We start from the raw sequence: 114,138 nt of genomic DNA on the forward strand, positions 1-114,138 counted from the left end.
GGTGGCGCCCCTTTTATGGGCTGCGTGGGCATTTCTGGGGCATTCTGGCGGACTCGCCGGCCCCCCAAGCATAGCCCGCGGCTGGTCGAGCGGCCGGCTATTGTCTATAAAAATGAACAAGACTACTCTCCAGTGGCCCCTCATTCCGAACGCGAGCTCCCGATGTCCCGCCTGCCCCTGATCGGCGTCAGCGCCTGCACCCGAACGCTCGGCCACCATGACTATCACATGGCCGGCGACAAGTACCTGCGTGCCGCGGCGATCGCCGGGCTACCGCTGATCGTGCCGGCCCTGGGCGAGCTGGTCGACCAGGCCAGCCTGTTGGAAAGCTTCGACGGCTTCCTGTTCACCGGTTCGCCTTCCAATGTCGAGCCGCATCATTATTCCGGTCCCGCCAGCGAGGCCGGCACCCACCACGACCCGGCGCGCGACGGCTTGACCCTGCCACTGATCCGCGCCGCGGTCGAGGCGGGGATCCCGGTGCTGGGCATCTGCCGCGGCTTCCAGGAGATGAACGTGGCTTTCGGCGGCAGCCTGCACCAGAAGGTCCATGAAGCCGGGCCCTACCGCGACCACCGCGAGCGGCCGGAAGACCCGCTGCATGTGCAGTACGGTTTCAGCCATGCCCTGCACGTGCAGCCCGATGGTCTGCTCCAGCGCCTCGGCCTGCCGGCGCAGATCCAGGTCAACTCGGTGCACGGCCAGGGGGTCGAACGGCTCGGCGCGGGGCTGCGCATCGAGGCGCTGGCCCCGGACGGGCTGATCGAGGCGTTCTCCGTGGAGGGCGCGCGCAGTTTCGCCCTGGGTGTGCAATGGCACCCGGAATGGAAGGTCCATGAAAACCCAGACTACCTGGCGCTGTTCCAGGGCTTCGCCGAGGCCTGCCGGGCGCGCGCCGGGCGACGCTGAACGGGCGTCGCCAACCCACCAGAGGTCACCATGAGTATCAAGCTCGACCAGCTCACCGGCTGGCTGAAAGAACGCAAGATCACCGAAGTCGAATGCCTGATCAGCGACCTGACCGGCATCGCCCGCGGCAAGATCTCGCCGACCAACAAGTTCCTGGGCGAGAAGGGCATGCGCCTGCCCGAGAGCGTGCTGCTGCAGACCGTGACCGGCGACTACGTCGAGGACGAGATCTACTACGAGCTGCTCGACCCGGCCGATATCGACATGTTCTGCCGGCCCGACCCCGACGCGGTGTTCCTCGTGCCCTGGGCCATCGAGCCGACGGCCCAGGTGATCCACGACACCTACGACAAGATGGGCAACCCCATCGAGCTGTCGCCGCGCAACATCTTGAAGCGCGTGTTGAAGATGTACGCCGACAAGGGCTGGCAGCCGATCGTCGCGCCGGAGATGGAGTTCTACCTGACCAAGCGCTGCGAGGACCCGGACCTGCCGTTCCAGCCGCCGATCGGCCGATCCGGGCGGCAGGAGACCGGCCGCCAGTCGTTCTCCATCGACGCGGCCAACGAGTTCGACCCGCTGTTCGAAGACATGTACGACTGGTGCGAGGCCCAAGGCCTGGATCTGGACACCCTGATCCACGAGGAAGGCACCGCGCAGATGGAGATCAACTTCCGCCATGGCGAGGCGCTGCACCTGGCCGACCAGATCCTGGTGTTCAAGCGCACCATGCGCGAGGCCGCGCTCAAGCACAACGTCGCCGCCACCTTCATGGCCAAGCCGATGACCGGCGAGCCGGGCAGCGCGATGCACCTGCACCAGAGCGTGGTGGACATGGAGACCGGGCGCAATATCTTCTCCAACCCGGACGGCTCGATGAGCCAGCTGTTCCTGCACCACGTCGGCGGGCTACAGAAGTACATCCCCGAGCTGCTGCCGATGTTCGCCCCCAACGTCAATTCGTTCCGCCGCTTCCTGCCCGACACCTCGGCGCCGGTGAACGTCGAGTGGGGCGAGGAGAACCGTACCGTCGGCCTGCGCGTGCCGGATTCCGACCCACAGAACCGCCGCGTGGAGAATCGCCTCGCCGGCGCCGACGCCAACCCCTACCTGGCCATCGCCGCGAGCCTGCTGTGCGGCTTCATCGGCATGACCGAGGAGCTCAACCCCAGCCAGCAGGTGCGCGGCCGTGGCTACGAGCGGCGCAACCTGCGCCTGCCGCTGACCCTGGAGGCCGCGCTGGAGCGCATGGAGAGCTGCCGCGAGCTGCGCAAGTACCTGAGTCCGAAGTTCATCACCGGCTACGTCGCGGTCAAGCGCGCCGAGCAGGAGAACTACAACCGGGTGATCAGTTCCTGGGAGCGCGAGTTTCTGATGCTGTCGGTCTGACCGGCAGCCGCGGTCGCCGGGTGACGGTTGTCATGCGCGTCCACCCAGCATGCCTGACCCCGGGGCCGATGGTGTCCGGCCGGTCCCGGCCCAGCACACAGCCGAAGGGTGGATGACGCGTCCTCCACCCACCGTCAACGCAACAACGACCTGGAGATGATCGATGAGCGATTCGCAAACCCTGCACTGGCAAGCCCTGAGCCGCGACCATCACCTGCCGCCGTTCACCGACTACAAGGCGTTGAACGCCAAGGGTACGCGCATCATCACCCGTGCCTCCGGGGTGTACCTGTGGGACAGCGACGGCCAGCGCATCCTCGATGCCATGGCCGGGCTGTGGTGCGTCAACGTCGGCTATGGCCGCGAGGAGCTGGTCGAGGCCGCGGCCCGGCAGATGCGCGAGCTGCCCTACTACAACCTGTTCTTCCAGACTGCGCACCCGCCGGCGCTGGCGCTGGCGCAGGCCATCGCCGAGCTGGCGCCGGCCGGCATGCAGCACGTGTTCTTCACCGGCTCGGGTTCCGAAGCCAACGACACCGTGCTGCGCATGGTGCGCCACTATTGGGCGATCAAGGGCCAACCGGAGAAGAAGGTGGTCATCGGCCGCTGGAACGGCTACCACGGCTCCACCGTGGCCGGCGCCAGCCTTGGCGGGATGAAGGCCATGCACGGCCAGGGCGACTTCCCGATCCCCGGCATCGAGCATATCGATCAGCCCTACTGGTACGGCGAAGGCGGCGACATGGAGCCGGAGGAATTCGGCATCCGCATCGCCGACCAGCTCGAGCAGAAGATCCGCGAGATCGGCGAGGACAAGGTCGCCGCGTTCATCGCCGAGCCGATCCAGGGCGCCGGCGGGGTGATCATCCCGCCGGACAGCTACTGGCCGCGGATCAAGGAGATCCTCGCGCGCCACGACATCCTGTTCATCGCCGACGAGGTGATCTGCGGCTTCGGCCGTACCGGCGAGTGGTTCGGCAGCGACTACTATGGCCTCGAGCCGGACCTGATGCCGATCGCCAAGGGCCTGACTTCCGGCTACATCCCCATGGGCGGCGTCATCGTGCGCGACGAAGTGGTGCGCACCCTCAACGAGGGCGGCGAGTTCTACCACGGCTTCACCTACTCGGGGCACCCGGTGGCCGCGGCGGTGGCGCTGGAGAACCTGCGCATCCTGCGCGAGGAGAGGATCGTCGAGCGGGTCAAGGCGCAGACGGCACCCTATTTGCAACGTCGCTGGCAAGAGCTGGCCGAGCATCCACTGGTGGGCCAGGCCCGCGGCGTCGGCCTGCTCGGCGCGCTGGAGCTGGTGAAGAACAAGAAAACCCGCGAGCGCTTCGCCGAGCCGGGCGTGGGCATGCGCTGCCGCGAGCACTGCTTCCGCAACGGGCTGGTGATGCGTGCCGTCGGCGACACCATGATCATCTCGCCGCCGCTGGTGATCGGCGAGCAGGAGATCGACGAGCTGATCGACAAGGTAAGGCTGTGCCTGGATGCGACGGCCAGGGACGTGCTGGGCTGAGCGGCGTGCCCGCCGCAGTGCTGGCAGTCGGCCGTTCGGGCTGTTGAAAAAACGCCCCCGACCTTGCCAGACTGCGCCGGTGCTGACGGCCAGACTTCCCGCGGGGTGCGTCGATGCCGGCACGCCCTGGACCGCCAGGCCGCCGTTGTCGGTGTGGCCTGTTCCAACTGCCCCGATACGAATCATGACAATACAGGAGCTGCACGGATGAAACCCTTCGCCAAGACCCTTCTCGCCCTGTCGCTGGCCGGCGCATTCGCCGGGGCTGTACAGGCCGAGGACAAGGTGCTGCACGTCTACAACTGGTCGGACTACATCGCCGAGGACACGCTGGAGAACTTCACCAAGGAAACCGGCATCAAGGTGGTCTACGACGTCTTCGACAGCAACGAGGTGCTGGAGGCCAAGCTGCTGGCCGGCGGCTCGGGCTACGACGTGGTGGTGCCGTCCAACCCCTTCCTGGCCAAGCAGATCAAGGCCGGCGTGTTCCAGAAGCTGGACAAGTCCAAGCTGCCGAACTGGGAAAACCTCAACAAGGACCTGCTCAAGGCGCTGGAGCCGAGCGATCCGGGCAACCAGTACTCGGCACCCTACATGTGGGGCACCATCGGCATCGGCTACAACGTCGACAAGGTCAAGGCCGTGCTCGGCGACAACGCGCCGGTGGATTCCTGGGACCTGGTGTTCAAGCCCGAGAACATCGAGAAGCTGAAGGCCTGCGGCGTGTCCTTCCTCGATTCGCCGACCGAGATCCTGCCGGCCGCGCTGCACTACCTGGGCTTCGCCTCGGACAGCGGCAAGAGCGACGAGCTGAAGAAGGCCGAGGAGCTGTTCATGCAGATCCGCCCGAACGTGGCCTACTTCCATTCCTCCAAGTACATCTCCGACCTGGCCAACGGCAACATCTGCGTGGCGATCGGCTACTCGGGCGACATCTACCAGGCCAAGGCCCGCGCCGAGGAAGCCAGCAACGGCGTGAACGTCAGCTACCAGATCCCCAAGGAAGGCGCCGGCAGCTTCTTCGACATGCTGGCCATCCCGGCTGACGCGAAGAACGTCGACAACGCCCACGTCTTCCTCAACTACCTGATGAAGCCGGAGGTGATGGCGGCGATCACCGACTACGTGCAGTTCCCCAATGGCAACGCGGCGGCCACCCCGCTGGTGGACGAAGCCATCCGCACCGACCCGGGCATCTACCCGAGCCAGGAGGTGCTGCAGAAGCTCTATACCTTCCCCGACCTGGACGCCAAGACCCAGCGCACCATGACCCGCAGCTGGACCAAGATCAAGTCCGGCCGCTGAGAGTGGCGCCGGCCAGCCCGCAGGGTTGGCCGGCGTGACATCCGGTACCCGGGACGCCTCATGCGCCCCGGCTGCCACGAAAGAACGTACCTGATCCCGCGCTGCGGCCCGTCCACCCGGCCGCAGCCCGAATTTGTTGTCGCAACTGTTGATTTCCAGAGGTTTTTACAATAAACAGCCGGCCTTTCCCCGCGGGGCAACGCACGGCCTGTAACGAAGAGGACTTCCCTCATGCGCTCGACCCTCAAGTCGCTGATCATCGCCGTCGCGTTGGCCGCAGCCGCCAGCGCCCAGGCCGCCACCGTACACATCTACAACTGGTCGGATTACATCGGCGAAGACACCCTCGAGGCGTTCGAGAAGGAGACCGGCATCCAGCCCGTCTATGACGTCTTCGACTCCAACGAAACCCTCGAAGGCAAGCTGCTCGCCGGGCGCAGCGGCTATGACGTGGTGGTGCCTTCGAACCACTTCCTCGGCAAGCAGATCCGCGCCGGCGCCTTCCAGAAGCTGGACAAGTCCAGGCTGGGCAACTGGGGCAAGCTCGACCCCGCGCTGCTCAAGCAGCTCGAGCGCAACGACCCGGGCAACGCCTACGGCGTGCCCTACCTGTGGGGCACCAACGGCATCGGCTACAACGTCGAGAAGGTCAAGGCGGTGCTGGGCGTCGAGCGTATCGACTCCTGGGCGGCGATCTTCGAGCCGGAGAATGCCGAGAAGCTGGCCAACTGCGGCATCGCCTTCCTCGATTCGGCCGACGAGATGATCCCGGCCATGCTCAACTACCTGGGCCTGGACCCCAACAGCCAGGACCCCGACGACTACCGCAAGGCCGAGGAAAAGCTGCTGGCGGTACGCCCGTACGTGCGCTACTTCCACTCCTCGAAGTACATTTCCGACCTCGCCAATGGCAATATCTGCGTCGCCGCCGGCTACTCCGGCGATGTGTTCCAGGCCGCCGCGCGCGCCGAGGAAGCCGGCAAGGGCATCGACATCGCCTATTCGATCCCCAGGGAAGGCGGCAACCTCTGGTTCGACATGCTCGCCATCCCCGCCGACTCCGGCAACGTCGAGCAGGCCCACGCCTTCATCAACTACCTGTTGCGCCCCGAGGTGATCGCCGCGGTGAGCGACTACGTCGGCTATGCCAACCCCAACCTCGAGGCGGGGGCGTTGATGGATCAGGAGGTACGCCAGGACCCGGCGGTCTATCCGCCGCAGCAGGTGCTCGACCGGCTCTACGTGTCGGCCGAGTTGCCGCCGAAGGTCCAGCGGCTGATGACCCGCAGCTGGACGCGGATCAAGTCCGGCCAGTAGGCCGGCCCAGGCACGGCCTGCGCCCGCGAACGACGCGCGCCAGCCGGGCACCAAATCAAGCATCGCCCGGCCCGGCCGGGAACAACCTTCACTTTCGGGAGTTCGCGCATGGCCGTTGCCTCCAGCGCCTACAAGAAAGCCGTCACCGGCGGCAGCAAGAACAAGCAGGTGCTGCTGAAGATCGACCGCGTCACCAAGAAGTTCGACGAGACGGTGGCGGTCGACGATGTCTCGCTGAGCATCCACCAGGGCGAGATCTTCGCCCTGCTCGGCGGCTCCGGCTCGGGCAAGTCGACGCTGCTGCGCATGCTCGCCGGCTTCGAGCGGCCGAGCGAGGGGCGCATCTTCCTCGACGGCCAGGACATCACCGACCTGCCGCCCTACGAGCGGCCGATCAACATGATGTTCCAGTCCTACGCGCTGTTCCCGCACATGACGGTGGAGCAGAACATCGCCTTCGGCCTCAGGCAGGACAAGCTGCCCAAGGAGGAGATCGCCGCGCGGGTGGCTGAGATGCTCGCGCTGGTGCAGATGACCCAGTACGCCAAGCGCAAGCCGCACCAGCTCTCCGGCGGCCAGCGCCAGCGCGTGGCGCTGGCACGCTCGCTGGCGAAACGGCCGAAGCTGTTGCTGCTCGACGAGCCGATGGGCGCGCTGGACAAGAAGCTGCGCTCGCAGATGCAGCTCGAACTGGTGCAGATCATCGAGCGCGTCGGCGTGACCTGCGTGATGGTCACCCACGACCAGGAAGAGGCCATGACCATGGCCGAGCGCATCGCCATCATGAGCCAGGGCTGGATCGCCCAGGTCGGCAGTCCGATGGACATCTACGAGACCCCGGCCAGCCGGCTGGTCTGCGAGTTCATCGGCAACGTCAACCTGTTCGACGGCGAGCTGGTCGAGGATCTCGAGGACCACGCGGTGATCGCCTGCCCGCAGCTGGAGCGGCCCATCTACGTCGGCCATGGCATCAGCACCCGCGCCCAGGACAAGCGCGTGACCTACGCCCTGCGTCCGGAGAAGCTGCTGATGAGCCTGGAAAAGCCGGTGCTCGAGCTGCCCGACTACAACTGGGTCGAAGGCGTGGTGCACGACATCGCCTACCTCGGCGGCCACTCGGTGTACTACATCAAGCTGGAGTCGGGGATGCTGCTGCAGGCCTTCGTCGCCAACGCCGAGCGCCACGTCAAATGGCCGAGCTGGGAAGAGCGCGTCTACCTGCACTGGCTGAGCGACAGCGGCGTGGTGCTGCAGGCATGAAGCGCCGGCCTTCCCTGAACAACGGCCGCCGGCTGGTCATCGGCGTACCCTTCCTCTGGCTGTTCCTGTTCTTCCTGCTGCCGTTCGCCATCGTGCTGAAGATCAGCTTCGCCGAGGCCGACGTGGCGATCCCGCCGTACACCGAGATCTTCCGCTACGCCGACCAGCAGCTGCAGGTGCTGATCAACCTGGGCAACTACATCTTCCTCAGCGAGGACGAACTGTACCTGGCCGCCTACCTGGGCTCGCTCAGGATCGCCTTCTTCAGCACCCTGCTGTGCCTGTTGATCGGCTACCCGATGGCCTATGCCATCGCCCGCGCGCGCAAGGACCTGCAGACGGTGTTCCTGCTGCTGATCATGATGCCGACCTGGACCGCGATCCTGATCCGCGTCTATGCCTGGATGGGCATCCTCAGCAGCAACGGCCTGCTCAACAGCCTGTTGCAGGGCCTCGGGCTGATCGATGCGCCGCTGCAGATCCTCAACACCGACATCGCGGTGTACATCGGCGTGGTCTATTCGTATCTGCCGTTCATGATCCTGCCGCTCTACGCCAACCTGGTGAAGCACGATCCCAGCCTGCTGGAGGCGGCATCCGACCTCGGCGCGCGCAACCTCACCAGCTTCTGGAAGATCACCGTGCCGCTGTCGAAGAACGGCATCATCGCCGGCTGCATGCTGGTGTTCATCCCGGTGGTCGGCGAGTTCGTCATCCCTGAGCTGCTCGGCGGCCCGGAGACGCTGATGATCGGCAAGGTGCTCTGGCAGGAATTCTTCAACAACCGCGACTGGCCGGTGGCCTCGGCGCTGGCGGTGGTGATGCTGGCGATCCTCTTGGTGCCGATCATCCTGTTCAACAGGAACCAGGCGAAAGAGCTGGAGGGCAAGCTATGAAACGCTGGAGCTTCTCCAACCTGATCCTGGCCCTGGGCCTGCTGTTCATCTACCTGCCGATGGTCATCCTGGTCATCTACTCGTTCAACGACTCGCGCCTGGTGACCGTCTGGGGCGGCTGGTCGGTGAAGTGGTACCTGGGCCTGCTGGACAACAGCCAGCTGATGGGCGCGGTGCTGCGCTCGCTGGAGGTCGCCGCCTACACCGCCATCGCCGCCGTCGCGCTGGGCACCATGGCCGCCTTCGTGCTCACGCGCATCCCGGTGTTCCGCGGCCGCACGCTGTTCGGCGGGCTGGTCACCGCGCCGCTGGTGATGCCCGAGGTGATCACCGGCCTGTCGCTGCTGCTGCTGTTCGTGGCCATGGCCCAGCTGGTCGGCTGGCCGGCGCAGCGCGGCCTGGTGACCATCTGGATCGCCCATACCACCTTCTGCTCGGCCTACGTCGCGGTGGTGGTGATGGCGCGCCTGCGCGAGCTGGACCTGTCCATCGAGGAGGCCGCCATGGACCTCGGCGCGCGGCCGTGGAAGGTGTTCTTCCTGATCACCATGCCGATGATCGCGCCGTCGCTGGCCGCCGGCGGCATGCTCTCCTTCGCCCTGTCGCTGGACGACCTGGTGCTGGCCAGCTTCGTCTCCGGGCCGGGCTCGACGACACTGCCGATGGAGATCTTCTCCGCCGTGCGCCTCGGCGTGAAGCCGGAGATCAACGCGGTGGCCAGCCTGATCCTGCTCAGCGTGTCGCTGGCGACCTTCTTCGCCTGGTACTTCAGCCGCCGCGCCGAGAAGCGCCGGCTGCGCGCCCTGCAGCAGGCCATGGACGAGGGCAATGCCGCGCCCAGCTGGCGCCAGGTGATCGACAGCCGCAAGGCGCTGGTGCCGCCCTCGGCCCACAGCTGATGGACGAACAGGGGCGCCGCACGGCGCCCCTGTTCGTTTCCCTCAGCGCTGCCAGTCGCAGAAACAGGCCACCGCCAGCGAATGGGTGGCGCGTACCGGGCGCCCGGCGAGGATCGCCTCGAGGATGGGCTCGACGAAGCTGTTGTCCGAGCTGCACACCGCGCCCTCGCTGTAGGGGCCGATGTAAGCCAGTTCACCCTGCTGGTCCCAGATGCCGACCGCAGGGCTGGCCGGCAGCTGCTCGGCGCCGGCCAGGCCCTCGAGCGGCTTGAGCGCGGCCAGCGGCCCAGGCAGGCGGCCGTGGCTGCCCGGCTTGCGCACCTCGTAGAACGCCACCGGCTGGCCGGCGAAGCGCTCCAGCAGTTGCTGCAGGTGCTGCTGGTTGCCGACATTGCACGGGCAACCCGGGTCCCAGAAGTGCACGAAGCGCACCGGCCCGGGGCCGGCCAGGGCCGCCGGCAGGCGCAGCGCGTCGCCGGAGAACAGCTCGGCGCGCTCGCCCTCGAAGGTGCGCAGGTAGCGCGCCTCGAACCACCAGTAGGCGGCCAGCATGGCGCCGGCCCAGGCGAGCGCGATCAGCGCGGCGAGAAGGTACTTGTGACGCTTGGCCATGGCGATGGTGCTCGGCGGAAGGTGCGCCAGCTTGCCATGCCAGGCGCCGACAGCGGAATATCCGGGCACGCGGCCGTTGTCCATGCCTCCATCCATCCGCAAGTTCCTGCCCATGCCGATCCAACCCGAGCAGTTGCGCGAGCAGCTGCATGACCTCAGCGAAGCCGGCGAGCTGTCCGCCGAGGCGCGCCATTACCAGCACTACTACGGCCTCGACCTGACGCGGCCCGGTGAGATCCACAGTCGCCTCGGGCGTTTTCGCGTGCACGGCTACGACATCGTCGCCCAGGCCTGGTGGCCGCGCGAGCCGCACGCCACGCTGCTGCTACTGCACGGCTACTACGATCACATGGGGCTCTACGGCCATGCGGTGCGCTGGGGCCTGGAGATGGGCTTCGCGGTGCTGGCCTGCGACCTGCCGGGGCATGGCCTGTCCAGCGGGCCGCCGGCGGCGATCAACGAGTTCGACGAGTACCAGGCAGTGCTGTTCGGCCTCTTCGAGCAGGCGCGCCGGCTGGACCTGCCGCGGCCCTGGCACCTGCTCGGGCAGAGCACCGGCGGCGCCATTGTCCTCGACCACCTGCTGCACCAGCCGGCGCCGGACGAACTCGGCGAGACCATCCTGCTCGCGCCGCTGGTGCGCCCGCGCGCCTGGCTGCGCTCGCGACTGAGCTACGAACTGCTGCGGCCGTTCGTCCGCGAGATCCGCCGCACCTTCACCGAGAACTCCGGCGACGCGCAGTTCCTCGACTTCGTGCAGAGCCAGGACCCGCTGCAGGCGACCACCCTGCCGACCAGCTGGGTCGGTGCGCTGGCCCGCTGGATCCCGCGCATCGAGGGCGCCGAGCGCAGCGAGCGCAGCCCGATCATCGTCCAGGGCGAGGCGGACATGACGGTGGACTGGCAGCACAACCTGCCGATCCTGCAGGCCAAGTTCGCCGAACCGCAGATCCTCCTCTTGCCCGAGGCCAGGCACCACCTGGTCAACGAGTCGGAGGCGCTGCGCCGCCGCTACTTCCACTTCCTGCGCGAACGGTTGCGGTAGCCGTCGCTTACTTGATCTCAGCAGATGCATGCATGAGCGAATTCGCCTAAATTGCTCGCTTATTTTTTCTCTCATCGGCACGAGGATGCTTAGCCCATGGCGAAGACGGACGGGACCATCGCGGCAGACAGTAAAACCACCGCCGGCATCGCCCTGCAGCCGGCCTCCGAGGACATCTGGACGCAGAAATACCGCCTGACCAGCAAGGACGGCACGCCGATCGACGACAGCGTCGACGCCACCTGGCAGCGCGTCGCCCGCGCCCTGGCCGACGTCGAGCCGGCCGAGCAGCGCGAACACTGGTACGAGCGCTTCCTCTGGGCATTGCGCCACGGCGCCATTCCCGCCGGGCGGATCATCTCCAATGCCGGCGCGCAGGACTACAAGCCGGCGACCTCGACCATCAACTGCACCGTGTCGGGGACCATCACCGACTCGATGGACGACATCCTCGGCAAGGTCCACGAGGCCGGGCTGACGCTCAAGGCCGGCTGCGGCATCGGCTACGAGTTCAGCACCCTGCGCCCGCGCGGCTCGTTCGTCTCCGGTGCCGGTGCGCACACCAGCGGCCCGCTGTCGTTCATGGATATCTTCGACAAGATGTGCTTCACCGTGAGCTCGGCCGGTGGCCGCCGCGGCGCGCAGATGGGTACCTTCGACGTCTGCCACCCGGACGTGCGCGAGTTCATCCGCGCCAAGCGCGAGGACGGCCGCCTGCGCCAGTTCAACCTGAGCCTGCTGATCACCGACGAGTTCATGCAGGCCGTGGAAGCCGACGGCGAGTGGCCGCTGATCTTCCCGGTGCACGCCAAGGAGGCCGGCGAGCTGGACCTGGCCGACGACAGCCAGGTGATTTGGCGCGAATGGCCGGTGCACGACGGCTACCTGGTGCGCGACGACGGCCTGGTCGCCTGCAAGGTCTACGGCCGGCCCAAGGCGCGGCACCTGTGGGACATGATCATGGTCTCCACCTACGACTACGCCGAGCCGGGCTTCATCCTCATCGACCGCGTCAACCAGCTGAACAACAACTGGTGGTGCGAGGCGATCCGCGCGACCAACCCCTGTGGCGAGCAGCCGCTGCCGCCCTACGGCTCCTGCCTGCTGGGCTCGGTCAACCTGACCAAGTTCGTCATCGACCCGTTCGGCAACGAGGCGCGCTTCGACTGGGACAAGTACCGCGAGGTGGTGCGCATCTTCACCCGCATGCTGGACAACGTGGTGGAGATCAACGGCCTGCCGCTCGAGCAGCAGCGCCACGAGATCCTCACCAAGCGCCGCCACGGCATGGGCTTCCTCGGCCTCGGCTCGACCCTGACCCTGCTCAAGCTGCGCTACGGCAGCCCCGAGGCCTGCGTGTTCACCGAGGAGGTGTCGCGCGAGATGGCCCTGGTCGGCTGGGAGCAGGCCCTCGAGCTGTCGAAGGAAAAGGGCCCGGCGCCGCTGCTGACCGAGACCTTCGAGGTCACCGCCGAGATGCTGCGCAAGCGCCCGGAGATGGCCAAGGATGGGTACAAGGTCGGCGACCAGGTGCCCGGCCGCGTGTTGCACGCCAAATATTCGCGCTACATGCAGAAGGTCGCCGAGTTCGCCCCCGACCTGATCGAGGCGCTGGCCGAGCAGGGCGCGCGCTTCACCCATCACAGCTCCATCGCGCCGACCGGCACCATCAGCCTGAGCCTGGCCAACAACGCCTCCAACGGCATCGAGCCGAGCTTCGCCCACCAGTACGCGCGCAACGTGATCCGCCCGGGGCGCAAGGCCAAGGAAAAGGTCGAGGTGTTCAGCTACGAACTGCTGGCCTACCGCACGCTGATCAACCCCAACGCCACCCCCGGGGCCAGCGAGCCCGGGCAGAAGCTGCCGGAGTACTTCGTCACCGCTGACGACATCACCCCGACCCAGCACGTCGACATCCAGGCTGCGGCGCAGAAGTGGGTGGACTCGTCGATCTCCAAGACCGCCAACGTGCCGACCGACTACCCGTTCGAGGCGTTCAAGGACATCTACCGCTATGCCTGGCGCCAGGGCCTGAAGGGCTGTACCACCTTCCGCTTCAACCCGGCCGCCTTCCAGGGCGTGCTGGTCAAGGAAGCCGACCTGGAGAAGACCAAGTACCGCTTCGTGCTCGAGGACGGCAGCGTGGTCGAGCTCCGGGGCAACGAGGAAGTGGAGTACGACGGCGAGGTGAATACCGCCGCCAACCTGTTCGACGCCCTCAAGGAAGGCTACTACGGCAAGTACTGACGCCGTGCCGGCCTGACCGTTACCGTTTATGCGCCGGGCGCCTGCCGCCCGGCTGGAGAGAGATAGCAATGACCGTCAAGATCACCCAGCGCATCAAGGGCTTCAAGGTCGTCGACGAGACCCTCGAGCGCCCGGCCGCCGCCGCCACCGACGGCAAGACCACCAAGGTCACCGTGGTGGAGATGGACGAGAGCCTGCAGCGCCCGGAAACCCTCATCGGCATGACCTACAAGATCAAGTCGCCGCTGTTCGAGCACGCCCTGTACGTGACCATCAACGACATCGTGCTCAACGCCGGCACGCCGCACGAGCAGCGCCGGCCGTTCGAGATCTTCATCAATTCGAAGAACATGGACCACTTCCAGTGGATCGTCGCGCTCACCCGGATCATGTCCGCGGTGTTCCGCAAGGGCGGCGACTGCACCTTCCTGGTCGAAGAGCTCAAGGCGGTGTTCGACCCGCGCGGCGGCTACCTGAAGAAGGGCGGCATCTACATGCCGTCGATCGTCGCCGAGATCGGCGCGGTGCTGGAGCGCCACCTGATCGCCATCGGCATGCTCGAGGGCCAGGCGCTGGACGAAACCCAGCTCAAGTACCTGGCCGAGAAGCGCGCCGCCTACGAGGCCAGCCAGGGCGCGGTGGCGGTGGAGCCGGGCGACGGCTTTCCCGCCGGCGCGCAGCTGTGCGGCAAGTGCAACACCCAGGCGGTGGTGCAGATGGACGGCTGCGCGACCTGCCTGAACTGCGGCTATTCCAAGTGCGGCTAAGCGCCTGGTAGCCGGCAGAACGAAAAGGCCCGGGGCTTGCGCTCCGGGCCTTTTTCTTTGCCTGTCGCTGAGGCGGCGGGCGGTGGAAACAACGTGGCGAGCGTCCGGCGCCCGCCGCAGCTTCAGCTCACCACGCGGTAGCAGGGCTCGTAGGGCATGCCGCCGGGCAGCTTCATGCGGTGCTGCTCGACGAAGGCCTGCAGCAGTTGGTCCAGTGGCTGCATGATCTGCGCATCGCCGTGGATCTCGTAGCGGCCGTACTGTTCGATGCGGCGGATGCCCTTGTCCTTGACGTTGCCGGCGACGATGCCGGAGAACGCCCGGCGCAGGTTGGCCGCCAGCTCGTGCGGCGGCACATCGCGGCGCAGCTGCAGGTTGGCCATGGCCTCGTGGGTCGGATCGAAGGGGCGCTGGAAGCCTTCCTCAATCTTCAGCAGCCAGTTGAAGTGGAAGGCATCGTTGCGCTCGCGGCGGAAGCGGCGCACCGCGGCGAGGCCGTCGACCATTTGCCGGGCGACCTCGGCGGGGTTGTCGATGACGATCTGGTAGCGCTTCTGCGCCGGCTCGCCGAGGGTGGCGCCGACGAAGGCGTGCAGTTGCTGCAGGTAGGCCGCGGCGCTGCGCGGGCCGGTGAGCACCACCGGGAAGGGCAGCTCGGCATTGGCCGGGTGCAGCAGGATGCCGAGCAGGTAGAGGAATTCCTCCGCGGTGCCGACGCCGCCGGGAAAGATGATGATGCCGTGGCCGACGCGGACGAAGGCCTCCAGGCGCTTCTCGATGTCCGGCAGGATGACCAGTTCGTTGACGATCGGGTTCGGCGCCTCGGCGGCGATGATGCCCGGTTCGGTCAGGCCCAGGTAGCGGCTGCCGACCAGCCGCTGCTTGGCATGGCCGATGGTGGCGCCCTTCATCGGCCCCTTCATCACGCCCGGGCCGCAGCCGGTGCAGACGTCCAGCTTGCGCAGCCCCAGCTCGTGGCCGACACGCTTGGCGTACTTGTATTCCTCGGTGCTGATCGAGTGGCCGCCCCAGCACACCACCATGTTCGGCTCGACGCCCGGGCGCAGGGTGCGCGCGTTGCGCAGCAGGTGGAAGACGTAGTCGGTGATGCCCTGGGAGCTCTCCAGGTCGATGCGCATGCTGCCCAGCTCGCTCTCGGTGTAGACGATGTCGCGCAGCGCGCTGAACAGCATCTCGCGGGTGCTGGCGATCATCTCGCCGTCGACGAAGGCGTCGGCCGGTGCGTTGAACAGCTCCAGGCGCACGCCGCGATCCTGCTGCAGGATCTGCACCTCGAAGTCGGCGTAGGCCTCGAGGATGGTCTTGGCGTTGTCGATCCGGGTGCCGGTGTTGAGGATCGCCAGCGCGCACTGGCGGAACAGCTCGTGGGCGCGGCCGGAGCCGATCTCGGAGAGCTGCTGGACTTCGCGTTGGGAGAGGGTTTCCAGGCTGCCGCGGGGGTTGACCGAGGCGTTGATGACATGGCGTTGGGTCATTGATGATTCCTGAATTCGATGGTGACACCATCGAGGAGCTGGTGCACCGAAACGGCGGCTGCCTGCCGCCATCTTAACGCGGTGGCACAGCGGTGGTGGACGCTCCGTTCGGAGGCGGCGCGGCGGCACTGCGTGAGCCGTGGCAGATTCGACCCCCGGAGCGATCGGCGGTTCGCCCGCAGCGCAAGTGCGTGGCCGGTCAGGTCCAGCCGTAGCGCACCAGGTGGAAGAAGATCGGCGCGGCAAAGCAGACCGAATCGAGGCGGTCGAGCATGCCGCCGTGGCCCTCGATCATGTGCCCCCAGTCCTTGACGCCGCGGTCGCGCTTGATCGCCGACATCACCAGGCCGCCGAAGAAGCCCAGCAGGTTCAGCAGTAGCGCCATCAGGGCCGCCTGCCACCAGGCGAACGGGGTGATCCAGAACAGCGCCGCGCCGATCAGCGTCGCCAGGAAGATCCCGCCGACAAAGCCTTCGACGGTCTTGGATGGCGACAGGCGCGGGGCGATCTTGCGCTTGCCGGCCAGCTTGCCGCAGACGTACTGCAACACGTCGGAGAGCTGCACGACGATGATCAGCCAGGCGATCAGCAGCAGGTTGCGACCTTCGTAGCCGGCAATCTCCAGGGTGAGCAGGGCAGGGACGTGGGAGACGCAGAAGACTGCGATCATCAGCCCCCATTGCACCTTCGAGGCACGTTCGAGAAAGCGCGTGGTGTCGCCACCCAGCGACGCCAGGATCGGCAGCAACAGGAACACGTAGACCGGGATGAAGATGGCGAACAGGCCGTACCAGCCGACCGCCACCAGCAGATACTGCAGCGGCAGCACCAGATAGAACGCCGCGACCAGCGCCGGATAGTCGCTGCTGCGTGTCGGCGTCAGCGTCATGAATTCGCGCAAGGCGAAGAACGACACCAGGTAGAAGAGGATCACCACGGCCGTGTGGCCAAGCCAGAAAGCGATGCCGATCAGCGCGACCATCACCCACCAGGCCTTGATGCGCGCATTGAGGTTGTCGATCACCGGGCTCTCGCCGCCGCTGCGGCGCTTGAGGACAAAGCCGATCAGCGAGGCCATGGCGAGCAGGGTGCCGATACCGGCGAACAGCAGCAGGGTATTGCGATCCATGTCAGTCCTCCTTCGGGGCCAGTTCCAGCAGAGCCAGGCGAGCGCGCTGCAGAAACGCGTCCTTGTCCTCGTCCTGTTCGATGCTCATGGGCGCGCCGAAGCTGACGCTGCACAGCAGCGGCAGCGGCAGGCTGCGGCCCTTGGGCATCACTCGATTGAGGTTGGCGATCCATACCGGCACCAGCTCCACCTCCGGGCACGCCAGGCCCAGGCGATACAGTCCGCTCTTGAACGGCAGCAGGCCTTCTTCCCGGTTGCGCGTGCCCTCGGGGAAGAGGATCAGCGAATCGCCAGCGGCCAGGGCGTCGAGCATCGGTTGCAGCGGATCCGACTCCGGGCCGCTGCGCTCGCGATCCACCAGCACACCGTTGAACAGGCGATGGATGACGAAGCGGCGCAGCGCGCTGCTCTGCCAGTAATCGGCGCCGGCGACGGGCCGGGTCCTGCGCCGCAGATCAGGTGGCAGCGATGCCCAGAGCAGCACGAAATCGCCGTGGCTGCTGTGGTTGGCGAAGTAGATGCGTTGCCGGTTGAGCGGCGCGCAGCCGATCCAGAGGCTGCGCGTGCCGGTCAGCAGGCGTGCAGCGGAGGTGATCGCGAAGGCGAGCAGGGCGCCGAGCATGGGATGTTCCTCGGTATCGGGCGGAAAGTCGGTGGTGCGGGTGGAGCGGCTCAATCCGCTTCGGCGGGCGCCGATGCGGTTTCCGCCAGGCCTTGTCTGACCCGGTTGCTCAGCGTGAGGATCGACAGCCCGGCGATCAGCAGCAACAGGCCGTTGATCCAGGCGGCTGGCAACAGGCCCAGGGCGATGCCGGTGGCCAGCACGCCAAAGGCGAAGGCCCTGTCGCTCTTGCCCATCGGGCCATCGTAACGACGTGATGCGCCCACCATCGGCCCGAGCACCCCGGCGTACTCGGTGAGTGCTGCTAGCACCACCACCAAGACCACGGCAGCAGGCCAGACGCCGGCCACCAGCGCGAGCGGCAGATAGAGCGCCGCATCGGCGGCCACATCGCAGAGTTCGTTGAGGTAGGCGCCGAGCTTCGATTGCTGGCCGAACTCCCGTGCCAGCATGCCGTCGATGGCGTTCAGTGCCATGCGCAGCAGCATCCACAACGGGATCAGCAGGAATATCAAGCGCTGCTCGGCCAGCAACGTAACCACAGCAGCTATGCCGAGCGACATTAGCAATGCCGCGGCGGTGACTTGGTTGGCCGTCACGCCGCGCGCAAAAAGATGCTTGACCAGCGGACGCAGTAGCGCCTGGAAGCGGGGTTTGAGCTGATAGATGGAGGGCATGCATCGATTCCTTTCGATGATGGGGCCGTCGCGCAATTCGGCTCACGCCGGCGCGCATCCGTGCGACCGGCACTTTGAGGTAAAGCCTGCACGGTCGCAAGTTGCGCTGGCAGATTTGCGAGGCGCTGAACGCTTTGCGGCGTAGCCGGCAGGTAGCTCAGAAAGCGAAGGGCAAGACGCTGCTCGGATGCTGGCGTGCCGCGAGCAGACGATAAAACTCGCCAGGGTCCTTCACCTGCACCTCCAGCTTGCCGTCGTGGCGCTGCGCCGCGATCAGCCGCGACAGCCAGAAGCGCACGCAGGCTACGCGCAGCATCGGCTGCCAGAGCTCGGCCTCGGCCGGGGTAAATCGGCGCAGGGCTGAGTAGGCTGCCAGCAAAGGTTCGCTGCGTTCGTTGTCGATTTCACCGTTGGGGTGCGAGCACCAGTCGTTCACGCAGATCGCCAGGTCGTAGAGCATCGGCCCCGAGCAGGCGTTGTAGAAGTCGATCACGCCGCTGAGGTGGTTGCCCTCGAACAGCACGTTGTCGCGGAACAGGTCGGCGTGCAGGTTGGCGCGTGGCAGGGCGAGCAGCTTGGGGCGGCGCTCGGCGATCTCGGCCAGCGCCTCGCGCAGCAGTTCGAGCTGCTCGTCCGGCAGGCCGAGGGCGAGCATCGGGCCCTGTTCCTGCATCCAGTCCAGCCCGCGGTCGCTGGGCCGTTCGAGGACGCGTTCGGCCGTGGACAGGTGCAGGCGGGCGAGGAAGCGCCCGGCCTCGGCGCAGTGATGGGCGTTGGGCAGCGTCACGTGGCGGCCGGGCAGCCTTGGCTGCAGCAGCGCCGGCTTCTGCGCCAGCTCGCGCAGCGCCTGGCCATCGGAGGTGCGCAGCGCGTAGGGCACCGGCAGGCCGGCGCGGTGCAGCACGTCGAGCAGCTCGATGAAGAACGGCAGATCGTCCACCGGACCACGCTCGACCAGGGTCAGCACGTACTCGCCGCCTTCCAGGCTGACGAAGAAATTGCTGTTCTCGGTACCCGAGGCGATGCCCTGGAAATCCTGCAGCCGCCCGAGCCCATAGGGCGCGAGGAAGGCTTCGAGCTCGTCACGGCGCAGCGGGGTGAACACGGACATGGTGGGGTTCCTCCTGCGTGGCGCGGCTTACCAGCTGAAGATCTTCCACGAGGGGATCAGCATGTCCGGCTGGTCGGAGCGCACGAAGTTGCCGTCGTTGCCGTCGGCACGCACCAGGAAGTAGGGCTTGCCGTGCTTGGGCGTGATCTTGATGGCGTAGAGAAAACCGTTGACGCGGTATTCCTCGACGGTGCGGTCGCCTTCCTGACGAATGGTCACTTCCGGCTCGCCTTCCGGCTGCTGGGCGAGCGTTGCGAGGGGCACGCATGCCAGCAGGCCGGCCAGCATCAGGTGTTTGAAAGCGCGCATGGTAACCTTGTCCCTTTGTCGTCAGATGGTCCGTGCATTCTAGCCCCGGGCCCGCCGAAAAGGTTGATTCGCCTCATGAGCCAAGCGCCCCTCGTCCTGGTGGACGGTTCGTCCTACCTCTACCGTGCCTTCCATGCGCTGCCGCCGCTGACCACCTCCACCGGCAAGCCGACCGGCGCCGTCAAGGGTGTGCTGAACATGCTCCTGGCGCTGCGCAGGCAGTATCCGGACAGCCCCTTCGCGGTGGTCTTCGATGCCAAGGGGCCGACCTTTCGCGACGAACTCTTCGAGCACTACAAGTCGCACCGGCCACCGATGCCCGACGACCTGCGCGTGCAGATCGAGCCGCTGCACGCCGCGGTGCGCGCCCTTGGCCTGCCGCTGTTGAACGTCGAGGGCGTCGAGGCCGACGACGTGATCGGCACCCTGGCCCGGCAGTGCGCGGCGCTCGGCCGCGACGTGGTGATCTCCACCGGCGACAAGGACATGGCGCAGCTGGTCTGCCCGCATGTCACGCTGGTCAACACCATGACCGGCAGCGTCTACGACGTCGAGGGGGTGAAGGCCAAGTTTGGGGTCGACCCGGAGCTGATCATCGATTTTCTCGCGCTGATGGGCGACAAGGTCGACAACATTCCCGGCGTGCCGGGCGTGGGCGAGAAGACGGCGTGCGGGCTGCTCAACGGCATCCCGGGCGGGCTCAAGGGGCTCTACGAGAACCTCGATCAGGTCGCCGGGCTGCCGATTCGCGGCGCCAAGTCGCTGGCTGCCAAGCTGGAGGAACACCGCGAGGCGGCGTTCATGTCCTATGAACTGGCGACGATCAAGATCGACGTGCCGCTGGATGTCGAGGTGGCGGACCTGATGCCCGGGGAACCGCACCGCGAGGCGCTGATCGCGCTGTATCGCGAGCTGGAATTCAAGCAATGGCTGGACGAGCTGCTGCGCGAGGCCAAGGCGGCGGGCGAGAGCTGCGAGGTGCAGCCCGAAGGCTGTTCGATCCAGGCCGAGGCCCAGTACGAGACGTTGCTGGAGCAGGCCGATTTCGAGCGCTGGCTGGCGCGTCTGAAGGCGGCCGAGTGCTTTGCCTTCGATACCGAAACCACCAGCCTCGATGCGCAGCGCGCCGAGCTGGTCGGCGTGTCATTCGCCGTCGAGCCGGGCCAGGCGGCTTACGTGCCGCTGCGCCATTCCTACATGGGCGTGCCGCAGCAGCTCGAGCTGGATGCCGTGCTCGGCGCGCTCAAGCCGCTGCTGGAAGATCCGGCCAAGACCAAGATCTGCCAGCACGGCAAATACGACATGAACGTGCTGATGCACTACGGCATCGAGATGCGCGGCATGACCTTCGACACCATGCTCGAATCCTACGTACTGGACGCCACCGCCACCCGCCACGACATGGACAGCCTGGCGCTCAAGTACCTCGGTCGCGGCACCATCCGCTTCGAGGACATTGCCGGCAAGGGCGCCAAGCAGCTGACCTTCGACCAGATCGCCATCGAGCAGGCCGGCCCCTATGCCGCCGAGGACGCCGATGTCACCCTGCGCCTGCACCAGACCCTGCTCGGCAAGCTGGAGCAGACGCCATCGCTGCTCAGGGTGCTGACCGAGATCGAGATGCCGCTGGTGCCGGTGCTGGCGCGCATCGAGCGCAACGGTGCGCTGGTCGATGCACAGCTGCTCGGCCAGCAGAGCGTCGAGCTGGGCGACAAGCTGGTGCAGCTGGAGCGCGAGGCGTTCGAGATTGCCGGCGAGGAGTTCAACCTCGGCTCGCCCAAGCAGCTCTGCGCGATTCTCTACGACAAGCTCGGCTGCCCGGTGCTGTCCAAGACCGCCGGCGGCCAGCCGTCCACCGCCGAGAGCGTGCTGGCCGAACTGGCCGAGCAGGATTACCCGCTGCCCAAGGTGATCATGCAGCACCGCAGCCTGAGCAAGCTCAAGGGCACCTACACCGACAAGCTGCCGCAGCAGATCAACCCGCGCACCGGGCGCATCCACACCAGCTACCACCAGGCGGTGACCGCCACCGGCCGGCTGTCCTCGAGCGACCCGAACCTGCAGAACATCCCGATCCGCACCGCCGAGGGGCGGCGCATTCGCCAGGCCTTCGTCGCGGCGCCCGGCTACCGGCTGCTGGCGGCGGACTACTCGCAGATCGAATTGCGCATCATGGCCCACCTGGCGCAGGATGCCGGGCTGCTGCATGCCTTCCAGAACAACCTGGACGTGCACCGCGCCACTGCCGCGGAGGTGTTCGGCGTGCCGCTGGAGCAGGTCAGCAGCGACCAGCGGCGCAGCGCCAAGGCGATCAACTTCGGCCTGATCTACGGCATGAGCGCTTTCGGCCTGGCCAAGCAGATCGGCGTCGGCCGCAAGGAGGCGCAGGAGTACATCGACCGCTATTTCGCCCGCTACCCCGGTGTGCTCGCCTACATGGAACGCACCCGCGCTCAGGCCGCCGAGCAGGGCTTCGTCGAGACGCTGTTCGGCCGTCGCCTGTACCTGCCGGAGATCCATTCGAAGAACGGCGCAATGCGCAAGGCAGCCGAGCGCACCGCGATCAACGCGCCGATGCAGGGCACCGCCGCGGACATCATCAAGCGCGCGATGATTGCCGTGGACGCCTGGCTGCAGGCCTCGAACCTGGATGCGCGGATCATCCTGCAGGTGCACGACGAACTCGTGCTGGAGGTCCGCGAGGATCAGGTCGAGACGCTGCGCGAGCGCATCTGCCCGTTGATGAGCGAGGCGGCCAGGCTGGACGTGCCGCTGCTGGTCGAGGCCGGCGTCGGCGCCAACTGGGACGAGGCGCACTGACCGCAGCGCCGCCGGCGCAGGGCGTCGGCAGATATTTTTTCGCCGCCGTTGAACTTTGCACAACGGCGGCAGGTCAGAGTTTGCGAAGGGTGTGAAAGCTCTTCGATGCTCCTTGTTGTGTTAAGTGTTGGCAGATCTCTGGACCCCGCCCTAGCGGTCCGGATTCGACCTCGAACTTCCCCCTCCCCCAATGAAGTTCGAGGTTTTTTTTGCCTGCAGAAAAGCCAGCGCCGGCGGGCAAGGGCATCGCCGGTCGTCCTGCTGCGCAGGTTCTTGCCAGCTTTGGCGGAAGCCGCGCGTACGGCTGGCGCACATGCGAGAGCGGTCACGAAACGGCTTTTTTCAGCCGCACAAACCTCGACCGGTACGCTCCTTCCGACTTGTTCCGCCGTAAAAAGCTGGCCGCTTACCGCTCAACGGACTGACGGAGGGACAAGGAATGTTCAACCCGGCCAACCACACCCATTTCAGCCTGCGGCTGCCGGTCGAGCACGACCTGCAGGTGCTCGAATTCCACGGCCGCGAGGCGCTCTCTACGCCCTTCGCCTTCGAGGTCGAGCTGGTCAGCGAACGCCCCGACCTGGACTTGGAGTCGCTGCTGCACCAGCCGGCCTTTCTCGCCTTCGCCCCGGATGGGGCCGGCATTCACGGGCAGGTGCAGCGCATCGCCCAGGGTGAGTCCGGCCGGCGCCTGACCCGCTATCGGCTGACCCTGGTGCCGCAGCTCGCCTACCTCGCCCACCGCAGCAACCAGCGCATCTTCCAGCACCTCAGCGTGCCGCAGATCGTCGCCCGGGTGCTGGAGGAGCACGGCATCCTCGCCGGCGTCGGCCATCGCTTCGAGCTCGGCCCGGTGGTCTATCCCGCACGCGAGTACTGCGTGCAGTACGGCGAGAGCGACCTGCATTTCATCCAGCGCCTCTGCGAAGAGGAAGGCATCCACTATCACTTCCAGCACAGCGCCGACGGCCATGTACTGGTGTTTGGCGACGACCAGACGGTGTTCCCCACGCTGGCGCCGGTGCCTTACCAGCAGGACTCCGGGCTGGTCGCCGATCAGCCGGTGATCAAGCGCTTCGGCCTGCGGCTGGAGACTCGCACCAGCCGCGTGACGCGTCGGGATTACGACTTCGAGAAGCCGCGGCTGACCCTGGAAGCGACCTTCCAGACCGAGTTCCAGCCGGATCTCGAGGACTACGACTACCCCGGCCGCTTCATCGACCGCAGCCGCGGCAAGCACCTGGCCCAGCGCGCGCTGGAGCGCCATCGCCACGACTACCAGCGGGCCGAGGGCCAGAGCGACCAGCCGCGACTGGCGAGCGGCCATTTCCTCGAGCTGAACGACCATCCGCGCGCCGAATGGAACCGGCTCTGGCTGCTCGACGAGGTGATCCACGAGGGCAAGCAGCCGCAGGTCTTGGAGGAATCCGTCAGCAGTGACCGCCGGCCCCCGGACGGCTTCGGCCAGGGCTACCGCAACCGCTTCAGCGCCACGCCCTGGGACGCCCCGTTCCGCCCCGCGCTCAAGCACCCCAAGCCCAGGGTGCTCGGCAGCCAGACCGCCGTGGTCACCGGCCCCGCCGGCGAAGAGATCCACTGCGACGAATACGGCCGGGTGAAGGTCCAGTTCCACTGGGATCGTCACGGCCAGGCCGACGACAAGACCAGCTGCTGGCTGCGCGTCAGCTCCAGCTGGGCTGGCGACCGCTATGGCGGCCTCGCGATCCCGCGGGTCGGCATGGAAGTGCTGGTCACCTTCCTCGAAGGCGACCCCGACCAGCCGCTGGTGACCGGCTGCCTGTACCACAAGGAACATCAGGTCCCCTACGACCTGCCGGCGCACAAGACCCGCACGCTGTTCAAGACCCTGAGCAGCCCGGGCGGTGGGGGCTACAACGAACTGCGCATCGAGGACCGCCTGGGCGCCGAGCAAATTTATATCCACGCCCAGCGCGACTGGGACGAGAACATCGAGCACGACCAGAAGATCCGCGTCGGCCACGAGCGCCACGACACGGTGGAAGCCAACAGCTACAGCGAGTTCAGGGCCGAGGAACACCGCACCACCCACGCCGATCGCAAGACCGAAATCCGCGCCAATGATCACCTCACCGTCGGCAACAGCCAGCACCTGAAGATCGGCAGCGGGCAGTTCGTCGAAGCCGGCAACGAAATTCACCTCTCAAGCGGCCTCAAAGTCGTCCTTGAAGCGGGCAGCGAACTGACCTTTAAGGCCGCGAGCAGCTTTATCAAGCTGGATGCAGGCGGCATCACGATGGTCGGGCCGCTGATCAAGATGAACTCAGGAGGGAGCCCGGGAAAAGGATCAGGCGCGGCGCCGATATTGCCTGGCGAGGTGAAGGCCGCGAACACGGATAAGGCGGGCGAGCTGCTGGTACCTGCTCAGCGGCAGGCGCTGTTACGAGCGACGCCACGGTGCGAAATCTGCGAGAGAGCCAAACAGGAAGCCGAAGCATGAGCCGCGACTTCCTGCTCGTGGATGGAGTGCTTCGTCAGGACGCCATGCAATGGCTTTATGGCGCAGGTGAGTCTATTGAGGTCATTCCTCTCTACAACGGCACCCGCTGGGATGGCGTCAAAGAACTCGGACCAATTCTGGTTGCGCTGGACAGCCATTCGTCCTTGCTGGGTGAATGGCGAAGCAGCCTCAACCTTCAGCGCCAGGCCAGCAAACTACAAAGTTCGGCAACGCCGAACGATGTCGCCGATCACCTGAGCCAGTTCATTACCATTACGGACAATTTAGGCAGCTACAGCCTCTTCCGTTTCGCTGATCCGCTGGTGAGCTCGTACTGGCTGGGCAGCTATTCCCCATCTGCTTATGAAAGCCTTCTGGGTCCCATAAGCGAATGGCTCGTATCCCTACCGCCGCCCAGCTGGGCTCCCTCGCATGCAGTCGAATGGCAGTCATATCGCTCGCAGCCCAATAGCCCCAGGTTGGAGGGCAAGTTCAACCATCTCGCCGATGACCAGGTTCAGGCGCTCGAACAGGCTTATCGGCGCAGCTTCAAGGAAAGGCTATACAACTGGATCATCGCAGATTATCCACAAACCCTCTCAGGGTTTGGCGAACAGGAACGAGGCCAATGGCTGGAACAACGCCTACTTGACGCCGAGGCCTGGGGACTGGCCAACGAGCGGAGCATGGCGATCTGGCTCGAGCGCTGCGCCTGCTGGGGCGACGACTTCGCTACACGCTCCGATAGCCCCTACCAGGCTTGGTTAGCCAAGACACCAGATGCCCAGACACTAGCGCCAGATCGGCGTATTCAAATCCTGGATGAAGACTGCCTTGCCGGCTAAAGGAACGGATTTCCATGAGCGCGACGACCTCGGACAAAACCCTGCAACAAGCCAAACGCAATCAGGCGTTTGAAAACAAGCCGGCTACTGCGAATGGTCAGTGCCCGCTGAAAGCGGGTGAAATTGCCATCCACCCCGTTCGCTATGCGATAGACGAGTCACCAGCGCGCGGCAGCGCCCAAGGCCCAAACCCGTTACCCAACGGCTGGAACGCCGGCCATCTACCGAAGCTCAAGACGCGCAGCTATACCCTGCGCCAACTCCGAGATGGCTGGCTGTACGTGTGGGATGAAACGGATCGCACGCTTCACGAGTACCAGGTTGAGGGCCACCAATTTACTCGCCACAAGTGGGGCAGTGCGCAACTGGGCGAGGATGAACGAAACAACCCTGGTGACAGCAAACCCTACCTGCTGTATCCGAAACGCAGCCGCCTGCTAATCGCTTACTCTCCCGTGCAGTGGACCTGGCGTCTATGCGAAAAAATGCGCAGCAACCCTCAGGAGCAAAGGCGCTGGATGCGCGCATTGAACCTGCCGCAATACTGCACCCAGATGCAGGCAGCACATGCCGCGCCTATCCGCGAAATAGGCAGCGCGGTCGCCGATATCCTGGCAGGAGGAGAAGCTCCGACCTTCAAGAGTTGCCTGGTGGCGGCGAACAAAGACGATTCGTCCCGCCCCTGCAAGCAGCCAATCGACCAGGCCCTCATACTCGGCAGCGTACCCGATCAGGACAGCGCCCTCTTCGTTGCTCTGGACGATCCCATGGCCATCATCGATGACCTGGCCATGAATCTGCAGGGCCGCTGGCTGGAACTGGCAGCAGCAGACAAACGCCACGCCAACAAGATCAATAGCGCTACGGTCATTCAAGGGCTTTGCGGCGTCAAACTAGACCCCTTCATTCCCAAGTCGGTGCTAGCCAACCCGAGCCGCAAACAAGCCTTCATCAAGGATGCTCACAACCTGCTCGATAGCGAAGCGCAGCTACTCAATCACGCAGGCAGTGACGCGACCCTGACACTCAAATCGCTGCAAGTGCAGCGGGCTCAACAGCAATTTCGCACGAATTGGGGCAACCCTCCGTCGGGGCCTAAATGGCGCGCATTGGTAGAAGAATGGCAGCAGAAAAAGACCTGGCGCGAGGACGTTCGCTTCGATGAGGCCTGGAGTTATCTGCAAGAGCGCGCCGATGAAATGGAACGCCTCAATGCCCACATCCAACGCAGCGAAACCGACCTGCTCGCCTGGCTGAAAAGCCTCAGCCCGAAAGCAGAAGAGGTTTTCTATGACCGCTGCCACCCGCAGCAATCGACCGATCTGCTGGACACCATGGCCAACCTGTACGAGCAATTGGGTGCGAGCGACACGGGCAAGCAATGGCTCTGCGAGCAGTACGGCGAACCCACTACGCTGGCAGGCCTGGCGCTGTTCAATTTCAGCGCCGAGCTTTCCGCCTTGATCGACAAAATCTCCACCAATTTCACCACCTACGGCACCATCGACAACCAGGGACGTCAGGCCGACGGCAGCGGCCAGGCCCACGGCGGGCTCTCCGACACCACCAGCGAAGTCAGCCGAGCCAACGAGGTGAAATCGGTACTCGACCTGCCGAGCGTACAAGCCAGCAACCTGTACAAGAGCCTTTCCGAGCCAGGCAAGCGCGCTTTCGAGACCTTGCGCAGCGTAGTAGGGCAAAAAGCCAAGGACAGCTGGAACCTGATGGCCTTTGTTCTGCTCCCTGCCTTGAGCACGAAATTTGCGCCCAAGATTCGAATCTTTGCCTTCAGCGTCACTCAGGTCTTGGTCTCTACGGAAATTTCCACGCAGACGCGTTTGATTCTGGATTCCGAGTTCGCGAAGAAGAACCGTCAATGGCAGATGCAGGTTGCCCAGCTCGAGAAGTACATCAAGGGCCTGCAACGCACTCTTGCTCTACCCGGCAAAGGCCCCGACAAACGCTCGGCCCGCATACAGTTGCTCGGGCTGGAACAAAAGCGCGAGACGCTGAACCTGCAAAGGCCTAACGAAGTAATCGGCAGCGTCGCCACCGGAACGAAGATCAGCAACGTACAAACCCGCCAAGTGAACGCATGGCTCGCGACACTGGGCCAGTCAGAGCTGCTCGAGCAGTTGCAGCTCAAAGCAAAGAGCGCGACAGGCTACGCAGCCCGCAGCCGTCAGTGGATCAATCAGGAGCTTGGCGGCAGCTTGCCCGTACTGGTTGCAGGGCTGAATGTCTGGAACTTCATCAATAGCCTGGACAAGGCACGCAATGACAGCATGTTCAGCGACGATGAGCTGCGCACGGTCGGAGCCAATGCCGCCTACACCGCCAACGCATTGATGGCGCTCTGGACGGTACCAGCGTGGAACAAATGGGCAAGCCTAAGGGCCGTAGTGAACGAAAAGACCGTTCAACTTGCTCAGGTTGGAGTAAAAGCTTGGGGCATTAACACTCAATATGGACGTCTCGCACGAAGTCTCGCTCTTCGTACTGCAGGCATGGCCGCATTCGGCGCTATCGCTGCGGGGGTGGAGGCCTGGCAGGTTTCCAAAGATGTTGGCAACGCAACCAGCCCTGAAGAGAAATATGCTCAAAGCACAAAACTGGTTGCATTGATATTTATGTCGTCAGTAACTGGCGTCCAACTAGTTGGCAGTGCTTTGGGCTTCTGGTTCGGTTTTGCCTGGGTCATGTCCAACCCGGTGACCATCATCATCGCGTTACTTGGCGTGATCTACCTGATCGCCAGCATGATCGCCAATCAATACAAGCGCGAGGGTCTACGGCTCTGGCTGTATCGCAGCAGTTGGGGTAAATCCCCCACCTGGACGCACAGTGACGAAGATCATAAGGAGGAACTGCGCACCCTAAAGGAAATCTGCCTGCGCCCCAGCTTGGCGGTTCGCGGCTCCACCCTGCCTTACTATGGGCGTGGTCCACGCATCTATACCGGTTTCTGGCTACAGCTCCTGCTACCGTCCGAACTGGCGGGAACAACCGTAAAACTGCAACCGGCCATGGTCGACAGCGGCTGGTTTTCCGATAGCCTGAAGCGAGGCATGGCAGACAAATTCTACGACCAGCTCCTCGAAGGGCACTGGGCGCCCATTGACCAATTTGGTCAACCGCCCGCACATCGTCCCAGCGGGCCGCTGCCAGGCGACACCCTCTACCCCGAGGGCACACAGCACCGCCTCTGGCAAACCTGGATTGCTTACCAGCGTCCTCCCGTGCTGGAGCTGGAAGTTCGCTATCCGGAGCAGATTCTGGAAAGCGCCAACGGCCGAGGTTATATGTTCCGCGTGGATATAGGTACCTCGTCTTCCGAGGCTGACCTGAAAAGCGATGCTTTCAGCAAAGAACCCAGTACAGATATGGTTCTCTCTTCACAAGGTACCCACCTGCTCCCCTTGCAGGTGCCACATACGAGTGAGTGATTGCCTATGAGCAGTACCTTGAACAGATTTATCCAGTGTCTCCCCTGGAACCAACCCATCGAACTTCCAGACCACCACCAATGGAAGCACGCTAACCAACATGCGTTGCTAGAGTGGGAAATAAAGGCGAGGCCTTATAATACAAAAATTGCCAATGGGATGTTTGCCTTCCTATTATGCATAACTCTAATCTTTAGTTACTTTTTGCTCTATAAAAATGCAGGCTTCAATCTAACTGAAACTGCTTTCATTGCGGTGCCAGGTTTTTTCCTTTTCTTCTTGGCTTTACATGGTACAACGCATCAAAAAACAAAATTCGCTTATCGCCTGACCGAAACAGGGATAGAGGTCTGCGAGTGGAACGCGCCAGGTAAAGGCTGGTTGATCGCCTTGAAATGGCTGACGGTTATTGCCTCTATCGCCGTTATATTCGTTGTTGCACTTGATCCATCGGCCTTTTGGGTGGCACTCGCTGGGCCTGGTGGTATGGGGCTGCTTTATTTGGGGCTGGCTAACTCCAGCAAATTCCAAGAAATGCACGCCGAGTATCATCATCGTGGCCATGAGTGGGAAAGGTATAAAAAAATCTCTATCCATACAGGTCGCCCAGTCATAGGGCTGCAGTTCGATTACTTCAACACACATCTCCAAACTATGGACAAAGGCATTCTGTTCTTATTCTGCAAAAAGCAACAGTTAGCAACCGCTCTACGAGAAATATCTCGAAAGCGACCTGATCTGAAACCGATCAATGAACCATTTGACATCTACTAATGTACTCTAGTCGCGACTGCAGCAGAGGCAGAACGGAATTTACAAAGGTACGAATACTCCATCTGGGTAAGCGCCAAAAGCGAGTAATGATTGCTTTTTGGCAGGACCTCTAACAAACTTGCCCGGGATCTTCCTTGGAACCAACTAATTAGGCTTTTAGGCTACTATCAGTGGGGCACGCAAATGAAGATAAAATGCTTGAATGGAGAGTTAAGGCAAGGCCTTATATAGTGGTCGCGAATGGTATCTTTTGGTGCATGATGGTCGTCGCGCCAGGTGCCTGTTATTTGATGTTTTTCAAGAGCGCCAGGTCTCCTTTGTTCGAAAACTTATCTTGGGATGCATTGTTTATAGCTGTTATCTTTTTTGCATCAGTATGCGGGTTGGCCGTTTATGTTTCTCGGGCAAGCGAAATTTCGAGTAACACGTTAGTCTCATCCGGAAACGGCTAAAAGGGATGCCCCTGAAAGAAGAACTACTTTAGTGCTGCAATTCTAGTTTCCGAATTCAAAACTTCTGTTTTTCTTCACGCACTCACGATCATCCTTTGCAGTCGCCAAATACTAGGGGCGCTGGTTTATAGAATCTTCCGCCTCCGCTGAATGCAGAGATTGGTCGGTCGTTGGCCTCAACTTGTCACCCGGCGGCCCGGCGATACGATTGATCGATCCGGCGCGTGGGCCCGATATGGAGGTGTAAGCAGGCATCGGCAGATCGGCCTCACGGCAACTCCAACCCACCCCCAGCCTTGTGCAACCTACGCAGACGCTCGCCGATCTGGGCCAGGTTCACTTCGATCGCTTCGAGCTCCGCCCGTCGCTCATCGCCCAGCAGCAGGCGGACTTCCCGGTCGAGTTCTTCGCTCAGCTGGTTCAGCCGTAGCTGACGTTCTTCGCTCTCGCGTTCCAGCCGGGTCCATTCGCTGGCCTGGGGCAGGCCGTAGCCGCGGCCGTCGAGCAGTTCGGCAGGGCGGCTGAGGTAGCCGCTGCTGGCGAGAATGGCCTTCAGCGCGCCGTCGGCACGGTCGATGCTGGCGTCCTGGCCGCGGCCGCTGAGGTAGCGGTTCTTCAGCTCGTCCTGGGCCAGCAGCAGGTGGCGACGCAGGGCGGCCTGTTCCACCAGCAGCATCGCGGCTGCGGCGCGCAGGTCGGCTGGCTCGATCCAGTGGCTGCGCTCGCGTGCCGGCAGCGCCAGCCATTGTTCGACGTCCTGCTGCGGTAGCGCCAGGCGCTCGCGCAGCACGGCGAACATGGCCTGGTAGCGGTCGCGGTAGGAGTCGAAGCGATAACCCAGGCGCAGGGCCTCGCGCGGGTCATCCAGCACGCTGGCGTCGGCCAGGCCGCGGTGGATCAGCAGCTCCAGCAGTCCGTTGGGCAGGATGCTGTCCAGTGCGACCAGCTCGCTACGTGCCGTGCCGCTGCGCAGCAGCTTGAGGGTTTCCACCGCGCAGTTGTTCGACAGGAAGTAGTAGTCGCCGTCATAGCTCCAGTGCAGTTCGGCGCTGCGCGCGACCAGCTGGGCGATCTGCCCGCGGGTGAGCTTGAGCGGCACCGAGGCCAGGCTGCGCAGCTCGACCTTGGTGTACTCCTCGATGACCTGATCCAGCGGCAGGACGAACAGGCGCGACGGATAGACGCCGGTCAGGCCGTCCCAGCTCGACAGCTGCACGTCGTCGACGAAGGCGCGGAACGACAGCACCAGGTGTTGATCCAGGTCCAGCCGGCAATCCGGTCCGGGCGCGCGGCCCGGCTTGCAGATCACCAGGCGCAGCATGCTGTGGCCCCAGCGGCTGACCCAGGCGTCGTTGGCCTCGGCGAACAGGTAATCGACCTCGTAGACTCGCTCCGGGTCCAGGCGCAGCAGGGGGGTGCGGCCGAAGTCGCGGCCGGCGTTGAGGATCGGATAGCCCGCCTCGCAGGGCTGGACGTGGGCCGGCTGCCAATCGAAGTGCTCACGGAAATAGGCGTGCAGCGAGGGGCGGCGGCAGGCATAGCCCGGGTCGAGCAGGAAGTATTCGAGGTTCACTGCGACGAACTCGCGGGGGTTGCTCAGCTCGTAGCGGTCGGGGCTGCGGGCGATCTGCGCATTGGCCGGCTCGCGGGCGCCGCGCCGGCCAACGCGCTGGGGCCAGCCGGCGAGGTCGAGCAGGCGCGGGTCGTCGCTGAGCGTGAAGCGCCGCGCGGTCTGCCCACGGCAGCGGTCGCGCAGCCCGACGAGGCCGAGGCCGGCGGACTGCTGGCGGCAGCGGGCCTGCTCCAGCGCCTGGTCGGTGGGCCACAGGCGGGCGCGATCATACAGATGGGCGACTTCGTGGAGGACGGTGGCCAGCAGCTCCTGGCGTACCGTGCCGTGCGGCCGGTCGGTGGCCTGGTGTGCGGCGCTGCCATCGGCCAGCGACGGCAGCAGGCGACGGTTGAGTTCGAGCACGTCCGGCCCGGCGCGACCATAGGTTGCCGTGGGCAGGCCGTCGAGCCAGCGTACCCGGACCTGGCGGTCGAGGCTGGCGACCAGCCGCGGTGGCAGCGCGGCGACGGCGTCCTCGAGCAGCTTGTTGCTGGCGCTGCGCTCGGCCGGGCGCAGGTCGGCTTCGTCGAGGCTCAGCCGCAGCCCGGCCTGGGCAGCGCTGCCGGCGAGCGCCAGCAGGCTGGCCAACAGCCAGGCGCCGACGCGTCTCACAGCGCGAGAATGGCTTCGGCCAGCTGCAGGTCGCTGGCCCCGCGCGCTTCGGCGAAGCGCTCGCGCAGGCTGCCAAGGGCGGCCTCCAGCTGGGCTCCGCGGACCGCGCCGCCGCTGGCGACGAAGCTGGCCGCATCGTCGCGCGCCTCGCTGACCACTTTCATGTCGCGGATCGAGGTGGTGGTGTCGGAGGTGAAGTCGAGGCTGCGGTCCAGCGCGCGGACGACGATGTTGCTGGTGGCCACCAGCGTCTGTGCCTGGGCGCTGCCGGCGAGCAGGGCGAGGGCGAGGGGAGCGGCGAGCAGGAATCGGTTCATCGGAAGATCTCGAGAGAGGCGGCGGGTCGGGACCGACCGCGGGTCATTGGACGAGTATGGCCTGGGCCAGTTCCAGGTCACTGGCGAGCAGGCCGGGCTGGGCCCGGCGCAGCTGTGCCAGGGCGGCCTCGAGCCAGGCACCTGGATGCCGGCCAGCACTGGCGACGAAGCGGGCGGCGTCATCGCGGGCGGCGAGCAGGAGCTTGTTGTCGAAGGGAGCACTGGTCAGGCGGCTGCTGACGAAACTGGTCTTGGCCAGGGCGCCAGTGGTGGTTTCCAGCGCCTGGGCCGGGCCGGCCAACAGGCAGGCGGCGATGGCGAGCAGGTGAAGCGAGCGCATGGTACTTCCGGTACTGAACAATCCGGGCGCAAAGGCTAGCGAAACCTGCAGGCCACGGCCAGCCTGCGGGTGCCGGCGCGCGGCGGCTCAGCGTGCGAGGATCGCCTCGGCCAGCTCCAGGTCGCTGCCGGAAAGGTCCCGCGCCTGGCTGCGGATATGCGCCAGCGCAGCCTCGAGGCGGGCGCCGCGCTGCTCGCCGGCCGTGGCGATGAAGCGCGCGGCGTCTTCGCGGGCCTCGACCACCAGCTTGTCGTCGCGCAGCGAGGAGGTCATGTCCGAGGTGGCATCCACGGTGTTGGTCAGCCCGCCGGCCACCATGTCCGTGGTTCCGGTGAAGCTGGCTGCCGAGGCGGTGCCGGTGGCCAGCAGGGTGGCAGCGAAAAGCGAGATCAGGTAGCGGGGCATCGACGTTTCTCCTCTGTCGTACGGCTCTGGACCACCGCGGCCGCACGGCGTTCCGTTCGCGCCAGCATAGTCGCGCGGCGGACTGCCCGGAAAGGCCCGGCCTAGCGCCAGAACGGCTTGTCCAGCTCGGCGCGGCGCGCGGCCGGGCTGATGCCAGTGTCGGCCAGTTGGTGCGCGTCCAGCGCGGCCAGTTGGTGGCGGGTGCGGCTGCGTTGCTGCCACAGGCGCAGCAGGGCGAGCAGCGCGTGCAGGCGCTCGTGCACCGGGCGGGCGGTGCGCAGACGGGGCAGGGTGCGTTGCATGATGCCGCTCCTTCCCGCGCGCGGCGGGGGCTGATTCGGAGCGTACAGGGTGGCGCTGGCGCGGCCGGCGCAACAGCCACAGGGGCGGCCGATTGTATCGGTACAGGAGCAGCGGCCGGGGCAACTGTATGGCTCCCGGCGCCGGCAACTGTTCGCGCGCTCAGCTGCCGAGCAGAGCACTGACCGTGAGCAGGCCGCCACCGCTCAGCAGGCCGAACAGACCCAGGGCCAGCAGGAACGGCCGCAGGCCCAGCTCGGCCAGGCGCGCCAGGCGGGTTTCGTAGCCCAGCGCCGCCATGGCCATGGTCATGCCCAGCTGGCCGGCGACGATCAGCGCGCGATGCAGGGCGGGCGGCAGTTCGGCCAGGCTGTTGAGCGCGACCATCGCTAGGAAGCCCAGGGCGAACCAGGGGATGGTCAGGCGCCCGGCCGGACTGTCGGCCTCGCCGCGTGCGCGCCAGCAGCGGCCGACGATCAGCAGGAAGGGCACCAGCAGCATCACCCGTACCAGCTTGACGATCAGGGCGTTGTCCAGCGCGGCGGGGCCGACCGCATCGCCCGCGGCGACCACCTGGGCCACCTCGTGCACGGTGGCGCCGATGTAGATGCCGAACAGGCCTTCGTCCAGCCCGCTCAACGGGTACAGCGCGGGATAGCCGAGCATCGCCAGGCTGCCGAACAGCACCACCGTGGCCACTGCCATGGCGGTCGCCGCCGGGCGTGCACGGATGGTCGACTCGGTGGCCAGCACCGCGGCGGCGCCGCAGATGGCGCTGCCGGCGCAGGTCAGCAGGGCGGTGTCGCGGTCGAGGCCGAGCAGGCGGGTGCCGACCCGGTAGCCGACCAGCATCACCGTGCCGACCACCAGGGCATCGAGCAGCAGGATACGCGGGCCGAGCGCGGCGATCTGCTGCAGCGTCAGCGAGAGGCCGAACAGCACGATGCCGCCGCGCAGCAGCCAGCGCGTGGCGAACTGCAGGCCGGGCCGCGCCCGCGCCGCCCGGGTGCCCGCGCCAGGCAGGTTGCCGGTGAGCATCCCGAGCAGCAGGGCCCAGACCAGCGGGCCGAGGCCGATGGCGCCCATGCCGGGCAGGGCGGCGAGCAGGTAGCCGCCAGCGCCGAGCGCGCCGCAGAGCAGGAGTCCTTGCCACATCGATCGCTTACCTCGTGCTTGTGGTAGGCGCAGGCTAGGGGCAAGGTAGGGGCCTGTAAAAATGGTTATAACGATATAACTCGACGGAAAAACCGACATGCATCCCGCCGTGAGCTTTCGCCAGTTGCAGGTCTTCGTCGCCGTAGCCCGGGCCGGCACCCTGGCGGCGGCGGCCGGGCGCCTGCATCTCTCGCAATCGGCGAGCAGCGGCTCGCTGGCCGAACTGGAGCGGCGCCTGGAGGTGCCGCTGTTCGATCGCTTCGGCAAGCGCCTGCAACTGAGCGAGGCCGGGCGCCGCCTGCTGCCGCGCGCCGAGCGGCTGCTGGACGAGCTGGAGGCCTTCGTCGAGGCGGCCCGCGAGCCGGACGGCGCGCTGCACGGCGAGCTGACCCTGGTGGCCAGCGCGACCATCGGCACGCACCTGGTGCCCTCGCTGGTCGGGCGCTTCACCGAGCGCCATCCCGGTGCGGAGGTGACTACCCGGCTGCGCAACACGGGAGAAGTCATTGCCGACCTGCTGCATCTGGAGGCCGACCTCGGCCTGATCGAGGGGCCCTGCAACGATCCGCGGCTGAGCGCCGAGGTCTGGCGCGAGGACCGCATGCTGATCGTCTGCGCGCCGCAACATCGGCTGGCGGCGAGCGGCCGGCTGAGCGATGAGGATCTTGCCCGCGAGGCGTGGATTCTGCGTGAACCGGGCTCCGGCTCGCGGGCGGTGTTCGAGGCGGCGGCGCGCATGCGCGTTTCGCGGCTGCAGGTGCGCATGGCGCTGAACCAGCACGAGGCGATCAAGCAGGCGGTGCGCGCCGGGCTCGGCCTGGGCTGCCTGTCGCAGCTGTGCGTCGCCGAGGAGCTCGCCCGCGGCGAGCTGGTGGCGCTGGCCAGCGACCTGCCGCTGCGCCGCAGCTTCTCCCTGGTCTGGCATCCGCAGCGCTATCGCAGCCCGCTGTGGCAGGCGTTCAAGGTATTCCTCGGCGATGCCTGAACGGGCAAAAAGAAACCCCTCGCGGCGGCGCCGGGAGGGGTTCTTGGTGGCGGGGGGGGCGTGGCTTATTCGACGGCCTTGACCATGTCCTCGACCACCTTCTTGGCGTCGCCGAAGACCATCATGGTCTTGTCCATGTAGAACAGTTCGTTGTCCAGGCCCGCATAGCCGCTGGCCATGGAGCGCTTGTTGACGATGACCGTCTTGGCCTTGTACGCCTCGAGGATCGGCATGCCGGCGATGGGCGACTTCGGGTCGTTCTTGGCCGCCGGGTTGACCACGTCGTTGGCGCCGAGCACCAGCACCACGTCGGCCTGGCCGAACTCGGAGTTGATGTCCTCCATCTCGAAGACCTGCTCGTACGGCACCTCGGCCTCGGCCAGCAGCACGTTCATGTGCCCCGGCATGCGGCCTGCGACCGGGTGGATCGCGTACTTCACGGTCACGCCCATGTGCGTCAGCTTCTCGGCCAGTTCCATCAGCGCGTGCTGCGCGCGGGCCACCGCCAGGCCGTAGCCCGGGACGATGATCACGGTGTCGGCGTTGGTCAGCAGGAAGGCGGCATCGTCGGCCGAACCGGACTTCACGTTGCGCTCCTGCTGCGCGCCCGCCGGGCCGCCGGCATCGGCGTCGGCGCCAAAGCCGCCGAGGATCACGTTGAAGAACGAGCGGTTCATCGCCTTGCACATGATGTACGAGAGGATCGCGCCGCTCGAGCCCACCAGCGAGCCGGCGATGATCAGCATCGAGTTGTTCAGCGAGAAGCCGATCCCGGCGGCCGCCCAGCCCGAGTAGCTGTTGAGCATCGACACCACCACCGGCATGTCCGCACCGCCGATGGGGATGATGATCAGCACGCCGATGACGAAGGCCAGCGCCACCAGGATGGCGAAGGCGGTCAGGTTGCCGGTGAAGGTGTAGACCAGGCCCAGGCCGACGATCGCCAGGCCCACCGCCAGGTTGACCATGTGCTGGCCCTTGAACACTACCGGGGCGCCCTGGAACAGGCGGAACTTGTACTTGCCGGACAGCTTGCCGAAGGCGATCACCGAACCGGAGAAGGTGATGGCACCGATGGCCGCGCCGAGGAACAGCTCCAGGCGGTTACCGACGGGAATGGCGTAGCCGATCTGCTCGACGATGCCCAGCGACTGCGGCTCGACCACCGCGGCAATCGCGATGAACACCGCGGCCAGGCCGATCATGCTGTGCATGAAGGCAACCAGCTCGGGCATCTTGGTCATCTCGACGCGCTTGGCCATGACGGTGCCGACGCTGCCGCCGATCAGCAGACCGACGATCACGTAGCCGATGCCGGCGGTGGCCAGCTCGCTGCCGAGCTTGAAGATCAGGCCCACGGTGGTGAGCACCGCGATGCCCATGCCGATCATGCCGAACAGGTTGCCGCGGCGTGAGGTGGTGGGGTGGGAGAGGCCCTTCAGCGCCTGGATGAAGCACACCGAGGCGACGAGGTAGAGCAGGGTGATCAGGTTCATGCTCATGGCTTACTTGGCCTCCGCCTTGGCCGCGCTGCGGTCCTTCTTCTTGAACATTTCCAGCATGCGACGGGTGACCAGGAAGCCGCCGAACACGTTGACCGCGGCCAGCGCCACGGCGAGCGTGCCCATGGCCTTGCCCAGCGGGGTGACGGTGAGCGCGGCGGCGAGCATGGCGCCGACGATGACGATCGCCGAGATCGCGTTGGTGACCGCCATCAGCGGGGTGTGCAGGGCCGGGGTGACGTTCCAGACCACGTGGTAGCCGACGTAGATCGCCAGCACGAAGATGATCAGGTTGTAGATGCCGTCGGAAATCAGGTCCATGTCGGGGCTCCCTTAAGCGTTGGTCCGCACGACCTGGCCGTCGCGGCACATCAGGCACGCGCGGACGATGTCGTCGTCGAGATCGAGGTGGAACTGGCCGTCCTTGTCGATGACCAGCTTGAGGAAGTCGAGCAGGTTGCGGGCATAGAGCGCCGACGCATCGGCCGGCACCAGCGCCGCCAGGTTGGCGTGGCCGACCAGGGTCACGCCGTGGCGCACCACCACCTGGTCGACGACCGTCAGCGGACAGTTGCCGCCCTGGGCCGCGGCCAGGTCGATGACCACCGAGCCCGGCTTCATCTCGGCCACCGTGGCCTCGTGCAGCAGGGTCGGCGCCTTGCGCCCGGGGATCAGCGCGGTGGTGATGACGATATCGGCCTGCTTGGCCCGTTCGTGCACCGCCTTGGCCTGGCGCTCCATCCACGAGGCCGGCATCGGCCGCGCGTAGCCGCCGACACCTTCGGCGCATTCGCGCTCTTCGTCGGTCTCCAGCGGCACGTCGACGAACTTGGCGCCGAGCGACTCGATCTGCTCCTTCACCGCCGGGCGCACGTCCGAAGCCTCGACCACCGCACCCAGGCGCTTGGCCGTGGCGATGGCCTGCAGCCCGGCGACGCCGGCCCCGAGGATCAGCACGCGCGCGGCCTTCACCGTGCCGGCCGCGGTCATCAGCATCGGCATGAAGCGCGGGTAGTGGTTGGCTGCCAGCATCACCGCCTTGTAGCCGGCGATGTTGGCCTGCGAGGAGAGCACATCGAGGCTCTGCGCGCGGGACGTACGCGGCGCAGCCTCCAGGGCGAAGGCGGTGATGCCGCGGGCAGCCATGCGCGCGATGTTGGCGTTGTCGAAGGGGTTGAGCATGCCCAGCAGCACAGCACCGGCGCGCATCTGCGCCAGTTCCGCCTCGCTGGGGGCGAGCACCTTGAGCACCAGGTCCGCGGCGAAGGCCGCGGCGGCGTCGCCGATGGTCGCGCCGGCGGCTTCATAGGCGCTGTCCGGCACGCAGGCCTGCGCACCGGCACCGCTCTGCACCGTGACCCGGTGCCCTTGGCCGATCAGCTTCTTGATGGTCTCCGGGGTCGCGGCGACGCGCGTCTCCCCGGAATGGGTTTCGAGGGGTACACCGATGTGCATTGTTGTTGTTCTCCTGCGTGATCCGGTCCGGGTGGGCCGGCATGGCCGAGCCTACCCGGGCGTTCTGTCCGGCCACTGCATTGGCGGCCGGTTTTTCTGATCCGATGAACAAGTGCCGCCAGCACCCGAAGGCAGGCGGCGGCGAGGCATTCTGCAAGCGCCGAAAAAATCAAACAACTGTTTTAATATCGAATGCATCCTTGTGGATTGGTCGAAACGTGACTGTAATCCCTGTCTTGGGTCGCAAGGCCGCGCGATTACTGGGCTGCCGGCCAAGGCCCGTGCGGCCGACTTTTTCGTCCGGCCGGATCATGAATGACGCGGCATCAGCCGCCTATTCGTCGGGGGAAGGGCACGCGTCCGACCTTGGTGCCGGTTTGCCAACCTGATCGTTGCAGGCGTTGCGGCAAAAAACTCAGGAAGCATGAAATGTCATCGACTCACTGTAGTCCAAAGGGTTCGAATACCGCGCGGCGTCGGCCGGCGGGCGTGGAAGCAGTGCAGGCAGGAGCGACAACGATGGCCGAGACGGATGCCGATCCCCTCACACCTCTGCTGGATGAGCCGGTGCAGCGACGGTTGCCCTTCGCCTTTGCCCGCCGGCACGGCGTGCTGCTGCTCGAGCAGGACGACGTGCCGAGCCTTGGCCTGCGCCCGGGCGCCGCGCTGACCGCCGTGCAGGAGGCGCAGCGGGTGCTGGGCCTGCGCCTGCCGCTGCGCTGGCTGTCGCAGGAGGCGTTCGACCAGGCCCTCGGCGCGGCCTACCAGCACGACTCGTCCTCGGCGATGTCGGTGGTCGAGGGCATCGGCAACGACCTCGACCTGCACAGCCTGGCCGACCAGATCCACGAGACCGAGGACCTGCTCGAGCAGGAGGACGACGCGCCGATCATCCGCCTGATCAACGCCATCCTCGGCGAGGCCATCGCCGAGAATGCCTCGGACATCCATATCGAGACCTTCGAGAAGCGCCTGGTGATCCGCTTCCGCGTCGACGGCATCCTCCGTGAGGTGGTCCAGCCCAAGCGCGAGCTGGCGGCGCTGCTGGTCTCGCGGATCAAGGTCATGGCGCGGCTGGACATCGCCGAGAAGCGCATCCCCCAGGACGGGCGCATCTCGCTCAGGGTCGGCGGCCGCGAGGTGGACATCCGCGTGTCCACGCTGCCCTCGGCCAACGGCGAACGCGTGGTGCTGCGCCTGCTCGACAAGCAGGCCGGGCGCCTGACCCTGCGCCACCTGGGCATGAGCGAGCCGGACCGGCGCCTGCTCGAGCAGACGGTGAAGAAGCCGCACGGCATCATCCTCGTCACCGGGCCGACCGGCTCGGGCAAGACCACCACGCTCTACGCCGCGCTGAGCACCCTCAACGACCGCACGCGCAACATCCTCACCGTCGAGGACCCGATCGAGTACAACCTCGAGGGCATCGGCCAGACCCAGGTCAACACCAAGGTCGACATGACCTTCGCCCGCGGCCTGCGCGCGATCCTGCGCCAGGACCCGGACGTGGTGATGGTCGGCGAGATCCGTGACCAGGAGACCGCCGACATGGCGGTGCAGGCCTCGCTGACCGGCCACCTGGTGCTGTCGACGCTGCACACCAACAGCGCCATCGGTGCGGTCACGCGGCTGGTGGACATGGGTGTCGAGCCGTTCCTGATCGCCTCGTCGCTGCTCGGCGTGCTCGCCCAGCGCCTGGTGCGGGTGCTCTGCGACGACTGCAAGCGGCCCTATGTCGCCGATGCCGCCGAATGCGCGCTGGTCGGCGCCGACCCCGCCGCGCCGCCGACGCTCTACCACGCCGAGGGCTGCGCGGTGTGCCGCAACCTCGGCTATCGCGGGCGGACCGGCATCTATGAACTGGTGGTGTTCGACGATCGCCTGCGCAGCATGGTGCACACCCGCGCCAGCGAACAGGACATGCTGCGCCACGCCCGCGAACTCGGCCCGGGCATCCGCGAGGACGGCATGCGCAAGGTGCGCGAGGGCGTGACCACCATCGAGGAAGTGTTGCGGGTGACCCGTGAGGAATGAGGGGATGAGGGTGTTTCCGGCTCGCCTGCAGGGGCATCGGCAGCCTGGGCGAAGCGGCGCGGCGGCGCCGTTCGCGGCCAAGGCCGCTCCTACCGATCGGTGCTGCCGCCGCCTGTGTGGGAGCGGTCTCGACCGCGAACCCGCCCTGTGGGAGCCCGTCTGATGGCCGCCTTCGAATACCTCGCCCTCGACCCGCGCGGGCGCCAGCAGGAGGGCCTGATCGGGCCTGGCCGCCCGCTGCGGCGGCTGGGTGATCGGCAATCGGCGCCCTTTGCGGGCTCCTGCGCGGCCAAGGTCGTTCCTACCGATCGGTGCTGCCGTTGCCTGTGTGGGAGCGGTCTCGACCGCGAACCCGCCCTGTGGGAGCCCGCCTGATGGCCGCCTTCGAATACCTCGCCCTCGACCCGCGCGGGCCCTGGCAGGAGGGCCTGATCGGGCCTGGCCGCCCGCTGCGGCGGCTGGGTGATCGGCAATCGGCGCCGTTTGCGGGCTCCTGCGCGGCCAAGGCCGCTCCTACCGATCGGTGCTGCCGCCGCCTGTGTGGGAGCGGTCTCGACCGCGAACCCGCCCTGTGGGAGCCCGTCTGATGGCCGCCTTCGAATACCTCGCCCTCGACCCGCGTGGGCGCCAGCAGAAGGGCCTGATCGAGGCCGACAGCCCGCGCCAGGCGCGCCAGCTGCTGCGCGACCGGCAATGGGCGCCGCTGGAGGTGAAGCAGGCCAGGTCCAAGGAGGATGTCAGCGGCGGCAGCTTCAGCTTCGGTCGCGGGCTGTCGGCGCGCGACCTGGCGCTGGTCACCCGCCAGCTGGCGACCCTGGTGCAGGCCGCGCTGCCGATCGAGGAAGCGCTGCGCGCTGCGGCGGCGCAGTCGAGTTCGGCGAAGATCAAGTCGATGCTGCTGGCGGTGCGCGCGCGGGTGATGGAAGGCCACAGCCTGGCCGCGGCGCTGCGCGAATACCCATCGGCCTTTCCCGAGCTGTACCGCGCCACCGTCGCCGCCGGCGAGCATGCCGGGCACCTGGGCCTGGTGCTCGACCAGCTCGCCGACTACACCGACCAGCGCCAGCAGTCGCGGCAGAAGATCCAGCTGGCGCTGCTCTACCCGGTGATCCTGCTGGTCGCCTCGCTGGCGATCGTCTCGCTGCTGCTCGGCTATGTGGTGCCCGACGTGGTCAAGGTCTTCGTCAACACCGGCCAGGAGCTGCCGGCGCTGACCCGCGGGCTGATCGCCGCCAGCAACCTGGTCAAGAGCTGGGGCTGGCTCATCGTCCTCGTGCTGGTCGCCGGCGTGCTGGGCCTGCGCGCCGCATTGCGTGACCCGGCCTTGCGCCGGCGCTGGGATGCCCTGCTGCTGCGCCTGCCACTGGTCGGCCGGCTGAGCCGGGCGACCAACACCGCACGCTTCGCCTCGACCCTGGCGATCCTCACGCGCAGCGGCGTGCCGCTGGTCGAGGCGCTGTCGATCGCCGCCGCGGTGATCGCCAACCTGCGCATCCGCGACCGCGTGGTCGAGGCGGCGCAGAAGGTGCGCGAGGGCTCGAGCCTGACCCGCGCGCTGGAGGCCACCGGCGAGTTCCCGCCGATGATGCTGCACATGATCGCCAGCGGGGAGAAGTCCGGCGAACTGGACCAGATGCTGGCGCGTACCGCGCGCAACCAGGAGAACGACCTGGCCGCGCAGATCGCCCTGCTGGTCGGCCTGTTCGAGCCGTTCATGCTGGTGTTCATGGGCGCGGTGGTGCTGGTCATCGTGCTGGCGATCCTGATGCCGATCCTTTCTCTCAACCAACTGGTGGGGTAACCACGAATGAAGTTGCAACGACGCAGGCAGGGGGGCTTCACCCTCATCGAGATCATGGTGGTGGTGGTCATCCTCGGCATCCTCGCCGCGCTGGTGGTGCCGCAGGTGATGAGCCGGCCGGACCAGGCCAAGGTCACCGTCGCCAAGGGCGACATCAAGGCCATCGCCGCGGCGCTGGACATGTACAAGCTGGACAACTTCAGCTACCCGAGCACCCAGCAGGGGCTGGACGCGCTGGTGAGCAAGCCGTCCGGCAACCCGCAGCCGCGCAACTGGAACGCCGACGGTTACCTCAAGCGCCTGCCCAAGGACCCCTGGGGCAACGACTACCAGTACCTGGCGCCCGGCACCAAGGGTGCCTACGACCTGTTCTCCTACGGTGCCGACGGCAAGCCCGGCGGTTCGGAGCTGAACGCCGACATCGGCAACTGGGACCTCTGACGCATGCGCCGGCGCGCCCGCGCCTTCACCCTGATCGAACTGCTGGTGGTGCTGGTGCTGCTCGGCATCCTGGTCGGCCTGGCGGTGCTGGCCAGCGGCAGTTCGAGCAGCTCGCGCGAGCTGCAGGAAGAGGCGCGGCGCCTGGCGGCGCTGATCGGCGTGCTCTCCGACGAAGCCGTGCTGGACAGCCGCGAGTACGGCCTGCTGATCGGCGAGCACGGCTACCGGGTGCTGCGCTATGACGAGGGCGACGGCCGCTGGTACGAGGCGGAGCGTGTGCGCGGCCGCCAACTGCCGGACTGGATGCGCCTGGAGCTGGAACTCGACGGCGAGCCACTGCGCCTGGTCGCGCCGGCCGGTGGCGAGGACGACCGCGCCGGCCTGTCGCGCGAGGACGAACCGGCCCGGCGTCGGCGCGGCCCACGGCTGGAGCCGCAGCTGCTGGTGCTCTCCAGCGGCGAGCTGTCGCCGTTCACCCTGCGCTTGGCCGAGCGCCGCACCGGCGGCAACGCCTGGCGCCTGGCCAGCGACGGCCTGCGCCTGCCACAGGCCGAGCGCCTGGAGGCGCGCCGATGACGCGCGCGGCCGCCAGAGCCGGCGGCTTCACCCTGCTCGAAGTGCTGGTGGCGCTGGCGATCTTCGCCATGGTCTCGGCGGTGGTGCTGACCGCCGCCGGGCGCAGCACGAGCAACGCGGCGCGGCTGGAGGAGCTGACCCTGGCCAGCTGGATCGCCGACAACCGGATCACCGAGCTGCAGCTGCAGGACACGCCGCCAGCGCCCGGGCGTGAAACGACCGAGCTGGAATACGCCGGGCGCCAGTGGCAGACCCTGAGCGAGGTGCGTGCCGGGGCCGATCCCGACCTGCTGCAGGTCACCGTCTGGGTCGCGCTGGCCGAGCGCCGGCGCAGCAATCGTCCACTGCGCGAGCGCGCGGTGACCAGCCTGTCCGGCTTCATCGGGGTGCGCTGAGATGCCGTCGCGCCGCGCCGCCGGGTTCACCCTGCTCGAACTGCTGATCGCCATCGCCCTGTTCGCGCTGCTTGGCCTGGGCACCTACCGCATGCTCGAAGCGGTGCTGCAGAGCGACCAGGCCACCGCCGCCCAGGAGCAGCGCCTGCGCACCCTGAGCCGGGCGGTCTGGCTGTTCGAGCGCGACCTGCAGCAGGTCGCGCCGCGGCCGATCCGCGACGGCTTCGGCGACGAGGCCAATACCTTCATCGGCCAGGCCGAGGGCGAGGACGGTGCGCCGCTGCTGGAGCTGACCCGCAGCGGCTGGCGCAACCCCACCGGGCTGACCCGCGCCAACCTGCAGCGGGTGCGCTGGCGGCTGGCGGGCGAACGCCTCGAGCGGCTCTACTGGGTGGTGCTCGACCGCGACCTGGACAGCGCGCCGCGGGTGCAACGGGTGCTCGACCAAGTGACTGCCATGCAGCTGCGCTACCTCGACGAGAACGGCGCCTGGCACGAGGAATGGCCGCCGTTCGAGTTCGGCCGCGGCGGCACGCAGGATGCCGCCGAGCGCCTGCCTCGCGCCGTCGAGCTGGTGCTCGAGGTGCCGCGCTACGGGCGCATCAGCCGCCTGCTGCGCCTGCCCGACCCGCCGTCGCAGCAGAGCCAGGTGCAGCTGCCGGGCGCCGAAGGCGTGCCCGGCTCGCCCGACGAAGGCGCGCCGGAGCCGCCCGGGGTGGTGCCGCAATGAGGGCGCAGCGGGGCGTGGCGCTGATCACCGTGCTGCTGGTGGTGGCGCTGGTCACGGTGGTCAGCGCCAGCATGGTCGCCCGCCAGCAGCTGGCCATCCGCGTCGCCGGCAACCAGCTGCAGGCGCGCCAGGCCTGGCACTACGCGCTCGGTGGCGAGGCGCTGGCGGCGGCGATCCTGCGCCGCGACCTGCGCGACGGCGGCCAGCAGAACGCCGGCATCGACCATCCGGGCGAAGCCTGGGCGCAGCCGCGGCCGGCCTACGCGGTGGATGGCGGCGAGATCCGCCTGCGCATCGAGGACCTGGCCGGGCGCTTCAACCTCAACAGCCTGGTGAAGAACGGCCAGGCCGATGCGGCCGGCGTCGAGCAGTTCCGCCGTCTGCTCGCCCGGCTGCAGATCAGCGAGCCCTATGCCGAGCGGCTGGTGGACTGGCTGGACGCCGACCAGGAGCCGAGCGCCGCCGAGGGGGCCGAGGACGGCGCCTACCAGCTGGCTGAGACGCCCTATCGCGCGGCCAACCGCCGGCTGTTCGATCTCTCCGAGCTGCGCCTGTTGCTGGGCATGCGCGAGGAGGACTTCCAGCGCCTGGCGCCGCATGTCGCCGCGTTGCCCGACGAGGCCGTGCTGAACGTCAACACGGCCAGCGCGCTGGTGCTGTCCAGCCTCGGCGACGCGCTCACCCCGGGTGCCGCCGAGGCGCTGGTGGTGCAGCGCAACAGCGCGCCGTTCACCGACACCGCCGCCTTCCTCGCCCAGCCGGCCATGGCCGGGACGACGCTGCAGGGCACCGCCATCGCCGTTGGCAGTCAATTCTTCCAGGTCACCAGCGAAGTGCACCTGGGCGACCGCCGCCTGGCGCTGGTCAGCCTGCTGCAGCGCGAGCAGGACGGCGGCGTCCGCGTACTCTGGCGCAACCTCGGGCAGCCGCCGCGGCTGCCCGCCACATCCGCAGAAGGAGAGCCCTGACCATGGATTGCCTGTTCCTGCCGGCCGACTGCCCGGCGCGCCTCGCCGAGGCGACGCCGGTCTGCTGGCTGCCTGCCGAAGGCCCGGCCCGCCAGGTGCACCTGGCCGAGGTCGCGGCGGCGGCGCCTGCGGCGCTCAGCCTGGTCGTGCCGATCGAGTGCTGCAGCGCCTTCGCCGTCGCCCTGCCGACGCGCAAGGCGCGCTGGCTGGCGCAGGCGCTGGCCTATGCCGCCGAGGAACTGCTCGCCGAGAGTGTCGACGAGCTGCACCTGAGCCTCGGCGAGGTGCTCGAGGATGGCCGCTACCGGGTCATCGCCATCCGCCGCCAGCTGCTCGCCGGCTGGCTGGAAGACCTGCGCGCGCAGGGCCTGTCGGTCGTCGCGATCCATGTCGATGCCGACCTGCTGCCGCGCGAGGCCACCCAGCTGCTGCTGATCGGCGAGCGCGGGCTGCTTGGCGGCAGCCCCGAGCCGCGCCTGGCGTTCGCCGCCACGCAGTGGCCGCTGCTCGCCGAGGGCTGCCCGGCGCCGCGTCACGCCCACGGCGATGCCGCCGCCGCGCCGCCGCTGGTGGACGACTACCAGCCGCTCGAGGAGCCCTACCGCCTGCTGGCCACCCACCGCGCGGCGGCCGTCAACCTCGCCCAGGGCGAGTTCGCCGTCGAACTCGGCGGCAGCGGCCTTAGCTACTGGAAGCCGCTGCTGGCCACCCTCGGGCTGATCCTGGTGGTGCAACTGGGCTTCAACCTGGCCCAGGGCTGGTACTTCGACCGCCAGGCCGAGGCCTACGGCGAGGCCAGCCTGGCGCTGTACCGCGAGCTGTTCCCGCAGGACACCCGCATCGTCGACCTGCGCGCGCAGTTCACCGACCACCTCAGCCGCGGCGCCGGCGGCCAGGCCGGTTTCCTGCGCCTGCTCGAGCACGTCGCCAACGCCCTCGCCGAGGGCACTCCGGTGACGGTGAGCCAGGTGGACTACAACGAGGACCGCGGCGACCTGGCGTTGCAGGTGCAGGCCGGCGACTTCGCCGCGCTGGAGCAGTTGCGCCAGCAGCTGGCGCAGGCCGGGCAAGCCGTGCAGCTCGGCTCGGCCAGTCGCGACGGCGCCGGTGTCAGTGCCCGGGTGGTGATTGGAGGTGGTGCATGAACCTTGCGCAGCAACTGACCGTGCGCCTGGCCGACTCGCCGCTGTGGCAACGCTGGCAGCGCCTGGCGCCGCGCGAGCGCCTGGCCCTCGGCCTGCTCGCCGCGTTCCTGCTGGGCGTGCTGTTCTGGCTCTGGCTGTGGCTGCCGGCCGAACGCGCCGCGCAGCAGGCGCGCGACAGCTATCTGGCCCAGCGCGACCTGCACCGTTACCTGGAGCAGAACACCGACCTGGCCCGCCAGCTGGGCGGCAGCAGCGAGGCGCCGAGCCTGGCGCCCGACCAGCTGCAGGGGCTGATCACCCAGAGCGCGCAGCAGAGCAACCTGTTGATCGAGAGCTTCGACAACGGCGCCGACGGCAGCCTGCAGGTCAGCCTGCCGGGCGCCTCGGCAGCGCTCTTGCTGCGCTGGTTCGACGAGCTGCAGGCACTCGGCGTGCGCCTGGCCGAGGTCAGCCTGGAGCGCGTCGGCGACGGCCAGGTCAATGCCCGGGTGCGCTTCGCCGCCGGTTGATCAGCCGCGGGTGCTGCCGCCGTCGAGCTCGCGCATCAGCAGGCCGTAGGCCAGCTCGACGCCTTCGGGCACCGGCAGGTAGACGGTGTGGCCGTCGCCGGGGGCGACCTCGATGGCCTCGCCGCGGCTGTTCTGCAGCCTTTCCAGGCGCAGGTTGAGGTTGCCCTGCGGGGTCATCAGCTCCAGCTTGTCGCCGACCGCGAAGCGGTTCTTCACCTTGACCTCGGCCAGGCCGTTGCGCCGCTCGCCGGTCAGTTCGCCGACGAACTGCTGGCGCTCGGAGAGCGAGAAGCCGCGTTCGTAGTTCTGGTACTCATCGTGCACGTGGCGGCGCAGGAAGCCCTCGGTGTAGCCGCGGTGGGCCAGCGATTCGAGGGTGTCCATCAGCGACTTGTCGAACGGCCGGCCGGCCACCGCATCGTCGATCGCCTTGCGGTAGACCTGCGCGGTGCGCGCCACGTAGTAGTGGCTCTTGGTGCGGCCCTCGATCTTCAGCGAGTGCACGCCCATCTGCACCAGGCGCTCGACGTGCTGCACGGCGCGCAGGTCCTTGGAGTTCATGATGTAGGTGCCGTGCTCGTCCTCGGTGGCCTCCATGAACTCGCCGGGGCGCGTGACATCCTCGAGCAGGAATACCTGGTCGGTGGGCGCGCCGACGCCGAGGGTCGGCGCCGTTTCGGCCGGCTGCACGGCGATCGGCTCATAGAGGTGCACCGCGTTGCCGAGTTCGTCTTCCTTGGCCTCGTGGGTCTTGTATTCCCAGCGGCAGGCGTTGGTGCAGGTGCCCTGGTTGGGGTCGCGCTTGTTGATGTAGCCCGACAGCAGGCAGCGGCCGGAATAGGCCATGCACAGCGCGCCGTGGACGAAGACTTCCAGCTCCATGCCCGGCACCTGTTCGCGGATCTCGCCGATCTCCTCCAGCGATAGCTCGCGCGAGAGGATCACCCGCGACACGCCCTGGCTTTCCCAGAACTTCACCGTCGCCCAGTTCACCGCGTTGGCCTGCACCGAGAGGTGGATGGTCTGCTGCGGAAAATGCTGGCGCACCAGCATGATCAGCCCCGGATCGGACATGATCAGCGCGTCCGGGCCCATCGCCACCACCGGCTCCAGATCCTTGATGAAGGTCCTGAGCTTGGCGTTGTGCGGGGCGATGTTGACCACCACGTAGAACTGCTTGCCCAGCGCGTGGGCCTCGTCGATGCCGAGCTTGAGGTTGGCGTGGTCGAACTCGTTGTTGCGCACGCGCAGGCTGTAGCGCGGCTGCCCGGCGTAGACCGCGTCGGCGCCGTAGGCGAAGGCGTAGCGCATGGATTTCAGCGTGCCGGCGGGCGACAGCAGTTCGGGGCGGAAGGCGGTGGACATGGCGCGGTGACTCGGCGGGGCGGAAAAGCGGCGATTCTACCGCCGAACGCCGCAGCGTGCGCCCCGCACGCTGCGGCGGCGACGAATCGCCAGCGGCCGGACAGCCAGACGCCGGGCGCGGCGGAACCGGGCCCGGCGTCTGGCGATGGCGGCGATCAGGCGGCGGCGATCACGTCGCCATGGTTCTCCGGCTCGATCAGCGCGCGGTGCAGCGCGGCGACCGCGGCGTCGTAGTCCTCCTCGTTGACCACGCACTGCATCTCCACCTGGCGGATCGACTGGTGCACCGCCTGGATGCTGATGCCGGCCTCGGCCAGCGCGGCGACGGTCTTGGCGAGGATGCCCTTGACCTTGAGGTCCGAGCCGATCGCCGAGACGATGGCCACGTTGTGCACGCTGACCTCGGCCGCCGGGTACTGCTCCTCGATCAGCCGCGCGGCGCGGTTGATCAGCTTGCGCGAGCCGGAGGCGTAGTAGGTGATGCTGTTGGCGTCCGAGTCCTTGTTCACCACGTAGAGCTTGAGCTGCTTGAGCAGCTTGGTGATCTCGATGTCGTAGGCCACGTCGCCGAGCATGTCCTGGTCGAACACCTCGATGCCGAAGACGTCCTTGCGCCCGGCGATGATCTCCACGCAGGGCTTCTCGCTCTTGTAGTCCTGGCTGATCAGGGTGCCGGCGTGGTGCGGCTCGAAGGCGTTCTTGATGCGCAGCTCGATGCCGGCACGGCGCAGGGTCTTGGCCGCGCGCGGATGGATCGCCTCCATGCCGAGGTTCGACAGCTGGTCGGCGACGTCGTAGTTGGTGCGGCCGATGGTCACCACCTTGTCGGCGCCGACCAGGTTCGGGTCGGCCGAGGAGAGGTGGAACTCCTTGTGGATGATCGCCTCGCGGGCGCCGGTGGCGGCGGCGATCTGGGCGAAGGTGATCTCGCTGTAGCCGCGGTCGAAGGTGCTCATCAGGCCTTCGCTGCAGTGCGTGTAGCCGGTGGCGACCACCAGTTCGCGGCTGAAGTCGATGCCGTCGAAGCTGGTGCGGATCATCTCCTCGAACGGCAGCGGGCTGTCGCGGTGCCAGCCGGTGAGGTCGGCCAGGCGCGCGCTGACGCCGCGCTGCTTGAGCGCCAGCACCGAGTTGAAGGCGCTGTGCGCCTCGCCGAGGGAGGCGAGCATCTCGCGCACCTTCATCAGGTGCTCGGAGAGCTGGAAGTGCCCGTAGCTGCACAGCTTGTGCAGGCTGTGCATGCACTCGGCGGCATCGTCGATGCGCTTGTTGATGAACTGGTTGGCGGCATGCAGCTCGAACTCGCCGGCGAACAGCTCGGCGTTCTTCTCCAGCATGCGCTGGCGCACCTGCTCCAGGCTGTCGCGCCAGGCTTCCTCGTTCTGCGCGTCGGCGAAGCGTTGGTAGACGCCCGGCTCGCCGGTCTTCTTGTGCTCGAGCAGCAGGTTGGTCATGCCGCTGTAGGCCGAGACGACGAAGATGCGCTGGTACAGCGCGTCGCCTTCGCGGGGGCCGATGAAGATGGTGTCGAGGACTTCCTCGAAGCGGCTCATCGAGGTGCCGCCGATCTTTTCTACGGTGTGCATCGTTTCGTTGCGTCCGGTTCTGCAGGCCGTGGACGGGGCCGGGCGCAGGTGGCGCTCGTGCAGTCGACAACCTTGGTGAGAGTCATCCCTGGCCCGGGGTCGGCGACCCTGGGCGGCAGAGGAGAGCGGGGCTCGTCGATCAGACGAACCCGCGGGCGTCAGAGATACCTTTGCGGCTCGATACGCAGCGCGGTGAAGTCCTCGCGCTCGGCGACGAACGCCGGGCGGGGTGCCTGCTGGCAGAACGGAGCCTGCACGGCATTATCCACATGGTTGTAGACGTAGAACAGGTTGCTGCGCGCGCTGGGGGTGATGTTGCCGTTGGAGCCGTGCATGGTGTTGCAGTCGAAGAACACCACGCTGCCGGCCGGGCCGGTGGCGCAGTCGATGCCGAAACGGCTGGCCAGCTCGGCCAGGCTGTTCTCGTCGGGCACGCCGATCTCCTGCTTGCGCAGCGACTTCTCGTAGTGGTTCTCCGGCGTGGCACCGACGCAGCGCACGTAGTGCCTGTGCGAGCCGGGCATCAGCATCAGCGGGCCGTTGTGCGGCGAGTTGTCGGTCAACAGGATCGAGCACGACAGGCAGCGCATGCGCGGCATGCCGTCCTCGACGTGCCAGGTCTCGAAATCCGAGTGCCAGTAGAACTCCTTGCCCTTGAAGCCGGGCTTGAAGTTCATCCGCGACTGATGGACATACACGTCGCCGCCGAGGATGAAGCGAGCGATGCCGGCGATGCGCTCGTCCGCCGCGACGCGGGCGAACAGGGCGTTGTCCTTGTGGATGGCGAACACCGAGCGGATCGCGCCGCTGTCGGGTTCCTGGATGGTCTTGCCGGAGCTGGCCACCGCCGGGTCCTGGCGCATGCGCTCGAGTTCGGCGCGAAACAGCGCGACCTCGTCGGCGCTGAACAGCCCGGGGATGACCAGGTAGCCGTCGCGCTCGAAGCGCTGGATCGACTCGGCGGCGATGGGCGCGTGCTCCAGGTCGCTGCGGTACACGACCGGGTCCAGGCGCTCCTGCCAGCGCGGCTGGTCTTCGTGGCGCGAGGGGTACAGGTCGTCTGCTGCGCTGCGCATGTGGTCCTCCTTTATATCTGGGCGGGGCGCCGGGGCGCCCCGCGCCTCGCTCAGGCGAGGGTTTCGGCCTCCAGCGGATAGACACCGCTTGCGTCGTGGACTTCGCGGCCATTGAGCGGCGGGTTGAACACGCAGGCCAGCTTCATGTCCTCGCTGCCGCCGCGCAGCAGGTGCTCGTCGTGCTGGTCGAGCACGTAGAGCGTGCCCGGCTCGATCCGGTAGATCTTGCCGTCGGCGATGGTCTCGATCTCGCCATTGCCGCTGATGCAGTACACCGCCTCGAAGTGGTTCTGGTAGTGGATGTGGGTCTCGCTACCGGCGTAGATGGTGGTGATGTGGAAGGAGAAGCCGACCTTGTCGTCCTTGAGCAGCATGCGCGTGCTGTCCCAGGTACCGGTCTGGCTGTGGACCTTGCGCTCGGTCTTTTCGCACTCGGCCAGGGTTCTGACGATCATCGCGGTGTCCTCAGGAAGCTTGGTTGGCAGCCTGCTCGCCCATCACGGCGGCGAAGGCCTTGTCCAGGATGTTCAGCGCCTTGTCGATCTGCGCCTCGCTGATCACCAGCGGGCAGAGGCACTTGACCACTTCGCTGTGGGCGCCGCTGGTCTCGACCACCAGGCCGTCGGCGAACGCCTGGCGGCACACCGCGGCGGCGATCTCGCCGTCCGGGCAGCTGATGCCGAGCATCATTCCGCGGCCCTTGAGGAACAGCGAATCCGGGCCGTGGCGGCGGATGATGCGCTGCATGCCGTCGGCGATGCGCTTGCCCTTGGCCTTCACGCTGCCGGAGAACTCATCGGTCTGCCAGAAGTGCTCGAGCGCCGCGGCGGCGGTGACGAAGGCGTGGTTGTTGCCGCGGAAGGTGCCGTTGTGCTCGCCCGGCTGCCACTGGTCCAGCTCCTGGCGCAGCAGCACCATGGCGAACGGCAGGCCGTAGCCGGACAGCGACTTGGACAGGGTGACGATGTCCGGCTTGATGCCCATCTCCTCGAAGCTGAAGAAGCTGCCGGTGCGGCCGCAGCCGGCCTGGATGTCGTCGACGATCAGCAGCATCCCGTGCTTGAGGCAGAGCTTTTCCAGCTTGCGCATCCACTCGGCCGAGGCGACGTTCAGGCCGCCCTCGCCCTGCACCGTCTCGACGATCACCGCGGCCGGCTTGTCGATGCCGCTGGACGGGTCGGACAACAGCTTGTCCATCATGCCGATGGTGTTGGTCTTGTCGCCGAAGTAGTTGGCGTAGGGCATGCGGCTGACGTCCGCCAGGCCGGTGCCGGAGGCGCCGCGGTGATGCTGGTTGCCGGTCGCCGCCAGGGCGCCGATGCTGCAGCCGTGGAAGCCGTTGGTGAAGCTGATGACGTTGCTGCGCCCGGTGACCTTGCGCGCCAGCTTCAGCGCCGCTTCCACCGCGTTGGTGCCGGTCGGGCCGGTGAACTGCATGCGGTAGTCGGCCATGCCGCGCGGCTCGAGGATCAGCCGGGCGAAGGTCTCGAGGAAGCGCTCCTTGGCCGCGGTGTACATGTCCAGGCCGTGGGTCACGCCGTCCCCTTCGATGTAGTCGAGCAGCGCCTGCTTGAGCTGCGGGTGGTTGTGCCCGTAGTTCAGCGTGCCGGCACCGGCGAGGAAGTCGATGTAGTGCTTGCCGTCGGCGGTGATCAGTTCGGCGCCGCGGGCCTGCTTGAAGATGACGGGGAAGGAACGGCAGTAGCTGCGAACCTTGGATTCTCTGAGTTCGAAAGTTTTCATGCGGGCTCCTTGAGCTCTTCTTCGAGTCGGGAAATGTCGAACGGACCGGCGCGATAGAGCACCTCGTCCTCGTGCTTGCCGGCGAAGTGGCTGTCGCGGCCGAACAGCGTGCGCGTCTGCGCCTCGACGCCGAGGCGGGCGAAGGCGCGGCGGAACAGCGCCTGGGACGCGCCGTTGTCCGGCGAGATGGTGGTTTCCAGGTAGCGCACGTCGTGTGCCCGGGCGACCCGGCCGACCAGTGCCAGCAGCATGCGCAGGGCCAGGCCCTGGCCACGCATCGAGCCGTCCACGGCCACCTGCCAGACGAACAGGGTGTCCGGGCGTTGCGGTGGGCGATAACCGGAGATGAAACCGACCAGCTGACCTTCGGCGGTCTCGGCGGCGATGGCGGTATCGGCGAAGTCGGAACACTGCAGCAGGTTGCAGTACACCGAGTTGCTATCGAGGGGCTGGCAGCGCGCCACCAGCTGATGAAGGGGGTAACCGTCGCCGTCGGTTGGACGACGGAGCAGTACGGTGGTGAAACTCAAAACAATGCCTTTTGGGTTGTTGATTGAATTCCTTTTTAGGGTAGGCATATCCGCAAAGTTTTCTCAACCCTCAACTTCCCGAGAGGGTCGTGAATGCGCCGCGGATATTGGCCGATGACGGCGAAGTTTCAGCTAGTTATGCGGGTTAGTTCGAGTGCAGTTTGCGCTCGGGGTTCCCGGCGATGGGTGCGGGCGCGTCCGGGCGGCGTCGAGGTGGCTGCCAGGATGACCGGGCGAACGGGCTGCAGGCCTTGTATTGCAAGGCTTTCAAGGAAATTCAGGAGCGTTGCCAGGGGCGTCCGGCATGGCCGTCGAGCGCGGCCGCGGGGGCACCTGGCCGGCGTGCTGGACGCCGGCAAATATCGCCCGCTGAACTTCGCTGGCAGCGCATGCGCATCGGCGAAGTTCGGCGGCTATTCAGGTGCGTGAATATTTTCTCGATATGTCGAGTGGTGCAGGAAGTTGCGCGGTGCAACTTGGCCGCCTCGCGGGAAGTTGCAGGCCGTCTGCCATGGGAGTTCACGGCGATATGCGGCGCAAGTTCAGTGCCACCACTGGTGGCCATGGCGTTCGAGCAGCTGGCGGGCCTGCTCGGGACCGTCCTCGCCGGCCGGGTAGGGGCGCGGCTTGCGGTAGTGGCCCTGCCAGCCCTTGAGGATCGGATCGACCCAGCGCCAGGCCGCCTCTACCTCGTCGCGGCGCATGAACAGCGTCGAGTCGCCCTCGATCACGTCCAGCAGCAGGCGCTCGTAGGCGTCCCAGCGCCGGGTGCTGCTGAAGGCATGCGCCAGGTTCAGATCCAGCTCCACCGGCTCGAGCTGCATGCCCTTGCCCGGCGCCTTGGCCATCAGCTGCAGGCTGATGCATTCGTCCGGCTGCAGGCGGATCACCAGGCGGTTGACCTCGCCCTTCTTGAACAGCATGTGCGGCACCGGCTTGAAGGTGATGATGATCTCCGAGCGCTTGCGCGCCATGCGCTTGCCGGTGCGCAGGTAGAAGGGCACGCCGGCCCAGCGCCAGTTGTCGATCTCGGCCTGCACCGCGACGAAGGTCTCGGTGTCGCTGTCGTTGTCGACGTTGGCCTCGAAGTAGTAGGCCGACACCTCCTGGCCGCCGATGCGGCCGGCGCCGTACTGGCCGCGCACGGTCTTGTCCTGCACGTCCATGCCGGTGACCGGCTTGAGCGCCTCGAGCACCTTGACCTTCTCGTTGCGCACCGCCTCGGCGGTGAAGCGCACCGGCGCCTCCATCGCCACCAGGCAGAGCAGCTGCAAGAGGTGGTTCTGCAGCATGTCGCGCATGGCACCGGCGTGGTCGTAGTAGCTGCCGCGGTTTTCCACGCCGAGGGTCTCGGCCACGGTGATCTGCACGTGCTCGATGTGCCCGGCGCGCCAGATCGGCTCGAACAGCGCGTTGGCGAAGCGCAGCGCCATGAGGTTCTGCACCGTCTCCTTGCCCAGGTAGTGGTCGATGCGATAGATGCGCGGCTCGGCGAACACCTGGCCGATGGCGGCGTTGATCGCCTGCGCCGATTCCAGCGAGTGGCCGATCGGCTTCTCCAGCACGATGCGCGCCTGCGGGTCGGCCAGCCCGGCGCTTTCCAGGTGGCTGGCGATGGGCTCGAAGAGGTCCGGCGCGGTGGCCAGGTAGTAGACCCGCACACGGTTGCCGCTGCGGCCCAGATGGTGTGCCAGGCGGACGAATTCGCTGCGCTGGGTGGCGTCCAGCGGCAGGTAGTCCAGGCGCTCGGCGAAGGCCTGCCAGGCCTCGGTGGTGAAGTCGCCACGGGCCACCTGGGCGCGACAGTGGCGCTCGGCCAGGGCCAGGTAGGCGGCACGATCGAGCTTCTTGCGTGCCAGCGCGAGGATGCGCACGTCGCGGTGCAGGCGGCCCTCGCGATGCAGGTGGTAGAGCGCGGGGATCAGCTTGTGCAGAGCCAGGTCACCGGTCCCGCCGAACACGAGCATGTCACAGGAAATCGACACGGCATCACTCCAGGTGCGTAAGTGGGCAAAAAACGGCCGGATTGTTGGGCGCCGGCAGAGGGCTTGTAGTATAACTACCGACCCACTACAACCCGCTGGCCGGGTGGCCGGACGCGCTGCGCCCGGCGGTCGCCAGCCGATCATAGCGAGCCCGCCCTGTGAACCTGCTGCAACACATCGCCCAATCCCGAAGCCAGCTGCGCAAATCGGAGCTCAAGGTCGCCGATCACGTGCTGCTCGACCCGGCGGCGGTCATGCACAGTTCCATGGCCGACCTGGCGCACACCGTCGGCGTCAGCGAGCCGACCATCGTGCGTTTCTGCCGCGCCATCGGCTGCCTGGGCTTCCAGGACCTCAAGCTCAAGCTGGCGCAGAGCCTGGCCGCCGGGGCCAGCTTCGGGCAGTTCTCGATCAGCGAGCAGGACGCCATCGGCGACATCAGCCAGAAGATCTTCGACACCACCCTGCACACCCTGATGGAGGTGCGCGAGCGCCTCGACCCCCAGGCCCTGGAGCGCGCCGTGACGGCCATCGCCCGCGCCGAGCGGGTGGAGTTCTACGGCTTCGGCGCCTCCGGCGCGGTGGCCACCGACGCGCAGCACAAGTTCTTCCGCCTGCTGCTCTCGGCGGCGGCCTACTCGGACCCGCACATGCAGGCGATGTCGGCGGTGACGCTCAAGCCGTCAGACGTGGCCATCTGCATCTCGCAGTCCGGGCGTTCCAAGGACCTGCTGATCACCGCCAACGTGGTCCGCGAGACCGGCGCCACGCTGATCACCCTGTGCCCGAGCCAGACGCCGCTGGCCGAGCTGGCGACCATCAACCTGGCGATCGACGTGCAGGAAGACACCGAGATCTACACGCCGCTGACCTCGCGCATCGCCCACCTGGTGGTGATCGACGTGCTGGCGATGGGCGTGGCCATGGCGCGTGGGCCGAGCCTGGTCAACCACCTCAAGAGCGTCAAGCGCAGCCTGCGCAGCCTGCGCCTGTCGCCCAAGACGGTGAAGCACGACGACTGAGGCGCGCCGCGGCGACCGCTGCGCCGCGGTCATCGGCCTGTCGGCAAGCTGCAATCACCCGGTCATCTGGCCGGTGGAAGCTGGAACTCCCGAAACCTCTCGCCGGGAGACACGCCATGCTGCCGAACATCGACGAATCCGTTTCGCCACTCGACGCCAAGGCCCGCCGCAAGGCCCAGGACGTGCGTCGCATGCGCTACCGCCGCGCCATCGAGAGCTACGCCGAGCAGCGCCGCCTGCAGGCCCTGCTCGACCCCTTCGCCGAGCCCTCGGCGCTCACTGCGCAGCAGGCCTGGGCGCAGAACCGCCGAAGCGTGTCGCCAGCGCACTGATCTGCGCGCGGCGGTCGCGGATAAAGGCGAAGAACGCCTGGGCCACCGGGCTCAGGCGCTTGCCGCGGGCATGCGCCACGCACCAGCTGCGGTACAGCGGCAGCTCCTCCACCGGCAGCTCGCGCAGCAGGCCGTGACCGAGCTCCAGGCTCGCCGCATGGCGCGGTAGCAGGGCCACGCCGAGGCCGGCGATGGCCGCCTCGCGCAGGGCGTCCAGCGAGGCGATTTCCACCGTCTGGGCGAAATGCGCACGCTTCTGCTGGAAGTATTCCTCGCAGGCCTTGCGCGTGCCCGAGCCCTGCTCGCGGATCAGCAGCGGGTAGGCGGTGAGGTCCTGCAGGGTCAGGCTGGCGGCGTTGCACAGCGGGTGCTCGGGCGGCGCCACCGCGATGATCGGGTTGTTCAGGAAGGGCAGGAACTCCAGGGCGATCTCGGTGGGCATCAGCGACATGATCACCAGGTCGTCGCGGTTGTCGGCCAGGCGCTTGATCACCTGGGCGCGGTTGACCACCGTCAGCTGCAGGCCGACCTCCGGATGCTGCTGCTTGAAGGCGGCGAACAGGTGCGGGACGAAGTACTTGGCGCTCGATTCCACCGCCAGGTTGAGCTGGCCCTGCAGCGAGCCGCGCAGGTCGGAGAGCTGCATGTCGAGGCTCTCCAGGCGGCCGAAGATGTCGCCGCTGGCCCGGCGCAGCGCCTCGGCCGCCTCGGTCAGGTAGAGCTTGCGGCCGACGTACTCGAACAGCGGCTGGCCGACCAGCTCCTCGAGCTGGCGGATCTGTGAGCTGACCGCCGGCTGGGTCAGGGCCATCTCCTCGGCGGCACGGCTGTAGGAGCGCGTCTCGCAGACCGCGCTGAACACCTGCAGCTGGCGCAGGGTCATGCGCATCAGGGACTTCCGCATGGGCTCCTCCGTTGCCGTTCCCGGCTTCGATTCCGCTGACCGAACGATCAGAAAACATCCGCTGAAGGGTGCCTCAGGCACCGTCGTTGCGCTTGTATAAGTCTTTTCTTATGGTCGGGCAAACAATTATTCATTTCTATTGATCGACAGCGCCGGCGTAGGGTGAAAAACGCGCTCCACGAGCGCCCACCGGCCCGCTACGGGCCACCTGATCATCGATCCGAGGGAAGACAGCGTGATCAAGAAGCTGCTGATCGCCAACCGCGGGGAAATCGCCGTACGCATCGTGCGTGCCTGCGCCGAGATGGGCGTACGCTCGGTGGCGGTGTTCTCCGAGGCCGACCGCCATGCGTTGCACGTCAAGCGTGCCGACGAGGCGCATTTCATCGGCGAGGACCCGCTGGCCGGCTACCTGAACCCGCGCAAGCTGGTGAACCTGGCCGTGGAGACCGGCTGCGACGCGCTGCACCCGGGCTACGGCTTCCTCTCCGAGAACGCCGAGCTGGCGGAGATCTGCGCCCAGCGCGGGATCAAGTTCGTCGGCCCCTCGGCCGAGGTGATCCGCCGCATGGGCGACAAGACCGAGGCGCGCCGTTCGATGATGGCGGCCGGCGTGCCCTGCACGCCCGGCACCGAGGGCAACGTCGCCGACCTCGAGGAGGCGCTGCGCGAAGCCGGGCGCATCGGCTACCCGGTGATGCTCAAGGCGACCTCCGGTGGCGGTGGCCGTGGCATCCGTCGCTGCAACTCGCAGGAAGAACTGACCCAGGCCTATCCGCGGGTGATCTCCGAGGCGACCAAGGCCTTCGGCAGCGCCGAGGTGTTTCTGGAAAAGTGCATCGTCGAGCCCAAGCACATCGAGGCGCAGATCCTCGCCGACAGCTTCGGCAATACCGTGCACCTGTTCGAGCGCGACTGCTCGATCCAGCGGCGCAACCAGAAGCTCATCGAGATCGCCCCCAGCCCGCAGCTGACCCCCGAGCAGCGCGCCTACATCGGCGACCTGGCGGTCAAGGCGGCCAAGGCGGTGGGCTACGAGAACGCCGGCACCGTGGAGTTCCTGCTCGCCGATGGCGAAGTGTACTTCATGGAGATGAACACCCGGGTGCAGGTCGAGCACACCATCACCGAGGAAATCACCGGGATCGACATCGTCCGCGAGCAGATCCGCATCGCCTCGGGCCTGCCGCTGTCGGTCAAGCAGGAAGACATCCAGTACCGCGGCTATGCGTTGCAGTTCCGCATCAATGCCGAGGACCCGCGCAACAACTTCCTGCCCTGCTTCGGCAAGATCACCCGCTACTACGCACCGGGAGGCCCGGGCGTACGCACCGACACGGCGATCTACACCGGCTACACCATCCCGCCGTACTACGACTCGATGTGCCTGAAGCTGATCGTCTGGGCGCTGACCTGGGAAGAGGCGCTGGCGCGCGGCTCGCGGGCGCTCGACGACATGCGCGTGCAGGGCGTGAAGACCACCGCCACCTACTACCAGCAGATCCTGGCCGACGCGGAATTCCGCAGCGGGCAGTTCAACACCAGCTTCGTCGACAACCATCCGGAACTGCTGAACTACTCGATCAAACGCAAGCCGGGCGAACTTGCCCTGGCCATCGCCGCCGCCATCGCCGCCCACGCAGGCCTGTGAGGACCACACCCATGAGCAAGAAAATCAGCGTTACCGATACCATCCTGCGTGATGCCCACCAGTCGCTGCTGGCGACCCGCATGCGTACCGAGGACATGCTGCCGATCTGCGACAAGCTCGACCGCGTCGGCTACTGGTCGCTGGAAGTCTGGGGTGGCGCGACCTTCGACGCCTGCGTGCGCTTCCTCAAGGAAGACCCCTGGGAGCGCCTGCGCCAGCTCAAGGCGGCACTGCCCAACACCCGCCTGCAGATGCTGCTGCGCGGGCAGAACCTCTTGGGCTACCGCCACTACAGCGACGACGTGGTCGAGGCGTTCGTCGCCAAGGCCGCGGAGAACGGCATCGACGTGTTCCGCATCTTCGACGCGATGAACGACGTGCGTAACCTGGAAACCGCCATCCGCGCGGTGAAGAAGGCCGGCAAGCACGCCCAGGGCACCATCGCCTACACCACCAGCCCGGTGCACACCGTCGAAGCCTTCGTCGAGCAGGGCCGGCAGATGGCGGCGATGGGCATCGACTCCATCGCCATCAAGGACATGGCCGGCCTCTTGACCCCCTTCGCCACCGGCGAGCTGGTCAAGGCGCTGAAGGCGGCGCTGCCCGAACTCGACGTGGTGGTGCACTCGCACGACACCGCCGGCGTGGCCAGCATGTGCCAGCTCAAGGCGGTGGAGAACGGCGCCGACCGCATCGACACCGCGATCTCCTCGATGGCCTGGGGCACCAGCCACCCGGGCACCGAGTCGATGGTCGCCGCGTTCAAGGGCACCCCGTACGACACCGGCCTGGACCTGGAACTGCTGCAGGAGATCGGCCTGTACTTCTACGCGGTGCGCAAGAAGTACCACCAGTTCGAGAGCGAATTCACCGGCGTCGATACCCGCGTGCAGGTCAACCAGGTGCCCGGCGGGATGATTTCCAACCTCGCCAACCAGCTCAAGGAGCAGGGCGCGCTGCACCGCATGGACGAAGTGCTGGCCGAGATTCCCAAGGTGCGCAAGGACCTCGGCTACCCGCCGCTGGTCACCCCGACCTCGCAGATCGTCGGCACCCAGGCGTTCTTCAACGTGCTCGCCGGCGAGCGCTACAAGACCATCACCACCGAGGTGAAGTACTACCTGCAGGGCCGCTACGGCAAGGCGCCGGCGCCGGTCTGCGAGCGCCTGCGCTTCCTCGCCATCGGCAGCGAGGAGGTCATCGATTGCCGCCCGGCCGACCTGCTCCAGCCCGAGCTGGCCAAGCTGCGCAAGGAAATCGGCGAACTGGCCAAGAGCGAGGAGGACGTGCTGACCTACGCCATGTTCCCGGACATCGGCCGCAAGTTCCTCGAGGAGCGCGAAGCCGGCACCCTGCAGCCCGAAGTGCTGCTGCCGATGCCCGGCGTGGCCGCGGCGCCGGCCCAGGGCGGCGTGCCCACCGAGTTCGTCATCGACGTGCACGGCGAGAGCTACCGCGTCGACATCACCGGTGTCGGCGTCAAGGCCGAGGGCAAGCGCCACTTCTACCTGTCCATCGACGGCATGCCGGAAGAGGTGGTCTTCGAGCCGCTCAACGAGTTCGTCGGCGGCAGCGGCGGCGGCCGTCGCCAGGCCAGTGCGCCGGGCGACGTCAGCACCACCATGCCGGGCAACGTGGTCGACGTGCTGGTCAAGGAAGGCGACGTGGTCAAGGCCGGCCAGGCGGTGCTGGTCAGCGAGGCGATGAAGATGGAGACCGAGATCCAGGCACCGATCGCCGGCACCGTGAAGGCGGTTCACGTCGGCAAAGGTGACCGGGTGAACCCGGGCGAAGTCTTGATAGAGATCGAGGCCTGATTCCAAGAAAGTCCCTTGGGAGCCCTGGTGGCTCCCTTTTTTCAGGCCGGATGAAGGCCAGGGAAGGTTGCCTTGCAATTTCGTCTAGCGGAGTGAGCGATGGGAATCGACCCAGTCGTACTGTTCTTTGTCTTCGGCCTGCTGGCTGGGCTCGTCAAGAGCGAGCTGAAACTGCCACCGGCGCTCTACGAGACGCTGTCCATCGTGCTGTTGCTGGCCATCGGCCTGCACGGCGGCGTGGAACTGGCCGAACAGGCCAGCGCCGCGCTGCTCGGCCAGTCGCTGCTGGTGCTGGGGCTGGGCATCGTGCTGCCGGTGATCGCCTTCGGCCTGCTGCGCGGGCTGCGCTTCGACCGCATCAACGCGGCGGCGGTGGCCGCGCACTACGGCTCGGTCAGCGCCGGTACCTTCGCCGTGGTGGTCGCCTACCTGGTGGCGCGCGAGGTGTTCTTCGAAAGCTACATGCCGCTGTTCGTGGCGATCCTCGAGATCCCGGCGATCCTGGTCGGCATCCTCCTGGCCAAGGGCGTGTCGAAGGACACCGACTGGAAGGAGCTGGGCCGCGAGATCTTCCTCGGCAAGAGCATCATGCTGCTGCTCGGCGGCCTGGTGATCGGCGCGATCGCCGGCAAGGAGGCGATCAAGCCGCTGGAGCCGCTGTACACCAGCATGTTCAAGCCGGTGCTGGCGTTCTTCCTGCTGGAGATGGGCCTGATCGCTTCCGGCCAGCTCGGTTCGCTCAAGCGCTATGGCATCAAGCTCGCCGCCTTCGCGCTGCTCATGCCGCTGCTCGGCGCGCTGGTCGGCGCGCTGCTGGCGCGTTTCATGGGGCTGTCGCTGGGCGGCACGGCGATGCTCGCCACGCTGTCGGCCAGCGCCTCCTACATCGCGGTGCCGGCGGCGATGCGCCTGGCGGTGCCGGAAGCCAACCCGTCGCTGTCGCTGACCGCGTCGCTCGGCATCACCTTCCCGTTCAACATCCTGATCGGCATCCCGCTGTACCTGGCCCTGGCCGAACAGCTGATCGCCTGGGGGTTCTGACATGCCCGTCCATACCCGCACCCTGCTCACCGTGATCTGCGAAGCCGCCCTGGAACACAAGCTGGAGGTCGACCTGCAGGCCCTCGGCGCGCCCGGCTGGACGCTGTCGGACGCCCGCGGCAGCGGCAGCCGCGGCGTGCGCAGCGCCGGCTGGGACACCGAGGGCAACATCCGCCTGGAGGTGATCTGCAGCCGCGAGATCGCCGAGCGCATCGCCGAGCACCTGGCCCAGCGCTACTACGAGAACTTCGCCATGGTCTGCTACCTGGCCGAGGTCGAGGTGCTGCGCCCGGAGAAGTTCTGAGTCGCCTGTGATGGCCGGCGGACCCAGGGCGTCCACTTGCAGAACCAGGACCGATGGAGCTGCCTGATGCAAGCCCTGCTTGAAGAAATACTCGACGAGGTGCGCCCGCTGCTCGGCCGCGGGCGCGTCGCCGACTACATCCCGGCGCTGGCCGACGTGGCGCCCGACCAGCTGGGCATCGCCGTGTGCAGCGCCGAGGGCGAGCTGTTCGCGGCCGGCGACGCGCGCACGCCGTTCTCGATCCAGAGCATCTCCAAGGTGTTCAGCCTGGTGCAGGCCATCGGCCACCGCGGCGAGTCGCTGTGGGAGCGCCTCGGCCACGAGCCCTCGGGGCAGCCGTTCAATTCGCTGGTGCAGCTGGAGTTCGAGCGCGGCCGGCCGCGCAACCCGTTCATCAACGCCGGCGCCCTGGTGATCTGCGACATCAACCAGTCGCGCTTCGCCACCCCGGAGATCTCGCTGCGCGACTTCGTCCGCCACCTGTCCGGCAACCCGCACGTCGTCTCGGATGCGCGGGTGGCCGAGTCCGAGTACCAGCACCGGGCGCGCAACGCGGCGATGGCCTACCTGATGCAGGCCTTCGGCAACTTCCACAACGACGTCGAGGCGGTGCTGCGCAGCTATTTCCACCACTGCGCGCTGCGCATGAACTGCATCGACCTGGCCCGCGCCTTCGGCTTCCTCGCCCGCGACGGGCACTGCCTGCAGAGCGGCGAGGCGGTGCTCACGCCGCGCCAGGCGCGCCAGGTCAACGCGATCATGGCCACCAGCGGCCTGTACGACGAGGCCGGCAACTTCGCCTACCGGGTCGGCCTGCCGGGCAAGAGCGGCGTCGGTGGCGGCATCGTCGCGGTGGTGCCGGGGCGCTTCAGCGTCTGCGTCTGGTCACCGGAACTCAACGCCGCCGGCAACTCGCTGATCGGCATGGCGGCGCTGGAGGCGCTGTCGCAGCGCATCGACTGGTCGGTCTTCTGATGCACGCGGTGTCCGGCCGTGCCGCCGCCGCGTCCCACCCTTTTGAATGAAGTCCTTGGAGAAACGAACATGAGCGATGACAAGACGAGCGAAACCGCGCAGCAGGCCCTCGACGCCATCGTCGGCGGGGTCAAGCGCTTTCGCGAGGAGGTCTATCCGCAACAGCGCGAGCTGTTCGAGAAGCTTGCCTTCGAGCAGAAGCCGCGGGCGATGTTCATCACCTGCGCCGACTCGCGGATCATTCCCGAGCTGATCACCCAGAGCTCGCCGGGCGACCTGTTCGTCACCCGCAACGTCGGCAACGTGGTGCCGCCCTACGGGCAGATGCTCGGCGGCGTCTCCACCGCGATCGAGTTCGCCGTGGTGGCGCTCGGCGTGCAGCACATCATCATCTGCGGGCATTCGGACTGCGGCGCGATGAAGGCGGTGCTCGACCCGGCCCCGCTGCAGCGCATGCCCACGGTCAAGGCCTGGCTGCGCCACGCCGAGGTCGCCCGGCACGTGGTGGAGGAGAACTGCGGCTGCGCCAACGAGCACACCCTGGGCATCCTCACCGAGGAGAACGTGGTCGCCCAGCTCGACCACCTGCGCACCCACCCGTCGGTCGCTGCGCGCCTGGCCAGCGGCCAGCTGTTCATCCACGGCTGGGTCTACAACATCGGCACCAGCGAGATCCGCGCCTATGATGCGCAGGCCGGCGCTTTCCGCCTGATCGGTGACGGCCCGCTGCCGATGGCCACGCCGCGCCCGCGCTACCAGCTGCGCGGCTGAGCCAGGCGGACGCTCAGTCCGCCAGTTCGCCGCACAGGTCGCGGGCGAACAGGCGTTCGACCTCGGCCTGGGGCAGGCCCGCGCCGAGCAGGGCGAACAGCTTGCCCAGCGCGGCCTCGCGGGTCATGCCGCCGCCGTTGACCACGCCGGCCTGGCGCAGGCGGCTGCCGGTGGCATAGACGCCGAACTCGACGTGCCCGGCCGGGCACTGGCTGATCGCCGCCAGCACCACGCCGCGGCGATGGGCCGCCTCCAGCGCCGCGATGAAGGCGGCATCGCCCGATGGCCCGGTACCGCTGCCGTAGCATTCGAGCAGCAGCGCCTCGACGTCACCGGCCAGCAGCGCCTCGACCTGCGCCGCGCCGACCCCCGGATACAGCGGCAGCAGCGCCACCGCGGCGTTGCGCCGTGGCGTGCGGTAGTCCGGTGCGAGCGCGGCGGCCGGTGCCGCCAGCCGCGGGCGAGCGGCCTCGGCGAAGGCATCGAAGGCCTCGCTGCGCAGCTTGCTGACCCGCGCGCCGTGCAGCAGCGCGCCGTTGAAGTACAGCTGCACGCCCTGCACCAGACCGGCCTGCAGCGCGCGCATGGCGCCGAACAGGTTCGGCCAGGCGTCGCTGTTCGCGGCGCCGGCCGGGCGCATGGAGCCGGTCAGCAGCACCGGCGCCGGCAGGCCGAGCAGCAGGAACGACAGGGCCGCCGCGCTGTAGGCCAGGGTGTCGGTGCCGTGCAGCAGCAGCACGGCGTCACAGCCGTCGTGCTCGACCGCCGCGCGGATGATTTCGGCCATCTGCAGCCAGTGGCGCGGCTGCATGTCGGCGCTGTCCAGCGGCGGCAGCATCTCGCGGAACGTCCAGTCCGGCAGGGGCGCGCGTTCCTCGGCCTGGCGCTCGCGCAGCCGCGCCTCGAAACCGGAGGCGGGCATCAGCCCGCTGGCGCTCTGCTGCATGCCGATGGTGCCGCCGGTATAGAGCACCAGCAGCCGTTGGGGAGAATGCTTCACGCGCAGTCCTCACTCGCGCGGCGCAGGGCCGCAGGGTTGGGAAGGGGGCTTGGCGCAAGGCCGTTGCCGCTCCGGCGCGGCGCGCGCGAAGCGGAACAGACCCTAGCGGTTTTCCTGGCCGGGGCCAAGGCGAGCGGCGGCCCGGCAGGCTGCCCGGCGCAGGCGCCGGGCATGACGGGCTCAGCAGGCCCGGGCCGGTGCGGCCGAGGCGTTGGTCGGACGGCTGGCGGCGGCATCCACGGCCGGCCAGGCGGCCGGATCGAGGTCCAGGTCGGCATACTGCTGCGGGTCGAGCACGGGCTGCTCGATGCCGGCGCGGATCTGGCTGTCATAGTCGCGCATCAGGCGCAGGCCGACCTTGAACAGCAGGGTCACCGCGACCAGGTTGGCGATCGCCAGCAGGCCCATGGTGACGTCGGCGAAGGCGAACACCGTGCCCAGGTCCTGCACCGAGCCCCAGAGCACCAGGCCGACCACCAGCACGCGATAAACCATGACCGGCGAGCGCTTCTCGGTGAAGAAGCCCAGGGCGTTCTCGCCGAGGTAGTAGTTGTAGATCAGCGTGGTGAAGACGAACAGCAGCAGTGCGATGGTGACGAACACCCGGCCCCACTCGCCGACCACACTGGCCACCGCGCTCTGGGTCAGTACCACGCCGGCCTGCTCCATGCCCGGCTGGTAGACGCCCGAGAGCAGGATGATCAGCGCGGTGCAGCTGCACAGGATGATGGTGTCGATGAACACCGACAGCGACTGCACGATGCCCTGCGCCACCGGGTGCTTGACTTCGGCCACCGCGGCGACGTTCGGCGCGCTGCCCAGGCCTGCCTCGTTGGAGAACAGGCCGCGCTTGACGCCCATCAGGATCGCCGCGCCGATGCCGCCGGCGAAGGCCGGCTCCAGGCCGAAGGCGCTCTTGACGATCAGCGCCAGGGTGTCGGGGATCGCGCCGAAGTTGCTGCCGATGACGAACAGCGCCATGGCCAGGTAGGAGAAGGCCATCACCGGGACCAGCACGTCGGCCCACTTGGCGATGCGGCGGATGCCACCGAAGATGATCATGCCGATCACCGCGGTCAGCAGCACGCCGCTGGCCAGGGTCGGCACGCCGAAGGTGTCATGCAGCGAGCTGGCCACGGTGAAGGACTGCACCGCGTTGAAGCCGAAGCCGAAGGTCACCAGCAGCAGGATCGAGACGACGATGCCCAGCCAGCGCTGGCCGAGGCCGTGCTGGATGTAGAACGCCGGGCCGCCGCGGTAGGTGCCGTCCGGCTCGCGGCGCTTGTACAGCTGCGCCAGGGAGCACTCGAAGTAGCTGGTCGCCATCCCCACGAGGGCGACGATCCACATCCAGAAGATCGCGCCCGGGCCGCCGAGCATGATCGCCACCGAGACGCCGGCGATGTTGCCGGCGCCGACGCGGCCGGCCACCGAGAGCATCAGGGCCTGGAAGGAGGAGAGCTGGCCGGGCTGGCGTTCGAAGGCATGGGCGAAGATGCTGAACATGCTGCCGAAGTAGCGGAACTGGACGAAGCCCGAGCGGATGGTGAAGAGCAGACCCAGGCCGATCAGCATCACGATCAGCACCTTGCTCCAGATGAGGTCATTCAATAGGTCGAGCATGGCAATGTTCACCTTTTTGTCTTTGTTGTGTGCAGGGCCCGAGGTGGCGGGCCGCGCGAGGCTGCGATGGTCGACCAGCGACGGCACGCCGGACAATTTCGCAGCTGGCCGCGAAGTGACGCGACCTGATGCTATAGTGGCGTCACTTGCGCCAGTTCTGCCGAGCCCGCCATGACCTCCCACCTCGCCGAAAACCTCAAGCTGCTGTGCTGCCACTACCGCTCGATCGCCGAGGTCTGCCGGCGCCTGGCGATCAACCGCGCACAGTTCAACAAGTACCTGGGCGGGCAGAGCCGGCCGACGCCGTACAACCTCAAGCGCATCGGCGACTTCTTCGGTGTCGAGGGCTACGAGCTGGAGCTGCCGCCCGAGCAGTTCGCCCAGCTGGTCGGCGCGCGCCACCCGGAAGTACAGGCCGGGCCGCGCACCGATCCGCTGCTGGCGCTGCTGCAGCCGCTGCGCGAGCACGCCGCCAGCCTGGCGCGCTACTGCGGCTACTACTTCGAATACGCCAACTGCATGTCGGTGCCCGGCAGCGTGCTGGTCTCGCTGGTGCAGCTGCGCGAGGAGGGCGGTCAGTTCCTGTTCGAGCGCCAGGAGCGCCAGGAGCGCGCCAGCCCGACCCGCGGCCAGGCCGAGGACTGGGTGCGCTGCCGCTACCTGGGCGCGGCGTTCGGCCTGCAGGACCGGCTGTTCCTGATCGACTACGAGTCGCTGACGCTCAACGAGATGAGCCAGACCATCCTCATTCCCAGCTTCAAGAGCCGCATCACCCGGCTCAACGGGCTGAAGACCGGGGTCTCCTCCGGCGACCGCCGCACCCCGGCCTGCACCCGCGTGGTCTGGGAATACCTGGGCAAGGAGATCAACCGCGTCAGCGCCTATCGCCAGGTGATGCTCTACGCCCCGGACGACCCGCGCATCGACGCCGAGATCCGTGAGCGCCTGGCGACGCCGCACGTGGAGAGCGGGCTGTTCCAGATCGAATAGCCCGCCGCTGCGTCACTCCTTGTTGCTGCTGTCGTACACCGCGCGGTCGAGTTCCTGCTCGCTGCGCCCGACCAGCGTGGTGGTCATCAGGTCGCCGGCGACGTTCACCGTGGTGCGCGCCATGTCGAGGATGCGGTCGATCCCGGCGATCAGCGCCACGCCTTCCAGCGGCAGGCCGGCGGCGCTGAGCACCAGGCCGAGCATGATCAGCCCGGCGCCGGGGATGCCGGCGGTGCCGATGGAGGCCAGCGTCGCGGTGAGGATGATCATCGCGTACTGGCCGGCGCCCAGCTCGATGCCGAAGGCCTGGGCGATGAACAGCGCCAGCACGCCCTGGTAGATCGCCGTGCCGTCCATGTTGATGGTGGCGCCCACCGGTAGCACGAAGCCGGCCACGCCTTCGGACACGCCGAGGTTCTTGCGTGCACATTCGATGGACACCGGCAGCGTGCCGGAGCTGCTCGAGGTGCTGAAGGCCACCGCCAGCGCCGGCGCGATGCCCTGGAAGAAACGCAGCGGATTGAGCCGCCCGAGCAGGCCGAGCAGCCCGCCGTAGACCAGCAGCACATGGGTGATGCTGGCGAGGTAGATCACCCCGATCACGCCGGCCAGCGGCAGCAGCACCTCGGCGCCGTGGCTGCCGACCACGCCGGCGGTCAGGGCGAACACGCCGATCGGCGCGACGCGCATCACCAGGTCGGTGAGCTTGTAGAAGGTCTCGGCCAGCGCATCGAACAGGCGCACCGCGGGCGCCGCGCGTTCGCCGACCAGGTTGATGCTCACGCCCAGGGCGATGGCGAAGACGATGATCTGCAGGATGTTGCCCTCGGCAAAGGCAGTGACCGGGTTGGCCGGCACCAGGCCGACCAGGATCGACACCAGCGAGGGCGCCTGCTTGGCCTGCTCATTGCCACTGGCGAGCATGTTCATCCCTTCGCCCGGGCTGAACAGCGCGCCGAACAGCAGGCCGATGCTCACCGCGAAGGCGGTGGTCACCAGGTAGATGGCGATGGTTTTCAGGCTGATGCGGCCGAGCTTGGCGCTGTCGTGCATCGAGGTGATGCCGGCCACCAGCGAGACGAACACCAGCGGCACGATGAGCATCTTGATCGCATTGAGGAACAGCGTACCGATCGGCGCCAGTGTCTGCGCGCCTTCACCGAAGGCCATGCCGGCGGCGGCGCCGAGGGCCAGGCCGAGAAGGATCTGCTGCCAGAGCGGCAGGCGGACGAGCAGGCGCAGGGGTGCGGAGAGGGTGGTACTCGGGGTCATGGGGCTTCCTGTTTGTTTTTATTGTGCGAACGGGCCGCACGCGCGGCCCGGCAAGCGAGCGCCCGGCGGCTGGCCGGGCGCAGAGGGGGGTCACACCGCCAGCGGGATCTGCCGCGGCGCGACCATGTTTTCCGGGCGCAGGATGTCGGCCAGCATGGCGTCGTCGAGCAGGCGCTCCTCGCGCACCAGCTCCAGCACGCCGCGGCCGCTGAGCAGCGCCTCGCGGGCGATGCGGGTGCTGTTCTCGTAGCCGATGTAGGGATTCAGCGCGGTGATCAGGCCGATGGAGTTCTCCACCAGCTCGCGGCAGCGCGCCTCGTTGGCGGTGATGCCCTCGATGCAGTGTTCGCGCAGCATGTCCATGGCGCGCTGCAGCAGGCGGATCGAGTCGAACAGCTTGTAGGCGATCAGCGGCTCCATCACGTTGAGCTGCAACTGGCCGCCCTCGGCGGCGAAGGTCAGCGCCATGTCGTTGCCGATCACCTCGAAGGCGACCTGGTTGACCGCCTCGGGGATCACCGGGTTGACCTTGCCCGGCATGATCGAGCTGCCCGGCTGGCGCGGCGGCAGGTTGATCTCGTTGAAGCCGGTGCGCGGGCCGCTGGAGAGCAGGCGCAGGTCGCTGCAGATCTTCGACAGCTTCACCGCCAGGCGCTTGAGCATGCCGGAGAACAGCACGAAGGAGCCCATGTCCGAGGTGGCCTCGATCAGGTCGGCGGCCGGGCGCAGCGGCTGGCCGCTGATCTCGGCCAGGCGCTGCACGGCGATGGCCTGGTAGCGCGGGTCGGCGTTGATGCCGGTGCCGATCGCGGTGCCGCCGAGGTTGACCTCCAGCAGCAGCTCGGGGGCGAAGCGGCGCAGGTGGCCGAGGTCCTCGCCGAGGGTGGTGGCGAAGGCTTGGAACTCCTGGCCGAGGGTCATCGGCACGGCGTCCTGCAGCTGCGTGCGGCCCATCTTCAGCACCTGGGCGAATTCCTCGCCCTTGCCGGCGAAGGCCTGGATCAGGCTGTCGAGGCTGGCCAGCAGGGTGTCGTGGCCGAGCAGCAGGCCGAGGCGGATCGCCGTCGGGTAGGCGTCGTTGGTCGACTGCGCCATGTTCACGTCGTTGTTCGGGTGCAGGTAGCGGTACTCGCCCTTGACGTGGCCCATGGCCTCCAGGCCCAGGTTGGCGATCACCTCGTTGGCATTCATGTTGGTCGAGGTGCCGGCGCCGCCCTGGATCATGTCGACCACGAACTGCTCGTGGAACTCGCCGCGGATCAGCCGTGCGCAGGCCTGGCTGATGGCCTCGTGCTTGGCCGGGCTGAGGTAGCCCAGCTCGCGGTTGGCGTCGGCCGCGGCCTGCTTGACCATCGCCAGCGCGGTGACCAGCTTGGGGTAGTGCGACAGCGGCACGCCGGACAGGCGGAAGTTGTTCACCGCGCGCAGCGTCTGGATGCCGTAGTAGGCGTCGGCGGGGACCGGGAGGGTGCCGAGGAGGTCGTATTCGATACGCGATGATGCAGATTCGGACATGATGTTTGCTTGGCCTTTCTTGCCAGGTGGTGGGCTTGGACGGCTTAAAATTAAGGCTTCAGCCCCATGCGTGGCCAATGCCGTTGCTTGCTGCCCCATGCAGGAACGGCATAATGTCGGCGTGACTCACCGATGCCGGCAAGCGTGTGGAGGGCTGCCTTGAACCTGGAAACCAAATGGCTGGAGGATTTCATCGCCCTGGCCGCGACCCACAGCTTTTCCCAGGCGGCGCAGCGCCGCCACGTCACCCAGCCGGCCTTCAGCCGGCGCATCCGCTCGCTGGAGGAGGCCCTCGGCCTGACCCTGGTCGACCGCAGCTGCACGCCGGTACAGCTGAGCGAGGCCGGGCAGCTGTTCCTGGTCACCGCGCGCAGCCTGGTCGAGCAGCTCGGCGACGTGGTGCGCCATCTGCATCACCTCGAAGGCCAGCAGGGCGAGGTGCTGCAGGTGGCCGCCGCGCATTCGCTGGCGCTGGGCTTCTTCCCCGGCTGGGTCGCCGGGCTGCGCCAGGAGGGCCTGAACCTGGCGACCCGCCTGGTCGCGGCGAACGTCGGCGATGCGGTGCACCTGCTGCGCGAGGGCGGCTGCGACCTGATCGTCGCCTACTACGACCCCGATGCCGCGCTGCAGTTGGACCCGGAGCTGTTTCCCTCGCTGCACCTGGGGCGCACCGAGATGCTGCCGGTCTGCGCGGTCGGCGCCGACGGCCAGGCGCTGTTCGACATCGACAGCGGCCAGACGGTGCCGCTGCTGGCCTACAGCGCCGGCGCCTTCCTCGGTCGCTCGGTGAACCTGCTGCTGCGCCAGCGCGCACTGCGCTCGACCATCGTCTACGAGACGGCCATGGCCGACAGCCTGAAGAGCATGGCGCTGCAGGGCCTGGGCATCGCCTGGGTGCCCAGGCTGTCGGCGCAGCGCGAACTGGAACGCGGCGAACTGGTGGTCTGCGGCGGCGAACAGTGGCGGGTGCCGCTGGAGATCCGCCTGTATCGCTGCGCGCTGATGCGCAAGGCTGCCGTGCGCTTGCTCTGGCGGCGCCTGGACGAGCGTTCCAGAGCGGCTGCGCCGGCCTGAGCGGAGCGCGCGCAGAAACGGCGATCCGCTAAAAGCGGCGAACGACGGGAAACAGCCGGCGCAGGGCGGCGTTCAGGGCGAACTTGGTTCGTGTTACAAAAAAACCAGCGTGTTGGGCAACTTTCGTTTCGCCTGCTGTCTTAGCTGAGCATTCCATGCCATGGCCAGGCCGGACTCAGCCAAGGAAAGACCGTCGTGAACCCCAAACTCGATCCGGCCGGCACCCGCCCGGGGCCGGCCTCCCCTGCGCTCGAGGGGCCTGTCGGAGCGGCGACGCTCCAGCAGGCGTTCGAGCAACTCGCTGCGACTTTCGCCGACTGTCCAGCCGTGCTCTCCACGCGCTTCGATCCCCTCGACTTCCGCGGCCTGCAGCGTTTCATCGAAACCACCCGCGGCCAGTTGCGCCAGGCAGGCCTGGGCCGCGACGCGCGCATCGGCGTGCTGCTGCCCGAGCCGGCCCAGGCGGCGGTAGCGATCACCGCGGTCGCCTGTTCGGCGGTCGCCGTGCCGCTCGATCCACGGCTCGGCCCGGTGGAGCTGGCGCAGTTCCTCCAGCAACTGCCGCTCGACGCCATGCTGGTCGAGGCTGACGGCGCGGCCGAGGCGCATGCCGCCGCACGCCGCCATGGCCTGATGCTGATCGAGGCCGAGCCGGCCGAGGACGGCACCCCGACGCTGCAGCTGACGCTGCCCGGCGCGCGCCAGCCGGTCGCCGACGAGCCGCCGCGGGCCGATGCGCCGGCGTTCATCCTGCGCAGCTCGGGGACCACCGCGCTGCCCAAGCTGATCCCGTTCAGCCATCGCAACATGCTCACCGCCGCGCACAAGTGGCAGCAATGGTTCGGCCTGGATGCCGGCAACCGCTGCCTGTGCGTCTCGGCGCCCTACTATTCGCATGGCCTGAAGGTGACCATCCTGACGCCGCTGCTCAGCGGCGGCAGCGTCGCCTTCCCGCTGAGTCCGGCGGTGGTCGACCTGCACGAATGGTTCGAGACGCTGCAGCCGACCTGGTACTCGGCCGGCCCGGCGCTGCACCGTGCCATCCTCGAGGCCGGTCGCACGCATCCGCATGACCTGGCCCGGCACCGGCTGCAGTTCGCCTCGTCGGGAGGTGCGCCGCTGGGCCAGGACATCCTCGACGACTTCGAGCGGGTGCTCGGCTGCAAGCTGCTGGAGCACTACGGCTCCAGCGAGGCCGCGCAGATCGCGGTCAACACGCCGCTGCCGGGCGAACATCGTGCCGGCAGCGTCGGCCGGCCGTGGCCGGGCACCCTGAGCATCGTCGACGAGGCCGGCCAGCCGGTGACGCCCGGCGCGCGCGGCGAGATTCGGGTGCGCGGCGCCACCGTCATGTCCGGCTACCTGGGCAACGAGGCGCTCAATGCCGAGGTGCTGCGCGACGGCTGGTTCCACACCGGCGACATCGGCAGCCTCGACGAGGACGGCTTCCTGCACCTGCACGGGCGCCTGCGCGAGGTGATCAACCGCGGCGGCGAGAAGGTCAGCCTGCCGGAGGTCGACGGCGCGCTGCTGCGCCATCCGGCGGTGCTCGAGGCCGCCGCCTTTGCGGTGCCGCACCCGCGCCTCGGCCAGGACGTCGCCGCCGCGGTGGTGCTGCGCCCCGGTGCCACGGCCACCTCCGCCGAGCTGCAGCAGTTCCTGCATGGCGAGCTGGTCTACTTCAAGGTGCCGCGACGCGTACAGGTGATCGACGAACTGCCGCGCGGCCTGACCGGCAAGGTGCTGCGCCACCGGCTGGCCGAGCAGTACCTCGCCGAGCGCGACGCGCGTGCCCGCGCCGCGGTCGAGGCCGAGGTCGACGAAGGCTCGACACCGCTGGAGCAGGAGGTGCTGGCGCTCTGGCGGCGGCTGCTGAAAACCGATGCGGTCGGCCTCGACGACAATTTCCTCGACGCCGGCGGCGACTCGCTGCTGGCCACCGAGATGCTCGCCGAACTGGAGCAGCGCCTGGGCCGGGTGATTCCCGAGTCGCTGCTGATCAGCGCCGAGACCGCGCGCGATTTGGCCACCCAGCTGGAATACCTGGCCTCGCACGACATCCCGGTGATCGATTTCAACCCGCAGCCCGGGCGCGCCACGCTGTTCTGGTTCCACGGCGACTTCGCCCACGGCGGTTACTACATCCGCCGCCTGGCGCGCCTGCTCGGGCCGCAGCAGCCGCTGAGCGCGATCGCGCCGCACGGCATGGCCAGCGAGGCGATCCCCGCCTCGGTGGAGGCGATGGCCCGCGAGCGCCTGCCGCTGATCCTCGAGCGCCAGCCCCACGGGCCCTATCGCATCGGCGGCTACTGCAACGGCGCGCTGGTGGCCTTCGAGGCTGCGCGCCTGTTGATCGAGGCCGGCGAGCAGGTCGAGATCGTCGCGCTGATCGACCCGCCGACGGCCAACGTGCGGCCCTGGTCGCGGGCGATCCTGCGCACGCTCGACCGCTGCCTGCCCGATGCCAGCCTGGCGCGGGCCTACGAGGCGCTCAGCCGTTTCGGCGAGACCAGCAAGTGGCCGTACCCCAAGCGCCTGGCCAACCTCGCCGGCAAGCTCGGCAGCAAGGGCGCCCTGTGGCTCAGGCAGCGCCTGGCCGGGCAGGCGCCGGAGCCGCCGTCGGCGCGCGATCGCGAGGTCCACGCGCGCTTCCTGCGCTACTCGCTGGTGATGGCGCGCTACCTGCCGCAGCCGATCGCTGCGCCGGTGGTCTACTTCTCGGCGGACTACACCAGCCGGGCCTGGCGCAACATGGGCGAGCGCTTCGAGAGCTACGACGTGCAAGGCGGCCACCACCGCTGCGTGAAGGACTACACCGCCTCGATCGCCACGCCGCTGCGTGCGCTGCTCGAGGAATCCACCGGCGCATCCGGCCCCACCGGGCTGATGCCCCTGGCCAAACCGGCCGAACAGGACACGGCAGTGCCGCGGTGATCCCGCGGATTGCCCACGGAACCCACGAGGTTGCGCTGTTAAGGAGCAACGGATGAAACGCTCGATCGCCACCGTGTCGCTCAGCGGCACCCTGCCGGAGAAGCTGGAGGCGGCCGCCGCGGCCGGCTTCGACGGCATCGAATTGTTCGAAAACGACCTGCTCTACCACTCCGGCAGCCCGGCGGACATCCGCCGGCGCTGCGCGGACCTGGGCCTGGCAGTCACGCTGTTCCAGCCGTTCCGCGACTTCGAGGGTTGCCCGCGCGAGCGCCTGGCGCGCAACCTCGAGCGCGCCGAACGCAAGTTCGACCTGATGCAGGAGCTGGGCTGCGAACTGATGCTGCTGTGCAGCAACGTGCAGGCCGATGCGCTGGGTGAACGCGAGATCCTCGCCGGCGACCTCGCGCTGATCGCCGAGCGCGCCGGTGCGCGGGGCCTGCGGGTGGGCTACGAGGCGCTGGCCTGGGGTCGCCAGGTGAAGACCTGGCGGCAGGTGTGGGAGTTGGTGCGCGCGGTCGACCACCCGGCGCTGGGGGTAATCCTCGACAGCTTCCACACCCTGGCCCTGCGCGACGATCCCGGCGGTATCGCCGATATTCCCGGCGAGAAGATCTTCTTCGTGCAACTCGCCGATGCGCCGCTGCTGGCAATGGACGTGCTCGACTGGAGCCGGCATTTCCGCTGTTTCCCGGGGCAGGGCGAGTTCGACCTGGCCGGCTTCCTCGCCCCGGTGCTGGCGGCCGGCTACCGCGGGCCGCTGTCGCTGGAGGTGTTCAACGACAGCTTCCGCGCCGCCCCGCCGCGCGGCATCGCCGCCGACGGCCTGCGCGCACTGCAGTATCTGGAGGAGCGCACGCGGCTGCGCCTGGCCGCGGGCGAACCGCGTGACGGCCTGGCGCAGCCGCTGTTCGCACCGCCGCCGGCAGCCCGCTACGACGGCATCGAGTTCCTCGAGTTCGCCGTCGACGAGGCGCATGCCGCGCGGCTCGGCGAATGGTTGCAGCGCCTCGGCTTCGCCCGCGCCGGGCGGCACCGCTCCAAGGACGTGCTGCTCTACCGCCAGGGTGACATCAACATCGTGATCAACGCCGAGCCCTATTCGTTCGCCCACAACTACTACCTCGCCCATGGCCCCTCGGTGTGCGCCATGGCGCTCAAGGTCGACCGCGAGGCGCCGAGCCTGGCGCGCGCCTGTGCCTTCGGCGGCCAGCCCTACCGCGGGCTGATCGGGCCGAACGAGCGACAGGTGCCGGCGGTGCGCGCACCGGATGGCAGCCTGATCTACCTGGTCGAGCCGGGGGCGCCGGGGCAGGGGCTGTATGAGGTCGATTTCCGCCTGGATGGCGAGGCGTGCCCGGACGGCGCACTGCAGCGCATCGACCACATGGCCACGGCGCTGCCGGCCGACAGCCTGGCCAGCTGGGTGCTGTTCTACCGCAGCCTGTTCGACTTCGAGGCCGGCGACGAGCTGCTGGTGCCCGATCCCTACGGCCTGATGAAGTGCCGCGCGGTGCGCAGCGCCTGCGGCCGGGTGCGCCTGCCGCTGAACACCTCGCAGGACCGCAACACGGTGATCGCCCAGGCGCTGTCGAGCTACCGTGGCGCCGGCGTGCACCATGTCGCCTTCGCCTGCGACGACATCTTCGCCGAGGTGGCGCGGGCCCAGGCCGCCGGCGTGCCGCTGCTGGAGATCCCGCGCAACTACTACGACGACCTGGCGGCGCGCTTCGATTTCGACGAGGCGATGCTCGCCGACCTGGCGCGCTACAACGTGCTCTACGACCGCGACCCGGCTGGCGGCGAGCTGTTCCACGTCTACACCGAGCCGTTCGCCGGGCGCTTCTTCTTCGAGATCCTCCAGCGTCGCGGCGGCTACGATGGCTACGGCACGGCCAACGTCGCCGTGCGCCTGGCGGCCATGGCCAAGCGCGCCCGGATGCTGGCGGCCGGGGGTGTCGAACCGGCTGCGGCCTGATGTCCCAGGGGCGCTGCCGGCCGCGCGGAGCGGGGCTGGCAGCGGTGCCCGGGCGATCAGCGGAGGCTGCGCCTGGCTGGCTACGTGCTATCATCGCGCGCTTTCGCCAGATCTCCTCTTAGCGACCCTGCAACGCGCTGGAGCAAGTCGTGCCCACCCATAGCCCTCTCGGCCTGCGTCAATGGATCTGGCGCGCCTTCGTGCAGAGCGCACTGATTCCGCTGGTGCTGGTGGAAACGGTGCTGATCGCCGTCTACCTGCTGACCAACAACGCGATCCGCGACGCCCAGGTCGAACACCTGCGCGCCACCGCGCTGAGCGACCTGATGTCCTCGGCCAACCTCGAATCGCGGGTCATCGACGAGCAACTTGGCCAGGTCGCGGGGCTGACCGAGCTGTATCGCAACCTCACCGCCCAGGCCCTCGAACAGGCGCCGCCGCAGCGCCGCCCCGCGCTGGCCCTGAGCCCCGATGGCGTGCGCTACACCCCTCGCGACGATGGCCATGCCGCGGTGTTCTACGCCAACTCCACGCCGGCCGAGCGCCAGGACCTGGACAAGGTCGCCCGCCTGGCGCGGCTCGATCCGCTGATGCAGGAGCTGCAGGCCGGCAACCCGCTGGTGGCCAGCCTGTATTTCAACAGCTGGGACAGCCTCAACCACATCTACCCCTGGTTCCTCACGCCGGACCAGTACCCGCACGACATGGTCATCCCCGACTACAACTTCTATTACCTGGCCGACGCCCAGCACAACCCGTCGCGCCAGGTGGTCTGGACCGACGTCTACCTCGACCCGGCCGGCCACGGCTGGATGATGTCGGCGATCGCGCCGCTGTACCGCGGCGACTTCCTCGAGGGGGTCAACGGCATCGACATCACCGTCAGCGGCATCCTCGAGCAGATCGGCCAGCTGCACGTGCCGTGGAACGGCTACGCGATGCTGGTCAGCCGCGACCTCAACATCATGGCCCTGCCGCAGCCGGGCGAGGCCGACTTCGGCCTCAGCGAGCTGACCGACCATTCCTACGACGAGGCCGTGCGCCGCGAGATCTTCAAGCCCGAGGACTTCAACCTCGAGCGCCGCGCGCAGACCCGCGAGCTGGCCCGGGCCATCGCCGCGCAGCCCTCCGGCGTGCTGCGCGTCGAGCTTGGCGGGCGGCCGCATCTGGTGGCCTGGAGCACCGTGGAGCAGACCGGCTGGCACCTGCTGGCGGTGGTCGACGAGGCCCAGGTATTCGCCCAGACCAACCTGCTGGCGGCGCGCTACCAGCAGATCGGCTACCTGCTGATCGGCGGCCTGGTGCTGTTCTACCTGGTGTTCTTCGCCTTCATGTGGGGCCGTGCGCGCCAGCTCAGCCAGGCGCTGCTGGCGCCGATGCACGGCGTCTCGCGGATGATGGGCGAGATCGGCCTGGGCCACTGGCGGCCGCAGCCGATCCAGGCCGAGATCCGCGAACTGGACGAAATGGCCCAGCACACCCTGGCCATCGGCACCCAGCTCGAACGCAGCGAGGCGCAGCGGGCGCAGGCCCAGCAGCGCCTGGACCTGGCCCTGGAAAGCGCCACCGAGAGCCTCTGGGAAAATGACCTGCGCAGCGGCATGGTGCGCCTGCGTGGCCGCCTGGTGCAGCGCTTCGGGCTGCCGGCCTCGAGCCTGAGCGAGGCCGAATTCCTCCAGCGGGTGCATCCGGACGACCTACCCGGTATCCGCGACGAGCTGCAGCGCGCCTCGTGCGGCAAGATGATCCGCTACGAGACCGAGTTCCGCTTCGCCGACGCCCAGGGCGAGTACCACTGGCTGCTCAGCCGCGGGCGCATCCTCGAGCGCGACCCGCAGACCGGCGCCGCGCTGCTGATCGTCGGCACCCACGTCGACATCGATGCGCTCAAGCGGGTCGAGGCCGAGCTGCGGGTGGCCTCGGACGAGGCCAACGCGGCCAGCGCGGCCAAGACCCGGCTGATCTCCAGCATCAGCCACGAGCTGCGCACGCCGCTCAACGCCATCCTCGGCTTCGCCCAGCTGATGCGCATGGAGCACCCGGAGAGCGAGCGCTCCGATGCCGCCGACTACCTCGACGAGATCCTCCTCGCCAGCCGCCACCTCAACCAGCTGCTGGGCGACGTGCTGGACTGGTCCGACCTGCAGCAGGAAAAGCCGCGGCTGAACCTCGGCCCGGTGGAGATCGGCGGCCTGATGCGCGGCTGCGCCGAGCTGGTGGCGCTGGACGTGCGCCGCCACGGCCTGCGCCTGGAGCTGGACCTGCCGGAAAGCGAGCTGCAGGTCGTCGCCGAGCCGCGCCGCCTGCGCCAGGTGCTGCTCAACCTGCTGTCCAACGCGATCAAGTACAACACCGCCGACGGCCAGGTCACCCTGAGCTACGAGCGGCTCGGCAACCGCGTGCGCCTGCTGGTCGAGGACACCGGACTGGGCATCGAGCCGGCGCTGCAGCAGCAGCTGTTCGAACCCTTCCAGCGCCTGGGCCGCGAGAACTCGGCGATCCAGGGCAGCGGCCTCGGCCTGTCACTGTGCCAGGAGCTGGCCGCGCTGATGGGCGGGCGCATGGGCCTGCGCAGCGAGCCGGGTATCGGCAGCAGCTTCTGGATCGAGCTGCCGATGGTGCTGCGCCCTGGCGAGGCGGGCGACGACGCGCCGCCGCACATCTTCTACGCCGAGGACGACGCGGCCAGCCAGCTGCTGGTGCGCCGGGCCCTCGGCGACCTGGCCCAGGTCAGCGTGGTCGGCAATGGCCGCGTCGCCCTGGAGCGCACGCTGGCCTGCACGCCGCAGCTGTTGTTGCTGGATCTCGATCTGCCCGGCCTGGACGGCGCCGAGGTGCTGCGCCAGCTGCGCCAGCATGCGCAGACCCGCCAGCTGCCGGTGCTGGTGCTCAGCGCCGGCGCCGACGACCCGCGCCTGCTCGGGCTCGAATGCCAGGGTCTGCTGCGCAAGCCGCTGGACCTGGGCGAACTACGCGCGCTGGTGCGCGCCCTGCTCGAGCGAGGCCACGCCGGTGTTCGCTGAAAACCTGCGCGACCTGACCGTGGTGGTCATCGACGACATCCGCGCCAACCTGCGCCTGCTGCAGGCCAGCCTGCGCGCCTTCGGCATGCGCCAGGTGGTCGGCTTCTCCGACCCGGCCGAGGGCCTCGCCTGGCTGCGCGACAACTCCTGGGACCTGCTGCTGCTCGACCTCGACATGCCGCAGCCCAACGGCTTCGAGGTGCTCCGGCAGCTCGCCGACCGCGACCCGAGCTGCTCGCCGGTGATCATCGTCACCGCCCTCGGCGACGTCGAGAACCGCCGCCAGGGCCTGGAGCTGGGCGCCGACGACTACGTCAGCAAGCCGCTGGACCTCACCGAGCTGATGCTGCGCGTGCGCAGCAAGCTGCAGCTGGCCCACGCCAGCCGGGCGCTGCGCCAGGAGCGCGCGCAGCTCGAGGACAAGGTCGCCAGCCGCACCGAGCAGCTGCGCAGCAGCTACGAATCGCTGATCCGCAGCCTGACCCTGGCGGCGACCTTCCGCGACAACGAGACCGGCAACCACATCCTGCGCATCGGCGAATCGGCGGCGCTGTTCGCCGGCGCGCTGGGCCAGGCCGCCGAGGCGGTCGAGCTGATCCGCCTGGCCGCGCCGATGCACGACATCGGCAAGATCGGCATCCCGGACCAGATCCTGCTCAAGCCCGGACGACTGAGCGACGACGAGCGGCAGACCATGAACCGCCACCCGGGCATCGGCCACGAGATACTCACCACGGCCGGCCAGTCGCCGCTGCTGGCACTCGCCGCCGAGATCGCCCTGCATCACCACGAGAAGTGGGACGGCAGCGGCTACCCCGCGGGGCTGGCCGGCACGGCGATCCCGCTGTCGGCGCGCATCGTCGCGCTGTGCGATGTCTACGATGCGCTGCGCACCGCGCGGCCGTACAAGCCGGCCTGGTCGGCCGAGCGCGCCCAGGGCTACCTGCGCGAGCAGGCCGGGCTGCATTTCGATCCCGAACTGGTCACGCTGTTCGGCACGCTGGCCGGGCCGATCGAGGCGCTGCTGCAACGCCTGCCGGACGACCCGGTCGAAGGTGCCGGGGATCGCGAGCCGCGCGGCTAGGCGCTATACTGCGCGGCCCCTCGAAGCGGCAGCCGCTGCCGCTTCTGACTTTCCGGGTCGCGCCATCCAGCGATCCGCATAACGATGCGCCCCCGGGCGCCCGACGAGAGGCACGACGATGAGCGCACTGGTAGGCGTGATCATGGGCTCCAAGTCCGACTGGTCCACCCTGAGCCACACCGCCGAGATGCTGGAAAAGCTGGGCATCCCCCACGAGGTGACGGTGGTTTCCGCGCACCGCACCCCCGACCTGCTCTTCCAGTACGCCGAACAGGCCGAAGCCCGTGGCCTGCGCGTGATCATCGCCGGTGCCGGCGGGGCCGCCCACCTGCCGGGCATGTGCGCGGCCAAGACCCACCTGCCGGTGCTTGGCGTGCCGGTGCAGTCCTCGATGCTCTCGGGCGTCGACTCGCTGCTGTCGATCGTGCAGATGCCCGCCGGCGTGCCGGTCGCCACCCTGGCCATCGGCAAGGCCGGCGCGGTCAACGCCGCGCTGCTCTCGGCGAGCATCCTCGGCCACGAATTCCCCGAGTACCACGCCGCACTCAAGGCGTTCCGCGAGGAGCAGACCCGCACGGTGCTCGACAACCCGGACCCGCGTCAGGCCTGAGCCGCCCGGCTGGCCATTGCAATCAGGTGCAAACCATGAAAATCGGTGTGATCGGTGGCGGCCAGCTGGGCCGCATGCTGGCTCTGGCGGGCACTCCGCTGGGCATGACCTTCGCCTTCCTCGACCCGGCGCCGGACGCCTGTGCCGCGGCGCTCGGCGAACACCTGCGCGCCGACTACGACGACAAGGACCACCTGCGCCGGCTGGCCGACGAGGTCGACCTGGTGACCTTCGAATTCGAGAGCGTGCCGGCCGAGACCGTGGCCTTCCTCTCGCAGTTCGTGCCGGTCTACCCGAGCGCCGAGTCGCTGCGCATCGCCCGTGACCGCTGGTTCGAGAAGTCGATGTTCCGCGAACTCGGCATCCCCACGCCGGAATTTGCCGACATCCAGTCGCAGGCCGACCTGGATGCCGCGGCGGCCGCCATCGGCCTGCCGGCGGTGCTCAAGACCCGCACCCTGGGCTACGACGGCAAGGGCCAGAAGGTCCTGCGCACGGCGGCCGACGTCGCCGGCGCCTTCGCCGAGCTGGGCAGCGTGCCGTGCATCCTCGAGGGCTTCGTGCCGTTCAGCGGCGAGGTCTCGCTGGTCGCGGTGCGCGGCCGCGACGGCGAGACCGCGTTCTATCCGCTGGTGCACAACAGCCACGAGGCCGGCATCCTGCGACTGTCGGTGGCCAGCAGCAACCATCCGCTGCAGCAGCTCGCCGAGGACTACGTCGGCCGCGTGCTGGCCAAGCTCGACTACGTCGGCGTGCTGGCCTTCGAGTTCTTCGAGGTCGACGGCGGCCTGAAGGCCAACGAGATCGCCCCACGCGTGCACAACTCCGGGCACTGGACCATCGAAGGCGCCGAGTGCAGCCAGTTCGAGAACCACCTGCGCGCGGTGGCCGGCCTGCCGCTGGGCTCGACCGCCAAGCTCGGCGAGAGCGCCATGCTCAACTTCATCGGCAGCGTGCCGGCGGTGGACAAGGTGATCGCCATCGAGGACTGCCACCTGCACCACTACGGCAAGGCCTTCAAGGCCGGCCGCAAGGTCGGCCACGCCACCCTGCGCTGTCCGGATCGCGCCACCCTCGACCGGCAGATCACCGCGGTCGAATCGCTGATCGAGCGCGGCTGAGGCACCGGCAGCGAGGCTTCGCGGTTGATTCTTGTCGCTCCGGTCGTCCGGCCCACGACGCTCGCCGTCGAACTGCCGGCGGCGGGGCGGGGTCCACTGGTTACCTACCTTTCGGACCTTGGAGGCTCACCATGGGCATCATCGCGACCATCATCATCGGCCTGATCGTCGGCCTGATCGCACGCTTTCTGAAACCCGGCGACGACAGCATGGGCTGGATCATGACCATCCTGCTCGGCATCGGCGGCTCGCTGCTGGCGACCTACGGCGGCCAGGCGCTGGGCCTCTACGAGGCGGGCGAGGGCGCCGGCTTTATCGGCGCGGTGGTCGGTGCGATCATCCTGCTGGTGATCTACGGCATGGTGACCCGCCGTAAGCACTGACCCTGCCGGGGCCGCTCCCGGCGGCCCCGTTTCCCCGACTCCCTGCCTGCCATGCCCCGACTCTTCGCTGCCGTTCTATTCTGCTTCGCCACCCTGGCCCTGGCCGCCCCGCCGGCCGAACTCGACTGGCTGGAGCTGATGCCTGCCGCCGACCGCAAGGCCCTCGAGGAAATGCCGGAGATCGCCCACGATTCACCGGAGAACGCCGGCTTCAGCGATGCCGGCGGACTCAAGCAGGGCGCCGGCCTGCCCGAGGTGATGTACTCGGCCAACACGGTGGCGGCGCTCGACGGCCGGCGGATCCGCCTCGGCGGCTACCCGGTGCCGCTGGAAAGTGACGCGGCCGGGCGCAGCACCGAGTTCTTCCTGGTGCCCTACCCGGGTGCCTGCATCCACGTGCCGCCGCCGCCGCCGAACCAGATCGTGCTGGTGCGTTTCGCCAAGGGCATCGACCTGGCCGACATCTACGCGCCGCTGTGGGTCGACGGCCCGCTGCGCATCGAGCCGGTGAGCAATGACCTCGCCGATGCCGCCTACGCCATCGACGCCGAGGCGGTGCTACCGATCGACGAAGCGGACCTGGAGTAGCCGGCATGGCGCTGGACCAGGCCCTGCGCCAGCGCTTTCGTCAGCTCGCCGGGGCGACAGAGGGCATCGACCGGGCGGTCTATGCGCAGCATGGCCGCGACCCGCTGGAGCCGATCATCGGCCTGGGCGCGGCGGATGCGCCGATCGCCTTCTTCGGCCGCGACCCCGGGCGCGAGGAGGTGCGCCACGGCGAGCCCTTCGTCGGTGCCGGCGGGCAGCTGGTGCGGCGCGCCCTGCATCGGCATCGCTACGGCAGCGAACCGGCGGATTTCGCCGCCGCGCTGGCGGTCGGCCGGCGCTTCTTCTGGCTCAACACGGTGCCCTACAAGCCGCTGGGCAACCGCGCCTGGTCGATGGCGGTCAAGCGGCGCTTCCAGCCACTGGTGCGCGAGCTGCTGCTGGCACACTGGCGGGGCCGCGAGGTCATCACCCTCGGCCGCGAGGCGTTCTTCTGGTTCGGCATCGACCAGCCACGCGAGGTGCGCCAGCGGCTGGAAGCCTTCTGGGCTGACGACAGCCGCTTCGCGCGCAGCCTGGCATTCAGGCTGGAGGATGCGCAGGGCAACGGCCGCGAGCTGGTCCTGCACCCGCTGCCGCACCCGTCGCCGCGCAACCTGGCCTGGTACCGGCGCTTCGCCGAGCTGCTCGAGGCCCGGTTGGCGGCGCTGGACGGCGCGCCGCCAGCGGGCTGAGGCGGCTCAGAACTCCAGGCAGATCTTGCCGAAGTGGCGGTTGCTTTCCTGGTAGCGGAAGGCCTCGCAGATCTCCTCCAGGGCGAAGCGGCGGTCGATCACCGGGCGCAGGCCGTTGGCGTCGATGGCGCGGACCATCGCCTGCTGCTGGGTGCGGCTGCCGACCAGCACCGCCTGCAGGCGCAGCTGGCGGACCAGCGCCTCGACCAGCGGCAGCTCGCCGCCGACTCCGGTGAGGATGCCGATCACCGAGATGTGTCCGCCGATGCGGGTGGCGGTCATCGACTGGGCCAAGGTCGCCGGGCCGCCGACCTCGATCACGTGGTCGACGCCGCGGCCGTCGGTCAGCTCGCGTACGCGCTCGCCCCAGTTCGGCGTGCTGCGGTAGTTGATCAGCTGCGCCGCGCCGAGCTCGGCCATGCGTTCCAGCTTGGCGTCGCTGGAGGAGGTGGCGATCACCGTGGCGCCGGCCATGCGGGCGAACTGCAGGGCGAAGATCGACACGCCGCCGCTGCCCTGTACCAAGACCGTCTCGCCGGGCTTGAGCGCGCCGTCGACCATCAGCGCGCGCCAGGCGGTCAGCCCGGCGGTGGTCAGGGTCGCCGCCTCGGCGTGGCTCCAGCCCCGCGGCGCGCGGGTAAAGGCGGTGGCCGGCGCGGTCACCTGCTTGCGGGCGTAGCCGTCGATGCCGTCGCCGGGCACGCGGGCGAAGCCCTCGACGCAGGGTTCGCCGTCCAGCCAGTCGGGGAAGAAGGTGCTGACCACCGCGTCGCCGACCTTGAATTCGCTGACACCGGGGCCGACCGCGATGACTTCGCCGGCGCCGTCGGCCATGGGGATGCGCGGCTCGCTCGGGCCCCACATGCCGCTGACTACGGCGAAGTCGTGGTAGTTGAGCGAGTTGGCGTGCAGCCGCACGCTGATTTCGCCGGGCCCCGGCTGGGCGGCCTGGTGGCTGCCGACCACGACCTTGTCGTAGCCGCCTCCGGCTTGTACGTAGATGGCTTTGCTCATGCTTGCTTCCTGTCGGGCGCGGCACGGGACCGCGCGGGGTGGTTGTCAGAGCTGTCGCCGGCGCCCCGTCACCATCGACAGCAGGAGGTTCTCGCGCAGGCGCAGGCTTTCCACCAGCGCCGCCAGCAGGTGCACCAGCACCAGGCCGAGCAGGGCGTCGGCGAACAGGGCGTGCAGCTGCTCGGGCCCGTCGAGGCCCCAGAAGTAGTCGATCTCTTCCATGAGAAAGCCGGTGACGCCGAGGCCGAGCATCAGCAGCATCATCAGGATCATCACCAGCGCGCCGATCGGCGAGTGGCCCAGGCGGTGGTAGGGCTGGCGGCGCAGCAGCGCGCCGCAGTGCGCGGCCAGGCGCGCGCGGGTCGGCCAGAAGTCCGTCCAGCGCGCCGCCGGCGTGCCGACGAACCCCCACACCAGGCGGATCGCCAGCCAGGCCACGGCGTAGTAGCCGAGCCAGCGATGCCAGGCTTCGCCTTCTTCGGTGAAGAAGTAGTTGGCGACGAAGCTGCCCGCCAGCGACCAGTGGAACAGGCGCACCAGCGGGTCCCAGAGGGTGAGGGTGGCGGGCTTCATGTCAGTCGTCGATCTCGGTCTTGACCGCGTTGCCGCTCACCGGGTCGAAGTAGATCTCGACCTTCTGCTTGTCCTTGTTCCAGCCGTAGATCTCGTAGCAGTTGCCGTCGGTGACCTTGAACTTCTTGATCTCGTAGCCCTGGGCCTTGAGGTCCTGCTGGAATTTCTCCTGGTCCTGCCACTGCGCCTTGTCGGCGGTGGTGCATTCGGGGCCGGCGAGGGCCAGCGGGCTGGCCAGGGCCAGGGAAAGCAGAAGCAGCTTGCGCATGGGTGTGTCCTCTTCTTGATGGTGGTCGAGCGCATGCCGGGCGCGAGTGTGACGCCCTGGCAGCGCTCCTTCATGGGAACCTGCGAACGGGCCGGTGTTCCGAAGCGTAGCCGCAAGCGGGCTGTGCCACACTGTGGCCTGTCCCCTGGCAAGGAGCTCCGCGATTGGCGACCCCGCGCCCCTCGGTATCGCCGGCCACCCTGCGTGCGCTGGCCTTCGACCTGTCGATCCGCTGGAACAGCCAGAACGACGACATCTGGCAACTGATCGACGAACCGCTGTGGGAGCTGACCCACAACCCCTGCCTGGTGCTCGACAGCGTGCCGCAGGCGACCCTCGAACGGTTGCTGCGGCGTGACGACTTCCGCCTGCGCGTCGAGGCGCTCGCCGACTGGCAGCAGCGGCGCTTCGCCGAGCCGGGCTGGTTCGCCGGGCAGGCTTCCGGCGCGCTGACCCGGGTGGCCTACTTCTCCATGGAATACATGCTCAGCGAGGCGCTGCCGATCTACTCCGGCGGCCTGGGCAACGTCGCCGGCGACCAGCTCAAGGCGGCCAGCGACCTCGGCGTGCCGGTGGTCGCGGTGGGCATGCTCTGGCAGCACGGCTACTTCCGCCAGGGCATCGATGGCGACGGCCGCCAGCAGGCGCTGTACCCGGTCAACGACACCCGCCAGCTGCCGGTCGAGCCGCTCACCGACCCGGCCGGCCAGCCGCTGCGGCTGACCTTCAACCTGCCCGGCATGCGCCTGTGGATCCGCGGCTGGCAGGCGCGCGTCGGCCGCTGCCGGCTGCTGCTGCTGGACACCAACGAGCCGGCCAACCCGCCGCAGGTGCGGCTGATCACCAGCCAGCTCTACGGTGGCGATGCGGAGATGCGCCTGCGCCAGGAGATCGTCCTCGGCATCGGCGGCTGGCGCCTGCTGGAGGCCGCCGGGCTGGCGCCGGAGGTCTGCCACCTGAACGACGGGCATGCCGCCTTCGCCGTGCTCGAGCGGGCGCGCTGCTACCGGGCCAGCCGCGGCGTGCCCTTCGAGGTGGCGCTGGCGGCGACCCGCGCCGGCAACCTGTTCACCACCCATACGCCGGTCGAGGCCGGCTTCGACCGCTTTGCCGCGGCGCGCGTCAGCCAGTACCTGGGCCGCTATGCCGAGGCCGAGCTGGGCATCAGCCGCGCCGAGCTGCTCGAGCTGGGCGGCGCCGCGGCCGGCGACCCGCAGGCGAGCTTCAACATGGCCTGCCTGGCCACCCGTGGCTCGGGCGCGGTGAATGCGGTCAGCCGCCTGCACGAGGCCACCAGCCGCTTCATCTTCCGCGGGCTGTTCCCGCGCTGGCCGCTGGCCGAGCTGCCGATCGGCCATGTCACCAACGGCGTGCACCTGCCGACCTGGCTGTCGGCCGATGCCGAGGAGCACTGGTTCGAACTCTATGGCGCCGAGATCCCCTGGCGCGGCGGCGAGGCGGTGGTTGCCGAGCTGCTGGCGCAGGTCGACGACCGCTGGCTGTGGCAGATCCGCCAGCGTGCCCGCCGCGAGCTGCTAGCCTTCGTCTGCGCCCACCTGGCGCGCAGCCTGGCGATGCACGGGGCGACGCCGGAGACCATCGGCGCCGCCGGCTGCGGGCTGGACCCGGAGCGGCTGACCATCGGCTTCGCCCGTCGCTTCGCCGCCTACAAGCGGCCCAACCTGCTGCTGCACGACCCGGACCGCCTGGCGCGCCTGCTCGGCGATGCGAACCGCCCGGTGCAGCTGCTGGTCGCCGGCAAGGCCCACCCGGCCGACCACGCCGGCCAGGCGTTGCTCGCCGAGTGGCAGCGCTTCATCGCGCGGCCCGACGTCGCCGGCCGGGTGGTCTTTCTCGAGGACTACGACATGCACCTGGCGCGGCAGTTGGTGCAGGGCGTCGACGTCTGGATCAACACGCCGCGGCGGCCGTGGGAGGCCAGCGGCACCAGCGGCATGAAGGTGCTGGCCAACGGCGGGCTGAACCTGTCGCAACTCGACGGCTGGTGGGCCGAGGCCTATGCGCCGGGGCTCGGCTGGGCCATCGGCGACGGCCTGGAGCATGGCGAGGGCCATGACGTGGTGGACGCCGAGCAGCTCTACACGGTGCTCGAGCAAGAGGTGGTCGCCGAGTTCTATGCGCGTGACGCACGGGGCCTGCCGCATGCCTGGGTGCAGCGCATCCGTCGCAGCATGGGCGAGCTGGTGCAGCGCTTCTCCGCCGACCGCGTGGTGCGCGAGTACACCGAGCGCTTCTACCTGCCGGCGGCCACGGCCTATCGCGCGCGCAGCGGCGCCGGTTCGGCGCAGGCCTACGCGCTGGCCGGGCGCATCCAGCGGCTACGACGGCACTGGGCGGGGCTGGCCTTCGGCCGGGTGGAGCTGCAGCGCCGCGGCGAGCGCTACCAGGTCGCGGTGGAACTGCAGCTCGGCCGGCTCCGGTCCGACGACCTGGCCGTGCAGCTGTATGCCGAGGCCGTCGACGGCTGGCCGCAGGAGAGCGTGGCGCTCGAGCCGCGCGGCGGTTCCGGCCCGCACTGGCTGTTCTGCGCCGAGATCGCCGCGAGCCGGCCGGCGGAGCACTACAGCGCGCGGGTCATTCCGGCCGCCTACGATGGCCTGCTGCTGCCGCTGGAGCTGCCCTTGATCCTCTGGCAGCGCTGAGCGGCGGCCGCCGCTTGCCTCAGCGGGCGACCGCGCAGCCGGTGGCCGCCTGCAGCTGGTCGAAGCTCACGCCCTCGGCCAGCTCGACCAGCTTCAGGCCCTGCACGGTGACGTCCAGCACGCCGAGGTCGGTGATGATGCGGTCGACCACGCCGACCCCGGTCAGCGGCAGGTCGCAGGCCGGCAGGATCTTGTGCGCGCCGTCCTTGGCGGTGTGCTCCATCAGCACCACGACCTTCTTAACCCCGGCGACCAGGTCCATGGCGCCGCCCATGCCCTTGACCATCTTGCCGGGGATCATCCAGTTGGCCAGGTCGCCCTTCTCCGAGACCTGCATGGCGCCGAGGATGGCCAGGTTGATGTGGCCGCCGCGGATCATCGCGAAGCTCTGCGCGTTGTCGAAGAAGCTGGCCCCGGGCAGCGTGGTGACCGTCTGCTTGCCGGCGTTGATCAGGTCGGCGTCGACTTCCTCTTCGCTGGGGAAGGGGCCGATGCCGAGCAGGCCGTTCTCGCTCTGCAGCCAGACGTCCATGCCTTCGGGAATGTAGTTGGCCACCAGGGTCGGCAGGCCGATGCCGAGGTTGACGTAGAAGCCGTCCTGCAGCTCGGCGGCAGCGCGCTGTGCCATCTGTTCGCGTGTCCAGGCCATGTTCAGCTCCTCACCGTGCGTTTTTCGATGCGTTTTTCCGGGTTCGGGTTGTGCACGATGCGCTGCACGTAGATGCCCGGCAGGTGGATCTGGTCGGGGTCCAGCTCGCCGGTCTCGACGACCTCCTCGACCTCGACGACGCAGACCTTGCCGGCCATCGCCGCCAGCGGGTTGAAGTTGCGCGCGGTCTTGCGGAACAGCAGGTTGCCGGCCTTGTCGGCCTTCCACGCCTTGACCAGCGCCAGGTCGGCGGTCAGCGATTCTTCCATGACGTACCACTCGCCGTTGAACTGGCGGGTCTCCTTGCCTTCGGCGACCAGCGTGCCGTAGCCGGTCCTGGTGTAGAACGCCGGGATGCCCGCGCCGCCGGCGCGCAGCTTCTCGGCCAGGGTGCCCTGGGGGGTGAATTCCAGCTCCAGCTCGCCGGCCAGGTACTGGCGCTCGAACTCCTTGTTCTCGCCGACGTAGGAGGAAACCATCTTGCGGATCTGCCGCGTCTCCAGCAGCAGGCCGAGGCCGAAGCCGTCGACCCCGGCGTTGTTGCTGATCGCCGTGAGGCCCTTGCGGCCGCTGTCGCGCAGCGCGGCGATCAGCGTCTCGGGGATGCCGCACAGGCCGAAACCGCCGACCGCGACCGTCATGCCGTCCTCGACCAGCCCGTCGAGGGCGGCCGCGGCGTTGGGGTAGAGCTTGTTCATGGATCTCCCTCTTGTCGTTGTCTTGTTCAGCGGGCGGCCCAGCCGCCGTCGATGTTCCAGGCGACGCCGCGGACCTGCGCGGCCGCGTCGCTGCACAGATAGAGCGTCAGTTCGCCGAGCTGTTCGGGGGTGACGAACTCCAGCGAGGGCTGCTTCTCGGCCAGCAGGTCGTGGCGCGCGCGCTCGAGATCGCCGTCGGCACGGGCGCGCTCGTCGATCTGCTGCTGCACCAGCGGCGTCAGCACCCAGCCGGGGCAGATGGCGTTGCAGGTGATCGGCTCCTGTGCGGTTTCCAGGGCGACCACCTTGGTCAGCCCGACCACGCCGTGCTTGGCCGCGACGTAGGCGGCCTTGCCGGTCGAGCCGACCAGCCCGTGCACCGAGGCGATGTTGACGATCCGCCCCCAGCCGCGCCGGCGCATGCCCGGCAGCGCCAGGCGCGTGGTGTGGAACACCGAGGACAGGTTGATCGCCAGGATGCTGTCCCAGCGCTCGACGGGGAATTCGTCGACCGGCGCGACATGCTGGATGCCGGCATTGTTGACCAGGATGTCCAGCGCGCCGAACTCGCGTTCGGCGAAGGCCAGCAGCTCGGCGATCTCCTCGGGGCTGGCCATGTTCGCCGGGTGGTGGCGCACCTGGCCGCCGGCGGCGCGCACCGTGGCCAGCGCCGCGTCGACGTCGCCGAAGCCGTTGAGCACCAGGTTGGCGCCGGCCTCGGCCAGGCGCTTGGCGATGCCCAGGCCGATGCCGCTGGTGGAGCCGGTGACCAGGGCGGTCTTGCCTGCGAGATTCATGTAGGGGTCTCCTTGACGGCGCCGGCTCGCGCCGGCGCGCTGCACGTCAGACGATACCGGTAGCGTAGAACACACCGATGATGAAGAAGGCCGCGGTGGTGGCGATCAGGGTGATCGCGAAGATGTCCTTGTAGGACTCGCGGTGGGTCAGCCCGGTGACCGCCAGCAGGGTGATCACCGCGCCGTTGTGCGGCAGGGTGTCGAGGCCGCCGGAGGCCATCGAGGCCACCCGGTGCAGCACTTCCAGCGGGATCTGTGCGGCGTTGGCGGCGGCGACGAAGCTCTCGGCCATGGCCGCCAGGGCGATGCTCATGCCGCCGGAGGCCGAGCCGGTGATACCGGCCAGCAGGTTGACGGTGATCGCCTCGTTGATCAGCGGGTTGGGGATCGCCGACAGCGCATCGGCCAGCACCACGAACCCCGGCAGCGAGGCGATCACCGCGCCGAAGCCGAATTCCGAGGCGGTGTTCATCGACGCCAGCAGCGAGCCGCCGACCGCGCTCTTGGTGCCTTCGGCGAGCTTGTCGCGCAGGGTGGCGAAGCTGGTGACCAGCACCAGCAGGATGCCTAGCAGCAGCGCCGCCTCCACCGCCCAGATCGCGGTGACCTTGCCCACCTCGGTGGTCAACGGCGCGGCCATGCCCGGCAGCTGCAGCACGTGGCTGGCGCCGTACAACTCGGGAATCCAGCGGGTGAACAGCAGGTTGGCCAGCAGCACCAGCAGCAGCGGCGAGAGCGCCAGCCAGGGGTTGGGCAGGGCGATGTCGTCCGGCGTCTGCGGCTCGTTGCGCAGGTTGGTGCCGTAGCCTTCGCCGGCGTGCCGGGCCTTGGTCGCCTGGCGCTTGAGGTAGAGCATGCCGAGGCTGAAGACGAACAGCGTGCCGATCAGGCCGAGCCAGGGCGCCGCCCAGGTGGTGGTGTTGAAGAAGGTGGTCGGGATGATGTTCTGGATCTGCGGCGTGCCGGGCACCGCCGTCATGGTGAAGGTGAACGCGCCGAGGGCGATGGTGCCGGGGATCAGCCGCTTGGGAATGTCGCTCTGGCGGAACATCTCGGCGGCGAACGGGTAGACCGCGAACACCACCACGAACAGCGAGACGCCGCCGTAGGTCAGCAGCGCGCAGACCAGCACGATCACCAGCATCGCCTGGCCGCCGCCGAGCAGGCGGATCGCCGCAGCGACGATCGAGCGCGAGAAGCCGCTCATCTCGATCAGCTTGCCGAACACCGCGCCGAGCAGGAACACGGGAAAATACAGCTTGATGAAGCCGACCATCTTCTCCATGAAGATGCCGGTGAACGCCGGCGCCACCGCGCTGGGGTCGGTCAGCAACACCGCGCCGAGGGCGGCGATGGGCGCGAACAGGATGACGCTGTAGCCGCGGTAGGCAGCCAGCATCAGGAGCCCCAGGGCAGCAAGGGCGATGACTACACTCATCGTTCTATCTCCTGGCCTGCCGACCGTACGGGCACTGGCAGACCTTGTTGTTGTTGTGTGGGTTGCGCAGGGCGCATGGCGAGATAGCCAGTTTCGTGCCAGCTGGTTAACCTATTGTTTCTAAAGGTTTTTTTATTTCATGGGATGGCCTGGTGGATATCCTTTGTCCCGCAACGGGGACGCGCGTCGCGGTAATTTCGCGCGGCACGCCCTGCAAGGCTGTAGATGCTGGGATCCTGTTTAGGGGACTTCGTCCCGATAGAGAGACATGATTTTTGGAGGATCCTGATGAAGACGCTCTATCTGGTGCGCCACGCCAAGTCCTCTTGGGACGACCCGGGCCTGGCCGATCACGATCGCCCGCTGGCCCGGCGCGGCCTGCGCCAGCTCGGCGAGATCGGCCCGTGGCTGGCGGCGCGCGGCGTGCGGCCGCAGCGGCTCTTGTGCAGCAGCGCCGAGCGCGCCCGTGCCACCGCCGGCCCGCTGGCCGAGGCGATGGGCTATCCAGCGGCCGCCATCGACTATCAGGCGCGGCTGTATGCCTGCACGCCGCAAGTCCTGCTGGCGGCCATCGCCGAGCAGCCGGACGAGCTGGCCAGCCTGATGCTGGTCGGCCACGACCCGGAACTGACCGAGCTGGCCATCCGCCTTGGCGCCGCCATCGAGCACCTGCCCACCTGCGCCTTCGTCGAGCTGGTCTTCGACGCCGCGCACTGGTGTGAGATCGCCACCCGGCCACCGCGGCACACCGCCTTCCACCGCCCGACGCGCAAGCACGAGCGCAAGGACGCCTGAGCCACGGACCTTCCTGCAGCCGAGACGATCAAACCGACGAACACCCGACCAGGACGGCCCCGTGCGCGCAACGCTTGCTCCGCTTCTCTGCCTCTCCATGCTCCTGCTGCTGGCCGGTTGCGGCCTGCGCGAACCCCGGCCCCCGGGCCCGACGCCGGCCGCGGTGCGCGCCGAACTCGCGCGCCTGTTGCCCAGCGGCGTGCATGACCGCCAAGGCTGGGCGCAGGACATCCAGGCGGCGTTCTTCGCCCTGGACATCGAGCCGAGCCGCGAGAACCTCTGCTCGGTGATCGCCGTCACCGAGCAGGAGTCCACCTTCCAGGTCGCCCCACCGGTGCCCGGCCTGGCGAAGATCGCCCGCGCCGAGATCGACCGCCGCGCGGCGCGCCTGCATGTCCCGCAGTTGCTCGTGCGCGGCGCGCTGAACCTCACCTCGCCGACTGGCAAGAGCTACGCCGAGCGCCTGAAGCGGGTGCGCACCGAACAGGAACTGAGCGCCATCTTCGACGACTTCGCCGGCATGGTGCCGCTTGGCCGCCAGCTGTTCGGCAGCCTCAACCCGGTGCGCACCGGCGGGCCGATGCAGGTCAGCATCGCCTTCGCCGAAAGCCGCGCAGGCGACTACCCGTACCCGATCGAAGGCAGCGTGCGCGACGAGGTGTTCAGCCGCCGCGGCGGCATGTACTTCGGCATCGCCCACCTGCTCGGCTACCCGGCCCATTACGACAGGTCGCTGTACCGCTACGCCGACTTCAACGCCGGCTGGTACGCCAGCCGCAACGCGGCGTTCCAGAACGCCGTGGTCCAGGCCAGCGGCATCAAGCTCGCCCTCGATGGCGACCTGGTGATCCACGGCAGCAGCCGGGTAGGGGCCACCGAACGCGCGGTGCGCGCGCTCGGCAAGCGACTGGATATCGGCGAGGACCAGATCCGCCGCACGCTGCTGCAAGGCGATAGCCTGGCGTTCGAGGACAGCGAGCTGTACGAGAAGGTCTTCGAACTGGCCGAGCGCCACGCCGGCAAGCCGCTGCCCCGCGCGCTGCTGCCCGGCATCAAGCTGGAGAGCCCGAAGATCACCCGCAACCTCACCACCGCCTGGTTCGCCAACCGCGTCGACGAGCGCCGCAAGCGCTGCCTGGCGCGCGGCGGGTGAGCGGCGCCGGTGTCAGCCGAGCGATTCGTCGAAGTAGTCGCTGTCGAGCCTGGGCACCTTGTAGAGCTGCGAGCTGACGCCGACCTCGTGGTCGAGCATCAGGTTGACCAGGCGCTTGCCGTCGACCAGCACCAGGCCCTCGACCGAGCGCGCGAAGTCGACCGCCTGGGCGGTGAAGCCGGAGGTGGTGATGAACACGCCGCGCCGCGCCTTCTGTCCGGCCAGCGCGCCGTAGAAGGCCTGCAGCTCAGGGCGGCCGACCGTGCTCTGCCAGCGCTTGGCCTGCACGTAGACCTTCTCCAGCCCCAGCGCATCGAGCGAGATCACCCCGTCGATACCGCCGTCGCCGCTGCCGCCGACCTGCTGCAGGGCCTGGCGGTTGGCGCCATAGCCCAGGCTGTGCAGCACATCGAGCACGATATGCTCGAAGCGCGTCGGGCTGGCTTGCAGCAGGCTGTCCAGCAGATCGCCGGCGACGCTGGTGCGCAGCTCGAGGATGGCCTGGTTCAGACGCTCCTGCGGGCTGCTGGTGGCGAGGTCGGCCTGGGCGATCGACCCCGGCGTGTCGTTGCCCTCGTCCAGCGAGGCGGCATCCGGCGCGGACTTCAGCTTCACGCTCATGAAGTTCATCGCCAGATGCTCGACCTGCCCGGCGCTCAGCGGGCCCGGGTTGGCCTGGGCAAAGGCGAGGCCGGCGTCGGTCAGCTGCCAGTAGCCGCGCTTGGCGCTGCTCGAATAGCCGGCGCGCTTGAGGCGGTCATGCGCCCAACCCGCGCGGTTCTTGTAGGTCGCCTGGCCGCTGGCGATGGTCTCCTGCCGCTGCGCCTCGCTCAGCCCGAGCGCCGCGGCGGCCGCCTCGTGCGCCTCGCCGGCCGTGGCGCCCTCCGGGTGGGCGGCAAGAAAACGCAGGATGGGCTCGATGAACTGGTCGTAGGTCGGCACGGACATGGTTCGTTCTCTTCCTGGATGAAGTGGCTTAGCTCAGCGTAGCGGCCCGGCGACCGCGCCTGGCCTTGGGCGCGGCGGCGCGTTGGGCCTTGATGCGCTCCAGCAGTACGCTGGCCGGCTCGTCGTCTGGGTCCTGCGGCACCAGCTCGCCACGGAAGGCTTTGGCGAGAATGCTTTGGGTCAGGCGGTCGATGCGCGCCTGGGCGGCTTTGACGCGGGCTTCGAGTTGGTCGGCGAATGCGAAGAGTTGCTCGACACGGCGGACGATTTCGGTTTGTTCTTCGAGCGGCGGCAGGGGGATTACCAGCGGCGAAATATCAGTATTGTTGACTTGGGGAATCGTAGAGCCAGTGTTCAACTTGGCGAGATCAACCGTCTCAAACCATCGGTAAATATAGAGAGTCTCAACGCCTTCAGGAGCAACAATCCCCATCACGTTCAAATCGACAAACGAAGCATCCTTCAAGATTCTTTTCTTGTTCGTGGCAATCGCGCCGCCCCGCTTTGGAAAGACAATTGCCCCTGCGGGCATCACGGACTTCTCTGAGGCATCATCTCGCGCAAGATAGCGATCTGTTTTCTGCAAGAAGAACTCATTCCCTTCAAGGTTCATCTCGCCAACCTTGAAGTACTTGAAATCGCCTTTAGCTTTTTCAATATCTGCAGAAACGGCTATGCCGCTTTTCAGTTTGCAGAGCTCGCCGACCGTTATGGTTCGCCACTCAGAATTTGAATTCTGCACCCGCCACTCCTCCGTCAACCGCCCAGAAACGGCGGCGGTGAGGACGGATTGGCGGAAGCGCTTGAGCAGCGCGGGGATGGCGTCGATGCGGGCTTTCAGGGTATCGACCTGGGCCAGCAGTTCGTCGAGCTTGGCGGCGATGCGGGTTTGTTCGGCTGCTGGGGGCAGCGGAACAGGCGCTTTAGAAAAAATGCTTTTATTTACGATGGATATCGTTGTGGCAGAAGACTGCGCTTCGAGCCATGCTCTCAATGTCTTGGAATAATGAAATACGTAGGCCGAGTCGATGCCATTGTCAGGAATCAAAGCGTTGATTTGCTGATTTGTGGCTGATGTCGTTGTGGTTAGTCCAACTTTCCCCAAGTTTCCGATACAGGTCACTACGATGCTTTGCGGCGGCAGACTAGGGACTTCTGCAGCCCCGGCATTCGTCAGGAAAGTTTCTGTCGTGCGTACTGGACCTGAATGGTCGAGATCGCCCGGTTTGATGAAGGGGATACTTCCCCCATAGAAGTTAGCCTCCTTTGTATTTGGGGTTTTACCTGTAACGATATGGCCTATGTCGGCTAAGCTGCAAACAGCCCACCCATCCGGCAACCCACTCATCCTCGCTCCCCCATTTCCAGCTTCTCGCTTCCAGCTTCCGGCTGCTCAAACCCCATCACCTCCGCCATCAACTGCTTCTGCGCCACCACTTCATCCCCCGCGCCCAGTGCCTGCATCAGCGCTTCCAGCTCATGCAGCGCCTCGGTCAGTTCGGCCATGGCTTCGCCCGCCAGCACTTCCGGGGCGGGGAGGTCGGCGGCGTCGAGGCTGCTTTCATCTTTTAGCCAGCTGATATCCAGCGAGTCGCCGCGTTCGTTGCGGATGTAGTCGCGGGTGAAGCAGCGGAAGCGGCTGGCCTCGCCGATGCCCTCGACGTTCTCGGCGCGCGGGCTACCGCCGTTCGGGTCGTCGCCATAGGCGTCCTCGAACGGCTTGAGGTGGGTGGGGCCGAACGGGGTACGCTTGCCGAAGCTGGGCATGTTGCTGCGCAGGTCGTAGATCCATACGCGCTTCGTGCAGCGCTCTTCCTGGCGCGGGTTGTCGGCCGTGCCTTTCTGGAAGAACAGCACGTTGGTCTTCACGCCCTGGGCGTAGAAGATGCCGGTGGGCAGGCGCAGGATGGTGTGTAGGTTGCACTTGTCCATCAGGTCACGGCGCACCTCGGTGCCGACGCCGGCCTCGAACAGAACGTTGTCCGGCAGCACCACGGCGGCGCGCCCGCCGGGCTTGAGGCCGCGGTAGATGTGCTGGAGAAAGGCCAGCTGCTTGTTGCTGGTCTTGTAGGTGAGGTCGTCGCGGGTCGGGCCGCCGCCGCCCTTGGCGGTGCCGAATGGCGGGTTGGAGAGGATGATGGCCACCTTCGGCAGCCCTGCGCCGGTCTGGCCAAGAGCGTTGCCCAGGTGCACCACGCCCTCGGCGTCACCTTCCATGCCGTGCAACAGGCAGTTCATCAGCGCCAGGCGGCGGGTGCCGGGCACCAGCTCGACGCCCACATAGGCCTCTGTGCGCTGGAAGCGGCGCGCCTTGTCGTCGAGGTCGTAGAGGTCGTCGGTATGCTTCTTGATGTAAGCGTCGGCGGCGATGAGAAAGCCTGCGGTGCCGGCAGCCGGGTCCTGAATGGTCTCGCCCGGCTGCGGCTTGATGCAGCGGATGATGCTGTCGATCAGCGCGCGCGGAGTGAAGTACTGGCCGGCACCGGATTTGGTCTCGCTGGCGTTCTTTTCCAGCAGGCCTTCGTAGAGATCGCCGAGGCCGTCCTCGCGGGCGCTGAACCAGTCGATGCCGTCGAGGCTCTTGATCAGCTGCTCGAGGTGGCGCGGCTCCTTCAGGCGCGTCTGCGCATCGGCGTAGATGGCGGCGATCAGCGGGTCCGGGTTCTTGCCCAGGTCCAGCAGCATCTGCTTGTAGTGGTCGAGCAGGTTGAGCCCGGACTTGCCAGCCAGGTCCGGCCAGCGCGCGCCCTCGGGCAGCTTGTGGCCGAAGCTGTCGTTGTTCTGCACCTGCTCGTATTCCATCTTGATGAACAGCAGCAGCACCAGCTCGGTGACGTAGTCGCTGTAGTTGATGCCGTCGTCGCGCAGGACGTCGCAGAGGTTCCAGAGCTTCTGGACGATATCGGAATTGGTCATGGGGTACCTGTGGCGAAAGTGTTAGAGGCGCCGGGTTACTCGACGCATCGGTGTGTTGTGCTTGTTCAGTCTGGGGCGGCGTCCTGTTCAGCCTGTAGCGCGCGGCCGGCGGCAGTCAGGCGATAGCGTTGCTTGCTGCTGGTGGGCTTGTCCGGAATGGTCGTCTCGACCAGGCCAAGCGCCAGCAGCGGAGCCAGTACCTGTTCGCGGAATTTGCTGCGGTTACTGCGCCCGGTGAATGCCATCAGCTCGGGGGTGGCGTGCTCGCCGGTCATCCTGCGCAATAGCGCTAGTTGCTCCTGCGGCAAGCTGGGACGGGCGTCTACCTGTTCCGAACTCGGTCCCGGCCTGGCCCCGACCTGGTCCCGACTTGGTCCCGACTTGGTCCCTACCTGGTCCCGACCTGGTCCCGAAGCAGTCCCGCTTTCCTGGGGCCGCTGAATCACCACCCTGAACTGGTTGCCCTCCCGGTCGTCGTGGAGCTCTATGGTCGGCCAGGCATCGAGCGCGCGCGGAATGCCGGTGCCCAGCCCACGGTAGGGCAGGATGTGCACGGCATGGGAGGTCAGGGTCGGGTTGCGGCGGTTGGACAGGCCAAAACGGATCTTCTCCGTGTCGAGCACATCCGGCAGGTGCCCGGGGCTGATCAGCTCGATCCGGTCGGCAAAGATCATCAGTCGAATGGAGGCGCTGACAAAATAATCGCGGTGAATCAGGGCATTGACCAGCAGCTCCTCGAACACCTCTTCCGGTATTTCTAGCTGGCCGAGGGTGTTGAAGCCTTGCTGACGCTGCACGTGCCGCAGGTTGCGCTTGATGAACGCCAGGCTGCGGCGGTACTGCTCCGGCAGGTTGCCATCGATGTCTTCGCTGTCGAGGTAATGGCGGTCGTGCAGCACGGTGCCTGGAAACGCTACGGCCTTGATGTCGAAGGCTGGGCACAGGCGTTGTGGCGCCCGACCGAAAAGCAGCAGCCCGGCTAGGTTGGGTGTGCCGCCGCTGGCGAGGCCGAGGTTTTCCAGAAGGCGGGCGGTCTCCAGCCCCGCTTGCTCGGGGCTCTCTCGAAAGCGCCGTTGGAAGTAGTCGCCAAGCGCCTTGGTGTCGATATCCGCCGCGCTGCTGCCCACCACCGGAACAGCATCGGCGCATACCAGCCCGGCCTGCTGGAACAGGCGCTGCAGCTCTTCACGGGCCGTGACCCGACGTTTGTCGGCACCGCTCTTGACCCAGATGCGCCCGTGACTGTCGACATAGGGCTTGTTCAGACCGGGTTCGACCGTCACCACCATGACCAGGCCGCATTCGGTCTGGAAGTTGCTGGATAAGGGGTTGATCGCTGGCCTGACGTTCTGCGAGGCGGCGTTGGAGAGCATCTGGTTGAGCCGCGCAACGTCGGCGGCACTGAGCCCGCTCACTGCGCCGGAGTCGTCCACGCCAATCAGCAGAAGGCCGCCGGAGGTATTGGCGAACGCCACCAGTTCGGCCGCCAGCGCATCGATGTTGTTGAAGTCGCGCTTGAACTGGTGGCGGCTGTCTTCACCACGGGCAAGGATCTGTTGAAGCTCGACAGGGGTCATGGGGTGTCTCTGGAAATCGCGGTACTGGAGTCAGGCAGCAGCCATTGTCCGTTATTAATCAGCACAGTGGCCAATCACCGGCGAGGCAGCTTCACCCCGTTTGCTGCACCCAAAGATTGTCGTTCAGCGCTTCCAGCACCACGCCGAGATTGCCACCAAGCATCTTGTTCAACCGGGTGCTGCCGCCGTCGTTCCGGAACGCCTCGCCGATCTGCTTTTCGTCGATCACGACCTCATGCACTAGCTGCTTGGCCAGGCGCTCCAGCCACTTGCGCTGAACTGGTGTCCATTGCTGCAGGGTATAAATCTTCTCCATGGCCTTGGCCACGCGTTGCTCGAATGGCAGCAGGGCTTCGCCAAGCGCGGCGCGGCGGATGAAGCCGACGATGCTGGCGGCGATTTCCTGGTTCGTCTGGTTGCGCCAGGCGCTTTGCAGGTTCACTTCGCTGTAGCCGTGCCCATCGAGCAGCAGGCGCACTTCGCGCAGCTGCTCTCGGGTCAGGTCCTGCGGGCGATTGACCACCACGCCGAGGGCCACCGACTGGTTGAGCTGGTTCTGGATGAAGTCGTTGAAGCTTTCCAGGTAGTCCGCGGGCTTCTGATTGGCACCGTAGTTCTGCTCGCGGACCATCAGCTCGTCCGTGTGGGTGGAGATCACCGGGTAGTTTTCCGAGCCGAGCAGGGCATTGACGGTGGCGAGCTGGTCGAGCAGCTGGCTGTGCTGACGGATGAACTGCGCGGCCTGCTGCGGGCCGAGCCCGTGCAGGTGCTGGTGCAGTTTGTCTGGTGCCACTCCCCACGTGTCTTCCAACTCGTCGAGTTTGCTCTTGAGGGTCGGTTTGCTCTCGGCCTTGTGGCTGGCCTTGCGCAGGATGCGCATCACCCGCTGGCTGAGCTGGTCGAGCACATCATGGGCATGACTGCTGTCGGGCTGGCTGCCGGGCGCGTCGAGGCTGGCGGGGTTGGTCAGCTCGCTGACCAGCTGTTCCAGGCTGATGCTGGGGTCTTTCACCAGCGGCTTCATGGTGTCCACCGGTTCGAGGCTGGCGTACAGGTCGACCGGGTCGTAAATCCGGAATACGGTCTTGCCGATCTCGTCGCAGCGACGCGTGGCGCGGCCCTTCATCTGTTCATAGAGGATGCGCGAGCGTACCCGGCGCATGAACACCAGGTGGCAGATGCGTGGCACATCGATGCCGGTGGTGAGCAGGTCGACGGTGATGGCGATGCTCGGGTAGCGCTCGTTCTTGTACTGGCGGATCAGCTGTTCGACCTTGTCGCTCTGCCCGGTGATGATCTGCACGGCGGCCTGGTTGTAGTCATCGCCGTGAACCTCTTTGAAGGCTTCGTCGAGCAGGTTCTTCACGCGCTCGGCGTGGGCCTGGTTGACGCAGAAGATCATCGCCTTCTCATCGCCTGAAGGGTCCAGCTCCTGGGCCAGCTGCTCGCAAATGACCTTGTCGAAACCGGGGGTGATCACGCGGCGGTTGAAGGACTCGATCTCGAAGTCGAGCTCGTCCTCCAGTTCCGCCACGTCCACCTCGCCAGTGGCTGTATCGATGATGCTGACGCTCTCGCCCTTGGCGAAGTGAATGCCGTTCTGGCTGAGCAGGGTCTGGTAGCGGATCGGCGGTTCGTGGTCGATCAGCCAGTCGTCGGCCACCGCTTCGCGGTAGCTGTAGGTGAAGATCGGCGCGCCGAACACTTCGCTGGTGTGCTTGGCCGGCGTGGCGGTGAGGCCGATGCGGCAGGCGTCGAAGTAATCGAGCACGCGGCGGTACTGCGAGAGGTACTGGCTGTGGTCGCGCACCGCCAGCTCACCTTCGGTCATTTCCTGGTCGAGGGTGTAACCGCGGTGAGCTTCGTCGACGATGATGCAGTCGAAGGCGTCGATGGGCGGCGGGTTGTCCGACTGGAAGATGCGCCGGACCATGGCCTGCACGGTGGCGACCTGAACGCGCGTTTCGGCCTCGGCGGCCATGTCGCCCAGCTCCTTGATGTCGTAGATCTGCGCCAGCGTATGGTTCTGCTCGAGGGTCGCTTCGTTGAACGCCTCGATGGCCTGCTGACCCAGGGCGCTGCGGTCGACCAGAAAGAGGATACGGCGGAAGCGTTCGGCCTTCAGCAGGCGGTACATCAGGCCGATGATGGTGCGCGTCTTGCCGGTGCCGGTGGCCATGGCCAGCAGGCATTGGCGGCGGTTGTCGGCGAGCGCCTGCTCGACGGCGCGAATGGCGTTTTCCTGATAGTCGCGCAGCTTGAGATAGGCGAAGCCTTCCTGTTGAAGCATCGCCTCGGCCGCTTCACGGCTGCGTTTGAGCAGGTCGAGCAACCCATCCGGCCGATGGAAGTCCTGCAGTGGGCGGCGCAGGTTCGCGGGGCTGCGCAGGTCGCGGAACCAGATGCCGGATAGCTCGGCGAGCTGCTTGATGTAGGGCCTGCCATTGCAGGCAAAGGCGAACGGGACCTGGAAATATCCACCCTGGCCGTCGGTCCAGCCCGCCTCTTGTCCGGCGGGTTGCAGGTCAGCGGTGATGATTAGCTGGCGCGAATAGCGCTCGGCCTGTGGGATGCGGTCGGCAATGTTGATGCGCTTGCGCTTGGCTTCGACGATGGCGACCGGAGTGAGCCCGGCGAACAGCACGTAGTCGGCGTTTTCTTTCGGCTTGCTGGTTGGCCATTCGGCGATGGCCCTGTTCTTGCCCTTCTCCGGGCGAGCGCCCTTGCTATAGGTGAGATCGAGCGAGTCGGCTTCCCATCCGGCATCGTTGAGCTGCTGGTCGATGAGGATGCGGGTGAGGTCTTCGTTGAGGTCGAACTGGCTGGTGGCTTGCTGCGTCTTGCGGGTGACTTGCTCGGCGGCTTGTGGCTGATTCTCCAGTTGTTTCTGCAGCGTCTGCAGGCGCACCTCGAACTCGGCGCGGGCGCTGGCCAGTTCCGTTTCACGCTCCCGGGCGATCTGCTCGTAGACGCGCGCTTCCTCATTCATCTCACCGGCGAGGCTGGCTTGCTCCGCCTTTTCCCGTGCCAGCAGTTCTGCCAGCTGGTGGTTGCTCTCCAACTGCTGACGACTATCGCCCAGCTCGGCACGCAGCTTCTCGATCTGCGCTTGCAACTCGCGCAGCGGAGCACTGGGGTCGGCAGGGGTGATGAAAGGGCCCGGTTTGAAGCTGTTGCCGGCGCTTCCGAACGACTGGTGATACCAGATGGCGAGCGCCCGGGCGACCTTCAGCCCATCCAGAGCTTCGCGATGCTGAGTGCGGAACTGGTGAGTGGCCTTGTTGCCCTCGATGCGCAGGGTGTGGAACAGATTGCGGATGTTGCCGTCGAGCTGGATCTCGCGGCCTAGCCGGTAGAGCAGGTCGGATTGGGAAATGGTGGCGTCCAGCTCGATGCCTGCCCGTGCCGCCAGATCCTGCGCCAGTGCCTCGCCGAGTTGGCGCAGCTTGATCAGCGTGGTGTTCGGGTCGCTGGCGAAGACGCGCTCGGCGCTGTTGGCTAGCTGAAGGAAGACCGGGTCGTGTTCCTTGAGAAAGTCGAAGTTACTGCTCTCGGCCATGGTCCATCCCTTGATGTCATCCATTCCAGCGGTCCGGGAATTAGCTTTCGTCGATGGATGATGCCAGACCGAGTGCTGAGCGTGTACTTGACAGCTGGTTGGACGGACGCCCATCGAGGCCTGTCTGTCCTGCTTGACCTGAGCTCGCGCCAGAAACAAAAAAGGCCCGCATCGCTGCGAGCCTTTGGAAAGGATGGTGCCGGCACCAGGAGTCGAACCCGGGACCTACTGATTACAAGTCAGTTGCTCTACCAGCTGAGCTATACCGGCAAATCGGGCGCCATTATAGCCATTGGGGGCAGTGAGTAAACCGTTATCGGCCAGGCACTTGCGCGGGGTCCGCGGGGCGTTCGGCGAGTAGCAGGAGGTTGCGTGGGGTCAGTTCGCTGGGGCAGAAGGTGCCGAGGCGGACCTGGTAGCCCTGTTCCTCGAGATAGAGCGCGCGGTCGAGTAGCAGCCAGAGCTCCAGCGGGCGGCGGAAGAGGGCGCGCAGCAGCTCGAGGTTGCGCACTTCGGCCAGGCGCTGCCAGCCGGCCTGCTCCAGGTCAGGCCAGTCCTGCTCGCCGGGGTCGGCCAGGCCCTTGAGGCTGGCCAGGTGGCGGCAGTAGTCGGCGAACGGCTGGCGCAGCCAGGCGGTCGGCAGCGAGGGCGTCGGCAGGTACGCGTCGACGCCGCGCAGCCGGCGCTGCAGGGTATCGAAGCCCAGGCGCCAGGCCATCGACCGGTCGCGGTCGCGGCGCTCGCGCGCGCCGGCGGTGACGGTTTCGCTCAGGGGCAGGCCGAGGTCGTCGCGGCTGAGCTGCAGGGCGGACGCGCCAGCCCGTTGCGACAGCGGCTGGTAGGCCGGCGCCTGGATGCGGTTGTAGCAGCAGGGCGCGAGCGCCAGCTGCCGCGCCTGGCGGGCGACGGCCAGTTGCAGCAGGCGCACGTGCAGGTCGCCGCAGGCGTGCAGGGCGACGGCGGTGTGCTGCGGGTCGAGCGCCGCGGCGCAGTCATCGGCGAGCACGTCCTGGCAGCGGTGTTCGGCCGCCACGCCGAGGCGGGCGCTCAGGCGAGCGCCTTCGGCGACCAGCGCGGCGTCCCATTCCAGGCAGGTCAGCGAGTTGCCGTCGGCGGCCAGGTAGCGGCCGAGATGGCCCTTGCCGGCGCACCAGTCGAGCCAGTGGGCTGGCCGCTGGCGAAACTGCAGGTGGGCGGCGAAGGCCTGGATCTGCTGCCATTTGCGCCCGGGTACGTCGAGTTGCTGGCGGTGGCCGCCGGCGGGCGTCGGTTGCACGGGTAGCGGGTCGAGGCGGCAGAGTTCGCTGGCGCGGCCGGCCAGTGCCGGGAAGGGCGCCGGCGCGGCGAGCGCAGCGGGGGCGTGCTGGGCGGCTTCGGCCGCGGCCAGCGAGCGGCCGCGCAGCCAGCCTGCCAGTTCCGGCAGTTGCGCTTCCCAGGCCAGGTGCCGCTCGACGAACGGCCGCGGCCGCCAGAGCGCCTGGTGCTCGCGGAGGAAGGCGTCCAGCGCGTCGAAGCGCTCGGCAAGGCTGGCTGGGCTGGGCATGGTGGTATCGCGACGGGGCGGGGGTGCGATTGTACGACCGTCGCCGGCCGTGCGGCAGCGCCCGAAAAAACGCCCGTCGGGTGACGGGCGTTGGCGCGGGCTTACTTGCCGTAGACCTGCTCGGGCAGCCAGGTGATGAGATCCGGCCAGAGGTAGGCGACCACCAGCATCGCGATCTGGATGCCGATGAACGGGATCACGCCCTTGTACATGGTGCTGGTCGGCACGCTGCGCGGGGTCACGCCGCGCAGGTAGAACAGCGAGAAGCCGAACGGCGGGGTGAGGAACGAGGTCTGCAGGTTCAGCGCGAACATCACGCCGAGCCAGATCGGGTCCAGGCCCATGGCCAGGAGGATCGGCCCGACGATGGGCACCACGACGAAGATGATCTCGATGAAGTCGAGGATGAAGCCGAGCAGGAAGATCACCAGCATCACCACCAGGAAGGCGCCGAGCACGCCGCCGGGCAACTGGTTGAGCGCGTGCTCGATCATCATCTCGCCGCCGAAGCCACGGAACACCAGCGAGAACAGCGAGGCGCCGATGAGGATGAGGAACACCATCGAGGTGATCTCGGTGGTGCCGCGGGCGACCTCGCGCAGTTGGCCGAAATCGAGCTGGCGCTTGGCCAGCGAAAGCAGGGTGGCGCCCAGCGCGCCGATCGCAGCCGCTTCGGTCGGTGTGGCGTAGCCGGCGAGGATCGAGCCGAGCACCGCAGCGATCAGCACCAGCGGCGGCAGCAGGGCACGGAACAGCTTGCCCCATTCGATCGGCCCCAGCTCCGATTGCGGCAGCGCCGGCAGCTTCTTCGGCTGGAAGATGGCGATTGCGATCAGGTAAAGGATGTACAGGCCGACCAGCGTCAGGCCGGGAATCAGCGAGCCGACGAAGAGGTCGCCGACCGAGACGGTCTTCGGCGAGAAGATGCCCATCTTCAGCTGGGCCTGCTGGTAGGCGCTGGACATCACGTCGCCGAGCAGCACGAGGATGATCGACGGTGGAATGATCTGCCCCAGGGTGCCGGTCGCGGCCAGGGTGCCGGTGGCGACCGCCGGGTCGTAGCCGCGGCGCAGCATGGTCGGCAGGGCCAGCAGGCCCATGGTCACCACGGTGGCACCGACGATGCCGGTACTGGCGGCGAGCAGCGCGCCGACCACGCAGACCGAGATCGCCAGGCCACCGCGCAGGGTGCCGAACAGGCGTGACATCGATTCGAGCAGGTCCTCGGCGACGCGCGATTTCTCCAGCATCACGCCCATGAAGACGAACAGTGGCACGGCCAGCATCGTCTGGTTGTTCATGATGCCGAAGATGCGGTTGGGCAGCGCATGCAGGTAGCCGGCATCGAAGGTGCCGGTGAGCACGCCGGCGCCAGCGAACAGTAGGGCCATGCCGCCAAGGGTGAAGGCCACCGGGTAGCCCGACATCAGCGCGATGCAGATGCTGACGAAGAGGGTGATCGCCATGATCTCAGCCATGCTTCACCTCCGCTTGCTCTTCCGGCAGGCGGCCGGCGAGGCGATAGCCGACCTTGATCAGGTCGGCGATCGCCTGCAGCGCGAGGCTGAGGACCAGCACCAGGATGATCGTCTTCTGCAGGTAGACGAACTTCAGCCCGCCCGACTCGCTGGAGCTTTCGAACGTGGCCCAGGAATTGGCCACGTAGTCCCAGCTGTTCCAGGCGAGGAACAGGCAGACCGGCAACAGGAACAGCACATGGCCCAGGCCGTCGACCAGCGCCTGACGGCGGGCGGGAAACTTCTGGTAGAAGATGTCGACGCGCACGTGGCCGTTGCGCTGCAGCGTCCAGGCGGCGGCACCCATGAACACCAGCGCGTGGGCATACATGACGGCTTCCTGCAGGGCGATCGCGCCGATGCCGAAGCCGTAGCGCAGGATCACCACGATCGCGGTGCCGACGACGAGAAACAGGGTCAACCAGGCGCACAGCTGGCCGAGGCGCTGGTTCAGCGCATCGATGAGGCCGGCCGCGCGGAGCAAGGGCGGGTGGCTCGGGGACATTGGGACAGTCCTTCTTGTGTGGGGAGCAAGGAGTTGGCGGGATCGCGATTCTTGCAGTAGTGGCGGTTTGCATCAATCACCACCGAGTCATACGAAGTATGGGCTAGGCTTGGAGCGCCGGACGCTCTAATGTTGTCCGGCCTGGCTGCGGGAGCTGCCCGACGCGGACAGCTTCGCGACGCGGCGCGCAACAGGGCGCCCGATGCGCGACGTCCCGCGCCGAATCGGGGGAAGAAGTGTCCGGGCACATCGCCGTTGCCTGACAAGACCAGAACAACAAGGAGCATCGAATGAAACGTCGTGACATCCTCGCCGCCGCTGGCGTGGGCCTGGCGGCCACCGCCCTGGCCGGCTGCAATGAAAAGACCGAAACCGCAGGTGCCGGCAAGGCGGCCGCCGAACAGCAGACCTTCACCTGGAAGATGGTCACCTCCTGGCCGAAGAACTTCCCGGGCGTCGGCGTCGGTGCCGAGCGCTTCGCCAAGCTGGTCAACGAGATGAGCGCTGGGCGCCTGACCATCAAGGTCTACGCCGCTGGCGAGCTGGTGCCGGCGCTGGAAGTGTTCGATGCGGTGTCGCGCGGCACCGCCGAGATGGGCCACGGCGCGCCCTACTACTGGAAGGGCAAGGTCCCGGCGGCACAGTTCTTCTGCGCCCTGCCGTTCGGCCCCAATGCCCAGGAGATGAACGCCTGGCTGCATCGTGGCGGCGGCATCGAGCTGTGGGAAGAGGTCTACAAGCCGTTCGGCGTGCTGCCGATGGCCTGCGGCGCCACCGGCGTGCAGACCGCCGGCTGGTTCAACAAGGAAATCAACTCGGTCGACGACTTCAAGGGCTTGAAGATGCGCACCCCCGGCCTGGGCGGCGAAGTGCTGACCAAGATGGGCGGCACCGTGGTCAACATGCCGGCCGGCGAGATCTTCACCGCGCTGCAGACCGGCGCCATCGACGCCACCGAGTGGATCGGCCCGTACAACGACCTGGCCCTGGGCCTGCACAAGGCGTCCAAGTACTACTACACCCCGGGCTGGCAGGAGCCGAACGTCACCTTCGAACTGGACGTCAACCTCAAGGCCTGGGAAACCCTGCCGGATGACCTCAAGGCGATCGTGCGGGCCGCCGCGCGCGACGTGAACGGCGACATGCTCGACGACTACAACGCCAAGAACATGGAAGCGCTCGAGCAGCTGCGCGAGCAGGGCGTGGAAGTGCGCCGCCTGCCGGACGAAGTCCTGGCACGCCTGAAGGAAGTGGCCGCCGAAGTGGTCGAGGCCTCGGCCAAGGCCGATCCGGTCGCCGCCAAGGTGTGGGAGCAGCAGAGTGCCTATCTCAAGCGGCTGTACGAGTACGCCGAGCTGAACGAGAAGGACATCTACAACATCCGCGGCTGACCGCCGGCCGGGATGAAGAAACGCCACTGCAGGCTGCAGTGGCGTTTTTTTTCGTGCGCGCGAAGGCCGCGGCAGGGTTCAGCCTTCCAGCGTGGCGTTCAGGCTGATGCGTGCATTGAGCAGCTTCGACACCGGGCAGCCTTCCTTCGCCTGGTCGGCGATCTCGGCGAAGCGCGCCTGGTCCGCGCCCGGCACCCGCGCCCTGAGGGTGAGGTCCACGGCGGTGATGCTGAAGCCCTCGCCGTCCTTGTCCAGGGTGACCTCGGCACGCGTCTCGATGCGCTCGGCGGTCAGCCCGGCCTGGCCGAGCAGCATCGACAGCGCCATGGAAAAGCAGCCGGCGTGGGCGGCGCCGATCAGTTCCTCCGGGTTGGTGCCCGGGGCGTCCTCGAAACGGGTGTTGAAGCCGTAGGGGTTGTCCTTCAGCGCGCCGCTCTGGGTGCTGATGGTGCCCTTGCCATCCTTCAGGCCGCCTTGCCAGACGGCCGATGCGCTCTTCTTCATGCTGCCTCCTCGAAAGAAGGCCCGCCGGAGCGGGCCGGGGATCGGATCAACGCGGCGTCTGCTCGGTGGCGAGGATCGCCCGCGCCAGCTCCATGTCGCTGGCCGCCAACTCCGGGCGCTCGCTGCGCAGGCGCTGCAGGGTGGCTTCCAGGTGCGGGCCGCGGATGGCGCCGTCGCTGGCGACGAAGCTGCCGGCGTCCTCGCGGATCGCCAGGACCTGCTTGTCGTCGCGGAAGGTCATGTAGGTCGATGCGGTGGTCGCACCGGAGGAGAGGATGTCGCGTACCAGCCCATCGGCCAGCGCGCTGCCGAGCGGGGCGGCCGCCAGGGCCAGCACAGCCAGTGTCTTGTTTCGCATGATCGCACCTCCTTGGATCCTGTCTTGCTTGAGAGTGCGCAGCGAACCGTCGAGTTCCGACGTGGGCGGCCGGGTCAGGCCTCGATCAGCTGGCGGATGCGGCTGGCCAGGTCGTCGATGTTGAAGGGCTTGGCGAGCATGTCCATGCCCGGGGCGAGGAAGTCGTCGCGCCGCTCGGTGTGCGGTACGTAGCCGGTGATGAACAGCACCTTGAGCCCGGGGCGGTGCTGGCGGGCGAGGTCGGCGAGCTGGCGGCCGTTGAGCCCGGGCAGGCCGACGTCGCTGACCACCAGGTCGATGCGCCGGGCGCTCTCGATGAACGGCATGGCAGTCAGCGCGTCGCTCGCCTCGAGCACCCGGTAGCCCAGCTCGCGCAGCACCTCGATCACCAGCATGCGTACCGCGACCTCGTCCTCGATCACCAGCACCGTCTCGCCGCCCGCGGCCTGCGGCGCCTGCCCGGGTTCGCGGCGCTCGGCCTCGAGGCGGTCCTCGACCTGGTTGCGCGGCAGCAGCAGGGTGATCCGCGAGCCCTCGCCGACGCGGCTCTCGATGCGCACGTGGCCGCCGGTCTGCTTGGCGAAGCCGTAGACCATCGACAGCCCGAGGCCGGTGCCCTGGCCGATCGGCTTGGTGGTGAAGAAGGGGTCGAAGGCCTTGGCGATGACCTCCGCCGACATGCCCGAGCCGGTGTCGGCGACGCTGAGCTCCACGTAGTCGCCCGGCTCCGGGCTGTCCGGCTGGTCGGGCGCGATCTCGACGTTGCGCGTAGCGATGCTCAGGTGGCCGCCGTCGGGCATGGCGTCGCGGGCGTTGATCACCAGGTTGAGCAGGGCGTTCTCCAGCTGGTGCGCGTCGGTGTAGGCCAGCCAGAGCGGCTGCTGCAGCTGGCTGTCGAGCAGGATGTGCTCGCCGATGGTGCGGCGCAGCATGTCCTCCATCGACACCACCAGCTGGTTGACGTCCACCGGCCGCGGGTCCAGCGACTGGCGACGGGCGAAGGCCAGCAGGCGGTGGGTCAGTGCGGCGGCACGGTTGGCCGAGGTCACCGCGGCGTCGAGGTAGCGGTCCAGCTCGCCCAGGCGGCCGCTGGCCACGCGCCGCTGGATCAGGTCCAGCGCGCCGAGCACGCCGGTGAGCATGTTGTTGAAGTCGTGCGCCAGGCCGCCGGTGAGCTGGCCGATGGCTTCCATCTTCTGCGCGTGGCGCAGCGCTTCCTCGGCGCGCTCGCGCTCGGCCATCTCGATGTGCAGGCGGTTGTTGATCTGCGCCAGCTCGCGGGTGCGCTCGATGACCCGCCGCTCGAGGCTGTCGTTGAGCTCGCGCAGGGCTTCCTCGGCGGCGACCTGGGCGGTGATGTCGGTGCTGGTGCCGAACCAGTGGGTGACCTGGCCATAGTCGTCGCGGATCGGCAGTGCGCGCGAGAGGAACCAGCGATAGCGGCCGTCCTTGCCGCGCAGGGGGAAGGTCTCCTCCCAGATCGAGCCGATGGCGAAGGCACGCTTGAGCGAGGCGGTGACCCGCTCGTGGTGCTCGGGATGGTGCACGGCCGCCCAGCCGAGCGCGCGCATCGCCTCGTAGGTGGTGCCGGTGTAGTCGTACCAGCGCTTGTTGTACCAGTAGATCCGCCCGCCGGGGTCGGCCATCCAGGCGAACTGGCTCATGTTGTCGGCCAGGGTGCGGAACTGCTCCTCGCTCTCGCGCAGGGCGCGTTCGGCGCGCATGCGCTCGTCGGCGGTCCAGCTGCGGTCGGCCACCTCGCGGATGAACGACACCTCGTCGTCCTGCCAGTGGCGCGGCGCATCCTCGAGCAGCATCAGCGCGGCGGCCAGCTGGCCCTGCTCGAACAGCGGCACGCAGACCAGGCTGGCGATGCGGCGCTCGGCGAACAGCTCGACCTGGCTGGCGGTGCGGGCATCGTTGAGCACGTCGTCGATGACCACCAGCTCGTCGTTCATCAGGTCGTAGTGGAAGTCGCCGAAGTCGGCGAAATGCACGCGCTCGTTGCCGGCCGCCGAGGCGCCGTCGCTCCAGTAGCGCTCCACGGTGCCGGTGAGCCCGCCGGGGTCGATGCTGGCCAGCAGCACGCGCGAGACCTGCAGGGTATGGCCGATCACGCTGACCGCGGCGTGGGCGATGGTCTGGCTGTCGTGCTGCTCGCGCAGCAGGTCGCCCAGTTCGATCAGGGCGGTCTGGCGCTGCTCGACCAGGCGCCGCTCGCTGATCTGCTCCTCGAGCAGGGCGTTGATCTGGCGCATGTGCTCGGCGGCGCTGCGCTCGGCGGTCACCTGCCGCGAGGTGCCGAGGATGCGCACCTCGCCGTTGGCGTCGAGCACGCGGCGGCCGCGGTTGGTCAGCCAGACATACTCGCCGCTGCGCGGATCGAGGATGCGGTAGTCGACCTGGAATTCGCCGCCGTCGACACCCTGCAGCGAGCGCCGCAGCGCCTCGAGCAGCAGCCCGCGCTCGTCGGGGTGCACCAGCTGCAGGACTTCCTCGGCCGAGGGCGTGGGGTCGTCCGGGCCGAGGTTGGCCAGCGCCTTGAGCTGGTTGTCCCAGTGCAGGGTGCGCCGCGTCTCGTTGTACTCCCAGACGCCGATCGAGGCGATCTCGTTGGCCAGGCTGATGCGTTGCTCGGCCTCGCGCAGGGCACGCAGGGTGGTGATGCGCTCGCTCGCGGCGCGGATGCGCTCGACCAGTTCGCGGATCAGCGCGATGTCGCCGGGCGGCCAGTGGCGCGGCGTGGCGCTTGCAAAGAGCAGGAACAGCGCGCCGCGCGGCTGCTCGGGCAGCGTCAGCGTCAGCGGCGCCAGCAGCAGGGCCTGGCTGGACAGGCTGCGGTAGAGCCCGGCCTGCGCCGGCTCGTCGCCGGCATCGAGGGTGACGAGGGTGCCGGCGGCCAGGCGCGGGCCGAGCTCGCGGCCACCGAGCGGGTGCCGGCCGAGGCGGTCGGCGGCATTCGGCGCGTGCCACTGCTGGGTCAGCACCAGGGCGTCGCCGTCCAGGTGGCCGAGGGCGATGCAGTCGGCGCCGGTGAGGCGGCCCAGGCGCGCATCCAGCACGCAGCGGATGTCGATCTGCTCGCTGGACGCCTGCAGGCGGTCGCTGATGTCCAGCAGCAACGCCTGCAGGGCTTCGTGCTGGGTGCGCTCGCTGATGTCGGTGAAGGTGCAGATCGCGCCCTGCAGCACGCCGTCGCGGTAGATCGGCCCGACCCGGTATTCCACCGGCAGCGCGCTGCCGTCCTTGCGGAAGAACAGCTCGCGCTCGATGCGATGGGATTCGCCGCTGCGCGCGCTGCGGTGGATCGGGCAGTCCTCCACGGCGTAGGGGCTGCCGTCGGGATGGCTGTGGTGGATGATCTCGTGCAGCTGGCGACCGAGCACCTCGTCGCGGCTGGCGAAGCCGAGCATGCGCAGGAAGGCCTCGTTGCACAGGGTGACCCGGCCGGCGGTGTCGATGGAGTAGAAGCCTTCGCTGGCCGAATCGAGCAGCAGCCGCGTGTAGGCCTCGCTCTGCTGCAGGGCGAGCTGCACCTGGTGCTCGCTGGCCAGGCCGCCGCCGCTCTCCTTTGCCCGCCGCCGGCCGAGTTCCAGCAGCGCCATGGCCTGGCCGGCGAGGCGCTCGAGCTGCGTACGCCGGGGCGCATCGAGCTCGCGCGGGGTGCTGTCGAACAGGCAGAGCGTGCCGACCGCCAGGCCGCGTTCGTCGCGCAGGATGGCGGCGGCGTAGTGGCGTGCCGGGCGGCCGTCGCCGAGGCACGGCGCATGCTCATCCAGCTCGAACTCGACCACCGGCGCGTCGGCGAGGATCGCCCGCGCGCTCGGCGAATGCTCCAGCGGCAGCGGTTCGTCGGCCAGGTTCAGCGTGGCCAGGCTGTGCTGCCGCTGCTCGACCAGGTGCAGTGCCGCGGCCGACCGCTCGCACAGCTGCGCGGCCAGCGCGAGCAGCTCGTCGAGCTGGCCGGCCAGATAGGCGGGAGCGCTCGCCAGGCAGGCCGCGGCGGCCAGCCGGTCGCTGTCATGCCAGATGAGGGCGCGGGGGGCTTGCTGGGTCAAGGTGTCGATGCTCGGCTGTCCGTTGCCTGTGTCCAGCTGCTGGCTGGTCGTGTTTCGAAGGTGTCCGCGCAGGTCGCTGCGCAGGCGGGAAAAGCCCTGCAAAAGACTACATCAGGCGCACATGGTTCAGCGGTCGCCGAGCGATCGCGCCGCCGGGCGGTCGGCTGCAGCCGCAGGCTCGACCGGCCGGTCACGGCTGCCCGCGTTCGGCGGCGTTCAGCGCCTCGAGCAGCCTGGCATCCTGGTGGTAGATGTCGGGGTGGTAGAACAGCCGGCCGGACTCGTCGACCGCCGCGGTCCAGTAGGCCATGAGGATCGGAATGGACCGCGCCAGGCGGTACTCGTGGGTCTGGCCGCTGTCGAGCAGCTGCGTCACGCGCGGCCGCTCGGCATCGGTGAGCAGCAGGTCGACCAGTTGCATGGCGCCCTGCACCCGCACGCAGCCGGAGCTGGTGGTGCGCCCGGCACGCTCGAACAGCGCCTGGCTGGGGGTGTCGTGCAGGTACACCGAGAAGGGGTTGGCGAAGCGCACGGCGACGCGCCCCAGCGGGTTCTCCGGGCCGGCATCCTGGCGCAGCATCAGGCTGCCGGGGTTGTCCCAGTCCACCGTGGCCGGGT

96 protein-coding genes, 1 tRNA gene and 1 pseudogene (1 of these 98 running past the window's edge) are annotated in these 114,138 nt (G+C 67.7%); 50 read left to right on the forward strand and 48 right to left on the reverse strand.

What is annotated here, in order from left to right; translation table 11 throughout:
* The first annotated feature begins 162 nt into the window (after nt 1-162).
* The 8 genes from L3N39_RS01865 to L3N39_RS01900 all read left to right on the forward strand — a co-directional run bounded on the left by L3N39_RS01865 (nt 163) and on the right by L3N39_RS01900 (nt 9,497).
* Entirely contained in the window at nt 163-909 is a 747-nt protein-coding gene (locus L3N39_RS01865; protein WP_237255508.1) for a gamma-glutamyl-gamma-aminobutyrate hydrolase family protein, read from the forward strand.
* A 30-nt stretch (nt 910-939) separates the two neighbouring features.
* The gene (locus tag L3N39_RS01870; protein WP_237255509.1) at nt 940-2,298 is read left to right on the forward strand and encodes a glutamine synthetase family protein; all 1,359 of its coding nucleotides are present in this window, start codon (nt 940-942) and stop codon (nt 2,296-2,298) included.
* 163 nt (nt 2,299-2,461) lie between these two features.
* The gene (locus L3N39_RS01875) at nt 2,462-3,820 is read left to right on the forward strand and encodes an aspartate aminotransferase family protein (protein WP_237255510.1); all 1,359 of its coding nucleotides are present in this window, start codon (nt 2,462-2,464) and stop codon (nt 3,818-3,820) included.
* A 207-nt stretch (nt 3,821-4,027) separates the two neighbouring features.
* Nucleotides 4,028-5,125: a polyamine ABC transporter substrate-binding protein gene (locus L3N39_RS01880; RefSeq protein ID WP_237255511.1), complete on the forward strand. Its 1,098-nt coding sequence runs from the start codon at nt 4,028-4,030 to the stop codon at nt 5,123-5,125.
* A 231-nt stretch (nt 5,126-5,356) separates the two neighbouring features.
* Entirely contained in the window at nt 5,357-6,442 is a 1,086-nt protein-coding gene (locus tag L3N39_RS01885; protein WP_237255512.1) for a polyamine ABC transporter substrate-binding protein, read from the forward strand.
* Nucleotides 6,443-6,550: 108 nt separating this feature from the next.
* A complete protein-coding gene (locus L3N39_RS01890; RefSeq protein WP_237255513.1) occupies nt 6,551-7,702 on the forward strand; it encodes an ABC transporter ATP-binding protein in 1,152 nt (383 codons plus the stop codon).
* Nucleotides 7,699-8,598 (forward strand): ABC transporter permease subunit, encoded by a 900-nt coding sequence (locus L3N39_RS01895; RefSeq protein WP_237255514.1) that lies wholly within the window; start codon nt 7,699-7,701, stop codon nt 8,596-8,598. Before L3N39_RS01890 ends, L3N39_RS01895 begins: the two co-directional genes overlap by 4 nt.
* A complete protein-coding gene (locus L3N39_RS01900; protein WP_237255515.1) occupies nt 8,595-9,497 on the forward strand; it encodes an ABC transporter permease subunit in 903 nt (300 codons plus the stop codon). Before L3N39_RS01895 ends, L3N39_RS01900 begins: the two co-directional genes overlap by 4 nt.
* Before the next feature lie 42 nt (nt 9,498-9,539).
* Here the strand turns inward: L3N39_RS01900 and L3N39_RS01905 are convergent, their stop codons facing one another.
* Complete coding sequence (locus L3N39_RS01905) at nt 9,540-10,109, reverse strand: DUF6436 domain-containing protein (protein WP_237255926.1); 570 nt, start codon at nt 10,107-10,109, stop codon at nt 9,540-9,542.
* A 106-nt stretch (nt 10,110-10,215) separates the two neighbouring features.
* Here L3N39_RS01905 and L3N39_RS01910 point away from each other — a divergent pair, with 106 nt between their 5' ends.
* The 3 genes from L3N39_RS01910 (at nt 10,216) to L3N39_RS01920 (ending at nt 14,168) form a co-directional block, all read left to right on the forward strand.
* Nucleotides 10,216-11,154, forward strand: coding sequence for a phospholipase BipL (locus L3N39_RS01910; RefSeq protein WP_237255927.1), 939 nt, complete (start codon nt 10,216-10,218; stop codon nt 11,152-11,154).
* A 96-nt stretch (nt 11,155-11,250) separates the two neighbouring features.
* Complete coding sequence (locus tag L3N39_RS01915; RefSeq protein WP_237255516.1) at nt 11,251-13,401, forward strand: adenosylcobalamin-dependent ribonucleoside-diphosphate reductase; 2,151 nt, start codon at nt 11,251-11,253, stop codon at nt 13,399-13,401.
* Between the two features lie 68 nt (nt 13,402-13,469).
* Nucleotides 13,470-14,168: a TSCPD domain-containing protein gene (locus tag L3N39_RS01920; protein WP_237255517.1), complete on the forward strand. Its 699-nt coding sequence runs from the start codon at nt 13,470-13,472 to the stop codon at nt 14,166-14,168.
* A 122-nt stretch (nt 14,169-14,290) separates the two neighbouring features.
* Here the strand turns inward: L3N39_RS01920 and ppnN are convergent, their stop codons facing one another.
* The 6 genes from ppnN to L3N39_RS01950 form a co-directional block, all read right to left on the reverse strand.
* Nucleotides 14,291-15,664 carry a nucleotide 5'-monophosphate nucleosidase PpnN gene (gene ppnN / locus L3N39_RS01925; RefSeq protein WP_237255518.1) on the reverse strand — a complete coding sequence of 458 codons (1,374 nt, stop codon included), beginning with the start codon at nt 15,662-15,664 and terminating at the stop codon, nt 14,291-14,293.
* Between the two features lie 199 nt (nt 15,665-15,863).
* Entirely contained in the window at nt 15,864-16,793 is a 930-nt protein-coding gene (locus L3N39_RS01930; RefSeq protein ID WP_237255519.1) for a phosphatidate cytidylyltransferase, read from the reverse strand.
* Nucleotide 16,794: 1 nt separating this feature from the next.
* The gene (locus tag L3N39_RS01935; RefSeq protein WP_237255928.1) at nt 16,795-17,415 is read right to left on the reverse strand and encodes a lysophospholipid acyltransferase family protein; all 621 of its coding nucleotides are present in this window, start codon (nt 17,413-17,415) and stop codon (nt 16,795-16,797) included.
* A gap of 50 nt (nt 17,416-17,465) precedes the next feature.
* On the reverse strand, nt 17,466-18,092 hold the full coding sequence (locus tag L3N39_RS01940) for a CDP-alcohol phosphatidyltransferase family protein (RefSeq protein ID WP_237255929.1): 627 nt from the start codon (nt 18,090-18,092) through the stop codon (nt 17,466-17,468).
* A 157-nt stretch (nt 18,093-18,249) separates the two neighbouring features.
* On the reverse strand, nt 18,250-19,203 hold the full coding sequence (locus L3N39_RS01945) for a homoserine kinase (RefSeq protein WP_237255520.1): 954 nt from the start codon (nt 19,201-19,203) through the stop codon (nt 18,250-18,252).
* A 27-nt stretch (nt 19,204-19,230) separates the two neighbouring features.
* The gene (locus L3N39_RS01950) at nt 19,231-19,512 is read right to left on the reverse strand and encodes a DUF2782 domain-containing protein (protein ID WP_237255521.1); all 282 of its coding nucleotides are present in this window, start codon (nt 19,510-19,512) and stop codon (nt 19,231-19,233) included.
* A gap of 75 nt (nt 19,513-19,587) precedes the next feature.
* On the opposite strand from L3N39_RS01950, the gene polA reads away from it, so the two are divergent.
* The 5 genes from polA (at nt 19,588) to L3N39_RS01975 (ending at nt 29,876) form a co-directional block, all read left to right on the forward strand.
* On the forward strand, nt 19,588-22,332 hold the full coding sequence (gene polA, locus L3N39_RS01955; protein WP_237255522.1) for a DNA polymerase I: 2,745 nt from the start codon (nt 19,588-19,590) through the stop codon (nt 22,330-22,332).
* A gap of 439 nt (nt 22,333-22,771) precedes the next feature.
* Entirely contained in the window at nt 22,772-24,811 is a 2,040-nt protein-coding gene (locus tag L3N39_RS01960; RefSeq protein ID WP_237255523.1) for a type VI secretion system Vgr family protein, read from the forward strand.
* On the forward strand, nt 24,808-25,656 hold the full coding sequence (locus L3N39_RS01965) for a DUF4123 domain-containing protein (protein WP_237255524.1): 849 nt from the start codon (nt 24,808-24,810) through the stop codon (nt 25,654-25,656). The genes L3N39_RS01960 and L3N39_RS01965 overlap by 4 nt, the downstream gene beginning before the upstream one ends.
* Nucleotides 25,657-25,670: 14 nt before the next feature.
* Nucleotides 25,671-29,102, forward strand: a complete 3,432-nt coding sequence (locus tag L3N39_RS01970) for a T6SS effector BTH_I2691 family protein (protein WP_237255525.1) — start codon at nt 25,671-25,673, stop codon at nt 29,100-29,102.
* 6 nt (nt 29,103-29,108) lie between these two features.
* A complete protein-coding gene (locus tag L3N39_RS01975; RefSeq protein ID WP_237255526.1) occupies nt 29,109-29,876 on the forward strand; it encodes a hypothetical protein in 768 nt (255 codons plus the stop codon).
* Nucleotides 29,877-30,596: 720 nt separating this feature from the next.
* Here L3N39_RS01975 and L3N39_RS01980 read toward each other — a convergent pair.
* The 6 genes from L3N39_RS01980 to L3N39_RS02005 all read right to left on the reverse strand — a co-directional run bounded on the left by L3N39_RS01980 (nt 30,597) and on the right by L3N39_RS02005 (nt 35,069).
* Nucleotides 30,597-32,552: a DUF7844 domain-containing protein gene (locus L3N39_RS01980; RefSeq protein WP_237255527.1), complete on the reverse strand. Its 1,956-nt coding sequence runs from the start codon at nt 32,550-32,552 to the stop codon at nt 30,597-30,599.
* A complete protein-coding gene (locus L3N39_RS01985) occupies nt 32,549-32,869 on the reverse strand; it encodes a DUF2388 domain-containing protein (RefSeq protein ID WP_237255528.1) in 321 nt (106 codons plus the stop codon). The genes L3N39_RS01980 and L3N39_RS01985 overlap by 4 nt, the downstream gene beginning before the upstream one ends.
* A 43-nt stretch (nt 32,870-32,912) precedes the next feature.
* Entirely contained in the window at nt 32,913-33,209 is a 297-nt protein-coding gene (locus tag L3N39_RS01990) for a DUF2388 domain-containing protein (protein WP_237255529.1), read from the reverse strand.
* Nucleotides 33,210-33,296: 87 nt separating this feature from the next.
* The gene (locus L3N39_RS01995) at nt 33,297-33,614 is read right to left on the reverse strand and encodes a DUF2388 domain-containing protein (protein ID WP_237255530.1); all 318 of its coding nucleotides are present in this window, start codon (nt 33,612-33,614) and stop codon (nt 33,297-33,299) included.
* 101 nt (nt 33,615-33,715) lie between these two features.
* Nucleotides 33,716-33,916, reverse strand: coding sequence for a DUF1127 domain-containing protein (locus L3N39_RS02000; RefSeq protein WP_237255531.1), 201 nt, complete (start codon nt 33,914-33,916; stop codon nt 33,716-33,718).
* 160 nt (nt 33,917-34,076) lie between these two features.
* Complete coding sequence (locus L3N39_RS02005) at nt 34,077-35,069, reverse strand: YeiH family protein (RefSeq protein ID WP_237255532.1); 993 nt, start codon at nt 35,067-35,069, stop codon at nt 34,077-34,079.
* Between the two features lie 97 nt (nt 35,070-35,166).
* Here L3N39_RS02005 and L3N39_RS02010 point away from each other — a divergent pair, with 97 nt between their 5' ends.
* Nucleotides 35,167-36,054 carry a LysR family transcriptional regulator gene (locus L3N39_RS02010; protein ID WP_237255533.1) on the forward strand — a complete coding sequence of 296 codons (888 nt, stop codon included), beginning with the start codon at nt 35,167-35,169 and terminating at the stop codon, nt 36,052-36,054.
* 65 nt (nt 36,055-36,119) lie between these two features.
* Here L3N39_RS02010 and L3N39_RS02015 read toward each other — a convergent pair whose 3' ends face one another.
* The 3 genes from L3N39_RS02015 to L3N39_RS02025 are packed head-to-tail and all read right to left on the reverse strand — an operon-like array spanning nt 36,120 to nt 39,011.
* Nucleotides 36,120-37,556 carry an NAD(P)(+) transhydrogenase (Re/Si-specific) subunit beta gene (locus tag L3N39_RS02015; RefSeq protein WP_110778530.1) on the reverse strand — a complete coding sequence of 479 codons (1,437 nt, stop codon included), beginning with the start codon at nt 37,554-37,556 and terminating at the stop codon, nt 36,120-36,122.
* 3 nt (nt 37,557-37,559) lie between these two features.
* The gene (locus L3N39_RS02020; protein WP_037044213.1) at nt 37,560-37,877 is read right to left on the reverse strand and encodes an NAD(P) transhydrogenase subunit alpha part 2; all 318 of its coding nucleotides are present in this window, start codon (nt 37,875-37,877) and stop codon (nt 37,560-37,562) included.
* A gap of 12 nt (nt 37,878-37,889) precedes the next feature.
* Nucleotides 37,890-39,011, reverse strand: coding sequence for a Re/Si-specific NAD(P)(+) transhydrogenase subunit alpha (locus L3N39_RS02025; RefSeq protein WP_237255534.1), 1,122 nt, complete (start codon nt 39,009-39,011; stop codon nt 37,890-37,892).
* Between the two features lie 519 nt (nt 39,012-39,530).
* Between L3N39_RS02025 and gspE the strand changes: the two genes are divergently transcribed.
* The 10 genes and pseudogenes from gspE (at nt 39,531) to L3N39_RS02070 (ending at nt 47,610) form a co-directional block, all read left to right on the forward strand.
* Complete coding sequence (gspE, locus tag L3N39_RS02030; protein WP_237255535.1) at nt 39,531-41,045, forward strand: type II secretion system ATPase GspE; 1,515 nt, start codon at nt 39,531-39,533, stop codon at nt 41,043-41,045.
* A 162-nt stretch (nt 41,046-41,207) separates the two neighbouring features.
* Nucleotides 41,208-41,315 (forward strand): annotated as a pseudogene (locus tag L3N39_RS18940) (hypothetical protein); the annotation flags it as partial.
* Nucleotides 41,316-41,631: 316 nt separating this feature from the next.
* Nucleotides 41,632-42,846, forward strand: coding sequence for a GspF family T2SS innner membrane protein variant XcpS (xcpS, locus tag L3N39_RS02035; RefSeq protein WP_237255536.1), 1,215 nt, complete (start codon nt 41,632-41,634; stop codon nt 42,844-42,846).
* A 6-nt stretch (nt 42,847-42,852) separates the two neighbouring features.
* The gene (gene gspG, locus L3N39_RS02040) at nt 42,853-43,287 is read left to right on the forward strand and encodes a type II secretion system major pseudopilin GspG (protein ID WP_237255537.1); all 435 of its coding nucleotides are present in this window, start codon (nt 42,853-42,855) and stop codon (nt 43,285-43,287) included.
* 3 nt (nt 43,288-43,290) lie between these two features.
* Nucleotides 43,291-43,863, forward strand: coding sequence for a type II secretion system minor pseudopilin GspH (gene gspH, locus L3N39_RS02045; RefSeq protein ID WP_237255538.1), 573 nt, complete (start codon nt 43,291-43,293; stop codon nt 43,861-43,863).
* Entirely contained in the window at nt 43,860-44,258 is a 399-nt protein-coding gene (gene gspI / locus L3N39_RS02050; RefSeq protein WP_237255539.1) for a type II secretion system minor pseudopilin GspI, read from the forward strand. The genes gspH and gspI overlap by 4 nt, the downstream gene beginning before the upstream one ends.
* Before the next feature lies 1 nt (nt 44,259).
* On the forward strand, nt 44,260-44,988 hold the full coding sequence (gene gspJ, locus L3N39_RS02055; protein ID WP_237255540.1) for a type II secretion system minor pseudopilin GspJ: 729 nt from the start codon (nt 44,260-44,262) through the stop codon (nt 44,986-44,988).
* Nucleotides 44,985-45,956: a type II secretion system minor pseudopilin GspK gene (gspK, locus tag L3N39_RS02060; RefSeq protein WP_237255541.1), complete on the forward strand. Its 972-nt coding sequence runs from the start codon at nt 44,985-44,987 to the stop codon at nt 45,954-45,956. Before gspJ ends, gspK begins: the two co-directional genes overlap by 4 nt.
* A gap of 2 nt (nt 45,957-45,958) precedes the next feature.
* Complete coding sequence (gene gspL / locus L3N39_RS02065) at nt 45,959-47,101, forward strand: type II secretion system protein GspL (protein WP_237255542.1); 1,143 nt, start codon at nt 45,959-45,961, stop codon at nt 47,099-47,101.
* The gene (locus L3N39_RS02070) at nt 47,098-47,610 is read left to right on the forward strand and encodes a type II secretion system protein M (RefSeq protein ID WP_237255543.1); all 513 of its coding nucleotides are present in this window, start codon (nt 47,098-47,100) and stop codon (nt 47,608-47,610) included. The genes gspL and L3N39_RS02070 overlap by 4 nt, the downstream gene beginning before the upstream one ends.
* Here the strand turns inward: L3N39_RS02070 and yegQ are convergent, their stop codons facing one another.
* The 7 genes from yegQ to zwf form a co-directional block, all read right to left on the reverse strand.
* Nucleotides 47,611-48,975, reverse strand: coding sequence for a prephenate-dependent tRNA uridine(34) hydroxylase TrhP (gene yegQ / locus L3N39_RS02075; protein ID WP_237255544.1), 1,365 nt, complete (start codon nt 48,973-48,975; stop codon nt 47,611-47,613).
* Between the two features lie 155 nt (nt 48,976-49,130).
* Nucleotides 49,131-50,561 carry an aspartate kinase gene (locus L3N39_RS02080; protein ID WP_237255545.1) on the reverse strand — a complete coding sequence of 477 codons (1,431 nt, stop codon included), beginning with the start codon at nt 50,559-50,561 and terminating at the stop codon, nt 49,131-49,133.
* 158 nt (nt 50,562-50,719) lie between these two features.
* Entirely contained in the window at nt 50,720-51,637 is a 918-nt protein-coding gene (gene thpD / locus L3N39_RS02085; RefSeq protein ID WP_237255546.1) for an ectoine hydroxylase, read from the reverse strand.
* Nucleotides 51,638-51,687: 50 nt separating this feature from the next.
* The gene (locus tag L3N39_RS02090; RefSeq protein ID WP_237255547.1) at nt 51,688-52,092 is read right to left on the reverse strand and encodes an ectoine synthase; all 405 of its coding nucleotides are present in this window, start codon (nt 52,090-52,092) and stop codon (nt 51,688-51,690) included.
* Between the two features lie 10 nt (nt 52,093-52,102).
* On the reverse strand, nt 52,103-53,380 hold the full coding sequence (gene ectB, locus L3N39_RS02095; protein ID WP_237255548.1) for a diaminobutyrate--2-oxoglutarate transaminase: 1,278 nt from the start codon (nt 53,378-53,380) through the stop codon (nt 52,103-52,105).
* Entirely contained in the window at nt 53,377-53,892 is a 516-nt protein-coding gene (ectA, locus tag L3N39_RS02100) for a diaminobutyrate acetyltransferase (protein WP_237255931.1), read from the reverse strand. The genes ectB and ectA overlap by 4 nt, the downstream gene beginning before the upstream one ends.
* Nucleotides 53,893-54,452: 560 nt before the next feature.
* Complete coding sequence (gene zwf, locus L3N39_RS02105; protein ID WP_237255932.1) at nt 54,453-55,877, reverse strand: glucose-6-phosphate dehydrogenase; 1,425 nt, start codon at nt 55,875-55,877, stop codon at nt 54,453-54,455.
* Nucleotides 55,878-56,053: 176 nt separating this feature from the next.
* Here zwf and hexR point away from each other — a divergent pair, with 176 nt between their 5' ends.
* Both hexR and L3N39_RS02115 read left to right on the forward strand, forming a co-directional pair.
* Nucleotides 56,054-56,917, forward strand: a complete 864-nt coding sequence (gene hexR / locus L3N39_RS02110; RefSeq protein ID WP_237255549.1) for a transcriptional regulator HexR — start codon at nt 56,054-56,056, stop codon at nt 56,915-56,917.
* A gap of 116 nt (nt 56,918-57,033) precedes the next feature.
* On the forward strand, nt 57,034-57,249 hold the full coding sequence (locus L3N39_RS02115; RefSeq protein ID WP_237255550.1) for a PA3496 family putative envelope integrity protein: 216 nt from the start codon (nt 57,034-57,036) through the stop codon (nt 57,247-57,249).
* Here the strand turns inward: L3N39_RS02115 and L3N39_RS02120 are convergent.
* Complete coding sequence (locus L3N39_RS02120) at nt 57,194-58,138, reverse strand: LysR family transcriptional regulator (RefSeq protein ID WP_237255934.1); 945 nt, start codon at nt 58,136-58,138, stop codon at nt 57,194-57,196. The genes L3N39_RS02115 and L3N39_RS02120 overlap by 56 nt on opposite strands.
* A gap of 250 nt (nt 58,139-58,388) precedes the next feature.
* Between L3N39_RS02120 and L3N39_RS02125 the strand changes: the two genes are divergently transcribed.
* The 6 genes from L3N39_RS02125 (at nt 58,389) to L3N39_RS02150 (ending at nt 64,712) form a co-directional block, all read left to right on the forward strand.
* Nucleotides 58,389-59,804: an acetyl-CoA carboxylase biotin carboxylase subunit gene (locus L3N39_RS02125; RefSeq protein ID WP_237255551.1), complete on the forward strand. Its 1,416-nt coding sequence runs from the start codon at nt 58,389-58,391 to the stop codon at nt 59,802-59,804.
* A gap of 11 nt (nt 59,805-59,815) precedes the next feature.
* Complete coding sequence (oadA, locus tag L3N39_RS02130) at nt 59,816-61,621, forward strand: sodium-extruding oxaloacetate decarboxylase subunit alpha (protein ID WP_237255552.1); 1,806 nt, start codon at nt 59,816-59,818, stop codon at nt 61,619-61,621.
* A gap of 99 nt (nt 61,622-61,720) precedes the next feature.
* A complete protein-coding gene (locus tag L3N39_RS02135; RefSeq protein ID WP_237255553.1) occupies nt 61,721-62,662 on the forward strand; it encodes a sodium-dependent bicarbonate transport family permease in 942 nt (313 codons plus the stop codon).
* Nucleotide 62,663: 1 nt separating this feature from the next.
* Entirely contained in the window at nt 62,664-62,966 is a 303-nt protein-coding gene (locus tag L3N39_RS02140; RefSeq protein ID WP_061340320.1) for a P-II family nitrogen regulator, read from the forward strand.
* Between the two features lie 66 nt (nt 62,967-63,032).
* Nucleotides 63,033-63,941 carry a glutaminase B gene (glsB, locus tag L3N39_RS02145; protein ID WP_237255554.1) on the forward strand — a complete coding sequence of 303 codons (909 nt, stop codon included), beginning with the start codon at nt 63,033-63,035 and terminating at the stop codon, nt 63,939-63,941.
* 69 nt (nt 63,942-64,010) lie between these two features.
* Entirely contained in the window at nt 64,011-64,712 is a 702-nt protein-coding gene (locus tag L3N39_RS02150; protein WP_237255555.1) for a carbonic anhydrase, read from the forward strand.
* Nucleotides 64,713-64,725: 13 nt separating this feature from the next.
* Here the strand turns inward: L3N39_RS02150 and L3N39_RS02155 are convergent, their stop codons facing one another.
* Both L3N39_RS02155 and L3N39_RS02160 read right to left on the reverse strand, forming a co-directional pair.
* A complete protein-coding gene (locus L3N39_RS02155; protein WP_237255556.1) occupies nt 64,726-65,712 on the reverse strand; it encodes an asparaginase in 987 nt (328 codons plus the stop codon).
* Nucleotides 65,713-65,892: 180 nt separating this feature from the next.
* The gene (locus L3N39_RS02160) at nt 65,893-67,335 is read right to left on the reverse strand and encodes an alanine/glycine:cation symporter family protein (protein ID WP_237255557.1); all 1,443 of its coding nucleotides are present in this window, start codon (nt 67,333-67,335) and stop codon (nt 65,893-65,895) included.
* 171 nt (nt 67,336-67,506) lie between these two features.
* Here L3N39_RS02160 and L3N39_RS02165 point away from each other — a divergent pair, with 171 nt between their 5' ends.
* Nucleotides 67,507-68,325, forward strand: a complete 819-nt coding sequence (locus L3N39_RS02165) for a helix-turn-helix domain-containing protein (protein ID WP_237255558.1) — start codon at nt 67,507-67,509, stop codon at nt 68,323-68,325.
* A gap of 12 nt (nt 68,326-68,337) precedes the next feature.
* On the opposite strand, the gene L3N39_RS02170 is transcribed toward L3N39_RS02165, so the two are convergent.
* Complete coding sequence (locus L3N39_RS02170; protein ID WP_237255559.1) at nt 68,338-69,597, reverse strand: dicarboxylate/amino acid:cation symporter; 1,260 nt, start codon at nt 69,595-69,597, stop codon at nt 68,338-68,340.
* A gap of 90 nt (nt 69,598-69,687) precedes the next feature.
* Nucleotides 69,688-71,112 (reverse strand): aspartate ammonia-lyase, encoded by a 1,425-nt coding sequence (locus L3N39_RS02175; protein ID WP_237255560.1) that lies wholly within the window; start codon nt 71,110-71,112, stop codon nt 69,688-69,690.
* A 159-nt stretch (nt 71,113-71,271) separates the two neighbouring features.
* On the opposite strand from L3N39_RS02175, the gene L3N39_RS02180 reads away from it, so the two are divergent.
* The 10 genes from L3N39_RS02180 (at nt 71,272) to L3N39_RS02225 (ending at nt 84,596) form a co-directional block, all read left to right on the forward strand.
* Nucleotides 71,272-72,186, forward strand: coding sequence for a LysR substrate-binding domain-containing protein (locus tag L3N39_RS02180; protein WP_237255561.1), 915 nt, complete (start codon nt 71,272-71,274; stop codon nt 72,184-72,186).
* A 195-nt stretch (nt 72,187-72,381) separates the two neighbouring features.
* Nucleotides 72,382-75,120, forward strand: a complete 2,739-nt coding sequence (locus L3N39_RS02185) for an AMP-binding protein (protein WP_237255562.1) — start codon at nt 72,382-72,384, stop codon at nt 75,118-75,120.
* 52 nt (nt 75,121-75,172) lie between these two features.
* Entirely contained in the window at nt 75,173-77,095 is a 1,923-nt protein-coding gene (locus tag L3N39_RS02190; protein ID WP_237255563.1) for a bifunctional sugar phosphate isomerase/epimerase/4-hydroxyphenylpyruvate dioxygenase family protein, read from the forward strand.
* 149 nt (nt 77,096-77,244) lie between these two features.
* A complete protein-coding gene (locus L3N39_RS02195; protein ID WP_237255564.1) occupies nt 77,245-80,118 on the forward strand; it encodes an ATP-binding protein in 2,874 nt (957 codons plus the stop codon).
* Nucleotides 80,108-81,202, forward strand: coding sequence for a response regulator (locus tag L3N39_RS02200; protein ID WP_237255565.1), 1,095 nt, complete (start codon nt 80,108-80,110; stop codon nt 81,200-81,202). Before L3N39_RS02195 ends, L3N39_RS02200 begins: the two co-directional genes overlap by 11 nt.
* 118 nt (nt 81,203-81,320) lie before the next feature.
* A complete protein-coding gene (gene purE, locus L3N39_RS02205; RefSeq protein ID WP_237255566.1) occupies nt 81,321-81,812 on the forward strand; it encodes a 5-(carboxyamino)imidazole ribonucleotide mutase in 492 nt (163 codons plus the stop codon).
* 35 nt (nt 81,813-81,847) lie between these two features.
* Nucleotides 81,848-82,933, forward strand: a complete 1,086-nt coding sequence (locus L3N39_RS02210) for a 5-(carboxyamino)imidazole ribonucleotide synthase (RefSeq protein WP_237255567.1) — start codon at nt 81,848-81,850, stop codon at nt 82,931-82,933.
* A 131-nt stretch (nt 82,934-83,064) separates the two neighbouring features.
* Nucleotides 83,065-83,316, forward strand: a complete 252-nt coding sequence (locus tag L3N39_RS02215) for a GlsB/YeaQ/YmgE family stress response membrane protein (protein WP_237255568.1) — start codon at nt 83,065-83,067, stop codon at nt 83,314-83,316.
* A 51-nt stretch (nt 83,317-83,367) separates the two neighbouring features.
* Entirely contained in the window at nt 83,368-83,904 is a 537-nt protein-coding gene (locus tag L3N39_RS02220; RefSeq protein ID WP_237255569.1) for a DUF3299 domain-containing protein, read from the forward strand.
* A gap of 5 nt (nt 83,905-83,909) precedes the next feature.
* Entirely contained in the window at nt 83,910-84,596 is a 687-nt protein-coding gene (locus tag L3N39_RS02225) for a uracil-DNA glycosylase family protein (protein ID WP_237255570.1), read from the forward strand.
* 6 nt (nt 84,597-84,602) lie between these two features.
* Here L3N39_RS02225 and L3N39_RS02230 read toward each other — a convergent pair whose 3' ends face one another.
* Genes L3N39_RS02230 through L3N39_RS02240 form a run of 3 tightly spaced genes read right to left on the reverse strand, consistent with a single transcriptional unit; the run spans nt 84,603 to nt 86,451 of the window.
* The gene (locus L3N39_RS02230) at nt 84,603-85,610 is read right to left on the reverse strand and encodes a zinc-dependent alcohol dehydrogenase family protein (protein ID WP_237255571.1); all 1,008 of its coding nucleotides are present in this window, start codon (nt 85,608-85,610) and stop codon (nt 84,603-84,605) included.
* Between the two features lie 45 nt (nt 85,611-85,655).
* Nucleotides 85,656-86,183, reverse strand: coding sequence for a cytochrome b/b6 domain-containing protein (locus tag L3N39_RS02235; RefSeq protein ID WP_237255572.1), 528 nt, complete (start codon nt 86,181-86,183; stop codon nt 85,656-85,658).
* 1 nt (nt 86,184) lies between these two features.
* Entirely contained in the window at nt 86,185-86,451 is a 267-nt protein-coding gene (locus L3N39_RS02240) for a PepSY domain-containing protein (RefSeq protein WP_237255573.1), read from the reverse strand.
* A 164-nt stretch (nt 86,452-86,615) separates the two neighbouring features.
* Between L3N39_RS02240 and glgP the strand changes: the two genes are divergently transcribed.
* Entirely contained in the window at nt 86,616-89,114 is a 2,499-nt protein-coding gene (glgP, locus tag L3N39_RS02245; protein WP_237255574.1) for an alpha-glucan family phosphorylase, read from the forward strand.
* A 19-nt stretch (nt 89,115-89,133) separates the two neighbouring features.
* Here glgP and L3N39_RS02250 read toward each other — a convergent pair whose 3' ends face one another.
* From L3N39_RS02250 to L3N39_RS02265, 4 genes are read right to left on the reverse strand one after another with little or no spacing between them, the layout of a single operon-like run.
* Nucleotides 89,134-89,763, reverse strand: a complete 630-nt coding sequence (locus L3N39_RS02250) for a CoA transferase subunit B (RefSeq protein ID WP_237255575.1) — start codon at nt 89,761-89,763, stop codon at nt 89,134-89,136.
* A 2-nt stretch (nt 89,764-89,765) separates the two neighbouring features.
* Entirely contained in the window at nt 89,766-90,461 is a 696-nt protein-coding gene (locus L3N39_RS02255; RefSeq protein WP_237255576.1) for a CoA transferase subunit A, read from the reverse strand.
* A 26-nt stretch (nt 90,462-90,487) separates the two neighbouring features.
* A complete protein-coding gene (locus L3N39_RS02260) occupies nt 90,488-91,258 on the reverse strand; it encodes a 3-hydroxybutyrate dehydrogenase (protein WP_237255577.1) in 771 nt (256 codons plus the stop codon).
* 46 nt (nt 91,259-91,304) lie between these two features.
* Nucleotides 91,305-92,696 carry a GntP family permease gene (locus L3N39_RS02265; RefSeq protein WP_237255578.1) on the reverse strand — a complete coding sequence of 464 codons (1,392 nt, stop codon included), beginning with the start codon at nt 92,694-92,696 and terminating at the stop codon, nt 91,305-91,307.
* A gap of 288 nt (nt 92,697-92,984) precedes the next feature.
* Here L3N39_RS02265 and L3N39_RS02270 point away from each other — a divergent pair, with 288 nt between their 5' ends.
* Nucleotides 92,985-93,491 (forward strand): SixA phosphatase family protein, encoded by a 507-nt coding sequence (locus L3N39_RS02270; RefSeq protein ID WP_237255579.1) that lies wholly within the window; start codon nt 92,985-92,987, stop codon nt 93,489-93,491.
* 97 nt (nt 93,492-93,588) lie between these two features.
* Entirely contained in the window at nt 93,589-94,644 is a 1,056-nt protein-coding gene (locus tag L3N39_RS02275) for a DUF1615 domain-containing protein (protein ID WP_237255935.1), read from the forward strand.
* A gap of 12 nt (nt 94,645-94,656) precedes the next feature.
* Here L3N39_RS02275 and L3N39_RS02280 read toward each other — a convergent pair whose 3' ends face one another.
* From L3N39_RS02280 to L3N39_RS02320, 9 genes are all read right to left on the reverse strand, one after another.
* Nucleotides 94,657-95,592: a restriction endonuclease gene (locus tag L3N39_RS02280; RefSeq protein ID WP_237255580.1), complete on the reverse strand. Its 936-nt coding sequence runs from the start codon at nt 95,590-95,592 to the stop codon at nt 94,657-94,659.
* A 28-nt stretch (nt 95,593-95,620) separates the two neighbouring features.
* Nucleotides 95,621-96,940: a restriction endonuclease subunit S gene (locus L3N39_RS02285; RefSeq protein WP_237255581.1), complete on the reverse strand. Its 1,320-nt coding sequence runs from the start codon at nt 96,938-96,940 to the stop codon at nt 95,621-95,623.
* Entirely contained in the window at nt 96,937-98,508 is a 1,572-nt protein-coding gene (locus L3N39_RS02290) for a class I SAM-dependent DNA methyltransferase (RefSeq protein ID WP_237255582.1), read from the reverse strand. Before L3N39_RS02290 ends, L3N39_RS02285 begins: the two co-directional genes overlap by 4 nt.
* 65 nt (nt 98,509-98,573) lie before the next feature.
* Complete coding sequence (locus L3N39_RS02295) at nt 98,574-100,085, reverse strand: RNA/DNA-binding domain-containing protein (protein ID WP_237255583.1); 1,512 nt, start codon at nt 100,083-100,085, stop codon at nt 98,574-98,576.
* A gap of 91 nt (nt 100,086-100,176) precedes the next feature.
* Complete coding sequence (gene hsdR / locus L3N39_RS02300; protein WP_237255937.1) at nt 100,177-103,644, reverse strand: type I restriction-modification system endonuclease; 3,468 nt, start codon at nt 103,642-103,644, stop codon at nt 100,177-100,179.
* 194 nt (nt 103,645-103,838) lie between these two features.
* Nucleotides 103,839-103,914 (reverse strand) — tRNA-Thr (locus L3N39_RS02305).
* Between the two features lie 43 nt (nt 103,915-103,957).
* Nucleotides 103,958-105,187 (reverse strand): methyltransferase, encoded by a 1,230-nt coding sequence (locus L3N39_RS02310; protein ID WP_237255584.1) that lies wholly within the window; start codon nt 105,185-105,187, stop codon nt 103,958-103,960.
* Between the two features lie 101 nt (nt 105,188-105,288).
* Nucleotides 105,289-106,665, reverse strand: coding sequence for a TRAP transporter large permease (locus L3N39_RS02315; protein WP_237255585.1), 1,377 nt, complete (start codon nt 106,663-106,665; stop codon nt 105,289-105,291).
* Entirely contained in the window at nt 106,658-107,209 is a 552-nt protein-coding gene (locus tag L3N39_RS02320) for a TRAP transporter small permease subunit (protein WP_041109524.1), read from the reverse strand. Before L3N39_RS02320 ends, L3N39_RS02315 begins: the two co-directional genes overlap by 8 nt.
* 290 nt (nt 107,210-107,499) lie before the next feature.
* Here L3N39_RS02320 and L3N39_RS02325 point away from each other — a divergent pair, with 290 nt between their 5' ends.
* Complete coding sequence (locus L3N39_RS02325; RefSeq protein ID WP_237255586.1) at nt 107,500-108,600, forward strand: TRAP transporter substrate-binding protein; 1,101 nt, start codon at nt 107,500-107,502, stop codon at nt 108,598-108,600.
* Nucleotides 108,601-108,678: 78 nt separating this feature from the next.
* On the opposite strand, the gene L3N39_RS02330 is transcribed toward L3N39_RS02325, so the two are convergent.
* From L3N39_RS02330 to L3N39_RS02345, 4 genes are all read right to left on the reverse strand, one after another.
* The gene (locus tag L3N39_RS02330; RefSeq protein ID WP_237255587.1) at nt 108,679-109,104 is read right to left on the reverse strand and encodes an OsmC family protein; all 426 of its coding nucleotides are present in this window, start codon (nt 109,102-109,104) and stop codon (nt 108,679-108,681) included.
* 46 nt (nt 109,105-109,150) lie between these two features.
* Nucleotides 109,151-109,462 carry a DUF2388 domain-containing protein gene (locus tag L3N39_RS02335; protein WP_237255588.1) on the reverse strand — a complete coding sequence of 104 codons (312 nt, stop codon included), beginning with the start codon at nt 109,460-109,462 and terminating at the stop codon, nt 109,151-109,153.
* A 74-nt stretch (nt 109,463-109,536) separates the two neighbouring features.
* Entirely contained in the window at nt 109,537-113,067 is a 3,531-nt protein-coding gene (locus L3N39_RS02340) for a PAS domain S-box protein (RefSeq protein WP_237255938.1), read from the reverse strand.
* A gap of 643 nt (nt 113,068-113,710) precedes the next feature.
* Nucleotides 113,711-114,138: the final stretch of a L,D-transpeptidase family protein gene (locus tag L3N39_RS02345; RefSeq protein WP_237255589.1), read on the reverse strand. Its footprint extends 1,162 nt past the window's final position; the window shows 428 of its 1,590 coding nt (coding positions 1,163-1,590); its start codon lies off the right edge, out of view — the gene reads right to left on this strand; the stop codon is at nt 113,711-113,713.

The organism is Pseudomonas oligotrophica (genome assembly GCF_021726475.1).
Classification (GTDB): Bacteria; Pseudomonadota; Gammaproteobacteria; order Pseudomonadales; family Pseudomonadaceae; genus Stutzerimonas; species Stutzerimonas oligotrophica.

What these genes read in the sequence shown, in the direction of transcription:
- L3N39_RS01865 (WP_237255508.1), top strand. Translation starts at nt 163, where the DNA reads ATGTCCCGCCTGCCCCTGATCGGCGTCAGCGCCTGCACCCGAACGCTC.
- L3N39_RS01870 (WP_237255509.1), top strand. Translation starts at nt 940, where the DNA reads ATGAGTATCAAGCTCGACCAGCTCACCGGCTGGCTGAAAGAACGCAAG.
- L3N39_RS01875 (WP_237255510.1), top strand. Translation starts at nt 2,462, where the DNA reads ATGAGCGATTCGCAAACCCTGCACTGGCAAGCCCTGAGCCGCGACCAT.
- L3N39_RS01880 (WP_237255511.1), top strand. Translation starts at nt 4,028, where the DNA reads ATGAAACCCTTCGCCAAGACCCTTCTCGCCCTGTCGCTGGCCGGCGCA.
- L3N39_RS01885 (WP_237255512.1), top strand. Translation starts at nt 5,357, where the DNA reads ATGCGCTCGACCCTCAAGTCGCTGATCATCGCCGTCGCGTTGGCCGCA.
- L3N39_RS01890 (WP_237255513.1), top strand. Translation starts at nt 6,551, where the DNA reads ATGGCCGTTGCCTCCAGCGCCTACAAGAAAGCCGTCACCGGCGGCAGC.
- L3N39_RS01895 (WP_237255514.1), top strand. Translation starts at nt 7,699, where the DNA reads ATGAAGCGCCGGCCTTCCCTGAACAACGGCCGCCGGCTGGTCATCGGC.
- L3N39_RS01900 (WP_237255515.1), top strand. Translation starts at nt 8,595, where the DNA reads ATGAAACGCTGGAGCTTCTCCAACCTGATCCTGGCCCTGGGCCTGCTG.
- L3N39_RS01905 (WP_237255926.1), bottom strand. Translation starts at nt 10,109, where the DNA reads ATGGCCAAGCGTCACAAGTACCTTCTCGCCGCGCTGATCGCGCTCGCC.
- L3N39_RS01915 (WP_237255516.1), top strand. Translation starts at nt 11,251, where the DNA reads ATGGCGAAGACGGACGGGACCATCGCGGCAGACAGTAAAACCACCGCC.
- L3N39_RS01920 (WP_237255517.1), top strand. Translation starts at nt 13,470, where the DNA reads ATGACCGTCAAGATCACCCAGCGCATCAAGGGCTTCAAGGTCGTCGAC.
- ppnN (WP_237255518.1), bottom strand. Translation starts at nt 15,664, where the DNA reads ATGACCCAACGCCATGTCATCAACGCCTCGGTCAACCCCCGCGGCAGC.
- L3N39_RS01930 (WP_237255519.1), bottom strand. Translation starts at nt 16,793, where the DNA reads ATGGATCGCAATACCCTGCTGCTGTTCGCCGGTATCGGCACCCTGCTC.
- L3N39_RS01935 (WP_237255928.1), bottom strand. Translation starts at nt 17,415, where the DNA reads ATGCTCGGCGCCCTGCTCGCCTTCGCGATCACCTCCGCTGCACGCCTG.
- L3N39_RS01940 (WP_237255929.1), bottom strand. Translation starts at nt 18,092, where the DNA reads ATGCCCTCCATCTATCAGCTCAAACCCCGCTTCCAGGCGCTACTGCGT.
- L3N39_RS01945 (WP_237255520.1), bottom strand. Translation starts at nt 19,203, where the DNA reads ATGTCCGTGTTCACCCCGCTGCGCCGTGACGAGCTCGAAGCCTTCCTC.
- L3N39_RS01950 (WP_237255521.1), bottom strand. Translation starts at nt 19,512, where the DNA reads ATGCGCGCTTTCAAACACCTGATGCTGGCCGGCCTGCTGGCATGCGTG.
- polA (WP_237255522.1), top strand. Translation starts at nt 19,588, where the DNA reads ATGAGCCAAGCGCCCCTCGTCCTGGTGGACGGTTCGTCCTACCTCTAC.
- L3N39_RS01960 (WP_237255523.1), top strand. Translation starts at nt 22,772, where the DNA reads ATGTTCAACCCGGCCAACCACACCCATTTCAGCCTGCGGCTGCCGGTC.
- L3N39_RS01965 (WP_237255524.1), top strand. Translation starts at nt 24,808, where the DNA reads ATGAGCCGCGACTTCCTGCTCGTGGATGGAGTGCTTCGTCAGGACGCC.
- L3N39_RS01970 (WP_237255525.1), top strand. Translation starts at nt 25,671, where the DNA reads ATGAGCGCGACGACCTCGGACAAAACCCTGCAACAAGCCAAACGCAAT.
- L3N39_RS01975 (WP_237255526.1), top strand. Translation starts at nt 29,109, where the DNA reads ATGAGCAGTACCTTGAACAGATTTATCCAGTGTCTCCCCTGGAACCAA.
- L3N39_RS01985 (WP_237255528.1), bottom strand. Translation starts at nt 32,869, where the DNA reads ATGAACCGATTCCTGCTCGCCGCTCCCCTCGCCCTCGCCCTGCTCGCC.
- L3N39_RS01990 (WP_237255529.1), bottom strand. Translation starts at nt 33,209, where the DNA reads ATGCGCTCGCTTCACCTGCTCGCCATCGCCGCCTGCCTGTTGGCCGGC.
- L3N39_RS01995 (WP_237255530.1), bottom strand. Translation starts at nt 33,614, where the DNA reads ATGCCCCGCTACCTGATCTCGCTTTTCGCTGCCACCCTGCTGGCCACC.
- L3N39_RS02000 (WP_237255531.1), bottom strand. Translation starts at nt 33,916, where the DNA reads ATGCAACGCACCCTGCCCCGTCTGCGCACCGCCCGCCCGGTGCACGAG.
- L3N39_RS02005 (WP_237255532.1), bottom strand. Translation starts at nt 35,069, where the DNA reads ATGTGGCAAGGACTCCTGCTCTGCGGCGCGCTCGGCGCTGGCGGCTAC.
- L3N39_RS02010 (WP_237255533.1), top strand. Translation starts at nt 35,167, where the DNA reads ATGCATCCCGCCGTGAGCTTTCGCCAGTTGCAGGTCTTCGTCGCCGTA.
- L3N39_RS02015 (WP_110778530.1), bottom strand. Translation starts at nt 37,556, where the DNA reads ATGAGCATGAACCTGATCACCCTGCTCTACCTCGTCGCCTCGGTGTGC.
- L3N39_RS02020 (WP_037044213.1), bottom strand. Translation starts at nt 37,877, where the DNA reads ATGGACCTGATTTCCGACGGCATCTACAACCTGATCATCTTCGTGCTG.
- L3N39_RS02025 (WP_237255534.1), bottom strand. Translation starts at nt 39,011, where the DNA reads ATGCACATCGGTGTACCCCTCGAAACCCATTCCGGGGAGACGCGCGTC.
- gspE (WP_237255535.1), top strand. Translation starts at nt 39,531, where the DNA reads ATGGCCGAGACGGATGCCGATCCCCTCACACCTCTGCTGGATGAGCCG.
- xcpS (WP_237255536.1), top strand. Translation starts at nt 41,632, where the DNA reads ATGGCCGCCTTCGAATACCTCGCCCTCGACCCGCGTGGGCGCCAGCAG.
- gspG (WP_237255537.1), top strand. Translation starts at nt 42,853, where the DNA reads ATGAAGTTGCAACGACGCAGGCAGGGGGGCTTCACCCTCATCGAGATC.
- gspH (WP_237255538.1), top strand. Translation starts at nt 43,291, where the DNA reads ATGCGCCGGCGCGCCCGCGCCTTCACCCTGATCGAACTGCTGGTGGTG.
- gspI (WP_237255539.1), top strand. Translation starts at nt 43,860, where the DNA reads ATGACGCGCGCGGCCGCCAGAGCCGGCGGCTTCACCCTGCTCGAAGTG.
- gspJ (WP_237255540.1), top strand. Translation starts at nt 44,260, where the DNA reads ATGCCGTCGCGCCGCGCCGCCGGGTTCACCCTGCTCGAACTGCTGATC.
- gspK (WP_237255541.1), top strand. Translation starts at nt 44,985, where the DNA reads ATGAGGGCGCAGCGGGGCGTGGCGCTGATCACCGTGCTGCTGGTGGTG.
- gspL (WP_237255542.1), top strand. Translation starts at nt 45,959, where the DNA reads ATGGATTGCCTGTTCCTGCCGGCCGACTGCCCGGCGCGCCTCGCCGAG.
- L3N39_RS02070 (WP_237255543.1), top strand. Translation starts at nt 47,098, where the DNA reads ATGAACCTTGCGCAGCAACTGACCGTGCGCCTGGCCGACTCGCCGCTG.
- yegQ (WP_237255544.1), bottom strand. Translation starts at nt 48,975, where the DNA reads ATGTCCACCGCCTTCCGCCCCGAACTGCTGTCGCCCGCCGGCACGCTG.
- L3N39_RS02080 (WP_237255545.1), bottom strand. Translation starts at nt 50,561, where the DNA reads ATGCACACCGTAGAAAAGATCGGCGGCACCTCGATGAGCCGCTTCGAG.
- thpD (WP_237255546.1), bottom strand. Translation starts at nt 51,637, where the DNA reads ATGCGCAGCGCAGCAGACGACCTGTACCCCTCGCGCCACGAAGACCAG.
- L3N39_RS02090 (WP_237255547.1), bottom strand. Translation starts at nt 52,092, where the DNA reads ATGATCGTCAGAACCCTGGCCGAGTGCGAAAAGACCGAGCGCAAGGTC.
- ectB (WP_237255548.1), bottom strand. Translation starts at nt 53,380, where the DNA reads ATGAAAACTTTCGAACTCAGAGAATCCAAGGTTCGCAGCTACTGCCGT.
- zwf (WP_237255932.1), bottom strand. Translation starts at nt 55,877, where the DNA reads ATGCTCGTGTTCGGCGGGACCGGTGACCTGGCTCTGCACAAGCTGATC.
- L3N39_RS02115 (WP_237255550.1), top strand. Translation starts at nt 57,034, where the DNA reads ATGCTGCCGAACATCGACGAATCCGTTTCGCCACTCGACGCCAAGGCC.
- L3N39_RS02120 (WP_237255934.1), bottom strand. Translation starts at nt 58,138, where the DNA reads ATGCGCATGACCCTGCGCCAGCTGCAGGTGTTCAGCGCGGTCTGCGAG.
- oadA (WP_237255552.1), top strand. Translation starts at nt 59,816, where the DNA reads ATGAGCAAGAAAATCAGCGTTACCGATACCATCCTGCGTGATGCCCAC.
- L3N39_RS02135 (WP_237255553.1), top strand. Translation starts at nt 61,721, where the DNA reads ATGGGAATCGACCCAGTCGTACTGTTCTTTGTCTTCGGCCTGCTGGCT.
- L3N39_RS02140 (WP_061340320.1), top strand. Translation starts at nt 62,664, where the DNA reads ATGCCCGTCCATACCCGCACCCTGCTCACCGTGATCTGCGAAGCCGCC.
- glsB (WP_237255554.1), top strand. Translation starts at nt 63,033, where the DNA reads ATGCAAGCCCTGCTTGAAGAAATACTCGACGAGGTGCGCCCGCTGCTC.
- L3N39_RS02150 (WP_237255555.1), top strand. Translation starts at nt 64,011, where the DNA reads ATGAGCGATGACAAGACGAGCGAAACCGCGCAGCAGGCCCTCGACGCC.
- L3N39_RS02160 (WP_237255557.1), bottom strand. Translation starts at nt 67,335, where the DNA reads ATGCTCGACCTATTGAATGACCTCATCTGGAGCAAGGTGCTGATCGTG.
- L3N39_RS02165 (WP_237255558.1), top strand. Translation starts at nt 67,507, where the DNA reads ATGACCTCCCACCTCGCCGAAAACCTCAAGCTGCTGTGCTGCCACTAC.
- L3N39_RS02170 (WP_237255559.1), bottom strand. Translation starts at nt 69,597, where the DNA reads ATGACCCCGAGTACCACCCTCTCCGCACCCCTGCGCCTGCTCGTCCGC.
- L3N39_RS02175 (WP_237255560.1), bottom strand. Translation starts at nt 71,112, where the DNA reads ATGTCCGAATCTGCATCATCGCGTATCGAATACGACCTCCTCGGCACC.
- L3N39_RS02190 (WP_237255563.1), top strand. Translation starts at nt 75,173, where the DNA reads ATGAAACGCTCGATCGCCACCGTGTCGCTCAGCGGCACCCTGCCGGAG.
- purE (WP_237255566.1), top strand. Translation starts at nt 81,321, where the DNA reads ATGAGCGCACTGGTAGGCGTGATCATGGGCTCCAAGTCCGACTGGTCC.
- L3N39_RS02210 (WP_237255567.1), top strand. Translation starts at nt 81,848, where the DNA reads ATGAAAATCGGTGTGATCGGTGGCGGCCAGCTGGGCCGCATGCTGGCT.
- L3N39_RS02215 (WP_237255568.1), top strand. Translation starts at nt 83,065, where the DNA reads ATGGGCATCATCGCGACCATCATCATCGGCCTGATCGTCGGCCTGATC.
- L3N39_RS02220 (WP_237255569.1), top strand. Translation starts at nt 83,368, where the DNA reads ATGCCCCGACTCTTCGCTGCCGTTCTATTCTGCTTCGCCACCCTGGCC.
- L3N39_RS02225 (WP_237255570.1), top strand. Translation starts at nt 83,910, where the DNA reads ATGGCGCTGGACCAGGCCCTGCGCCAGCGCTTTCGTCAGCTCGCCGGG.
- L3N39_RS02230 (WP_237255571.1), bottom strand. Translation starts at nt 85,610, where the DNA reads ATGAGCAAAGCCATCTACGTACAAGCCGGAGGCGGCTACGACAAGGTC.
- L3N39_RS02235 (WP_237255572.1), bottom strand. Translation starts at nt 86,183, where the DNA reads ATGAAGCCCGCCACCCTCACCCTCTGGGACCCGCTGGTGCGCCTGTTC.
- L3N39_RS02240 (WP_237255573.1), bottom strand. Translation starts at nt 86,451, where the DNA reads ATGCGCAAGCTGCTTCTGCTTTCCCTGGCCCTGGCCAGCCCGCTGGCC.
- L3N39_RS02250 (WP_237255575.1), bottom strand. Translation starts at nt 89,763, where the DNA reads ATGGCCTGGACACGCGAACAGATGGCACAGCGCGCTGCCGCCGAGCTG.
- L3N39_RS02255 (WP_237255576.1), bottom strand. Translation starts at nt 90,461, where the DNA reads ATGAACAAGCTCTACCCCAACGCCGCGGCCGCCCTCGACGGGCTGGTC.
- L3N39_RS02260 (WP_237255577.1), bottom strand. Translation starts at nt 91,258, where the DNA reads ATGAATCTCGCAGGCAAGACCGCCCTGGTCACCGGCTCCACCAGCGGC.
- L3N39_RS02265 (WP_237255578.1), bottom strand. Translation starts at nt 92,696, where the DNA reads ATGAGTGTAGTCATCGCCCTTGCTGCCCTGGGGCTCCTGATGCTGGCT.
- L3N39_RS02270 (WP_237255579.1), top strand. Translation starts at nt 92,985, where the DNA reads ATGAAGACGCTCTATCTGGTGCGCCACGCCAAGTCCTCTTGGGACGAC.
- L3N39_RS02275 (WP_237255935.1), top strand. Translation starts at nt 93,589, where the DNA reads ATGCTCCTGCTGCTGGCCGGTTGCGGCCTGCGCGAACCCCGGCCCCCG.
- L3N39_RS02280 (WP_237255580.1), bottom strand. Translation starts at nt 95,592, where the DNA reads ATGTCCGTGCCGACCTACGACCAGTTCATCGAGCCCATCCTGCGTTTT.
- L3N39_RS02285 (WP_237255581.1), bottom strand. Translation starts at nt 96,940, where the DNA reads ATGAGTGGGTTGCCGGATGGGTGGGCTGTTTGCAGCTTAGCCGACATA.
- L3N39_RS02290 (WP_237255582.1), bottom strand. Translation starts at nt 98,508, where the DNA reads ATGACCAATTCCGATATCGTCCAGAAGCTCTGGAACCTCTGCGACGTC.
- L3N39_RS02295 (WP_237255583.1), bottom strand. Translation starts at nt 100,085, where the DNA reads ATGACCCCTGTCGAGCTTCAACAGATCCTTGCCCGTGGTGAAGACAGC.
- hsdR (WP_237255937.1), bottom strand. Translation starts at nt 103,644, where the DNA reads ATGGCCGAGAGCAGTAACTTCGACTTTCTCAAGGAACACGACCCGGTC.
- L3N39_RS02310 (WP_237255584.1), bottom strand. Translation starts at nt 105,187, where the DNA reads ATGCCCAGCCCAGCCAGCCTTGCCGAGCGCTTCGACGCGCTGGACGCC.
- L3N39_RS02315 (WP_237255585.1), bottom strand. Translation starts at nt 106,665, where the DNA reads ATGGCTGAGATCATGGCGATCACCCTCTTCGTCAGCATCTGCATCGCG.
- L3N39_RS02320 (WP_041109524.1), bottom strand. Translation starts at nt 107,209, where the DNA reads ATGTCCCCGAGCCACCCGCCCTTGCTCCGCGCGGCCGGCCTCATCGAT.
- L3N39_RS02325 (WP_237255586.1), top strand. Translation starts at nt 107,500, where the DNA reads ATGAAACGTCGTGACATCCTCGCCGCCGCTGGCGTGGGCCTGGCGGCC.
- L3N39_RS02330 (WP_237255587.1), bottom strand. Translation starts at nt 109,104, where the DNA reads ATGAAGAAGAGCGCATCGGCCGTCTGGCAAGGCGGCCTGAAGGATGGC.
- L3N39_RS02335 (WP_237255588.1), bottom strand. Translation starts at nt 109,462, where the DNA reads ATGCGAAACAAGACACTGGCTGTGCTGGCCCTGGCGGCCGCCCCGCTC.
- L3N39_RS02340 (WP_237255938.1), bottom strand. Translation starts at nt 113,067, where the DNA reads ATGGCGCTGCTGGAACTCGGCCGGCGGCGGGCAAAGGAGAGCGGCGGC.